Source organism: Alloyangia pacifica (assembly GCF_900116195.1).
GTDB lineage: Bacteria > Pseudomonadota > Alphaproteobacteria > Rhodobacterales > Rhodobacteraceae > Salipiger > Salipiger pacificus.
The window spans coordinates 335,391-424,339 of record NZ_FOZW01000004.1 but is presented as its reverse complement, the minus strand read 5'-3'; the positions used below and the strand labels follow the sequence as shown (position 1 = coordinate 424,339).

Genomic DNA, 88,949 nt, shown 5'->3' with positions numbered 1-88,949 from the left:
GGAGCGCAATCAAACTTTCTGTTTCTCGTGCTTCAGTACCAAAGGCACCGAAGACCGACAAACAGTGAAGCTGACACTTCATCATCGGGCCGAAACCCTAGAAGCGTTGATATGCTAGGCTTGATCCATCGAAATGAACCAGTGCCGCCCGCATATCTCTTCAGATATCTGCGATGTCAAAGAGCGTGAGAGACAAAACAAGACCAGTGCGCCCTAAGTTTCGGCGCGCCCGCCTGCCCGTCTCTCGAATTTCTTACCGCCTCGTCTGCGCTGGCGTCTCCGCCGCCGCCCCGTCTGGCGTCCCGTTGTGCGCCTCAGCGCCGCCGGTGAAGGGGCTTTTACGGTCAGTGCCGGGGGGCTGCAAGCGGATTTTCCAGGATGTGCGAAGGTTTTTCGAATAAACTCGCAAACCATCCTATAAACAATGACTTACACCTGCAATTTTCTGCGCATCCCCACAACCCCGCGCGCCTTCCCCCGCGTCCGCCAGACGCCCCGAAACCCACATCTTGCGGCACGCACAGAGTTATCAACAAGCCTATCCACACCCGGCCCCGAGTCAGGACCGATTCAACCCGAGTCTCAGGGCAAGTCAGGCGGCCCCCCAGTGCTAAACGCGAGTCACCAGCCGAACCGCGGGAGAACAGACTGGGCGCAGGGCCTGCAGATGACCCGCCCTTCCCGAATGCAAAACGGGCAGCCGCTGCCGCGACCGCCCGATGTTCCCCGTCATATAGAGGGGCCCTAATAGAGAGCCCCTACCCCCCTGCCCTCTCGGCCTCGGCGTTCTCCGCCTCGATCGCGGCGGAAATGTCCTCGGCGAGGTTCGACAGGTGCTGGTCCAGCGCCGCATCCACCGCCTCGGGGTCGCGGGCGCGCAGCGCATTCATGATGGCGCCGTGATGCGAGACCACCCGCTCGCGGTTGCGCCGCATGGTCGCCGAGAGGAAGCGGGCGCGCCACAACCGGGCAAGATAGGCGTGGTGGGTCTCGGCCAGCGCCTCATTGTGGGCGGCCTCGGCGATCAGCCGGTGAAACGCCATGTCCATCTCGAAGAGATCGAGCGCATCCACGTGGTCATAGGCCTCGGCGATCTGTTCGTTCAGCTCGGCGAGGCGCGACAGATCCACCTCGGTGGCCCGTTCACAGGCGATCTGCGCCGAGAGCTTTTCCAGCGCCAGCAGCACGACGACCTGGTCGTGCACCTCCTTGACCGTAGGCCGCGCGACGATCGGGCTGCGCGACGGGCGGAGCACCACCAGCCCTTCCTGCGCGAGAATGCGGATCGCCTCGCGCATGGGGGTGCGGCTCACCCCCAGCTCGGCGGCATTGTCGCGTTCCTTGATCGCGGTGTCCGGCGGCAGCTTGCCACGCAGGATGTCGCGGCGCAGCTGCGCGGCGATCTGCTCGGCCAGGGTGTTCTCGGCGGCGCTCTCGGACATGGTTTGCCTCTCAGTCTCGGCCGGATCGGCCCGGGCGGCCGCCACAGCACTTGTCATGGGCCCCGCGGTGCGGGGCGGTCCGGGGTATAGACCACGGTCCCCCCTGAGGGGAAGGAGACCGGTGATTTCTGATTTGGTATACCAAAAATTGTTGATTGTCGATCCCACCCTGAGGTAGCCTCGATTCCAGATGGTATACCATCCGGCGCTGTGAGGGAGCGCCGCAACCGGGGGAAAACCCCAAACTTCTGGGAGGAAGACATGAAAATTAAGACCCTGCTGAAGGCTGCAACCGCGGCCACGGTTCTTGCTGGCCCGGCGCTGGCCCAGGACGTGACCCTGCGCATCCAGACGCACTACAACCCCGAGCAGACCTCGGGCAAGCTGGCGGCGGAATTCGTCGAGGACGTCGAGATGATGTCCGGCGGCGCCATCGACATCGAGATGTTCTACGCCTCCTCCGTGGTGGCCACCGTCGAAACCTTCGACGCGGCCGCCAACGGCATTCTCGACTGCGACATGACCGGCGGGGCCTACCAGACCGGCAAGAACGCCGGCTTCCAGTTCGTCGGCGACATCATGGGCGGCTATGACACCCCCTACCAGCAGCTGTCGTGGCTCTATTACGGTGGCGGCCTCGAGCAGGCGCAGGAACTCTACAACGAGTTCGGCATGCAGTTGATCGGCTGGTGGGTCTACGGTCAGGAATCGCTGGTCTCCTCGACCCCGATCACCGGCCCCGAAGACCTGAAGGACTGGAAATTCCGCTCGCCCCCGGGCATGGAAACCGAAATCTTCGCCAACCTCGGCGCCTCGCCGATCGTGATGGATTTCACCGAGGTCTTCACCGCGATGGAGACCGGCATCATCGAGGGCACCGACTATTCGGGCCTGGCGAACGACGAATCCATCGGCTTGTTCGATCTGGCCAAGCACGCCACCTACCCCGGCTTCCACTCGATGCCGTCGGACCACCTGGCTTGCAACAAGACCGTCTGGGACGGCCTGTCGGACCAGAACAAGCGCATCATCGAAACCGCCATGGAAAAGCTGGCGCTGCGCTCGGCGCTCTACTTCGAGAAGGCCAACAACGAGGCGGCGGCCCGTCTGACCGAAGCCGGCGTCACGCTGCATGACTGGTCCGTCGAAGATCGTGCGGCCTTCCGTCAGGCCGCGCAGTCCGCATGGGACGTCTGGGCCGAGAAGTCGCCGGAAGCCAAGGCGCTGGTCGAGAGCCACAAGGCGTATCTGGGCCAGCTCGGCCTGATCTCCGCGGAATAAGGCGCGCCCGCGCCTGACCTGAAAAGGCCATGCGGCGGGCCCACCTGCGGGCCCGCCGTTCCTTTCTCAAAGAACCCTGTGACTCCTCCGAAAGGGTTGACCTATGTCCAATGAAAGCCTCTGGCTCGGTACCCTGCGTGGACCTGTGCGACTGCTGGCCCTGATCAGCACCGGGCTTGCCCTGCTGGTCTACGCCTGGCTCGTGCTCAGCCAGTTCATCTCTGCAGAGCCCATCGGCATGTACGAGATGCTGCGCCCCGAAGGCCGGCCGCTGGTGTCGGTGATGCTCTGGGCGCTGTTTGCCGCCCTGCTCTTCGGCTCGCTCTACCTGTCCGACCGCCGCGGCTCGATCGAGATCGAACCCACCGGCCCGCTCGACATCCTGTCGCTGGTGCTCTCGCGCCTGTCGATGATCGGCATCATCGCGGTGGTGCTGGTGATGTTCTACGAGGTCGTGGCGCGCTACGTCTTCGAGAAGCCCACGCTCTGGGCGAACGAGCTGTCGCTGTGGATCGCCTCCTTCGTGTTCCTGCTGGCCGGGCTCTACTCGATGCAGCAGCGCAGCCACATCCGCATCTACATCATCTACGACATGTTCCCGCGCTGGCTGCAGAAGCTGGCCGACGTCATCTCGGTCTCGCTGATCTGGGTGTTCTTCCTGTGCCTGCTCTGGGGTGGCTACAACGAAGCCATGCAGAAGCTCGGCCGCATGGAGACCTTCGGCACCGCCTGGGATCCGCCCCTGCCGGCAACGCTCAAGATCGGGCTCATCATCATCATCGGCCTCGTGGCCCTGCAGGCGCTGTCGAACCTCATCGCCGACTGGAACAAGGCCCCCGAACACCATTCGCCTGCGGACGAGATCGACGAAGTCGAGATCGAGAATATCCGCCGCACGCTGGAGGACTGACTTACATGGTGGATATCGGCACACTCAGCCTGATCCTGTTGCTGGGCATGTTTGCCCTGCTGGCGATCGGGATGCCGCTGGGCTTCGCCTCCGCCTTCCTGGCGGTCGCGACGCTCGTGATGAAATTCGGCCCCGACCTGCTGTTCGGACGCTTCGGCATGGGGCCCTTCGCGGTGCTCGGCCAGGCGGTCTACCGGCAGATGGTGAACTACGTTCTCATATCGGTGCCATTGTTCATATTCATGGCCTCGCTACTCGAACGCTCCGGCATCGCGCGGGACATGTACAGCTCGCTGAACGTGTGGCTGTCGCGCACCCGTGGCGGCATCGCCTTCGTGACCTCGATCATGGCCGTCATCATGGCCGCCATGTCGGGGATCATCGGCGGCGAGGTCGTGTTGCTGGGCCTCATCGCCCTGCCGCAGATGCTGCGCCTCGGCTACAACCAGAACCTCGCCATCGGCACGATCTGCGCCTCGGGCTCGCTCGGCACGATGATCCCGCCGTCGATCGTTCTGATCTTCTACGGCCTCGTTACCGAGACCTCGATCAAGGCGCTGTTCACCGCGTCCTTCCTGCCGGGCTTCATGCTGGCGTCCTTCTTCATGATCTACATCTTCATCCGCACCCGGATGAACCCCGACGAGGCCCCCCTGCCCCCGGCAGACCCGGACGCCCCGGCGGGCGGTGAAAAGGCCCTCATGTTCCTCGGCTTCCTGTCGCGCTTCGGCATGTGGATCGTGGCGGCGCTCACCCTGCGCGCGCTGTTCTTCACCATGACCGGCGCCAACGTGGTGACCGAGGGCGTGGACCCGATCCCGCTCGGCATGGTGTCGGACATCCCGTGGCTCGTCGGCGCGCTGGTGATCTTTGCCATCGTGGTCTTCTTCATCGTCGGCCGTGAGCGCACCGCCACCGGCTGGGAGATGGGCAAGGGCCTGATCGCCCCCACCGTGGTGATCGGCGTCGTCCTGGGCTCGATCTACGGCGGCATCACCGGCATCACCGAGGCCGCGGGCATGGGCGTGGTGGCGGTCTTCGTCATCGGCCTCATTCGCCGCGAAATGAGCTTCGAGGTGGTCTGGGATGCGGTCATGCGCACGCTCAAGTCCACCGGCACGATCATCTGGGTGACCATCGGCGCGGCAGCCCTCGCGGCAGCCTACACGCTGGCGGGCGGCCCGACCTACGTGGCCAACATGATCGTCGGCTCGGACCTTCCGACCATGGGGATCATCCTGGTGATGATGTTCATCTTCCTCATCATGGGGATGTTCATGGACTGGGTCGGCATCGTGTTGCTGATCATGCCGGTGTTCCTGCCGATCGTCATGCGTCTGCCCGCCGAAGAGATCGGCTGGCTCGGCCATGTGGACAGCAGCTACATCGGCATCTGGTTCGGCGTGGTCTTCTGCATGAACATGCAGGTCAGCTTCCTGTCGCCGCCCTTCGGCCCCGCGGCCTTCTACCTGAAGTCCGTCGCCCCGGCGCATATCTCGCTGACCGACATCTTCCGCGGCTTCCTGCCCTTCATCGGGCTGCAGCTCCTGGCCCTTCTGGTGCTGCTGGCCTGGCCGCCGATCGTCACGCTGTTCCTGTAACGCGATCCCTTCGAAGGGGCGGCCCGCGCCGCCCCTTCGCTTGACCCTCCCCCGCCGGAGGCAGAGAGTTCCCCCACGAGAGCCGCTGGCCCCTGTGCGCCGCCCCTCTCCCCATCCGACACTCCCCAGCCGCTCCATGGAGCTTGAGCCAAGATGAAAACCGTCCGCCTTTCCGAACATGACAACGTCGTCACCGCAGTCGTCCCGCTGGAAGTGGGCGAAGAGGGCGCGACCACTCTGATCCCGCGCGGCCACAAGATGGCCACCCGCGACATCGCCAAGGGCGAGCCGGTGCGCAAATACGCCCAGATCATCGGCTATGCCGCCGAGGACATCCCGCAGGGCGCGCATATCCACACCCACAACCTCGAGTTCCGCAATGTCGAGGCCGAATACGAGTTCGGCACCAACCTGCACCCCGCCGCCCCTGCGGCAAAGCAGGACAGCTTCATGGGCTACCGCCGCTCGACCGGCCGCGTCGGCACCCGCAACTACCTCGCGATCCTCACCTCGGTGAACTGCTCGGCCACCGCCGCGCGGATGATCGCCCAGCATTTCACCCCCGAGAAGCTCGCCGCCTATCCCAATGTCGACGGCGTGGTGGCCTTCGTGCATGGCACCGGCTGCGCCATGGGCGGAGACGGCACCGGTTTCGAGTTCCTGCAGCGTGTGCTCTGGGGCTATGCCCGCAACCCGAACATCGGCGGCGTGCTGATGGCCGGGCTCGGCTGCGAGGTCATGCAGATCGACTGGCTGGTGCAGGCCTACGGGCTGGAGCCAGGCCCGCTCTTCCAGAAGATGAACATCCAGGACGAGGGCGGGCTGCGCAAGACGGTCGAGCACGGCATCGCGCAGGTCGAGAAGATGTTGCCCGAGGTCAACAAGGCCACCCGCACCCCCTGCCCTGCCTCCGAGCTGATGGTCGCCCTGCAATGCGGCGGCTCGGATGCCTGGTCGGGCATCACCGCCAACCCTGCCGTCGGCTATGCCTGCGACCTGCTGGTGGCGCAGGGCGGCACCGGTGTTCTGGCCGAGACCCCCGAGATCTACGGCGCCGAGCACCTGCTCACCGCCCGCGCCGCGACACCGGAGGTCGGCCACAAGCTGATCGACCTGATCCACTGGTGGGAGGACTACACGGAGCGGAACCGCGGCTCGATGGACAACAACCCCTCGCCCGGCAACAAGAAGGGCGGGCTGACCACCATCCTCGAGAAATCTCTCGGCGCGGCGGCCAAGGGCGGCACCACGCCGCTCAACGGCGTCTACAAGTATGCCGAGCAGGTCACCGCGCGCGGCTTCACCTTCATGGACAGCCCCGGCTACGACCCCGCCTCTGTCACCGGGCAGATCGCCTCTGGCTGCAACCTCGTGTGCTTCACCACCGGCCGCGGCTCGGCCTTCGGCGCGAAGCCCTCGCCCTCGATGAAGGTCGCCTCGAACAACGAGCTCTACCAGCGCCAGACCGAAGATATGGACGTCAACGCCGGGCGCATCCTCACCGAGGGCGCGACGGTCGAAGAGGTCGGCCGCGAGATCTACGAGATGTGGCTGCGCATGGCCTCGGGCGAGCAGAGCAAATCCGAAGCGCTGGGGCTTGGCGACTACGAGTTCGTGCCCTGGCAGGTCGGCGCGGTGATGTGACCGCCGCGCCTTCCTCTCCACACAGGAAGGACAAGACATGAGCAAACCCAGCATCGGGTTCATCGGACTCGGCCTCATGGGCCGGGCCATGGTCGAATGCCTGCAGGGCGCGGGCTATCAGGTGAGCGTGCTCGGCAACCGCGACCGCAGCGGTGTCGAGGAGGCGCTGGCGCGCGGCGGCAGCGAAGCCGCCTCGGCCCGCGCACTGGCCGAGACGAGCGACATCGTCATGCTCTGCGTCGGCACCTCCGAGCAGGTCGAGAGCCGCATCTTCGGCGAGGACGGCGTGCTGGCGGGCGCGCGCGCGAGCCAGATCGTCATCGACTTCGGCACCTCCCTGCCCGGCTCGACGAAACGCATCGGCGCCGAGCTGGCCGGCAAGGGCGCTACCTATCTCGACGCGCCGCTGGGTCGCACCCCCGCCCATGCCAAGGAGGGCAAGCTCAACATCATGTGCGCAGGGGACGAGGCCGCCTATGCGCAGGTCAAGCCGGTGCTCGACGTGCTGGGCGAGAACGTCTTCCACCTCGGCCCGCTCGGCGCGGGCCACACGATCAAGCTGATCAACAACTTCTTTGCCATGACCACCGCCATGGCGATGGCCGAGGCCTTTGCCATGGGCGATGCCGCGGGGGTGCCGCGCGACAAGCTCTACGGCGTGCTGGCGGCGGGGCCGAACCATTCGGGCATGATGGATTTCGTCAAGAGCTGGGCGATGGACGGCAAGCTCGATCTCGCCTTCTCGGTGGACAATGCCGCCAAGGACGTCGGTTATTACCGGGCGATGGCCGAGGAACTGGGAGCACGATCGCGCATGTCCGGCTGTGCATCGGAAACGCTCGCCGAGGTCTTGCAGAACGGCTTCGCCGGACACATGGTGCCGGAAATGGTCGACTACCTCTCCAAGCACCTGAAAGGCTGAGTTTATGTCCCTCCTCCCGGCGCGGACGCGCTGAGCCATGGCGATTGCCCCCCGCGAAGACCGGACGGCTTTTGGCCTGACGCTGATGGCGCTTGCCGTGCTCGGCTTCACCTGCATCGACACCTCCGCCAAATGGCTGCTGCAGCACGGCCAGCCGGCGCTGCAGGTGGTCTGGTGCCGCTACGCCGGTCATCTGGTGCTGGTGCTGCTGACCTTTCTGCCCCGCGAAGGCAAGGCTCTGTTCCGCACCGAGCATCCATGGAAGCAGACGCTACGCGCCGCCGGGCTGTTCGGAAGCACCATGCTGAACTTCCTCGCGCTGGCCTACCTGCCGATCACCGTGACCACGACAATCATGTTCGCCGGGCCGATCGTGGTGACACTGCTGGCGATCCCCCTGCTGGGCGAGAAGGTCGGCCCGCATCGCATCGGCGCGGTCTGCGTCGGCTTTCTCGGGGTGCTGGTGGTGATGCAGCCCTGGGGCGCGGACTTCCACCCGGCGATGCTGCTGTCGGTGGGCGCGCTGTGCTGCGCCGCGGTCTATTTCATCCTGACACGGCAACTGGCGGGCAAGGAGAGCAACGCCACCTCGCAGGTCTGGGGCGGCGCGCTGCCGACTGTCCTGCTCGCCCCCTTCGTGCTGCCCGGATGGGAAGCGCCCGAGAGCACCGGTACCGGCGTCATGCTGGCGGTGATCGGCATCTTCGGTGCCGTGGCACACATGCTCGCGACGGCTGCGCATCGCTACGCGGACGCCTCCGTGCTGGCCCCGATGGTCTACCTGCAGCTGATGAGCGCGGCGGCGGCAGGGCTGCTGATCTTCGGCACATGGCCGACGGTCTGGACGCTGGTCGGCGCGTTGATCATCATCGGCGCGGGGCTTTACATCTGGCACCGCGAGCGCCGGCGCGGGGTGCCGCATTCGAAGATCCCGCCGCGGCTCTGACCCCGGCGGCGATCAGCCTGGGGGGCTGGATTGGAAGAAGGGGCTCCGCCCCCGCCCTCCGGGCTCCCCCGGCGTATTTTCAAAGAGAAGAAGCGCGGCCAGCCGCGGGCCGTCGTCAGACGGCGTAATACGCGCGGTACCACTCGACGAAACGGCGCACGCCTTCGGTCACCGGGGTGTATTGCGACTCGCCCGCGAGCCGCGCCAGCAGCGTGGTGTCGGCCCAGGTGGCCGGCACGTCGCCGGGCTGCATCGGCAGCAGGTTGCGCGTCGCCTCGAGGCCGGTCGCCGCCTCGATCGCCTCGATGAAGTCCACCAGTTGCACCGGGCTGCCGTTGCCGACGTTGACCACCCGCCAGGGCGCGACCGGCGAGAGGCTGTCCTCGGGACCGGCGGGGGCGCCGCGCACCGGGGGGACTGTGGCCAGCCGGAAGATCGCCGCGACCAGGTCATCGACATAGGTAAAGTCGCGCATCATGTCGCCGCCGTTGTAGACGTCGATCGGCGCGCCCTCGAGGATCGCCTTGGTGAATTTGAACAGCGCCATGTCCGGGCGGCCCCAGGGGCCGTAGACGGTGAAGAAGCGGAACATGGTGATCGGCAGATCGTAGAGATGCGCGTAGCTGTGCGCCATGCTCTCGGTCGCCTTCTTGGTCGCGGCGTAGAAGGACATCTGGTGGTCCGTCTTCATCGTCTCGCGATACGGCATCTCGGTGTTCGAGCCGTAGGCCGAGGAGGTCGAGGCCGCCAGCATGTGCTTCGGCGGATAGGCCCGCGCCGCCTCCAGCAGCTCGAAGGTGCCGGCAATGTTGCTCTCGAGGTAGTCGCGCGGCTGTTCGATCGAGTGGCGCACCCCAGCCTGCGCGGCAAGGTGGTAGACATAGTCGAAGCGGTGCGTCTTGAAGAGCTCCATCAGCAGGCCCCGGGTCTCGACCCGACCTTCGACGAAGGTGAAGCTCTCGCTCTCCAGTTGCGCCACGCGCGCCCGTTTCAGCGCGACATCGTAGTAGTCCGTCACCGCGTCGAGGCCGACGACCTCGTGGCCCTCGGCGAGCAGTCGTTTGCACAGGTGGAAACCGATGAATCCGGCTGCGCCGGTCACGAGCGTCTTGGGCATCAGGGCCGCCTCATTCTTCTGTCGCGACCCCGATAGGCCAGACCCCGCCGATTGTAAATCGCCGGGGTCGCGCGCGGTGGGCGGCCATGGCGGAAACCGGGCAGCTGACGATCAGCCGCGCCCGATATAGGGCATGCCCGGTGCCATGACGGTGACGAACTGGACGTTCGCCTCGAGCGGCAGCGTCGCCATGTGCATCACCGTGCTGGCCACATGCGCGGCGTCCATCACCGGCTCGACCGCGATCGAGCCGTCGGCCTGCGGCACGCCCTGGGTCATCGCCTGCGCCATGTCGGTGAGCGCGTTGCCGATGTCGATCTGGCCGCAGGCGATGTTGAACGCCCGCCCATCCAGCGACAGCGAACGGGTCAGCCCGGTCACCGCGTGTTTCGAGGTTGTATAGGGGGCCGAGCCCCAACGCGGCACATGCGCCGAGACCGAGCCGTTGTTGATGATCCGGCCGCCCTGCGGGTCCTGCCTGCGCATCCGGCCAAAGGCGGCGCGTGCACAGAGGAACATGCCGGTGATGTTGATCGAGCTGAGCTTGAGCCAGTCCTCGGCCGGGATCTCGTCGATCATTGCGCCTTTGAGCCCGACGCCGGCATTGTTAAACAGCGCGTCGATGCGGCCCCACTCTGCCATCGCCTTGTCGAAACCGGCCTCGACCGCCTCTGGGTCGGCCACGTCGAACGGCAGGACCAGCGCGTTCGGATTGCCGCCCGCGGTTTCTTCCAGCGGCGCTTCGCGGCGACCGACCAGACCGACCTTCCAGCCCGCGTCCAGGAACGCCTTCGCGGTCAGTCGGCCGATGCCGCTGCCCGCACCGGTGATGATGATGCTCTGCATGAATTTCCTCCCAAGGAAACGGCGCGGGCGTTGGTCTCGCCCGCGCCGGAACAGGTTCGTGTCAGTGGTTGTCGCGCGGCAGGACCCGGGCCACTTTCTGGTAGGCGGTCGCCAGCTCCAGGCAGCCGCCGTCGGAGAGCTGGCCCACGTGCTTGCGGTAGATCTCCTGCCAGGGAGTCTGATGGACGAGCTCGGGGGCGGTCCAGTCGGCCTTGCGCTTTTCCCACTCGGCGTCCTCGACCAGCGCGTTCATCGTGCTGGCATTCAGATCGAGCCGCACCATGTCGCCGGTCTGCAGGTAGGCGAGCCCGCCGCCGACCACCGCCTCGGGCGAGGCGTTGAGGATCGACGGGCTTTCCGAGGTGCCCGACTGGCGCCCGTCACCCACCGTCGGCATGTGGTTGATGCCCTGTTTGATCAGCGCATCGGGGGGCTGCATGTTCACCACCTCGGCGGAGCCGGGATAGCCGACGCAGCCGACGTTGCGGATGAACAGGATGCAGTGCTCGTCGATCTTCAGATCGGGGTCGTTGATCCGGTCGTGGTAGTCCTCCGGCCCCTCGAAGACGATGGCGCGGGCCTCGAGGATGCCCTCCCTGCCCGGCTCGGACAGGAAGCGCTTCTGGAAGTCGGCGGAGATCACCGAGGTCTTCATCAGCGCAGAGTCGAAGAGGTTGCCCGAGAGCACCTTGAAGCCGGCGTTCTGCCGCATCGGCGCGTCGTAGGTCTTGATCACGTCGGTGTCCTGGCTGCCGAGCCCGGTGACGTTCTCGCCCATGGTCTTGCCGGTGGCGGTCATCGCGCCCTCGTGGATGCGACCGGCCTTGCGCAGCTCTTCCATCACAGCGGGCACGCCGCCAGCGCGGAAGAAGCTCTCGCCGAGGTATTCACCGGCGGGTTGCATGTTGACCAGCAGCGGCACGTCGAAGCCGATGGTCTCCCAGTCCTTCACGTCGAGCTCGACCCCCGCATGACGGGCGACCGCCTGCAGGTGCGGCGGGGCGTTGGTCGAGCCGCCGATCGCGCCGTTGACGACGATGGCGTTCTCGAAGGCCTCGCGGGTCAGGATGTCCGAGGGTTTGAGATCCTCGTAGACCATTTCCACGATGCGCTTGCCGGTCTGGTAGGCCATCGCCATGCGCTCGCGGAACGGCGCGGGAATGGCCGAGTTGCCGGTCAGCGACATGCCGAGCGCCTCGGCCATGGCGTTCATCGTCGAAGCAGTACCCATGGTGTTGCAATGGCCCAGCGAGGGCGCCGAGGAGCAGACCCGCGACATGAACTCCTCGTAGTCGATCTTGCCCTCCGACAGCAGCCGGCGCGATTCCCAGACGATGGTGCCCGAGCCGGCACGCTTGCCCTTCCACCAGCCGTCGAGCATCGGACCGCCGTTGAGCGCGATGGCCGGGATGTCGACCGTCGCCGCGCCCATCAGCATGGCCGGGGTGGTCTTGTCGCAGCCGGTGGTCAGCACCACGCCGTCGAGCGGGTAGCCGTGCAGCACCTCGACGAGGCCAAGGTAGCTGAGGTTCCGGTCGAGCGCCGCTGTGGGCCGCTTGCCGGTCTCCTGGATCGGGTGCACCGGGAATTCCATCGGGATCCCGCCCGCTTCGCGGATGCCCGCCTTGATCCGGTCCATCAGGAAGACGTGGATCTTGTTGCAGGGCGCGATGTCCGAGCCGCTGTTGGCGATGCCGATGATCGGCTTCTCCGCCTGCAGCTCGTCGCGGGTGTATTCCTGGTTCTGATAGCGCTCGACGTAGAGCGCCGTCATGCCGGGGTTGTTGGGGTTGTCGAACCACTCCTGCGAGCGGAATCGCTTGTTGGCACGTGTGTCGGACACGGGTAGCTTCCTCTCCTTCGCGCGCCTCCCCGCGCGCCTCCATCGGACGCGCCGGACGACGCGGCCGTTCTTGCAGGAGCTTCCCAATTTGGTATACCAAATGCAAGAGCAATCATGAGAGGACGGGTTGCCGATGCGTAAATTTACGCGAAACGGCGGATATTTTCCGTTCGTTTTCAAAAACATGAAGAGGTGTCCGAATCCCGCCGCCGGGAGACACGCATGACGCGATCCGCCTTCTGGCAGGGCTACCGCGACTGTACCCCCTTCATCGCCGTGGTCATTCCCTTCTCGCTGCTCTTCGGAGTCGTCGCGCGCGACGCCGGGCTCGATATCCTGCAGGTCATGGCCATGTCGGTGCTGGTGATCGCCGGGGCCTCGCAGTTCACCGCGCTGGCGCTGCTGCAGGAACATGCGCCGGTCTTCATCGCGCTGACCGCGGCACTCGCGGTGAACCTGCGCATGGCACTCTACTCGGCGGCGCTGGTGCCGCATGTGGGCCATGCAAAACTCGGCGTGCGCGCCCTCATGGCCTATCTCATGGTCGACCAGGCCTATGCCGTGGCGGTGAAGACCTACGAGGAAAGGCCCGGCATGAGCCGCGAGGAGCGGGTCGCCTACTACTTCGGCGTCATGGCGCTGATCTGTCCCTTCTGGTACGGCTGCACGCTGCTCGGCGCACTGATCGGCACGGCGATTCCCGCCTCGCTGCATCTCGATTTCGCCGCCCCCGTCTGCTTCATCGCGATCACCGCGCCGCTGCTGCGGTCGCTGCCGCACATGCTGGCGGCGGCGGTCTCGGTGGTCTGCGCGATTCTCTTCGCCGGGTTCCCCGCCGGGCTGGGCCTGATCGCGGCGGCGCTGGTGGCAATGCTCGTCGGTGCGCAGGCGGAACTGGCGCTGCGCCGCCGCGCGGCGCGACGCGCCTCTGGAGGTTCGGCATGATCGACGACGCAACCTTCTGGACCCTCACCGTCCTTCTGGGCATCGGCACCTTCCTGATCCGATTCTCCTTTCTCGGGTTCTTCGGACGCAAGCAACTGCCGGCGTGGTTCATCCTGCACCTCAAATACGTCGGCGTCGGGGTTCTGCCCGCCATGGTGACGCCCCTGGTGCTCTGGCCGCAGGCCACCGGCGGCGAGACCGAGCCGGCCCGTATCATCGCCGCGCTGGTCACCTTCCTTGTGGCCCTTCGCCTGTCGGTCACGGGCGCATTGGTGGCGGGGATGGGCACGCTCTACCTGATGCAGGCGCTGTTCTGAGCCGCGCGCACGTCGGCCTTCCCTTGCGGGGGCCGACGGGCGACATCCCGAAAATCAGGTTTCGAAAAAGATGAGGGTCGGCCCCCTCCTCCGAGACCGACCCCCTGCGAAGCCCCGCCGGCTGCGAGGGCGGCGGTCTTCGCGCGATGCCGGGCGCTGTCGAAACGCGCCCCGGCGATATTCGTCGTGTGAGAGTGCTCACTTGAAAGCGCGCCAGGGTCGAATCTGCCCATTTCCTGCGCAGGCCATGCGGCCCGCTCACGAAACTGCGATTCCCCGATAGGGTTTCGCGCCTTCATGGTATCGATACCACCGGGTAGTAGAAGTCGTCAACAGCGGCAGGCGGGTGAAGATGGCAGACGGCAGGAAATGGGTGACGATGGGCGAGGTGGCGGCCCGCGCCGGGGTCGGCAAGATCACCGTGAGCCGCGCCCTGCGCAACCCCTCCAAGGTCAGCCCCGGCACGCTGCGCAAGGTGCAGGCGGCGGTGGACGAGCTTGGCTACGTGCTCGACGAAACCGCCGGCGCGCTCAGCTCGCAGCGTTCGCGGGTGGTGGGCGCACTGGTGTCGACGCTGGAAGAAGCGGTGTTCGCCGCCACGGTACGCGGGCTCACCGAGGGGCTCGCCGAGGGCGGGCTGCAGCTGATGCTCTCGGCCACGCAATACGATCCCGGGACCGAGGCGGCGCTGCTGCCCACCATGCTGGGCCGGCGCCCCGAGGCGCTGGTGCTCACATCCGACGACCACACCGAGGCGGCGCATCGCTTGCTGGCCCGCGCCGGCCTGCCGGTGCTGGAGCTCTGGGAACTGCCGAAGCAGCCCGTGCATGCAGCCGTGGGCTTCTCCAACCGCGCCGCCGGGACCGCACTGACCCGTCACATGGTCGAGACCGGGCGGCGCCGGGTCGCCTTTCTCGGGCTCGACCGGCAACACGACCGCCGCGCGCGGCTGCGCATGGAGGGCTACCGTGACTGCGCCGGGCAGCTGGCCGGAGAGCGCGCTGTGGCGGTGAAGGCCAGGCCCGGTGCCGTGGGACCGGATTACGGCGCCGAGGGCTTGGCCGAGATTCTGCGCCGCTGGCCCGACACCGAGGCGGTGGTCTGCGTCAGCGACATGGTGGCCATGGGTGCGCTCTGCGAGGCACGGCGGCGCGGCATCGACGTGCCCGGGCGGCTGGCGATCTCGGGCTTCGGCGATTTCGACATGGCGCAGGACTCGGCGCTGGCGCTGACCACGATCCACATCGACGGCGCCGCCATCGGCCGCCGCGCCGCCGAGCTGATCCTGGCCGGGGACATCCCCTGCGGCCTTCGCGAGGACATGGGGTTCAGCCTCATCCGCCGCGCGACGAGTTGAGCCGGCTGGAGCCCCTCACCCCTCCCCCTTCTTCACCTCCTCGGCCAGATCGATCCCGCCCATTTCGGCGATCCGATCCGACAGGCTCGGCACGTAGTCCGCACCGTGCCCCGTCGCCTCGGCCGTGGCGAAATAGTGCCGCGTCGCGCCGGCAATCAGCGCCGGGGCCCCGACCTTGGCCGCCATGGCGTTGGCGTAGCGCACGTCCTTGCCGCCATTGAAGATGCTGAACTTGTGCGCCTCCATGTCCCGGTCCACCGCGTAGCGCATGAAGGTGTCGAAGAAGCCGTTGCCAAGCCGGCTCGAGCCGATCACCTGCCGCACCGTCTGCGGCGAGATGCCGGACTTGGCGGCCAGCACCGTCGCCTCGGCATAGAGCGCCGCGTAGCTCATCGAGATGAGGTTCATCACCAGCTTCATCTTGTGGCCCGCGCCGACGCCGCCGACGCGGTTGATGTTGCCCGCCCAGCACTGAATCACCGGCTCCACCCTGGCGAAGCTCTCGTCATCGGCGCCGACCATGGCGTCGAGCGTGCCTTCCTCGGCCTCCTTCGGCGTGCGCCCCAGTGGTGCATCGACCATCGCCCCGCCTTTTTCGGCCAGTTCGGCGGCCAGTGCCTCGGTCGAGGCCGGGTCGGCGGTGGAGCAGTCCACCACGATCAGCCCCGGACGCGCGCCCGCAAGGATACCCTCCTCGCCGCGCATCACCGCCTCGACCTGCGGCGAGTTCGACAGGCACAGGTGGATGATGTCGCAGGTCTCGGCCATCTCTTTCGGCGAGGCCGCCTCCCGCGCCCCCTGCGCCACGAGGTCCTCGACCGGCGCGCGGTCGCGGTTGCCCTTCACCCAGAGCGGATAGCCGCCCTTGAGGATGTTCTTCGCCATGCCATGGCCCATCAGGCCGACGCCGATAAAGCCCACTACGGGTGTGTCGCTCATGAAAATCTCCTCCCAAAGATGTCTTACAGCGAGGCGGTGATGCCGCCGTCGACGAACAGCGTGTGGCCGTTCACGAAGCTCGACGCCGGGGCACAGAGGAAGACGCAGGCACCGACCAGCTCCTCCACATCGCCCCAGCGGCCCGCCGGGGTACGCTTCTCCAGCCAGGCGCTGAATTCCGGATCGGCGACCAGCGCGGCGTTGAGCGGCGTCTTGAAATATCCCGGCGCGATGGCGTTGCAGTTGAGCCCGTGTTTCGCCCAGTCGGTCGCCATGCCCTTCGTGAGGTTGGTGATCGCCCCCTTGCTGGCGGTGTAGGGCGCGATGCCCGGCCGCGCCAGCGCACTCTGCACCGAGGCGATATTGACGATCCGCCCGGCGCCGCGCGCGATCATGTGCCGGGCGCAGGCCTGGCCGACGTAGAAGGCCGAATAGACATTGGTGCGCATCAGCCGGTCGAAGGCTTCGGGGTCAAAGTCTTCGAGCGGGCCGCGGTGCTGCATCCCGGCGTTGTTGATCAGAATGTCGATGGCGCCCTCGTCGGCCTCGTAGCCGTCGATGGCGGCGCGGGCGCTTGCATGGTCGGTGACGTCGAAACCGAGCGCTTCGGCCTGCAGCCCCTCGGCCTTCAGCGCCGCGACGGCTTCTTCAAGCCGCTGCGGGTTGCGCCCGTTCAGCAGCACCTTGGCGCCGGCCTGCGCAAGACCGCGCGCCAGCGCGTAACCGATACCCATGGTCGAGCCGGTCACCAGCGCGGTGCGGCCCGTCAGATCAAACAGGGACATGTTGGCTCCTCTTCCCTTGGTCCCGCCACATGCCCCGGGGCCTGCGGTGATCCGCAACAACCATTGACAAACCGGGGCGGGACCGTATTCAGGAAAATGGTATACCAAATGCTCCCGGATGCAAGCAGGCGCGGTGCGAAAGCCCCGGGCCGCCGGGACAGACGGCAGAGAGGACGAGGCGAGGTGAGGAGACCCGGCGCAGCCCTGTTGGACCGAGAGCGCGGCCCATGCTGAGCTTTGCCGCTGCCGTGTTCCTGCTGTTCATCACCCCCGGACCGGGGGTGCTGTCGATCGCCGGGGTCGGATCGGCCTTTGGCTGGCGGGACGGGCTGCGCTACGGCCTTGGGCTCTTCATCGGCACCAATCTCGTGATGACCCTCGTGCTGACCGGCTTTGCCGCCATCCTCCTGTCGGTCCCCGCAGTGCGGGTCGTGCTGATGGGGCTCTCGGTGTGCTACCTGCTCTATCTCGCGGCGCGCATCGCTCTGGCTGGCAGCCGCATCGCCTTCATCGAGGCAAAGACCGCGCCGGGCGTGCGCGCGGGCGTCCTGCTGCAGGTGATCAACCCCAAGGCCTATGCGGTGAACACCGCCATGTTCACCGGGTTTTCCTTTGCGCCCGAGGCACTCGGTTTCGAGACCGCCTCGAAGATCCTCATCATGAACGCGATCTGGATCCCGGTGCATCTCGCCTGGCTCAAGGCCGGGGTTACCCTGCACCGGCTCAACCTCAGCTACCGCACCCAGCGGCTGATCAATTACGGCATGGCGCTGGCCATGCTGGGCGTCGTCGCGCTGGCCCTCGTGTCGGCCTTCGGCGGAACCTGACACTCAGACATCGACTTTTCGGGAGGACCCTCAGAATGACCAAATACACCGGATGCTGGCCCGTGGTGCCGACGCCCTTCCACGACGACGGCTCGCTTGATCTCGAGGGCATGAAGCGCGTGCTGGACTGCACCATCGATATGGGCGTCGACGGCATCTGCATCCTCGCCAACTTCTCCGAGCAATTCCTGCTGTCCGACGACGAGCGCGCGGTCCTGACCAAGCTCTGCGTCGAGCATGTGGCGGGCCGTGTGCCGGTGATCGTGACCATCTCGCACTACGCCACCCCCATCGCGGTGGAGCGCGCGCAATACGCCAAGGACCTCGGCGCCGACATCGTGATGATGATGCCGCCCTACCACGGCGCACTGATGAAGGGGACTGCCGAGCAGACCTTCGAGCAGTTCCGCCAGGTGGGCGAAGTGGGCATTCCGATCATGCTGCAGGACGCGCCGCTCTCGGGCGTCGACCTGCCGGTGCCGCTGCTGGTCAAGATGGCCAACGAGATCGAGATGCTGAAGCTCTTCAAGATCGAGTGCCCGCAGGCCGCCGCCAAGCTGCGCAGCCTGATCGCCGAGGGCGGCGCGGCCATCGAGGCGCCCTTCGACGGCGAGGAGGCGATCACCCTGCTGGCGGACCTCGACGCCGGGGCGACCGGCTGCATGACATCGGCGATGATCCCCGACCAGATCCGGCCCATCGTGGTGGATTTCCTCGCTGGCAACCGGCAGGCGGCGATCGATGGCTACGCCCGCATCCTGCCGGCGGTGAACCATGAAAACCGCCAATGCGGCTTCCGCTCGGCCAAGCACGCGATGCAGGTGGGCGGCGTGATCAAATCGGCCTTCTGCCGCCACCCGATTGCCCCCTTGCATCCCGACACCGCTTCGATGTTGATCGAGCTGATCAAGCCGCTCGATCCGCTCGTGCTGAACTGGGGCAAGTAAGGCCGCCCGGAATCAAGGCGAAGCCGCCGGGCGAGCGCCTGCCCGTCGCACCGGAGGTGCGCAATCATGATTCTGCATGCCTTTGGCATGCGGGGCGGGCTGGCGTTCTGTCACCGTTGCGAGACGCACGAAGGTCGCCCGGGCTTGGCTGATATAAAGCGCGGACCTCGACCGTCGCGGAGCCATCCCACGGGCAGGCACTCGCCCGGCTGTCGTAGCGCTGGCTTTGATTTCGTCCGGGCCAGCCTGCGCCCGGCACCCAAACTTGGAGACCTGAGAAATGACCCTCTTCACCCCGCTCGAACAGCTCCTTGGTGACCGCCTTGCCACCAGCGATGCCATCCGACAGCAGAACGCGCGGAACGAGGCGCATTTCCCGCTCGCCATGCCCGACGCCGTGGCCTTCCCCGAGACCACCGAGGAAGTCGCCGCCATCGTCCGCTTCTGCGCCGAGACCGGCACGCCGATCACCCCCTTCGGCACCGGCACCTCGCTGGAGGGCCAGCACCTCGCGATCAAGGGCGGCATCAGCCTCGACTTCTCGCGCATGAAGAAGGTGCTGGAGATCAACGCCGAGGATCTCAACGTGGTGGTCCAGCCCGGCGTCACCCGCACCGAGCTCAACGAGGAGCTGCGCGCCACCGGCCTCTTCTTCCCGATCGATCCCGGTGCCGACGCCTCGCTCGGCGGCATGGCGGCCACGCGCGCCTCGGGCACCACCGCGGTGCGCTACGGCACGCTGCGCGAGAACGTGCTGGCGCTCGAGGCGGTGATGTCCGACGGCAGCATCATCCGCACCGGCACCAAGGCCCGCAAGAGCTCGGCAGGCTATGACCTGACGCACCTGCTGGTCGGCAGCGAGGGCACGCTGGGCATCATCACCGAGCTGACGCTGAAACTGCACGGGCTGCCCGAGGGCATCGCCTCGGCCACCTGCCGCTTTCCCTCCGTCGAGGAGGCGGTGAACTGCGTGATCCTGACCATCCAGTCCGGCCTGCCCATGGCACGGATCGAGCTGGTCGACGAGATGATGGTGCGCGGCTTCAATATCCACGCCGGGTCGGACCTGCCCGAGCAGCCGCATCTCTTCGTCGAGTTCCACGGCAGCCCTTCGGGGGTGGCCGAGCAGGCACAGAGCTTCCGCGAAATCGCCGAGGACTTCGGCATGGAATCCTGGGCAGAGGCCAATACCACCGAGGCCCGCAACGCCCTGTGGAAGATGCGTCACGGCGCACATTTCGCCTCCGCCGCGCTGCGCCCCGGCGCGCAGTACGGCACGCTGGCGACGGATGTCTGCGTGCCGATCTCGCAGCTCGCCGAGGCGGTGCTGCAGGCGCAGGCCGACGCGCGTGCGGCGGGGCTCGTCAGCACCATCGTCGGCCATGTCGGCGACGGCAACTTCCACTGCGCCGCGCGCTTTGACCCGAACGACCCGGCCGAGGTCGAAGCCGTCCACGCCTTCGCCGGCAAGCTCAACGAGACCGCGCTGCGGCTCGGCGGCACGGTGACCGGCGAGCACGGCATCGGCATCGGCAAGCAGAAATACATGAAGGCCGAGCACGGTCCGGCGCTCGACTGGATGCGGCGGATCAAGCTGGCCTTCGACCCGAAGGGCATCCTGAACCCGGGCAAGCTGTTGCCGCCCGAGGACTGATGGTCCGCCCCCACACCCGACATACAAGACCGAAGACGGAGGAAATTCCCATGCTGCCGCAGAGCAACCCCACCCCCGAAGCGCTTCTCGTTGGCCGCGTCTGGCGCCCCGGCGTCGGCCCGGCGCTGGTCGCCCTGCGCGGCGAGGTGCTGGTGGACATCACCAGCAAGACCATCCCCACCGTGCGCGACCTGCTGGAGTGCAATGACCCCGCCGCCACCCTGCGCGCCGCCACCGGCGAGGAGATCGGCACGCTGGCCGACCTGACCGCGGGTTCGAAAGAAGGTGCAGGCGAGGACGTGCTGCACCTGCTCGCCCCCTGCGACCTGCAGGCGGTGAAAGCCTCGGGCGTGACCTTCGCGCAGTCGATGGTCGAACGGGTGATCGAGGAGCAGGCAGCGGGCGATCCCGACGCCGCCGAGGCGATCCGCGCCAAGGTCAAATCCATCATCGGCGACTCGCTCTCGGGCATCGAGCCCGGCTCGGAAAAGGCGATGGAAGTGAAGCGCGTGCTGCAGCAGGAAGGCATGTGGTCGCAATACCTCGAGGTCGGTATCGGCCCCGACGCCGAGGTCTTCACCAAGTCGCAGCCGATGGCGGCGGTCGGCTGGGGCGCGACGGTCGGCCTGCACCCGATCAGCAAGTGGAACAACCCCGAGCCCGAGATCGTTCTGGCGATCAACTCGCGCGGCGACATCCTCGGCGCGACGCTGGGCAATGACGTCAACCTGCGCGACGTCGAGGGACGCTCGGCGCTGCTGCTGGGCAAGGCCAAGGACAACAACGCCTCCTGCGCCATCGGCCCGTTCATCCGCCTCTTCGACGAGGGCTACACACTCGACGACGTGCGCAAGGCGGAACTGACGATGACGGTAACCGGCGAGGACGGATTCGTGCTCAATGGCGCGTCGTCGATGAGCCAGATCAGCCGCGACCCGGCTTCGATCGTGGCGCAGACCATCGGCCGTCACCACCAGTATCCCGATGGCTTTCTTTTGTTCCTCGGCACGCTCTTTGCACCCACCGAGGACCGCGATGCACCCGGTCAGGGGTTTACACATCACGTCGGAGACGTTGTAAGCATCTCCGAACCCGCGCTCGGCGCGCTGCAGAACACCGTCCGGCTCTCTACAGAGGCCCCGGAATGGACCTTCGGCACCGGCGCGCTGATGCGTAACCTTGCCCGGAGAAATCTTCTGTGACCGCTTTCCTCGCCCTCGGAGAATGCATGGTGGAACTGTCGCAGGCCGGAGACGGCCTCTACAAGCGCGGCTTTGCCGGCGACACGTTCAACACCGCATGGTATGCCCGCCGCCTGCTCCCGGAGGAGTGGACGGTGAGCTACGGCACCTGCGTGGGCGAGGACGCGGTGAGCAGCGAGATGCTCGACTTCATCTCCGGCGAGGGCGTCGATGTCTCGACCATCCGGCGCATTCCCGACCGCACCGTCGGGCTCTATATGATCTCGCTCGAGAACGGCGAGCGCAGCTTCTCCTATTGGCGCGGCCAGTCGGCGGCGAAGCTGATGGCCGACGACCTTGGCTGGCTCGACGGTATCCTCAAGGGCCGCGAGATGATCCATTTCTCGGGCATCACCCTTGCGATCCTGCCGCCGAAGCAGCGCGAGGCCTTCTGCGGCGCGCTCTCCCGCGCCCGCTCGAAGGGGGCGATCGTGTCGTTCGACACCAACCTGCGCCCACGCCTTTGGGAAAGCCCCGAGGCGATGCGCGCCGGGCTGACCATGGGCGCACGCACCGCCGACATCGTGCTGCCGAGCTTCGACGAGGAGGAAGAGCTCTTCGGTGATGCCTCGCCGATGGAGACCATCGAGCGCTACCGCAACGGCGGCGCGGACATGGTGGCGGTGAAGCAGGGCGGCGCGGCGCTGCACCTGTGGCAGCGCGAGGCCGGTCTGCACGAGATCGCCGCCGAGACCGTGACCGAGGTGGTCGATACCACCGCCGCGGGCGACAGCTTCGCCGCCGGGCTGCTGGCGGGCCTGGCGCAGGGCAAGGCCCCGCAGGAGGCCGCCGCCGAAGCCATGCGCCTCGCCGCCAAGGTGATTCAGGCGCGCGGCGCGCTGGTGCCCTCGATCTTCGCCTGAGCCCGGCGCAGGCGGCGATGAGCCGCCTGCCGCGACGGCACGGTGCATTGCGGCGGCGTGCCGGCGGGTTCCTGTTGACCTCAACCGGACTTGGGGAATTACGGTCGGTGCGACTCGACTGATCTTCCCCAAGGACGCGCCGTGACCCTTTCTGCCCCGAGCCCCCTGCGCCGCTTCATCCTCGCCAGCGGCATGACCAACCTAGCCGACGGCGTGGCCGTGGTGGTCTGGGCCTGGCTGGCGACGCTGCTGACCCGCGATCCGATGCTGGTCACGCTGATGCCGATCACCCTGCGACTGCCGTGGTTCCTCTTTGCCCTGCCCGCCGGGGTGGTCACCGACCGGCTGGACCGGCGGCGGCTGATCCTCGCCATGGACCTCCTGCGCGCCTGCGCCTTTGCCCTCGCGGCGCTGACGATCTGGCTGGCCCTGCCGCTCTCGCCCGCTCCGGACAGCGGCACCGCCAGCCCCGGGCTCTTTGCTGCGCTGCTCGGCTGCGCGCTGCTGGTCGGCACCGCCGAGGTGTTCCGCGACAGCGCCGCGCAGACCATGCTGCCCGCCATCGTGCCACACGACCAGCTGGAGCGCGCCAATGGCAGGCTGTGGAGCGTCGAGATGGTCGGCAACGCGCTGCTGGGTCCGGCGGTCGGGGCGTTCCTCATCGCCTCGGTGTTCTGGCTGCCGTTTGCGCTGAATGCGCTGTGCTTCCTGATCGCGGTCGGGCTGATGCGGTCACTGCAGGGCCGGTTCACGCCGCGCCGCGCGGGCGCGCGGAACTGGAGGAAGGAGCTCGGCGACGGGCTCGCCTTCCTGCGCGGCTCCGCGCTGCTGCGGCTCTTGGCGGTGATCACCGGCGTGTGGAACCTGCTGCACCAGATGGTGGTCATCGCGCTTGTGCTGCACGTGCAGGAGAACCTCGGGCTCGGCGCTTCCGGCTACGGGCTGATCCTCGCAGCGGGAGCGCTCGGCGGCGTTCTGGGCGGATTTTGTGCCGAGCGGATCGTGCGCCGGCTGGGCAATGGCACCTCGGCGCAATGGATGACTCTGGCCTCGGCGCTGGCCTTCGCAGCCCTGCCGCTGGCCCCGAACGGCTGGGTGCTCGCGGCGGTGCTTGCCGCCTTCGAGTTCTGCGGGCTGGTGTGGAACACGGTCTCGGTCTCGTACCGTCAGCGCCACGTGCCCGACGAGATCCTCGGGCGGGTCAACGCCACCTACCGGCTCTTCGCCTGGGGCATGATGCCGATCGGCCTGTTCCTGTCGGGCGTGGTGATCCGCGGTGCCGAAGCGGTGATGCCCCGAGGGCTGGCGCTGCAAATGCCCTTCGTCGTCGCGGCCGCCGGGGTCATCGTGCTGACCGCCTGGGCGTGGCGGCGGCTCGACGCGGGCTTTGCCGGGGCAGACGCGACAGGCGCGCGTTCGGCCTGAGTGATAAGGCCCCCGCCTAGGCAGGCGGCCAAATCTCTTCGAAGAGATTTGCAACGTCCTCCGAAGGACGTTGCGCCTCAGTCCAGCAACCTCAGTTGACCGGGGTCAGCAGGTCCTTGCCCTCGATGAAGGCCGCGATGTTGTCGCGCTGGAGCTGGCCCATGGCGGTGCGGGTCTCACGCGTGGCCGAGGCCTGGTGCGGCTGCAGCACCGCGTTTTCCAGCGACAGGAACCGCGTGTCGGGGTTGGGCTCATTGAGGAACACGTCCAGCCCCGCCCCGGCGATGGTGCCCTTCTGCAGCGCCTCGATCAGCGCCTCCTCGTCGACCGTGGTACCGCGGGAGATATTGATCAGCACGCCGGTCGGACCCAGAGCCTCCAACACTTCCTTGGTCACGTAGCCCGCGGTGGCCGGGCCGCCGACGAGGGCGATCACCAGGAAATCCACCTCGCGCGCCAACGACACCGGATCGGCGTGGAAGGTCCAGCCCGGCGTCTCCTTCTCGGAGCGCGCGTGGTAGTGCATCTCTATCTTGAAGGCGGCCAGACGGTCGGCGATCTCGCGCCCGATCCGGCCCATGCCGAGGATGCCCGCCTTCTGTCCGCTCATCTTGCGCTGCAGCGGATGCGCGCCCTCCTTGCCCCAGGCGCCCGAGCGCACCCGCGCCTCTGCGCCGCGCATGTCGCGGCAATAGTCGAGCAGCATGGCCACGGCGAGGTCCGCCACGTCGTCGTTCAGCACGTCGGGCGTGTTGGTCACCTTGATGCCGCGCGCCGAGGCGTCCCCCACGTTGATCGCATCATAGCCCACGCCGAAGTTCGCGATCAGGCCGAGACCCGGAAAGGCATCCATCTGCGCGCCAGCAAAGGGACTGTGGCCATAGAAGGCGATGGCCTTCACCCCCTTGCGCGTGTCTTCGTCCAGCGCCTGCGCGGCGTCGAGGCTTTCCACATGGGTCCAGCCCAGCTCCGCCAGCGGCTCGCGGCTCATCTGGTCGGGCTTGCCGACTGCCAGTACGTCCGTCATCTCTTCGATCCTTTCAGCTCAAGCCAGCGCCGCGCGCAGGGGGGCGAGCCAGCCAAGGCCCGCCACCGTATCCCCGCTGCGCGGCTTGTATTCCGCGCCCACCGGCGCCTCCCACCCGGCCTCGGCAAAGGAGGCCAGCAGGCGTTCGAAGCAGACCTCGCCACCATCGGGCTCGCCGCGGTCGGGCACGGCGGCGATCTGCACGTGACCGATCATCGGCAGATGCGTGGCGAAGCGCTTCGTCAGGTCGCCCTGCATGATCTGCGTGTGGTAACAGTCGAACATGATCCGCAGGTTGCCCTGCCCAAGCGCCTCGACAATCTCGGCGGCATGTTCGACGCGGCTGAGGTGATAGCCCGCCACGTCGCGATGGTTGATCGGCTCGATCAGCACGCCCATGCCCGCCGCGCCCGCCAGATCGCAGGCGAGGGTCAGCGTCTCACGGTAAGCCGCCTCGGCCCCGGCCCCGCCATCGGTGCGGCCCGCCATAACATGCACGTTCTTCGCCCCGATCGCCGCGCCATAGGCCACCGCCTGGCGCACCGCTGCAGCGGCGTCTTCGCGCCGGTCCGGCAGCGCGGCGAGGCCGAAGTCGCCGTTTGCCACGTCGCCCGGCACGGTGTTCAGCCCGAGCATGTCAAAGCCGGTCTCCTCGAGCGCCGCCTTCATCTCCTCGGGCGGCACGTCATAAGGGAAGTGGCACTCCACCGCATCGAAGCCGTCGCGCTTGGCCGCGCGGATGCGCTCGGGCAGCGGCAGCTCGGTGTAGAGAAAGCCGATATTGGCGGAAAACTTCATGTCTCAGTCCCAGTCCACGTCAAACTTGTCGACCACCCGCTGCACCTGCCCGGAGGTGAGCATGCGCGGCTGGTGCCCCTTGAGCAGCAGCGCCAGCTTGGCGGTCTCTTCCAGTTCCTCCATCGCGTAGACGGCGGCCTCGAGGTCCTTGCCCGCCACCACGGGGCCGTGGTTGGCCAGCACCACCGCCGAGCGCTTGCCGGCAAGGCCGCGCACCGCGTCGCCCATCGCCGGGTCGCCCGGCACGAAGAACGGCAGCAGCCGCACCTTGCCGAGCCGCATGACCGCGTAGGCGGTGAGCGGCGGCAAGAGGTTCTCGGGGTCGATGTCGGGCATCATCGACCAGGCCACCGCATGGGTCGAATGCAGGTGCACCACCGCCCCGGTCGTGCCACGCGTCTCGTAGAAGGCGCTGTGCAGCGGCATCTCCTTGGTCGGCTGGTCACCACCGATCAGCATGCCTCTTTCGTCGAAACGCGACAGCCGCGCCGGGTCGAGGCTGCCGAAACTCGAGCCGGTGGGCGAGACCAGCAACCCGCCGTCCTCGGTGCGGGCCGAGATATTGCCCGAGGCCCCGCCTGTGAGGCCGCGCGCGAACATCGAGGCGGCCATCTCGCAGATCTGCTCGCGCAGCTTGCTCTCGCTCATGCCCCCTGCTCCATCACACGCGCCGCCTTGGCAAAGAAGTCGGCCGCTCCGAAGTTCCCCGACTTCAGCGCCAGCACCATGTCGCCCGCCCGCATGACCGGCACGCCCGGATCGATCTCGGGGCCGATCTCCAGCGCCTCGGGCGCCAGCGCCTCGACCACCGCACCCGAGGTCTCGCCCCCGGCGCTGATGATGCGCTTCACGCCCTTGGAGGCCAGCGCCGCGGCGGTCCGGGCAAAGAGCCCTTCCAGCGCGGCGGCGACCTTTTCGCGGCCATGCTTTTTCTGCGTGGCCGCCACCGTTGCCGGCTCCGCAGAAGAATAGATCAGCGGCAGCCCGTCCTGCGCCAGCGCCCAGTCGGCGAGGGAGTCGGCGTCTAGACCGCCAAGCGCCTCTTCGGCGGTAACCTCACGCTTCGGCCCGCCGTGGGCGGCAACCTGCGCCCGCGTGGCGTTGGAGCAGGAGCCCGACAGCGCGACCACCTGCCCGCCCTGCCCGGTCCAGGCACCTGCCTTGCCGGACAGAGCGAAGTTGCCCGGCAGGCCGAGCGCGATACCCGACCCTCCGGTGAGCAGTTTCGCGCCCTTGAGCGCGGCGCCCCAGGTCAGAAGATCCTCGTCGCGGATCGCGTCGGCGATGACGAAGCCGCGGCCCTCTTCCGCCTCGGACGCCAGCCTCGCACGGATCGCGTCCGGCCCCTGCCAGACAGTACTGGCGGGCACGTGGCCGACGCCCCGCGACACTTGGGCGGCGAGCACGCGGCGCAGGTCGGGGTCTTTCATCGGGGTCAGCGGGTGGTTTTCCATGCCCGACTCCGACAGCAGATGATCCTGCACGAAGAGATGGCCCTGATAGATCGTCCGCCCCGTCGCCGGGAAGGCCGGGCAGAAGATCACGCTTTCCGTCCCCAGCGCATCCGCGAGCGCCTCGGCCACCGGGCCGATGTTGCCCTCGGCGGTGGAATCAAAGGTCGAGCAATACTTGAAGAGGAATTGCTGGCACCCCTGCGCCTTCAGCCACTCCAGCGCCTCGAGCGAGAGCTTCACCGCCTCGGCGGCAGGAATGGAGCGCGATTTCAGCGCCACCACCCCGGCCTCGACCTCCGGCGCCGCGTCGCCCTTCGGCACGCCCACGTATTGCACGGTGCGCATGCCCTGTTTGACCAGCGTGTTGCCGAGATCGCTGGAGCCGGTGAAATCGTCGCCGATACAGCCCAGCAGCATCAGTCGTCTCCCGGCAGGCTGAGGCCCGCCGCGCGCGCGTAGACCTTGACCACCGCGGCATCGTCGATCAGCCCGTCGCCCGCCTCGGCGGCGGTTTTGAACTGCCCGAGCGCAGCCTCTGTCATCGGCACCGGCAACTTGGCCTCGCCCGCGATGCCGCCGACGATGCCGAGATCCTTTGGCCAGATGTTGACCGCCGAGCGCGGCGTGTAGTCACCGTCGACGATATGCGGGCCGCGGTTCTCGAACATCCAGCTGGTTCCCGCCGAGGCCGAGATCACCTCGACGATGCGCGCTGGCTCGAGCCCCTGGCTGACCCCGAGGGCCATCGCCTCGCCCATGGCGGCGAGATGCACCCCCGCCAGAAGCTGGTTCACCGCCTTCATCGCGCTGCCCGCTCCGGCTTCGTTGCCCAGACGGTGCACTGTCGCGGCCATGGAAGCGAGCGCGGGCGCGGCGGCCTCGAAGGCCTCCGGCGTGCCCGAGGCCATGATCGACAGCTGACCCTGCGCGGCCTTGATCGCCCCGCCGGAGATCGGCGCGTCGAGGTAGTGCAGCCCCTTGGCCGAAGCGAGGTCCGCGAATTCGCGCGCCTGGCTCGGCGCGATGGTGGCGCAGGAAATGATTGCCGCCCCCTCCGGCAGATGCTCGGCCGCGCCGCCCGGACCGAAAAGGACCTCGCGCGTCTGCGCAGCGTTCAGCACCACGCAGACCAGCACCGAGCTTGCGCCCAGCGCCTCTGCAAGGCCGCCCGGCGCGCCGCCTTCGGCTTCGAAGGCCGCGGTCCGCTCGCTCGAGATATCCAGCCCGTGCACCGTGTGCCCGTCGCGCAGCAGGGACTGCGCCATACCCATGCCCATCGAGCCGAGCCCGATCACCGTGATCTCTGCCAAAGTGCTCCTCCCGCAAAATGGTATACCAAATGAAGATGAAGCCTGCGGGCCGGAGTGTCAATCCGGCTGGCGCCCCCGCAACCGCCGACGGGCACCGGGCAGGACGGGCACTGGGCAGGATGCCCGAGCGGGAGGGCGGTTCTGCCGCAATGCCCGGCCTTTCTCGGTCCCGATGCCTTGGACGAAGACCACCCCGCAAATGAACGCGCTCCTCGCTGGCGAGTTGCGCCAGCTCGCTTGACAGCTCGAAGAACGACCCCCTACCCTTCCCCTATTTCGTGTTCCGGAGGGGCACATGCAGATAGAGACCATTGAATTGTCTCAAATTGATTTTCGAGCACTGGATGTGCAAAAGGTCGTCAGGGCACGATACGGAAAACAGGATCATTCCCGCTGGATTTTCTCCACACGCAGCGAGGCATCCGCGAATGGCAGCCGGCTCTTCTACAAGGTCTGGAACCGCAATCACATCCGCAGGGACAATCTGCTCGCCGCGCTGGAAAGCGGGTTCTATGACAGCTCGACCGTGCCGGCGCTGCGCGCCCTGATCTTCTCGGGCGGGCTCTGTCGGGGCTACGTCATGGAGGAATGTTTCAAGTCACGAAAAAAGGACAAGAGTTTCTTCGACCTCGTGGCCCAGCGTACCGCCGAGACACGCTATTTCGCCGTTCAGTTCGGGCAGGCCCACACGATGGAATGGCAAGGGCAACCCTCGATGATCGATCTTGAGGGCGTCTATCCGGTGGCCGACCTGCATCTCGTCCGCGCCCATTTCAGCGCCTTCGCCAGCGCTGACTACGCGATGCTGGTGGAGTCTCTCTTCCGCGAACAATCGAAGGCGGCTGATTTTCCAGTAGGAGATTTACCCCTGGAACAGCACCACTCCTGGCTTCACCAACCTTTCAGAAAATCCCTTCAGACCGCGCGCAAATACCAGGGGAAAGCGCTTTCGAAACTGTTTCCGCGTCACGGGCTTATCGAGCGCTGATGGCGCGCCCCGCTCAGAGAGCACGACCGCAATTTCTTGCAGTCGCGCAAACTGCAAGAAGATCCGGGCAATGACGTCACCCGGGACGGCAGACACGGAAAAGCCGCGCTCCTTGGGCGGGCGCGGCTCTCAGCTCGGGCCTTGCGGCGCTCAGGCGCGGTGGGCGCCGTCGGCCAGGGACTTCACGAAGGCGAGCACCTCCGACACCGGCTTGCCTTCCGCCATGGCACCCACGATCGCCGAACCGACCACGCAGCCATCGGCGACGGAGGCGATGCTCTCGGCGGTCTCGGGGGTGCGAATGCCGAAGCCGACGATGACCGGCAGATCGGTGCCCGCCTTGATCCGCGCGACCTCGGGGCCGACGTCGGTGGCCTGGGCAGCGGCAGCACCGGTGATGCCGGTGATCGAGACGTAGTAGACGAAGCCCGAGGTGTTCTGCAGCACCTTGGGCAGGCGCTTGTCGTCGGTGGTCGGCGTCGCCAGTCGGATGAAGTTGAGACCCGCTTTCTGCGCCGGGATGCAGAGCTCTTCGTCCTCTTCGGGCGGAAGGTCGACGATGATCAACCCGTCGATACCTGCCTCCCGCGCCTCTTCGAGGAACTTGTCGACGCCGTGGCTGTAGATCGGGTTGTAATAGCCCATCAGGACGATCGGGGTGGTGTCATCGCCGGTGCGGAAGTCGCGCACCATCTGCAGCGTGCGGTTGAGCGTCATGCCCGCCTCCAGCGCGCGCTGACCGGCGAGCTGGATGGTCTCGCCATCGGCCATGGGATCGGTGAAGGGCAAGCCCAGCTCGATCACGTCGACACCTGCGCCCGGCAGCCCGCGCACCAGCTCGAGCGAGCGATCGTAATCGGGGTCCCCGGCCATAACGTAGGCGACGAAGCCCTTCTTTCCCTCGGCCTTCAGGGCGGCGAACTTGGCGTCGATACGGGTCATGGCGGTCCTTCCCTTGGCAGGCGAGTCTCTGGCGGCTCTCTAACCGGGGGCGCGGGCCTCCCGGAATGTCGCGAAACCTGTGCCGGATACGTAAGGGAAAATCAATGGCCCCTCTGGACCTTCGAGGCTTTGGCCTGAATGGTGTGCCCGAGGAGAGAAGGAGGACGACATGCGCATTCTGTTCACCGGCGGCAGCGGCAAGGCGGGGCGGCACGTGGTGCGGCACCTCGCCGATGAGGGTCACCGCATCCTGAACGCGGACCTTTCGCCGCTGGGGCTTCCCGGCGTGCCGGACTTGATCACCGACCTGACCGACCCCGGGCAGGTCTGGGGCGCGATGACCTCCTACGCCGGCTTCGAAGAGCTGGAGCCCGGCAGCGGCCTGCCGAAATTCGACGCTGTGGTGCATTTCGGCGCGCTCGCCCGCATCCTGATCAAGCCCGACTGCGAGACCTACCGGGTCAACACGCTGTCGACCTACAACGTGCTCGAGGCGGCGGCGAAGCTGGACATTCCCAAGGTGGTCTTCGCCAGCTCCGAGACCACCTACGGCATCTGCTTCGCCGACGGGGAGCGCAAACCCGAATACCTGCCCATCGACGAGGAGCACCCGGTGGTGCCCGAGGACGCCTACGCGCTGTCGAAGGTCTCGAACGAGGTGACCGCACGCGGCATCCAGCGCCGCACCGGGCAGGACATCTACGGGCTGCGCATCTCGAACGTCTGCGAGGTCGAGGACTATCACCGCGACTTCCCGGCCTATGCCGAGGACCCGGCCCCGAGGCTGCGCAACATCTTCGGCTACATCGACGTGCGCGACCTGTCGCAGATGGTCAGCCGCTGTCTCGCCACCGACGGACTGGGATTCGAGCTGTTCAACGTCGCCAATGACGACCTTGCCGTGCCGCAAGACAACGAGACGCTGCGCGCGCACTTCTACGACGGCGTGCCGGTGAAGACCCCGATGCAGCCGCGACAGGCCTTCTACAGCAATGCCAAGGCGCGGCGGATGCTCGGGTTTTCACCGCAGCACGATTGGCGCAGCACGCTGGGGGGCTGAGCCAAGGGCGCGATTTGACAGGTATCAAGGCAGGGCGCAGGCTGTTGGCGCAGGCTGCCTGCAGCCAAAGGCTTGAGGATACCGCCATGACCGAGATGCCGAAAGCGCCCGACCCCGAGGAGCCCGCCACCGAAACGGATGCTGCCGGCTCCCCCCCGGCGCCCGCCCCCGCAGCCGGGCTCGCGCTGCCCGAAGCGCCGGTCCACGTCGCCCGCCGACGCGGACCGACTCCGGACGAGATCCGTCGCGCCTTCGAGACCGGCGAGTATCCCTACACCAAGAAGATGGCCCGTCGCGGCTACGAGTTGCAGAAGGCGCGGCTGCAGGCCGAACTGCTGAAGGTGCAGCTCTGGGCGCAGGAAACCGGCCAGAAGTTCGTGCTGCTTTTCGAAGGGCGCGACGCCGCCGGCAAAGGCGGCACGATCAAGCGCTTCACCGAGCATCTCAACCCCCGCCACGCCCGCGTCGTGGCGCTCAACAAGCCCAGCATCGAGGAGCGCGGGCAATGGTATTTCCAGCGCTACGTGGAGCACCTGCCCACCGCCGGGGAGATCGTGCTCTACGACCGCTCTTGGTACAACCGCGCCGGGGTCGAACGGGTGATGGGCTTTTGCGAGCCCAACGAGTACCTCGAGTTCATGCGTCAGACGCCCGAGCTGGAACGGATGCTCGTGCGCTCCGGCATCCGGCTCTACAAGTACTGGTTCTCGGTCACCCGCGAGGAACAGAAGACCCGCTTCAAGAGCCGCGAGACCGACCCGCTCAAGCAGTGGAAGCTCTCGCCCATCGACAAAGCGAGCCTCGGCAAGTGGGACGAGTACACCGAGGCCAAGGAGGCGATGTTCTTCTACACCGACACCGCCGACGCACCTTGGACCGTGGTCAAGTCCGACGACAAGAAACGCGCGCGTATCAACTGCATGCGGCACTTCCTGTCGACGCTGGACTACCCCGGCAAGGACCGGCACATCGCCGCCCTTCCCGATCCGCTGATCGTCGGCGGCGCGGCGCATGTCATCCACCGGTCGGAGCATATTCTCGGCGCCACTCCCGGTCCGAACGGCGACCTCTGAGCGCCAGAGGCGGCGGGACGGTCAAAGCCGCTTGCCGAGCCAGTCCTGCAGCGGCTGCAGCCGCGCGTAGCATTGCAGCAGCGTCGCCACCGGGTCGGGGGTCAGCGCCTCGAAGATGCCATCGATCCACAGCACGCAGCCGGGTCGCCGCATCAGCTCCTCCCGGGGGCCGGGCGGGACCTCGGTCCCGGGGTCCGGGGCCGGGTCGATCCGCCCGCCGATGCGAGAGATGATGTGCTCCAGCTCGTCGCCCTCGCGGCCCATGAGCGCCGCCTGCCACGCCAGCATCTGCCGACCGTCGAAGCCAAGGATGCCCGCCCCCGCCGTGGCGTAGCCCCCGGACAATGCAAAATACCAGGCACGCCCGTCCGGCAACGACCAGAGGGCATGCAAATGCGTGTGAAAGGGCAGCTTGTCATCACTGAAGCGGACGTCGCGATGCGGCCGGAACAGTTTCGGTCTCGGCCGATCTCCGCTCAGCACCTCGAGCTCCGGGGTGAGCTGGGCGATCATCAACTCGGCCGGACGCTTGACCTCGCTGTCGTAGCGCTGCTTGTTGGCGTTGAACCACGCCCTGTCGTTGTTTGCCTCGAGTTCGGACAGGAAACGCCGCGCCTGGGGCGCGAACGCCGTTAGATCAATCAAACTAGCCATCAAAAATTTTTCCCAAGGGAATCATGTCTCAAATAAGGCCAGCCTATCATGAAGTCGCGAAATGACATGCCCCTAGGTAAACCGAAGATTTACCTTTCGCCCCGGACGCGTGCGATCACATTGGCTTTCGCGGCGCTCATTGGGGTTACAACCGCCCTGCCCGTGGCGGCGCATCCGCATGTCTTTGCCGACGTCGGGCTCGCGCTCGACCTCGATGCCGACCGGCAGGTGGTCTCGATCGAGGTGACCTGGCGTTACGACGACTTCTTCTCGCTGCTGATCCTCGAGGACATGAGTCTCGACCCCGATGGCGACGGCGCGCTGACCTCCGAAGAGCTGACTGCGCTGGAGCGCTTCGACCTCGACAACTGGTATGAAGGCTTCGAGGGCGATCTTTACGTGTACTCCGGCGGCGAGAAACTGGCGCTCGGCGCGCCGGAGTTCGTCTCGGTCCGCCTCGACGCGGGGCGCATCACCTCGGTGCACCGGCGCAGCGTCGATCCGGCGCCCGCCGGCGGGCTGGTGATCGAGCCCTACGATCCCACGTATTACATCGCCTTCGAAGCAAGCCTGCCGATCACCCTGCCCGCGCCGTGCTCCGCCGAGGTCCGCAAGCCCGATCTCGACGCGGCCGCGCAGAAGATGCAGGCCGAGCTGGCGCAGATCCCCGAGGACCAGTTCCTCGAGATTGAGCCGGGCCGCGATTTCGCCGACCGCATCGAGGTGACATGCGCGGGCTCCTGACCGTCGGCGCGCTGGCGGTGCTGGGGCTGGCGGTTTGGCTCTGGGGCTTTGACGGCGCGGACCGGATCGTCCTGCTGGCCAGGGATGGACAGCGCGAGGCGCAGAACGCCATGGCCCGTGGCCTGCGGGCCCTGCGCGCGGGCGAGCCGGGCGCTCTGCTGGCGCTGATGACCGTGTGCTTCGGCTACGGCTTCTTCCACGCCGCCGGCCCCGGCCACGGCAAGCTGCTGATCGGCGGCTACGGCCTCGGGCGGCGCGTGACGCTCTGGCGGCTCTCGGCGCTGGCCGTGGCCTCAAGCCTTGCGCAGGCAGGTGCGGCCGTGCTGCTGGTCTACGCCGGCGTTTGGCTGCTGGGCTGGGGCCGCGAGCGAATGACCTCGGCCGCCGAGGATTGGTTCGCCCCTGCAAGCTACGCGGCGATCACGGCGATCGGCCTCTGGCTGCTGCTGCGCGGCGGGCGCAGGCTCTGGGCCGCGCGCAAGGCACACCATCCACACGACCACGACCACGACCACGGGGGCATCTGCCGGAGCTGCGGCCATGCCCATGGCCCCAGCCTCGAGCAGGCGGAAAAGGTCCATTCGCTGCGCGATGCGCTACTGCTGGTCGGGGCCATCGCCATCCGGCCCTGCACCGGCGCGCTCTTTCTGCTGATCCTGACATGGCGCATGGGCATCGCCAGCGCCGGCATTCTCGGCGCCTTCGCCATGGGGCTGGGCACGGCGAGCGTGACGCTGGTGGTCGCGCTGGCCTCGGTCACCCTGCGCGAAGGCACGCTGACACGCTTCGCCGCCGGTCCCGGCAGCATCCGGGCGCTGGCGTTGATCGAGGCCGCCGCAGGCGCTTTGGTCACAGTCATGGCAGTGCAACTGCTCAGGAGTACACTCTGAGGTTGCGCGACTCTCCCCCGCCCCCTAAAGCCCATTCATGACGCACGAGCTCCCCTATTCCGCCCATATCCGCGCCGTTCTGGTGATGGGCCTGCCGCTGATCGGCGGCCATCTGGCGCAGCTGACCATCGGTCTCACCGACACGGTGATGATGGGCCGCTACGGGGTGCCCGAGCTTGCCGCGCTCAGCCTGTCGATGACCGTCTTCTCGGTGCTCTTCCTTTTCGGATCGGGCTTTGCCTTCGCCGTCATGCCGATGGTCGCGCAATATGCCGCGCGCGGAGACGAACCGAACGTGCGCCGCGCCACGCGCATGGCGCTCTGGCTCTCGACCGGCTTCTTCCTGCTGGCTCTGCCACTGTTCTGGTTCGCCAAACCTCTGCTGCTGACGCTCGGCCAGACCGATCTCGTCGCGTCCAATGCGCAGGCCTACCTGCGCATCGCCGGCGTCGGGCTGCTGCCGGCGCTCGGCGTCATGGTATTCAAGAGCTACCTTGCGGCGCTGGAGCACACCCGCGCAGTGCTGTGGATCACCGTCGCCGCCGCGGTGGTCAACGGGCTGGCCAACTACGCGCTGATCTTCGGCAAGTGGGGCGCTCCCGAGCTTGGCATCACCGGCGCCGCCATCGCCTCGCTCTTTGCCCATGGCGCCGCCTTCGTGGGCGTTGTCCTCTACGCGCGCCTGCGCCTGCCCGAGCATCAGATCTGGTTCCATTTCTGGCGTCCCGACATGGAGATGCTGCGCGAGGTCTTCCACCTCGGCTGGCCCATCGGCCTCACCACGCTGGCCGAGGTCGGGCTTTTTGCCGCCACCGCCGTCATGGTCGGCTGGCTCGGCACCGTACCGCTCGCGGCGCATGGCATCGCCATGCAGCTTTCGGGGGCGATCTTCATGGTGCACCTCGGCCTGTCGAACGTCGCCACGGTGCGCGCGGGGCAGGCCATGGGCCGCAGCGACCTGTCCTATCTCACTCGCGGCACCATGGCGGCGCAGGTGCTGTCGCTGGGCATCGTGGTGATCACCGTCATCCTCTTCCTCGGCATCCCCGAAACGCTGATCGGCCTGTTCCTCTCGCCGGACGACCCCGACCGCGCGCAAATCCTCCGCGTCGGCACCCTGCTGCTGGCCATGGCGGCGGTGTTCCAGCTGGTGGACTCGATCCAGGTCATCGTGCTCGGCGTGCTCCGCGGGATGCAGGACACGAAGGTGCCGATGCTGATCGCCGCGGTGTCCTACTGGCTGGTCGGCATGCCGGTGGCCTACGTGCTAGGCTTCCCGCTCGGCTATGGCGCGGGCGGCGTCTGGATGGGGCTGAGCCTCGGCCTCGGGCTGGCCTCCGCGCTGCTCTACTGGCGCTTCTGGCACCGGCAGGTGCCGCATCTGTCAGGCCTCGCGCTTGCAAGGGGCGCAGACGGCGACTAGAAGCGGCGCGATCATACGCCAAGCCCGAGCCAAGGAGCACGACATGGGATTTCGCATGGGGATCGTGGGTCTGCCCAACGTGGGCAAATCGACCCTGTTCAACGCCCTGACCAAGACCGCCGCCGCGCAGGCGGCCAACTTCCCCTTCTGCACGATCGAGCCCAACGTCGGTGACGTGGCGGTGCCCGACCCGCGGCTGGACACGCTGGCCGAGATCGCCGGCTCGAAGCAGATCATCCCCACCCGGATGACCTTCGTCGACATCGCCGGCCTGGTGAAGGGCGCGTCGAAGGGCGAAGGCCTCGGCAACCAGTTCCTCGCCAACATCCGCGAGACCGACGCCATCGCCCACGTGCTGCGCTGCTTCGAGGATGACGACGTCACCCATGTTGACGGCCGCGTCGACCCGGTGGCCGATGCCGAGACCATCGAGACCGAGCTGATCATCGCCGACATGGAAAGCTTGGAAAAACGCCTGCAGAACATCACGCGCAAGGTGCGCGGCGGCGACAAGGAGGCGGTCCAGCAGGAGCGCCTGATGAAGGACGCCATGGCGATGCTCGAGCAGGGCAAACCGGCGCGCCTCGTGGAGGTCGATGCCGAGGACACCAAGCAATGGCGCATGCTGCAGCTGCTGACCTCCAAGCCCGTGCTCTACGTCTGCAACGTCGACGAGTCCGAGGCCGCCACCGGCAACGCCCTGTCGGCAAAGGTCGCCGAGATGGCCGCCGCGCAGGGCAACAGCCACGTGGTGATCTCCGCCAAGATCGAGGAAGAAATCAGCCAGCTCGACGCCGAGGAAGCCGAGATGTTCCTCTCGGAGCTCGGCCTCGAGGAGGCCGGTCTCGACCGGTTGATCCGCGCCGGCTACGAGCTGCTGCACCTCGAGACCTATTTCACCGTCGGCCCGAAGGAAGCCCGCGCCTGGACCATCAAGCACGGCACCGCGGCACCGCAGGCCGCCGGCGTGATCCACGGCGACTTCGAGCGCGGCTTCATCCGCGCCGAGACCATCGCCTACGACGACTACGTCGCCGCCAAGGGTGAGCAGGGCGCCAAGGAAGCCGGCAAGATGCGCGCCGAGGGCAAGGGCTACGTGGTCAAGGACGGCGACGTGCTGCACTTCCTGTTCAACACCTAATCCGGCCGACCAGCCCGGACTGAAGCGCGGCGCTCCCCGAAGGGCGCCGCGCTTTTGTTTTGCCGGAGAGCAGGCCTGCCACCGGCCAACCGCAACGAACAAGGCGCGGCCCAAAATGACCGCGCCCTTCTTCTCTTTCAAAATACGCCGGGGTGAATTGGCCGCAGGCCAAGAGGGGCAGCGCCCCTCTCCTTCCCCGCGATCAGGCCATCAGGCCGCCGCCGCGGTCCCTGCTTCCAGCCCTGCCGCCTCGTCGCAGCCGAGCATGATGTTGAGGTTCTGCACCGCGGCCCCCGAGGCCCCCTTGCCGAGGTTGTCGAGCACGCCGATCAGCGTCACCGCGCCGGTTGCCGGGTTGCCATGCACCGAGAGCTCCAGCGCGTTGGTGCCGTTGAGTCGCTGCGGCATCACCCGTGGCTCGTGGACCGACGCATCGACCACCGTCACGAAACGCTCGCCGGCATAGGCCGCCTTCAGCGCCGCCTCTGCGGCCGCCATGCCTTCGCTGCCCATGGCCGGCAGCTGCACCGCCACCGCCATGCCCTGCGCGTAGGCCCCCACCGAGGGGACGAAGACCGGCACCGCACTCAGCAGCCCGTGCTTGACGATCTCCGGCAGATGCTTGTGGCCCTGCCCTGCCGCGTAGAGGAACGAACCCGAGGTCTCGCCGCTTTCATACTCGGCGATCATGCCCTTGCCGCCGCCGGTGTAGCCCGACACGCCCGAGATCGCCGGGCCCGAGGCCGGGTCGATCAGCCCGGCGCCGACCAGCGGGCGAATGAGCGCGATGGCGCAGGTCGACCAGCAGCCGGGGTTCGAGACGTATTGCGCCGCCGCGATGGCCTCGCGCTGCCCCTCGGCCATCTCGGCGAAGCCGAAGACCCAGCCCTCGGCGACGCGGTGCGCGGTCGAGGCGTCGATGATCTTGGTGCCATGCGGCTCGGCCAGCGTCACGGTCTCGCGCGCGGCGTCATCGGGCAGGCAGAGAATGGCGACATCGGCCTCGGCCAGCGCCTCGGAGCGCGCACCGGCGTCCTTGCGTCGGGCCGGGTCCACCTGAACGAGCGTGATGTCCGCGCGCTGCTCCAGCCGCTCGCGGATCTGCAGACCGGTCGTGCCGGCCTCGCCGTCGATGAACACCTTGTGGGCCATGGCCTTCTCTCCTTGGGTAAACGTGGCGACGCCTTAGCACGGGCAGCGCTGCAGATAAACTATCCTGCCCGCGCACCGGGTCAAAAGCCTTCGAAGGCTTTTGCAAGTTTCTTCGAAGAAACTTGCCCCTACCCTTTCTCGTGGAAGAAGTCGTAGATGCGCTCGGCCAGCGCTTCGCTGACGCCGTCCACCGCCTTGAGATCCGCCAGATTCGCCCGCGCCACCGCTTTGGCCGAGCCGAAGTGCTGCAAGAGCGCGCGCTTGCGCGCCGCGCCGACGCCGGGCACCTCGTCGAGCGGGTTGGCCATCTGCGCCTTGGCGCGCTTGGCGCGGTGCGTACCGATCGCCCAGCGGTGCGCCTCGTCGCGCAGGCGCTGGATAAAGTAGAGCACCGGGTCGTTGCGCTGCAGCGCGAAGGGCCGCGTGCCGATGCGGTGGAACTCTTCCTTGCCATGGTCGCGGTCGACGCCCTTGGCGACACCCACCATGGGGATGTCCTCGACGCCGAATTCCTGCATGATCTCCCAGACCGCCGAGACCTGACCGGCGCCACCATCGATCAGCAGCAGGTCGGGCCAGAGCCCCTTCTCCCGGTCCGGATCCTCCTTCAGAAGCCGCGTAAAGCGGCGCGTCAGCACCTCCTTCATCATGCCGAAGTCGTCGCCCGGCACCAGGTCTTCGCCGCGGATGTTGTACTTGCGGTACTGGTTCTTCATGTAGCCTTCGGGACCGGCGACGATCATCCCGCCGACGGCATTGGTGCCCATGATGTGCGAGTTGTCGTAGACCTCGATGCGCTGCGGCGGCCCGTCGAGGCCGAAAGCCTCCCCCACCCCGCGCAAAAGCTTGGCCTGGGTCGCGGTCTCGGCCATACGCCGCGCGAGGCTCTCGCGGGCGTTGCGCGCCGCGCCCTCGATCAGCTCGGCCTTCTCGCCGCGCTTCGGCACGGCGATCTCGACCTTGCGGCCCAGCTTGCCGGTCAGCGCCTCGGACATCAGGTCGGCGTTCTCGATCTCGTGGCTGAGCAGCAGCAGGCGCGGCGGCTCCTTGCTGTCGTAGAACTGGCCGAGGAAGGCCTCGAGCACCTCCGCCTCCTCCACGTCCTCGCCGACGCGTGGGTAAAAGTCGCGGTTGCCCCAGTTCTGGCCCGAACGGATGAAGAAGACCTGCACGCAGGCCTGCCCGTGCTCGAGGTGCAGCGCCACCACGTCCGCCTCCTCGACGCCCTGCGGGTTGATGCCCTGCACCGATTGCACCTGCGTCAGCGCGCGGATGCGGTCACGCAGTGCCGCGGCGCGCTCGAATTCCATCGCCTCGGAGGCCGCCATCATCTGGTCCGCCAGCCGCGCCTGCATCTCGGTCGACTTGCCCGACAGGAACCGCTGCGCATCCGCGACGCTCTCGGCGTAGTCCGCTTTCGAGATCTCTCCGGTGCAGGGTCCGGAGCAGCGCCGGATCTGGAACAGCAGGCAGGGGCGCGTGCGGCTCTCGAACATAGAATCGGTGCAATTGCGCAGCAGGAACACCCGCTGCAGCTGGGTCAGGGTGCGATTCACCGCCCCGGCGCTGGCGAAGGGTCCGTAATAGGCGCCCTTCTCCGTCTTCGCGCCGCGGTGCTTCTTGATCTGCGGGAAGTCATGCCCGGTGGTGACGAGGATGTTCGGGAAGCTCTTGTCGTCGCGCAGCAGCACGTTGAACTTCGGCTTGAGCTGCTTGATCAGGTTCTGTTCGAGCAACAGCGCCTCGGTCTCGGTGCGCGTCGTAAGGAACATCATCGAGGCGGTGTCCGAGATCATCCGCGTGATGCGCCGCGAATGCTGCGCCGAGGGCCGCGAGTAGCTCGACACCCGCGCCTTGAGGTTGCGCGCCTTGCCGACGTAGAGCACCCGGCTCTGGTCATCGAGCATGCGGTAGACCCCCGGGCTGGAATCCAGCGTCCGCAGGTAGCCCTGGATGACCTCGTAGCCGCGTTTCGGCGCCGTTTTCTGGATGTCTGCTTCGTCGTCCATCACGTCGTTTCCGGTCTGTTCACGGCTTGCCTTGATTCTGGCCCTCGCTGCAATGCCGGACCCCCGAGATCAAGGATGATTACATCCACCGTTCTTGTGGATAACCCTGAGGGTCAAATCCCGGCTTCGCTGATTTTCCCTTGAATCTGGGCGGTTTCGTTGATTTGCTCGATTTTTAGGCGATTTTATAAGATACTGATTTAACGTAAAATTTTTCCGCAACCCGCTTCAAACCCTTGAAAGCTTGACGCTTTCCTAACGGTTCCGTGAAGCCCCTGTGACACGTGTACAACTTGCCGCAGGGACTCTTCTGGGCGTCGCCACAGGGACTCCCCAAACCGGGCAAACTTCGCCCTTATTCGCGGTCGCAGGTGTCCGGAGTTTCCCAGGCGAGGTGCTGGCCGCCATCGGTACAGAGGAACTGCCCCGTGACCCCCGGCGCGTCGAGGAAGTAGCCGAGCGCACCGCAGATGTCTTCCGGGTTCGACCCGCGCTGCAGGACCGTCGCGGCGCGCTGCTTGGCGAAGCCCTCCGCGCTTTGATCGGCCCCCTGCAGGGTCGGGCCGGGTCCGATGGCATTGATCCGCACCTTCGGCGCCAGCGCCCGGGCACCGGTCTGGGTCAGCGTCCAGAGCGCCGACTTGGCCAGCGTGTAGCTGATGAACTCCGGGGTGAGCTTGCGCAGCCGCTGATCGAGCATGTTGACGCAGAGCGCCCGCGCACGCGGCTCGCCACGATCGTCTGTCTCGGCCTCGGGGGCCTGCGCCGCGAAGCGCTGCAGCAGCACGAAGGGCGCGCGCAGGTTCGATTCCATCGCCCGGTCCCAGCTGGCGCGCGTCGCCGTGTCCACATCGTCATGCTCGAAGATCGAGGCGTTGTTGACCAGAACGCCCAGCGGCCCGCCGAGCGCCTCGGCCGCGCGTGCCACGAGCGCTTCGCTCTGCGCCTCCTGCAGCAGATCCGCCTGCAGCGTCACCGCCTGGCGGCCCATGGCGCGGAGCTGCGCTGCGACCTCTTCGGCCGCCTCTGCCGAGCCGCCGTAGTGCACGGCAACGTCAAAGCCCCGGTCCCCCAGATAGAGCGCCATGGCGCGGCCCAGCCGCTTGCCCGCGCCGGTGACCAGCGCGCGTTTCTCGATACCCATAGGTCCTTCCCCCGTAACGTCGATCAGATCAGCACGGCTGCCACGTAGCCCACGTAGAGCGCCGACAGGATCACCCCCCAGATACGGCCTATGTCACGGCCAAGGAAGACGAAAGGCACGAGGATCAGGGACGCCGCGAGCATGACCCAAAGGTCGAAGCTGAGGAACTGCGGGTCAACCGGCATCGGCTTGATCAGCGAGGCGACCCCGATGATGGCCAGCAGGTTGAAGACGTTCGAGCCGATCACGTTGCCCAGTGCCACGTCGGCCTGCTTGCGGATCGCCGCCATGACCGTGGTCGCCAGCTCGGGCAGCGAGGTGCCCAGCGCCACCAGTGTCAGACCGATGACCGTGTCGGGCACACCGAACATCTCGGCGATCTCCGTGGCGCTGTCGATCAGCAGGCTGGCCCCCACCGGAAGGCCGACGAGGCCCAGCACGAGGAAAAGAGCGATCTTCCAGCCGGGCATGTCGGGATCGGCGCCTTCGGGCTCTTCCAGCTCCTCGACCTCGCAGGCCTCCTTGCCATTCTTGCGGTGGCAGAGCGCATCCCGCACCGAATCCCAGAGGATTGCCGCCATCACCGCCAGCATCACCAGACCCGCGATCCAGTCGAAGACCCCGCGGAAGGCCAGCGCGATGAACAGCAGCGTTGCGCCGAGCATGATGAGGTAGCTCTTGCGCGTGTCGTGGGTCGAGGAATGGATCACCGTTATGAGCGCCGGGATGCCGAGCACCAGGAGCACGTTGGCAGTGTTGGAGCCAACCACGTTGCCCAGTGCGATCCCCGGCACGCCGTCGAGCGCGGCCTGGATGGAAATCAGCAGTTCCGGGGCCGAGGTGCCGAAGGCGACGATGGTCAGGCTGACGATCAACGCCGGGATCCCCATGCGCAGCGACAGGTTCACCGCCCCTTTGACCAACGCATCCCCCGCCAGAAGCAGGATCACAAGGCCCAGGGCCGCGTAGACAAAAACCATTTCAGACCTTTCGTTCGCCGCAGGGGCACGGGCCCTTGCCGATCTTGTGCCGGCCGCAGCGCGGACATTTCTTTCCCGCCTCACGGCGGCTCAGTCGCCCGATCCCGGGCATGCGCAGCTTGCCGAATATTCCCAGCACCGCGATCACCACGAGAAAAAGGGCGACGATCTTTGCAAGCATCTCAGAGACCGAAACGCGCGTAGCTCGCGCGCTCCTCGACCAGACCCAGCGTTTCTTCGGCGAGGCTCAGGCCGATCCGCGGGATCAGCCGCTTCTTGGCGCCGTAGCGGCGGAACTTCACCTTGTCGCCGAAACGCGCCTTCATGCCCGGCACCAGATGCGCCACGCCGTCGGCAAGCCCCACCTCGACCGCCGAGCGACCGATCCAGATCTCGCCGGTGAAGAGGTCGGGGTCGTTCTTCAGCTTGCCGCCCCGGCGCGCTTTGACCTGCGCGATGAAGGTCTCGTGCAGCTGCCCCAGGATGCGGTTCAGCCGGGCCACGTCTTCCTCGGTCTCGGGGCGGAACGGGTCGAGCATGCTTTTGGACTTGCCGGCGGTGTGCACCCGCCGTTCGATCCCCTGGCGATTGAGGAAGACCTGTGCGCCGAAGCCCGCCGAGATCACCCCGATCGAGCCGAGGATCGAGCTTTCGTCGGCAAAAATCTCGTCCGCCGCCGAGGCGATCCAGTAGCCGCCCGAGGCCGCCACGTCCTCGACGAAGGCATAGACCGGCACCTTCGTCTCTTCTGATAGGCGGCGGATGCGCGCGCCAATCAGCGAGCTTTGCACCGGCGAGCCACCGGGAGAGTTGATCTCCAGCGCCACCGCCTTCGGTTTGCCGCGACGAAAGGCGCGCTCGAGCACAGGCGCCAGCGCCGCGTCGTTCAGCGAGCCCCGCCCCTGCAGCCCGATGGCGCCCTGCAGGCGCACGACCGAGACGAGAGGCTTGGATTTCAGGAAGGGGATCGGGATTTGCATGCGGGTGATGTAGACACCCCCCGGTGCGACGACAAGGCACCGGCAAAAAGAACCTTTGCCTGATGCCGAGGGGCCCTCGCGCGCCGCCAGAAAACTGCGGCGGAGCCCATCTCAAGCGCGCCCCCGGGGGCTGGCGGGACTGGCCCGAAAGTCTTTCGGAGACGCGCAGGGACGCCCGCAGACCGCCCTGCCCCGGACTGCTCAGGCCTGCGGGGGCTGACCATTCGAAGCCGACAGACCGCCGTCCACGGGCAGGTTCACGCCGTTGATGAAACAGGCGTCGCGCGAGGCGAGAAAGCAGATCGCCGCGGCGACATCCTCGGGCTCGCCCGGACGTCCGAGCGGCAGGCGCTCCATGAACTTTTCCATCAGCGCGTCATTGTCGAACATGTCCCCGGTCAGCGCCGAGCGGGTGATCGACGGGTTCACCGCGTTGACCCGCACCCCCGACTGCCGCGCGTCCAGCGCCAGCGCATGGGTCAGGTTGGTCACCCCGCCCTTCGCAGCATTATAGGCAAACATGTTCCAGTCGCCGCCCGTGCCCGACACCGAGGAGGTGTTGACCACGTTGCCGCCGGACTTGCGCAGCGCCGGCCAGGCGGCACGGGTGACCATGTAGAGCCCGGTGAGATCTGTATCGATCACCTTGTCCCAGGCCGCGCGATCAACCTCCTCGATGCTGCCCATGACCGCGGTGCCAGCGTTGTTGACCAGCACGTCGATGCCACCGAAGCGCGCCTCGGTCTCGGCGGCGATGCGCGTGGCATCCTCTTCCTTCGAGACGTCGGCCACGATCTTAAGCACCTGTGCTTCGGGCAGGTCGCCCGCAGCCTGCGCAAGGTCCTCTTCGCTGCGCGCCACCATGGCGACATTGGCACCCTCCAGCGCAAAACGGCGGACCGTCGCGCGGCCGATGCCGGTGCTGGCGCCGGTGACGATCACTGTGGCGCTCTGAAACCGATCCAGTGTCTCGTAAGGGGCATTGGCGGGATTGGCTGCAATATCTTTCATCTCGGTCTCCGTCTCTCGCGCCGAAGTGCGGCGCCTTGAGAAGGAAACCGCGCTCCCCCGCCTGCCCGTTCCCGTTTCCGATGGCACTTGGTCGTGAGCCCGGAGTGAGGCATCGCCGTCGCAATGTCCCTCCCTGCCGCAGAGTTGCCAAGGGCCCAGACAAGGAAAGACGCCCCCGCAGTCTCCTGCAGGGGCGCCCCGTTTCTGTTTTCCGAATTGCCGGCCCGGCAGGCCGGGAGCCTCACCCCGCGGCGCGGGCCGAGGGCTTGAAGCTGATCCGGTCGGAGACGGTGAAACGCCCGCCGCCAGTCTTCTCGATCTTGCCGTCGCGCAGCAGTTGACCGAAGCTGCGCAGCCGATCCTCACGGCTGGAGTCCTGCCCCTCGACCTGGCGCACCTTGGTCATCAGCTGCGGGCGCGAGAACTGCTCGCAGCCCTCGACGTAGGACAGGTAGGAGGCCGCCGCTTCGAGCAGTTCGGGAAGGTCATGCGCGCCGACGCTCTCTGCGTAATCGGCAAAGCCTCCCTGACCTTCGCCTTCCGGCCCGTCGACGTCCGCGAGGGTCACCCGGCGCGGACGCAGCGGCGCCGCGGGGACCTGTTCGACGGATTCGTCGACACGCTGCTCGGCGACGAGCTTCAGCGGTGCCGGGCGCTGCGGCGCCTCCTCGACCGGACGCTCGCTGCGGGTTGTCGCAGACGGACGGCGCGGGCGCACCACGTCCGCGAGATCCTCGCGGTAGGGCTGCGCCTGGGCTTCGGCATCCTTCTTGCGTCCGAGCAGGCGATCGGCGCGAGTGGCCGCCACGGCGGCGCGCAGATGCGCAATCGCGCTGCGCCGACGGTTGCCCTCGGGCTCTTCCATCTGGGTGTTCGTCTCATCGAGGATACGCGAGGCGTCATTGTCCTTGACGCTCTGTTCGGTGAGCATGACCCGCGCCGGGCTCGACAGCTTCACTGCCTTGCGCACATCCTCAGTCGCCATGCGGGAAATGGCATCCTCAAGCTCGTCGACTTGGAGCTCGGCGGCCTCCTGCTCGGCGGGCTCATCAAAGGCCGCCGCGAAGTCGGCATCCTCCTCGTCGTCGAAGTCGGGCGTCTCGTGCTCCGCCTCATCGGCCTCCGCGGCCACGGTCGCAGTATCGACCTCGCCGGACTCGTCCCAGGCGGCATCGTCCCAATCGGCGTCATCCCAATTGCCCGCCTCGGCGGTCTCGGCCTCGAGGTCGGCAAGCACCGCCTCGGCCTCCACCGGGAGTTCGGCACCGGGCGCAGCGGAGAGCGAATCGAGATCCTCGACCTCGTCCCACTCGTCCTCGAGACCGGCTGCAAGCTCTGCCTTGACCGCTTCGAGCTCGCGCGCGAGCTCCGCCTCGTCCTCGGCGCTGAGGCTGCTCGAGGGTTTCGGCTCGTCCACCTTTTCAAGCTGGCCGGAGGCAACAGCCGTGTCGAAGGCGGCACGGGTCACCTTGACCACGCGTACGCGGCGCGGCGTGCGGCGCGGCGCGGCATCGGTTGCCTCGGCAGCGGGGGTTTCGGCAGTCGGAGTTGCCACCGCAGGCTCGGGCTGCGCCGCGAGATCGGGGGTCAGCGCCAGCGGTGCGGGGCTGGTGGCAAGAGCCTCGACGGGCTCCGGTGCCTCGTCGTCGACCGCGTCCGTCGCCTCGATCAGGCTCTCGGCAAGACCCGGCTCCTCGGTCTCCTCTTCCTCTACGCGCGATGCCGAGTCGTCGGATGCCAGCGCACCGAGCATGGCGGAAACGGCGGCAATGGTGTCAGCGCCATCCTCTGCCTCTGCCGACTCGTCCAGGTCGTCGCCCGTCTCCTCGGCCAGCGCCGGGGACGCCGCCGCACCACCTGAAACGACGGCACGGATACGGCGAAGCTTGGCGGCGACGCTGTCCATCGCCTCGTCTTCCGGCAGGTCGTGCGCAGCTCTGGCGGGGTCGGCAAGGCTGGCTCCGGCGCGACCGGAGACCGCGAAATCGGCTTCCTCGTAGTCGTAATCCGCCTCCGAGCCCTGCCCCGCCTCGGCGGCGAAGAAGGCAGCCTCGGCGGCGAGGCTGTCCTCGCCCGGCAAGTCGACCTCCTGCTCGGCGGCGAGCGCGATCTCGGCCTCTGCCTCGGCGGCGACCCGCGCCGCGGTACTGGCCAGGGCGTCTTCCATGCCGCGGTCGGCGTCCGGTCCGATCACCGGCTCGGAGGAAACCACCGGTGCCACAGAGGCCGGAGCGGGGGTGGCAACATCGGCGAGCGGGCCACGCAGAACGAGACGGCCCCCCTGCGCTTCTGCATCCACCTGTGCCTGCAGCAGCTGAGCAGCGAGTTCAGGATCGAATTGCGGCGGCTCCGCCCCAAAGAAGCGATCCTCGCGCACCACCCCCCGAAAGAATTGCGTCGTGTCCTTGACCACACCAAGGGGATCCTCGAAGCCTTCCGCCGTGCAGGAGAAAGTGCCGTAGGACACCGTCAGGATCTTGCTTGAACTCACCATGTTCCGCTCACTTTTCACTCGGTCTGCAACAGATTGTTTACCATCCACTAGGAGACCAAAGCTGACCGAATCTGAGGTTTTCAAAGTATCATTTCATGACCAAATTGTGGTCGTTTTCGCAGAAAGCCACTAAAAAGCCATGAACTTCAGGCCAATCCGATCACAATCTCCTATTCTTCTGGTTGGCGGCGGGGACTGCCCGCCCGAAATGCTGACCCCGCTGCTCGACCGCTGCCCGGTGCGCGTGGCCGCGGACGGTGGCGCGGCGGCGCTGCTCGCGGCGGGGATTGTCCCCGATGCGGTGATCGGCGATCTCGATTCCCTGTCTCTGGCCGACCGCGGCCGCATTCCGTCCGAACGGATCCACCGCATCACCGAACAGGACAGCACGGATTTCGACAAGTGCCTGCGCAACCTCGACGCCCCGCTGATCCATGCCGCCGGCTTTCTGGGGGCGCGACTCGACCACCAGCTTGCAGCGATGACCGTGCTGGCGCGGCGCCCGGACCGGCCCTGCCTGCTGATCGGGCGCGAGGATGTCGCGGCGCTCTGCCCGCCCGAGCTGGCGCTCGATCTGCCGGTCGGCAGCCGCGTGTCGCTCTACCCGATGGCCGAGGTCGGCGGCAGCAGCCGCGGCTTGCGCTGGCCGATCGACGGGCTGCGCTTCACCCCCGACCGGATCACGGGCACCTCGAACGAGTCCGACGCGCCGCGGGTCGAGCTGCGTCTCGACGCTCCGAAGATGTTGATCATTCTGCCGGTGCAGGCCCGGGCGTCGCTGGAGCGGGCGCTTCTCGAAGCGCCCTCGCGATGGCCCGCTCGCGCATAAGGATATAGAGGCCTGAGGCGACCGTGACGCAGATGCCCACCGTCGCCAGCCCGTTCGGCAGATCGCCAAAGACCGCGAAGCCGATGATCGTGGCAAAGGGGATCTCGAGGTATTGCATGGGCGCCAGCGTCGCGCCCGGTGCGAAGCGCAGCGACCATGTCATCAGAAGATGCGCCAGCGTGCCCAGCAGCCCGATCGCCACGATCAGCCCCCAGACGGGCGGACTGGGCAGGCTCAGATCGAGCGCCGGGATCAGCCCGCCCGGCACCAGCAGCAGCACCGGCGTCATCAGTGCCACCGCGATCACCCCAGAGAGCGCCTGCAGCGAGATCGCGTCAATCTCGCGCGCGATCTGCCGGGTGACCAGCATGAAGAGCGAGAAGTTCAGCGCCACGCCCAGCGGCAGCAGCGCCGGCCAACCGACCTCGGCAAAGGCGGGCTGAACCACCAGCAGCGTGCCGATGAACCCGACCCCGCAGGCCGCCATCCGTCGCCAGCCCACCTCTTCGCCCAGAACATAGTGGCCGAGCAGCAGCATGAAGAAGGGCATGACAAAGGCGATGGCCACCGCGTCCGCCAGCGGCAGGTAGCGCAGCGCTGCGAACATCATGCCGATGCCCAGCATGTGCATGAGCGTGCGCAATACCGTCAGCCAGAGCAGCCTGCCCCGCAGACGCCAGACGCCGCGCGTCGCGACCACCAGGGGAATCAGCACCAGCGCCTGGATGGCAAAACGCAGCAGCAACAACTGACCGATGGAAACCTTGCCGCCGAGCAACTTGGCGGTCGCGTCCCCCATGGGTGCGACGATGCAGAAACCCAGCATCAACAGCACACCGAGGAGAGGACGATCACCAGCCATGCGGGTGAGCCTAGCCGCGCACTCTCGCCGCCACAAGATATTCCCACCTCCGCATGCGAAGCTCCGCTCACGCCGCGCCACGGCCACGCGACCACGGTGAGCTGCAACAATTTTCCCGACCTAGATCCGCTGATGCCAGCGCGTCCGGCGCGGCCCGGCCGCACCAGCGCAACGACCCTTTGCCACTGTGGCCAAGAGCCGGGTTGCGTGTGCATGCTCCTTGGCCTACATAGCGCCCGTTCAACACAGCCGGAATGCCTGAGACGCCCCATGGAAAACGTGATCCTTATCGTGCACCTCCTCCTCGCGCTCGCGCTGATCGGCGTCGTGCTGCTCCAGCGCTCCGAAGGCGGCGGTCTCGGGATGGGCGGCGGCGGCGGAGCCATGAGCCAGCGCGCAGCTGCCACCGCGCTCGGCAAGATCACCTGGGGCCTGGCAATCGCCTTCATCATCACTTCGATCTCCCTGACGGTGATCGCGGCGAGCGATGCCAGCGGCGTCTCGGTCATGGACCGGCTCTCCGGCTCTGCTCCGGCCACCGAAACCGACGGCTCGGCACCGGCTCCGCTGGACACCGACGGGCTCCTGCCCCCGCCGTCGGGCGGAAATGACGCAGGCGCCGATGCGCCGATGGTTCCGAGCGCCGACTAAGAACTGCTCGACTAACAACAGCTTGAGGGCCGCCTGTCAGCCGCAACAGCATCTTGCGGTTGGCTAGACAGTGCGGCCCGAATCCTTTATACGTGGACTCCCGTGATGCTGCGGTCTTCGGACCGTGGGTGTCCTCCTTTTTTGACGCAAATCACGGGGTCGCGCTGCCAATGGCACGTTTCATCTTCATCACCGGCGGTGTCGTTTCTTCTCTGGGCAAGGGTCTTGCCTCGGCGGCACTCGGTTCGCTGCTTCAGGCGCGGGGCTTCTCAGTCCGTCTGCGCAAGCTCGATCCGTATCTGAACGTCGATCCGGGCACCATGAGCCCCTTCGAACACGGCGAGGTCTTCGTCACCGACGACGGCGCCGAGACCGATCTCGATCTCGGCCACTACGAGCGCTTCACCGGTGTTCCGGCGCGCAAGACCGATTCCATCTCTTCGGGCCGCATCTACACCAACGTGCTGGAAAAGGAGCGCCGCGGCGACTACCTCGGCAAGACCATTCAGGTCATTCCGCACGTCACCAACGAGATCAAGGATTTCATCTCGATCGGCGAGGATGAGGTCGACTTCATGCTCTGCGAGATCGGCGGCACGGTCGGCGATATCGAGGGCCTGCCCTTCTTCGAAGCGATCCGCCAATTCAGCCAGGACAAGCCGCGCGGGCAATGCGTCTTCATGCACCTGACGCTCCTGCCCTATATCAAGGCTTCGGGCGAGCTGAAGACCAAGCCGACGCAGCACTCGGTCAAAGAGCTGCGCTCGATCGGTCTCGCACCCGACATCCTCGTCTGCCGCTCCGAGGGCCCGATCCCGCAGAAGGAACGCGAGAAGCTCGCGCTCTTCTGCAACGTGCGCCCCGACAGCGTGATTGCCGCGCAGGACCTGCCGTCGATCTACGACGCGCCGCTGGCCTACCACCGCGAAGGGCTCGACCAGGCCGTGCTCGATGCCTTCGGCATCACCCCGGCGCCGCGCCCCAACCTCGAGAAGTGGGAAGACGTCTCGGAACGCATCCACAACCCCGAGGGCGAGGTGAACGTTGCCATCGTCGGCAAGTACACCCAGCTCGAGGACGCCTATAAGTCGATCGCCGAGGCGCTGACCCATGGCGGCATGGCGAACCGGGTGAAGGTCAACGTGAGCTGGGTCGACGCCGAGCTCTTCGAGCGCGAGGACGCCGCCCCCTACCTCGAGGGCTACGACGCGATCCTCGTGCCCGGCGGCTTCGGCGAGCGTGGTACCGAGGGCAAGATCAAGGCCGCCCAGTTCGCCCGCGAGCACAAGGTGCCCTACCTCGGCATCTGCCTCGGCATGCAGATGGCGGTCATCGAGGCGGCACGCAACGTCGCGGGCGTGGCCAAGGCGGGCTCGGAAGAGTTCGACCACGAGGCCGGCGAGAAGCGCTTCGAGCCGGTGGTCTACCACCTGAAGGAATGGGTGCAGGGCAATCAGCGGGTCAACCGCTCGGTGGCCGACGACAAGGGTGGCACCATGCGCCTTGGCGCCTATGACGCAGTGCTGACCGAAGGCTCGAAAGTCGCCGAGGTCTATGGCACCACCGCCATCGACGAGCGTCACCGCCACCGCTACGAGGTCGACATCAAGTACCGCGAAGCGCTGGAAAAGGGCGGGCTCTGCTTCTCCGGCATGTCGCCCGACGGCCGGCTGCCCGAGATCGTCGAATGGCCGGATCACCCGTGGTTCATCGGCGTGCAGTTCCACCCGGAACTGAAGTCGAAGCCCTTCGATCCGCACCCCCTCTTCAAGGATTTCGTCCGCGCGGCGAAAGAGGTTTCACGCCTGGTCTGAGCCATCGCAGCTTCAAAACAAACAACACCCCCGCGCATGCCCGGGGGGGTGTTGTTCTTTAAGGCCAGAGGTGCGACGCGCTCATCTCTCGACTGTCGACTGCCATCCGGTATCCCACGGCAGGCTGCGCATGATCCTGCACTCGAGCGCGAAGACGCGCTGGCGCAGCTTCAGCGCCGGGCGCTCGATCCCCACCCAGGACAGATGCGCAACCAGCATCGACAGCGGCAGCGAGATCAGGGTGATCCAGTACCATTCGCGCATCCCAGGCAGCAGGTGAGCGATCAGCTGCTGGATGATGAAGTGGTAGAGGAAGATGCCGTAGCTCAGGTCGGCGCTCTTCAGCACCCAAAGGCGCGGCAGGTTCATCAACCCCAGACCGACCGTGACATAGGCGATCGCAGCGAGACCGAGGTACTGCCCCAGCCCGCTGATGCTGAAGGAGATGACGGCAACCGCCGCGGCGGCGGCCACGACGTAGCCGTGGATATGCACCTTGTCCCGGTACGCATAGAGGCAAATGCCGCAAAGAAACGCGATCACCAGCGCCCGGCCGGTCACCGGCCCGACCCAGGGGTCGAACTGCCAGCCCGTCCGCAGGCCCATCTTCATCACCGAGAAGGCGGTAAAGGTGAACAGCCCCAGCAACAGCACCCGCCGATCCCTGCGCCCTCCCACGAGAGCGATGACGGCAAGTCCGATGTAGCAGATCAGCTCGTAGGGCACCGTCCAGAGCTGGCCATTCGCCATGCCCGGCTCGGGGTTTCCCTCGAAAGTCCCCGGCAGGTAGAGCGACGCATTGCTGACGTGGCCGGTGACGTTGAACAGGTAGCGGAAGAATCCTTCGCTGGTGAAGTAGTCCGCCCAATGCAGGCTGGTGACCATCGGCCCGATCAGCAGCGCCGAGATGGTCACTTCGACCGCCAGCGCCGGGTAGATGCGGATGAACCGCAACCCCATGAAACTCAGCAGGGTCCTGCATCGATAGAGGCTGCCTGCCACCAGAAAGCCCGACAGGGTGAAGAACATCGGCAGCACGGTCATCGCCAGGCCGTCTATGGGGAAATGTGCCCAGACCGCATTCATGTAAATCTTGTGCCCGTAGGCAATCTGCACGCTGTGAATTACCAGTACGAGGACCGACAGGATGAGACGCATGTAGTCAAATCCACTTGGGCGCCCCCGGGCTGCCTCCATAAAATCGTTGATGGTCACTGTATCACTCCCTTGCGCACGCCTGGCTGCAGTCTGGAGTCGCCCCTGGACGCTCGGCGGGGTATGCACGAAAAAGACGAAATATCACTTTCAATAATGACAAGCATGCTCGCTCAGCTTGAGCCATTCAGCAAGCATGAAGTGCGCCGGACCACGACTTGGCACGTTGAAGTTGTCAACGGTATGCACGGCTCGCGCATACGCCTGAGCATTGCCCGATTTTCGGTCACGTCCTGACGTCGGCACGGACGACCGCGCCGACGCTCGACTTCATCGCCCGCAGCAGCTATCTGCGCCCTGTCCGCAGGCGACCCGCGGACCCCGCAGGGGCGCACGCCCGCACCACCCGTCTTCGATCGTCCAGCAGCCGAGGCCGCGATGCTGTCCTACCAACACGCCTTTCACGCCGGAAACCTTGCCGACCTGCAAAAGCACGCGCTGATGGCCGAGCTGCTGGCCTACATGACGAAGAAGGACAAGCCGCTCACCTACATCGAGACCCACGCCGGGCGCGGGCTCTATGACCTGACCTCCGCCGAGGCGGTGAAGACCGGCGAAGCGGCGCAGGGAATCGAGGCCCATCAGGCCATCTTCCGCGCCGACCACCCCTACCTGCGCGCACTCGCCGAGGTGCGCCGCGAGCACGGCCCCAGCGCCTATCCCGGCTCCCCGATGATCGCCGCGAAGCTGTTGCGCCCGCAGGACAGGATCCACCTCGCCGAGTTGCACCCGCAAGAGCACCAGGCGCTGACCCGCGCGCTACGCGCACCAAACATTTCGATCCATCGGCAGGACGGATACGACCTCGTGCAGAGCCTCTGCCCGCCCGATCCGCGCCGCGGTGCGCTGCTGGTCGATCCGCCCTACGAGCTGAAGCAGGACTACGTCGAGCTGCCGAAGTTCTTCCGCCAGATCGCCAAGAAATGGAACGTCGGCGTGCTGGCGCTGTGGTACCCGATCCTCAGCTCCGCTGCGCATGTGCCCATGCTCGCCGCGCTGACCGAAGATTTCCCGGACGCGCTCTGCCACGAAATTCGCTTTCCGCCGGTGCGCGAGGGCCATCGGATGATCGGCTCGGGCATGTTCATCGTGAACCCGCCGTGGGGCCTCTCCGAGGCCGCGGCGGACCTGTCGCATCGGCTGCGCAATGCCGGTGCGCTCGGCTGACCGGTTTCGACCATTGCCCACGGGCCTCAGCTGACGCAAAGTAAGTTTGTTGACAGTTCGGAGAACGGGACCGAGATGACACGGCCACCCCTTCCGTGCGCGATGGCGTGCGGACAAGATCGCTTATGCCTCGCGGGCTGAAGTTCTGGATGGCAGCGCCGGAGGCAACCCCTCTGGAGCCCTGCGACGTGCCGCTCGCGCTGGGGGCGCTGCTGCTGCGCGCCGCCGCCGAGGCACAGGAGCAGCGGCCGCTCCTCGGGGTCTCGCTCGTCGACGCGGTGCTTGCGCGGCGCCATGAGCTGACCCGCCGCGAAGCCGCCGAGATGCGGCTCTCGTGCCAGGCGGTCGCCGCCGCCGCCCCAGACACCGCCTGCTTTGCCGCCATGCTGGCCCGCGCCGTGGGTTATCGCGACCGGCTGGCGCTGGCGCATTGCCTCTGCGAGGTGATGGCCAGCGGCGAGACCGCCCCCGAGGACGTCGCGACCGCGCTTTGGCTCTCGGAGCATCTGCTCTTCGTCGCGCCCCGCGACCTGTCCCGCAGTCGCGCCGGTTGATCCGGGCCGCCCGCCGGGGGCGCTGCCCCCGCCCGCTGACGCGGACTCCCCCGGGATATTTGGTCCATGTGGAAGCTCGCCTGAAAGACCGGGACCGCGGACACGGCTTCGTGCGGCGCGCCTGTGTGTCAGCCGTTGGCGAGCGCCGCGGCAGGGTCTATATCTTTTGCATGTTTGCAGATTTCCTGAAGCGGCTGGTCGATCCCGGCCCCGAGCCCCTGCCCGACGCCGATGCGCGGCTGGCGCTCTGCGCTCTGCTCGTGCGTGTGGCCCGGGCCGATGAAACCTACGACCAGTCCGAACAGGACCGGATCGACCGCATTGCCGCCACGCGCTACGGGCTCTCGCCCTTCGAGGCGAGCAAGCTGCGCCGCGAGGCCGAGGCACTGGAGGCCGAGGCGCCCGACACGGTACGCTTTACCCGCGCGATCAAGGATGCCGTCGCCTACGAGGACCGCATCGCGGTGATCGAGGCGCTCTGGCAGGTCGCCCTGGCGGACGGCGAGCGCGACGACGAGGAAGATGCGCTGCTGCGGCTCGTTTCGAACCTGCTTGGCATCAACGACAGGGATTCGGCGCTGGCGCGGCAGCGGGTCGAAGCGGCGGGATAAGCCAGCGGCCCGACGGCTGATTTCCGGGCAGTTGCCGATTTACGCCGCGCAACCCCGCGGGCAGGCACCGTTTTCGACATGGACAACCGGCCCGTTTTCCGCCCATTCTCGCCGCCAATATCAGCAACTGCGCAAGAAGGTTTGGCTTGACCGAGACAGCCCAAGCTCCAGTCATCGAGATCCGCGATCTGCACAAGGCCTACGGCGAGCTCGAAGTGCTCAAGGGGGTCAGCATCACCGCGAAGCGCGGCGACGTGGTCTCGCTGATCGGCTCGTCGGGCTCCGGCAAGTCGACGCTGCTGCGCTGCTGCAACCTGCTCGAGGACAGCCAGCAGGGCGAGATCCTGTTCAAGGGCGAGCCGGTGCAATGGCACGGCAGCGGCCATTCGCGCCGTCCCGCCGATGCAAAGCAGGTGCTGCGCATCCGCACCAACCTTTCCATGGTCTTCCAGCAATTCAACCTCTGGGCCCACATGACCATCCTGCAGAACGTGATGGAGGCGCCACTCACCGTGCTCGGCCGCCCGCGCGACGAGGTCGAGGCCGCTGCCCGGCGCTACCTCGACAAGGTCGGTATCGGCGACAAGGCCGACGCCTGGCCGGCGCAACTGTCGGGAGGCCAGCAGCAGCGCGCGGCGATCGCGCGCGGCCTGTGCATGGAGCCCGAGGCGCTGCTCTTCGACGAGCCGACCTCGGCACTCGACCCCGAGCTTGAGCAGGAGGTGGTCAAGGTGATCAAGGATCTGGCCGCAGAGGGCCGGACGATGATCATCGTCACCCATGACATGAAGATGGCCCATGACGTGAGCGATCACGTGGTGTTCCTGCACCAGGGGCGCATCGAGGAAGAAGGCGCACCGGCCGAGCTGTTCGGCGCGCCAAAGTCGGAACGGCTGCAGGGCTTCCTGCGGTCGACCAGCCACGTCTGACGGGCGGCAGAGACCACCCCGGACACGTACCTAACCAGGGAGCAAGTTACATGAAATCCATCCTTCTCGGCACCGCCGCGCTGGCCATGACCGCCACTGTGGCGCTGGCCCAGGACACCGTGCGCATGGGCACCGAGGGCGCCTACCCTCCGTACAACTTCATCAATGACGCAGGTGAGGTGGACGGCTTCGAGCGCGAGCTCGGCGACGAGCTCTGCAAGCGCGCGGAAGTGACCTGCGAGTGGGTGACCAACGACTGGGATTCGATCATCCCCAACCTCGTGTCGGGCAACTACGACACGATCATGGCTGGCATGTCGATCACCCCCGAGCGTGAAGAGGTCATCGGCTTCACCCAGAACTACACCCAGCCCGATCCCTCCTCCTACCTGGTGCTCTCGGGCAACGAGGGCATCGACCTCGGCGGCGCGGTGATCGCCGCGCAGACCGGCACCATCCAGGCGGCCTTCGTCGCCGAATCCGGCGCCACGCTGGTCGAATACGCCACCCCCGACGAAACCGTCGCCGCCGTGCGCAACGGCGAGGCCGACGCGGTTCTGGCCGACAAGAGCTACCTCGCGCCGGTCGCCGACGAGAGCGACGACGTGATGCTGCTCGAGCAGGACGAGATGATCGGCGGCGGAGTCGGCATGGGCCTGCGCCAGAGCGACACCGAGCTGAAGGAAAAGTTCGACGCGGCCATCCAGTCGATGAAAGACGACGGCTCGCTCAACGAGCTGCTGGTGAAATGGGAAATCGGCGCTCCGTTCTGAGCGCTGCAACGGCAGGGGGCCCGCGCGGCCCCCTCGCCAACGGCTGATACGACATGTTCTCCTGGTGTACCGACCCTAACGCGATCGACGGCCTGGCATGGCTGAGCTGCTACCTGACCACGGGCAAGCACCTGTCGATCTATGTGTCGGTCGGCACCGTGCTGCTGCTGCTGGCGATCACCGCGCCCGTCGCCCTGGCCTTCGGCTTCGGCGGCGCCATGGCGGCGCGCTCGCATTTCCCGCCGCTGTCCTGGGCGGGCCGGGCCTATATCGCCATCGTGCGCGGCGTGCCCGACATCGCCTTCTTCCTGTTCTTCGTGATCGCCCTCGACCAGTTCTTCGAGTGGATACGGCACGAGGTGAAATGCCCCGACTGGGATCAGCCGATCCGTCAGGGCAATGATTTCGTGGTCTGCGCCGAGGCCAAGCTGCCGCTCTCGACCGCCGCCCAATGGGTGCACGAGACCTACGGCTTCTCGCTCGCGGTGCTGACCTTCTCCATCGTCTTCGGCGCCTTTGCCGCCAACGTGCTCTTCGGCGCGATGCGCGCCGTGCCCCATGCGCAGCTCGAGACCGCAGAGGCCTACGGCATGACCCGCCGCCAGACCTTCTGGCGCATCCTCGTGCCGCAGATGTGGGTCTATGCGCTGCCCGGCCTGTCGAACCTGTGGATGGTGCTGATCAAGGCCACGCCGCTGCTTTTCCTGCTGGGCGTCGAGGACATCGTCTACTGGGCGCGCGAACTCGGCGGCTCGAAGACCGCGAAGTTCACCGACTACCCGCACCCCGACTGGCGCGTTTGGTACTTCCTGGCGCTGCTGGTCTTCTACCTCGCCTTCACCCGCGTGTCGGAAATCGTGCTCGATCGGATCATGAAGCGGCTCACCCACGGGCAGGCCACCATGGGCGGCGAAGCGCAGAGGAAGGCGTCATGAGCTGCTGGGAAACCATCGCGGACTACGGTCTGCGCTCGATCGGCATCGGCGAGCGGCTGCTGCCGCGCGACAATTTCACCCTGTGCCAGCAGGTCACGCTGATCGGCTCGGGGATGCTGTGGAACATCTACTTCGGCATCGTTGCGCTGGTGACCGGCTTCTTCCTCGCCACGGCGCTGGCGGTGGGCAAGGCATCGAAGATTACCCCCGTCCGCAAGCTGGCGGAGTGGGTGATCTTCGTCTTCCGCGGCTCGCCGCTGTTCATCCAGTTCTTCTTCGCCTACTTCCTGTTCCTCAGCCTCAAGGGGGTCTCTTCGGCCTTCGATCCGCTGACCTCGGCCTGGCTCGGCGCGGCGCTGGTGCTGTTCCTCAACACCGCCGCCTATACCGGCGAGATTTTCTACGGCGCGCTGCTGTCGGTGCCCAAGGGCGATGTCGAGGCAGCGGATGCCTATGGCTTCTCGGGCTGGCCCCGGTTCAAGAAGATCGTCTGGCCGACCATGCTGCGGCTGGCCTGGCCCGCCTATACCAACGAGGCGATCTTCCTCTTCCACGCCACGACGCTGGTGTTCTTCTCCGGCTTCCCGGCCTGGCAGCAGCGGGGCGACGCGCTCTATTACGCCAATTATTTCGCCGACAAGACCTTCAACCCCTTCGTGCCCTACCCCATTCTCGCGGGCTATTTCATCCTGCTGACGCTCTGCGTGGTGGGCCTCTTCGGGCTGATCAACAAGCGGCTGAACCGGCACCTGCCGAAGGAGCGCCGCCAGAAGATGCGGATGCGCCCCCGGCTGCTGATGCGCTGAGGCGGTCCGCGACGACAGAGACCCGAAAGCCGGACGCCGCGCGCGCCCGGCTTTTTTGTGCCCGCAGCAACAGCCGCCCGACCCCGCGCTTGCGAAACGTCGCCCAGCCTTTCATCTTTCCGAAAATACTCGCTTTCCGCCCCCCTGCCCCCGCTTGCCAGCCTGCATTCGAGTCGCTACGCTGAATTTGATCAAATTCTTGGACAGAAAATGACTGACCCGAAAACCTGGCTCCGCAAGAACCCCCAGGTCCGCACCATCCGTGTGGCCGCATGCGACCTCAACGGACAGCCGCGCGGCAAGCGCGTTCCTTCCCGCTTTGCCCACAAGGTCGTCGAGGATGGCACCCGCTTCCCCTTCTCGGCGCTGAACCTCGACATCTGGGGTGAGGACATCGACGACAGCCCGCTGGTCTTTGAATCCGGCGACCGCGACGGCGTGTTGAAACCTACCGAGCGCGGCTTCGTGCCGATGCCCTGGCTCGAGGCGCCGACCGCACTCTTGCCGATCTGGATGTTCCACGAGGGCGGCAAGCCCTACGAAGGCGACCCGCGCCACGCGCTGGCGCAGGTGGTCAACCGCTACAAGCGGCACGGGCTGACGCCGGTGGTTGCGCTGGAAATGGAATTCTTCCTGATCGACGACAGCACCCGCAAGCTGCAGGTGCCTGTCTCGCCCCGCTCGGGCAAGCGCCGCAAGGCCGCCGAGGTGCTGTCGATCCGCGCCCTCGACACCTTCGACATCTTCTTCACCGACCTCTACGACGCCTGCGAGGACATGGATATCCCCGCCGATACCGCCATCTCCGAGGCGGGTCTCGGGCAGTTCGAGATCAACATGATGCACCAGGACGACGCGCTGCGCGCGGCGGATGACGCCTGGCTGTTCAAGATGCTGCTCAAGGGGCTGGCGCGCCGCCACGGCTTCGCCGCCTCCTTCATGGCGAAGCCCTACGAGGATTACGCCGGCTCGGGGATGCACATGCATTTCTCGGTGCTCGACGAAGAGGGCAACAACATCTTCGACGACGGCGGGCCGAAGGGCACCGAGGTGCTGCGCCACGCCATCGGCGGCTGCGTCAACGCGATGCACGACAGCACGCTGATCTTCGCGCCGCACCTCAATTCCTACGAGCGGCTGATCCCCGAGAACCATGCCCCCTGCGGGATCTCCTGGGCTTACGAGAACCGCACCGCGGCGATCCGCGTGCCCTCGGGCAGCCCGGCGGCGCGCCGGATCGAGCACCGCGTGGCGGGCGGCGACGTGAACCCCTACCTGCTGATGGCCACCATCCTTGGCGCGGCGCTCAACGGCATCGAGGACGAGATCGAGCCGCCCGAGCCGATCACCGGCAATGCCTACGCGCAGGACCTGCCGCTGATCCCGACCGACTGGGAATCGGCCATGGACGCCTTCGAGGCGAGCGACATCATGCCCCGCATCCTGCCGCAGGAACTGATCCGCAACCTGCTGCTGACCAAGCGCCAGGAGCAGCTCTACATGACCGAGCTGTCGCCGCTGGAACAGGTCGAAATCTACCTAGATACGGTCTGAGCACGGCCTTGCCGCGCCTTTGCGGCAAGACTACCTTCGGGCCAGACAAAGCAACGTGTGATCCATGAAAATCGGCATCCTGCAGACCGGCCTCGTCCCCGCGGAACTCGCGGCCGAGACCGGTGAATACCCCGCCTTCTTCGCCCGCCTTCTCGACGGCTACGGCTTCGAGTTCGAAAGCTGGTCGGTGGTGAACGGCGACTTCCCCGAAGGCCCCGAGGCGGCGGACGGCTGGCTCATCACCGGCTCGCGCCACGGCGCCTACGAGGACCACGCCTGGATTCCGCCGCTCGAGCAGCTGATCCGCGACATCTACGCGCAGGGCCGCCCGCTGATCGGCGTGTGCTTCGGCCACCAGATCATCGCGCAGGCGCTTGGCGGCAGGGTCGAGAAGCACCCCGGCGGCTGGGTGGTCGGACCGACCACCTATCGCTTCAAGGACGGGCAGCAGAAGGTGATCAACGCCTGGCATCAGGACCAGGTCACCGAGCTGCCGCAAGGGGCCGAGGTCGTGGCCAGCTCGGACTTCTGCGACTATGCTGCCCTGCTCTATCCGGGCCACGCCTATACGGTGCAGCCGCACCCCGAATTCAACGACGATTTCACCCGCGCCCTGATCGAGACACGGGGCCCCGGTGTGGTGCCGCAGGAGCGGCTCGACGCCGCCGGCAAGGCGCTCGGCACCCCGCTCGACCAGCGCGCCGTCGCCGATCAATTCGCGCATTTCTTCAAGCAAAAGGCTCTCGCATGACCGAGGACTGGACAGGCCAGCTTCCGCAACCCGCCACCGCCTATCTCGAAGGGCGGCGGCTCGACGAGGTCGAATGCGTGATCGCCGACCTGCCCGGCATTGCCCGCGGCAAGGCGGTTCCCGCCTCGAAATTCGCCCGGCAGGACTATTTCCACCTGCCCGAGTCGATCTTCTACCAGACGATCACCGGCGACTGGGGTGAGGCCGCGGACGAAAACGTCGGCTTCATCGAGCGCGACATGATCCTGCGCCCGGACATGAGCACGGCCACCGCCGCGCCTTGGACCGCCGATTGGACGCTGCAGGTGATCCACGACGCCTTCGACCGCAAGGGCGAGCCCGTCCCCGCCGCGCCGCGTAACGTGCTGAAACGCGTGGTCGAGCTTTACCGCAAGCAGGGCTGGGAGCCCGTGGTGGCCCCCGAGATGGAATTCTTCCTGGTGGCGCGCAACGTCGATCCCGCCAAGGACATCAAGCCGATGATGGGCCGCTCAGGCCGACCCGCCGCGGCGCGCCAGGCCTATTCGATGACCGCGGTCGACGAGTTCGGCCCGGTGATCGACGACATCTACGACTTCGCCGAGGCGCAGGGCTTCGAGATCGACGGCATCACCCAGGAAGGCGGCGCAGGCCAGCTGGAGATCAACCTTCAGCACGGCGACCCGGTGAAGCTCGCCGACGAGATCTTCTACTTCAAGCGGCTGATCCGCGAGGCGGCATTGCGCCACGACTGCTTTGCCACCTTCATGGCCAAGCCGATCGCCGACGAGCCCGGCTCGGCGATGCACATCCACCACTCGGTGATGGACATCGAGACCGGCCGCAACATTTTCTCCGGTCCCGCCGGGGGCGAGACCGATGCCTTCTTCCACTTCATCGGCGGGCTGCAGACCTACCTGCCCGCGGCCATCGCGGTGCTGGCACCCTACGTCAACAGCTACCGCCGCTACGTGCGCGACAGCGCCGCGCCGATCAACCTCGAATGGGGCCGCGACAACCGCACCACCGGCATTCGCATTCCGATCTCCGGCCCCTCTGCGCGCCGGGTCGAGAACCGCCTCGCCGGGATGGACTGCAACCCCTACCTCGGCATCGCCGCCTCGCTGGCCTGCGGCTATCTCGGTCTGATGGAGGAGCTGCGGCCGTCGAAGCAGTTTCGCGGCGACGCCTACGAGGGCGAGGGCGACATCCCGCGCGTGCTGGGCCAGGCGCTCGACCTCTTCGACGAGGCGACCAAGCTTCACGAGGTGCTGGGCCCGGAGTTTGCCCGCGTCTACTCGATCGTGAAGCGCACCGAGTACGAGGAATTCCTCGCGGTGATTTCGCCCTGGGAACGCGAGCACCTGCTGCTCAACGTCTGAGCGGACCCGGCCGCGGCAGGTTTCGGGGGCTCTGCTCCCGGACCCCCGGGATACTTGTGTCTAGACGAATGAAGGAGGGGGCGCGATGGACCTGCTGTTCTCGAACGATCGGCGCGGCGAGTACCCGCAGAGCTGGTACGCGGCGACAGCCGAGCTGCTGCCGCCCTTTCCCAAGCTCGAAGGCGAGGCGCGGGCCGATGTCTGCATCATCGGCGGCGGCTACACCGGCCTCTCGGCGGCGCTGCACCTCGCCGAGGCGGGGCTGGACGTGGCGCTGCTGGAGGCACACCGGGTCGGTTTCGGTGCCTCGGGGCGCAACGGCGGGCAGCTCGGGTCGGGCCAGCGACAGGACCAGCTCAGCCTCGAGAAGATGGTCGGCGAGGCAAATGCGCGGGTGCTCTGGGACCTTGGCGAAGAGGCCAAGGACCTGTGCCGCACTCTGATCGCAAAGCACGGCATCGACTGCTACCTGCGCGACGGCGTCGCCTGGTGCGGCTCGAGCAAGGGCGACGTGGAGCACCTGCATCACTACGCCGAGCACATGGGCGAAAACTACGGCTACGAAATCGAACGCATGGACCGCGAGGCCTTCCATGCGCTCTGCCCCTCCCCCGACTACAGCGGCGGCGTGCTCGACATGGGCGCGGCGCATCTGCACCCGCTGCGTTTCGCGCTGGGGCTGGCAAAGGCCGCTGCCGGTGCCGGGGCGCGGATCTACGAGACCAGCCACGTGGAAAGCGTCGAACAGGGCCGCGAGGTGCTGGTCCACACCGGCGGCGGCACACTGCGCGCCAAACACGTGATCTATGCCTGCAACGGCTATCTCGGCGGCCTGGAACCGAAAGTCGCGGCAAAGGTCATGCCGATCAACAACTTCGTCGTTGCCACGGAGCCGCTCGGCGAGCGGACCCGCGAAGTGCTGACCCGCGACGTGGCGGTGGCCGATTCCAAGTTCGTGGTGAATTACTTCCGTCTCAGCCACGACGGGCGGCTGCTGTTCGGCGGCGGCGAGAGCTACGGCTACCGATTCCCGAGCGACATCAGGGCGCTGGTGCGCAAGCCGATGCTGGAGATCTTCCCGCAGCTCGAGGACGTGCGGCTCGACTACGCCTGGGGCGGCACGCTGGCGATCACCATGAAGCGCCTGCCGCTGCTGGCGCGGCTTGCGCCGAACGTGCTCACCGCATCGGGCTACTCCGGCCACGGGGTCGGCACCGCCGTGCACGCGGGCCGTCTGCTGGCCGAAGCCGTGCGCGGACAGTCGTCGGGGTTCGACGCCATGGCGGCGCTGCCCGTGCCCGGGTTCCCGGGCGGCGCGGCTCTGCGCTCGCCTCTGCTGGTGCTGGCGATGAGTTGGTACGCGCTGCGCGACCGCCTCGGTCTCTGAGAGAGAATCCGCTCACGATCGGTGGATGCTCCCTGCCGGGAGCATTTTCACTTGGGCGACACATTTCTCGTGTTTAAGATTTATCAAAGAAATAATTTGGATTTTGCAATATGAGCAGCCTTCCGAACATGCACGATGCGGAGCCCATTCCCGAGGAAGCCCGCGCCGAGATCGACCGCCTGCTGCTGTCGGGCGACCTCTTCCGCTACACCGCGCCCGAGGATGCGCCCGTCGCGCTGCTGGAACGCGAGTTCGCCGCGCTGCTGGGCTCCAAATACGCTCTGGCGGTATCGAGCTGCTCGGCCGCGCTGTTTCTGTCGCTGAAGGCGCTGGACCTGCCGCGTGGCGCGAAGGTGCTGATCCCCGGCTTCACCTTCGCCGCGGTGCCCTCGTCGATCGTGCATGCCGATTGTGTGCCGGTGCTCTGCGAGGTGGGCGAGAACTACCGCATCGACCTGAAGGACTTCGAGGCGAAGCTGGGCGGAGTGGACGCGGTGATCATCAGCCATATGCGCGGCCATACCTCGGACATGGACGCGATCCTCGACCTCTGCGACGCCCGCGGCCTGCCGGTGATCGAGGACGCCGCGCATTCACTGGGCACCAGATGGTCCGGGCGCAACATCGGCACACTGGGCCGGGTCGGCTGCTTCTCGTTCCAGAGCTACAAGCTGGTCAACGCCGGCGAGGGCGGCATCCTGATCACCGATGACGCCGAGCTGGTGGCCCGGGCGGTGATCCTCTCGGGGGCCTACGAGCACAACTGGCGCAAGCACATGGCACCGGGCGACAATTCCCCCGAGCTGGAAGAGGCCTTTGCCCGCTGGCAGAACCGCCTGCCGCTCTACAACCTGCGCCTGTCGAACCTCGCCGCCGCGGTGATCCGGCCGCAGCTGGCGCATGTCGAACGCCGGGTGCGCGACGGACGCCGCAACCACGACCACGTGGCGGCGATCCTCAGACGCTCGCCCTGGATCGAGGTGCCGGACAGGCTCCCGCCCGAGGAGCGCGCGCCGGATTCGCTGCAGTTCAACCTGACCGGAATGGACGATGCCGAGATGCGCGCCTTCATCGAGACGGCGGCCGAGGGCGGGGTCAAGGTGCAGCTTTTCGGCCTGTCCACCGACAACGCCCGCGCCTTCTGGAACTGGCAGTTCCTCGAGGATATCCCCGAGCTGCCGGGCACCCGCGCCATGCTCGAACGCGCCTGCGACACCCGGCTGCCGGCCCGGTTGACCCTTGAGGAGTGCGAGGCGGTGGCCGACGTATTGGCGCACGCGGCAGACAGCGTGATGGGGCCGCAGCGCGCTTACGGCACCTGAGGCGTCTTGGATTTGGCTGGCGGGCGGCGGCGCAGACGCGCCAGAAGCCGCCCGTCGGTCACCACCAGCCCCGCCGCGATGATGCCGAGACCAAGATAGACCCCGGCCGGCAGTTGCTCGCCGAGGAAGATGCGCCCGAAGACGATGGCGAAGGGCGGGATCAGCAGCGTCACCAGCATGAGGTTCGCAGCGCCCGCGCGGGCAAGGATCGCGAAGTAGAGGATGAAGGCCAGTGCGGTCGCCAGAAGCGACAGGCCGAGCAGCGCCGCCCAGACCCGTGCCGAATGGTGCAGACCCGGCAGCCCCTCCTGCCAGATCACCAGCGGCAGCATGATCGCCGCGCTGCCTGCCAGCATCCCGAAGGCATTGAGCAGCGGCGGCTGGCCTGAGAGCCGCAACTTCGCCCAGACGCTGGCCAGCGAATAGCTCAGTGCCGCCAGCAGCACTGCCCCCTGCCCCAGATTGCGCGGATCGAGGGTGGTCAGCCGATCCGGACCGATCACCACCGCGACCCCGGCCAGCCCGAGCGCCGCGCCCACCAGCTTGGACCAGCTCAGCCGTTCGTCGCGCAGCAGCAAGCCCGCCACCACCGCGCCAAGCACCCCGGTCGAGGCGTTGAGGATTGCCGCCAGACCGCTCTCGATATGGGTCTGGCCCCAGAAGATCAGCGTGAAGGGCAGTGCATTGTTGAGCGCGCCCATCACCAGATATGCGCCCCAGAGCCGCGGCGAAAGCGGCACCCGCACCCCGCGCAGCCGCAGCACCAACCAGAGCGCGAGCGCCGCGATCACCACCCGGTGCAGCGTCACCTGCATGGGGCTGAGTTCGGTCAGGGCGATCTCGGCAAACAGAAAGGTGCTGCCCCAGAGCGCGGCGAGCACGAGCAGCAACAGGCCCGAGAGGCGATCTATTCGGAGGGTGGGTGCGTGATCCATGCAGACCCTTTGCACGACGCGGCGGGCGAGGGAAATCCGGATCCTGCGCAAAACCGGCAAAGGACCGATGCGCACGCGCAGCCCTTTGCCCAAAAGCAAACCGGGCCCCGAAGGGCCCGCCGCATCACTTGTCCATTTTGGAGAGCTTCTGCTGCAACTCCGCGAGCTGCTTCTTTATGGCGGCGAGGTCTTCCTCGCTTTCGGCGTCGCTGTCGTCCTTGCCCGGGCCGGACCAGTTCGCGCCCATGTTGCCCATGTTGCCCGCCATCGCCTTGAGGAAGGCTTCCTGCTGTGCCTGCATCGCCTCGAGCCCCGGGATCTTCGGCATCATGGGGTTCATCTGGTTCATGCTGTCCGCCCATTTGCTCTGGCTGTCGCGGAACACTTCGAAGCTGGCGGCGAGGAACTGCGGAACCACCGATGTCGCCTGCGTGGTGTAGCTGCGCACCAGGTCGGTCAGCACGTTGATCGGCAGCACGCTCTCGCCGCGACTCTCGTGCTCGGCGACGATCTGCAACAGGTACTGACGTGTCAGATCGTCACCCGACTTCAGATCGACGATCTGCACGTCGCGCCCGTCCCGGATGAAGCCCGAGATATCCTCGAGCGTCACGTAGTCACTGGTCTCGGTATTGTAGAGCCGCCTGCTCGCGTAGCGTTTGATGAGCAGCGGTTTTTCCTTGTCAGCCACGATGGACCCTCCCTCCACGCAGAGTTGAGAAAAAGCCTATGCGAGTGCAGAAAAAAAGAAAAGCATCAGTTTCACCGGGACTTGCCGGACACGCGGTCGCAATTTGCTGCGCCGCGGCCCGAAAAATGCTGCAACATGCTGCGCAGCATCACTCCTGTGGCGCCGCAGCGAAGATGCGGTCGACGAACTCCTGCGTGCCACGGCAGAACTCCAGCGGCAGCGGATAGTCGGCTTCGCCCTTCACCGTGGCGTTGAACGCCTCGACCTGCAGCACGTAGTGATTCTCCGCCGGCCAGCGCCAGACCCGCGTCTCGAGGCCCGGTCCGTGCAGGTGCAGCTCGGCCTGCCCGAAGACCTGCACGTTGAAGGGCACCGGCAGCCGCATCACCGCCTTGGTGCCGTGCAGCACGATCTCCTGCCAAGGCGCAGCGCGGGTGGAAACCCGACCGGTGTAGATGAACCCCGGGAAGCGCGCCATGACGTGCGCGGAGGCGTCGACACCGTTCTGCCAATCGATCTCGGCGGCGAGGATCTCGCCCGGTTCCTGGCCGGTGATCAGCCGGATCGAGCCGAAGGCATAAACCCCCACATCCCGCAGGGCACCGCCGCCAACATCCGCCTGATTGCGGATGTTGCCCAGGTCGTCATTGTAGAAGCTGTGGGTGCTGTCGACCCGAACCAGATCGCCGATCTCTCCGGCCTGCAACAGCTCACGCGCCTTGGCGAACTGCGGGTGATGCGCCACCATCCAGGCCTCTGCCACCAGCTTGCCGGTGGATTGCCGGACGGCGATCAGATCGTCGATCTCCTCGGCCTTCATCGCGATGGGCTTTTCGCACAGCACGTGCTTGCCGGCCTCGGCGGCCTTGCGGGTCCACTCGGCATGCAGGCTATTGGGCAGCGGAATGTAGATCGCGTCGATCTCCGGGTCGGCGAGCAGTGCATCGTAGCTTTCGTGCACCCTCAGGCCGGGGGCAAAGGCGGCAAAGGGCGCGACCTTTGCCGGCGTCGAGGTCGCGATAGCGGCCAGTGCACCGCCCCGCGCCGCGTGAATTGCCGGCCCCATGTGGTTCTTCGCAAAATTGGCGGCGCCCAGAATGCCCCATCTGACGTGATCTGCCATGATCTCTTCCCTATCCAAGTCGAGCCGGATGGTAGCGCCCTGACGGGCCCCCGCAAGCGAAACGCCCGCCGCAAAGCGACGGGCGTTTGAAATGGGCGCGGTGGGAGCGATCAGGCGTCCGAGAGCATTCCCTGCTCCATCGCCAGTTCGCGCATGCGCTTCTGCAGCTTCTCGAAGGCGCGCACCTCGATCTGCCGGATACGCTCGCGGCTGACGTCGTAAATGCCCGACAGTTCCTCGAGCGTCACCGCCTGCTCGGCGAGGCGGCGCTGGGTGAGAATGTCCTTCTCGCGATCATTGAGCACGTCCATGGCCTCGGCCAGGAGCGCGCGCCGCGCGTCCATCTCGTCGCGCTCGGCGTAGTCGGCGGCCTGATCGGCGTCCTCGTCCTCGAGCCAGTCCTGCCATTGCATCGTGCCTTCGCCCTCGGAGCCGACGGTGGCATTGAGCGAGGCATCGCCGCCCGACAGGCGCCGGTTCATCGAGATCACCTCGGTCTCGGACACGCCAAGGTCGGTGGCGATTTTCTCGACGTGCTCGGGGCGAAGGTCGCCCTCTTCCAGCGCGCCGATACGGTTCTTGGCCTTGCGCAGGTTGAAGAAGAGCTTCTTCTGCGCCGAGGTGGTGCCGAGCTTCACCAGGCTCCAGGACCGCAGGATGTATTCCTGGATCGAGGCGCGGATCCACCACATCGCATATGTGGCGAGGCGGAAGCCCTTCTCCGGATCGAAGCGTTTGACCGCCTGCATCAGGCCGACGTTCGCCTCCGAGATCACCTCGGCCTGCGGCAGGCCGTAGCCACGGTAGCCCATGGCGATCTTGGCGGCGAGGCGCAGGTGGCTGGTGACCATCTTGTGGGCCGACTCGGCGTCCTGTTCCTCGACCCAGCGCTTGGCCAGCATGTATTCTTCTTCAGGCTCCAGAAGCGGGAACTTCCGGATTTCCTGCAGGTAACGGCTGAGGCCGGCTTCCGGCGACGGTGCCGGCAGATTCGCGTAGTTGCTCACGTGCCCCTTCCTCCAATGTTATGAGGGTTAACATCCAATATGGGTGGGCCCTCGATGGATTACAAGAATCCCTTACGTGCAGATATGCAGCATGGGGTGTTCAAGGTTTTCACGTGTTTAACGCAGACTCCCGCCGCCCGGATCCGGATTTCGCCGATCTCACGCAGATGCGAAGGATATGTCACTCACCGCGCAAAGTCTGCAGCAGATGCCCCATGTCCTCGGGAAGCTCGGCCTCGAAGCGCAGGTGCTCGCCACTCACCGGGTGCTCGAAGCCGAGCAGCGCCGCATGCAGTGCCTGCCTGTCGAAGCGGTCGACCTCGGCCACCACCTGCGGGGCCAGCGCCTTGGCCGCGATCTTGCGGCGCCCGCCGTAGACCGGATCGCCGATCAGACCGTGCCCGGCGTGTGCCATGTGCACGCGGATCTGGTGCGTGCGCCCGGTTTCAAGCCGGCATTCCACCAGCGCCAGTGCCGGCGGCGTTCCGAAGGTCTCGAGCACCCGCGCGCGGGTGGTGGCATGACGCCCCTGCCCGTCGAAGTAGACCGCCTGCTTCTGCCGGTCGGTCTTGTGCCGTGCGAGTCCCGACTGGATGCGGATCACCTCGCCCGGCTCGACCGAGACGCCCTTCACCCCGCGCAGCCGCGGATCGGCGGTCGTCGGCACGCCATGCACCAGTGCAAGATAGGCGCGCTCGGCGGTGTGCTTTGCGAACTGCTCGGCAAGGCCGTGGTGCGCGCGGTCGGATTTGGCCACCACCAGCAGCCCCGAGGTGTCCTTGTCGATACGGTGCACGATGCCCGGCCGCTTCATGCCGCCGACGCCCGAGAGCGCATCGCCGAAATGGAACAGCAGCGCATTGACCAAGGTGCCGGTCGGCGTGCCGGGTGCGGGGTGGACCACCATGCCCGCGGGCTTGTTGACCACCACGAGGTCCTCGTCCTCCCAGACGATGTCGAGCGGAATGTCCTCGGGGCCGATGTGGCTCTCTTCGGCCTCCGGCACCGAGATCTCCAGCACGTCGCCCTCTTCGACCTTGGCCTTAGGGTCGGACAGCACCTCACCCGCACGCGTCACCGCGCCCTCGGCGATCAGCTTCGCGAGGCGGGTGCGCGAGAGCGCGGCTTCCTCTGGCACATCGCGCGCCAGCGCCTTATCAAGACGCGGCGGCGGGGCTTCCCCGATGACGACGCGCAAAGGCTGCTCCATGTCCAATACTCCTGAAGATCCCGAAATCCTGCCCGAACCGGCCAACCTGCGCTTCCTTCGGCGGCTGGTCACGGTACTTACGGCGGTGATGATCGCAGGGCTTGTAGCCATTGTGTCACTGATTGTCATCCGCTTCACGGCAGCCACGAAAACCCCCGCACCGCTGCCTGCCGAGATCACCCTGCCCTCGGGCGCGACCGCGTCGGCCTTCACCCAAGGCGGCGACTGGTACGCGGTGGTCACCACCGACGACCGAATCCTGATCTTCGACCGGCAGACGCAGGAGCTGCGCCAGACCATCGCCATCGCCCCCGCCGAGTGACCCCGGGGGCCCCGGCTCTTCGTCTAGACAGAGATATCCCGGGGAGTCCGCGCGCAGGCGCGGACGGGGCAGCGCGTCAAACCATCGCGGCAACGGTCAAAGGCGCGGCTCAAGTAGCCCCGAGGCGATCTGTTCTGGTAGGGGGGAGATGGTACCGCCTTCCCGGTTCGAACGGGAGACCTCTTGATCCACAATCAAGCGCTCTAACCTACTGAGCTAAGGCGGCACGCTCGGGGGGAATAACGCCAGCCATTTTCGATTGCAAGCCCCAATCCTGAGTTAAATTGCACGCTCCCAGTGTTGCTCGACGAGGCGCACCCCGAAGCTGGTGACAGGTACCGAGGACACAAGGGAAAACCCGTTCCTGGCGTAGAGCGCGCAGGCGGCACGGTGGCTCTCATGGGTCCAGAGGGTCATTCGGCTGTACCCCACGTCGCGGGCGAATCCCATGCAGGTATCCAGAAGGCGCTGCCCCAGCCCCCGGCCCCGCGCCTCGGGCAGCAGCAGGAAGAGCCGCAGCTTGGCCACCGCTTCCCCGTCCGCCTCGCCAGCATCGACGCAAAAGATGCTGCCCAAACGCACCGGGCCGTCGCAAGCGATCCAACCGCGCTCACGCGCCGGATCGTGGTTCGCCTCGAAGTCCTTCAGGATGGACTCGACGAGCGCCCCGAAGGTCGCATCGAAACCTTCATCGCGGGCGTAAAGCTCGGCGTGCTGGCGCACCAACCACACCCGGTCACCGGGTCCGTAGGGCCTCAGTTCGATGGTCTTTCCCGCTGCCTGCAACATGGACATCCCGCCCCCCTCGCTTGCAATATGCGCGTGTCGGGTCTAAGCCCGCGCAATTCCAGTTTCATGGGGACGATCATGGGGATCAACACCGAACGCGACATCGAAGCCAACCTGCAGATCGGCCCGACCGACCAGGGCATGGTGCGTCTCTACATCTACGCCGGCGATCTCGAGATCCCGATGGATTTCGATCCCGAGGAAGCCGAGGAAATCGCAGAGGAGCTGCGCGCCGCCGCGGCCACCGCGCGCAAGGTCAAGCGCTGAGCCGGCTGCGCTTCTGAAAGGTCCAGACCTCACCCCCAGGCGTCGAGCCGCGCCTCGGGGTCCCGCAGCGCATGCAGCCGCCGCGCCGCATGGGTTGCAAAGCGCCTGATCAACGCGTTTCGCCGCGCGCCGCTGAGCTTTTCCTCCGGTGCCATGCGCAGAATTTCGGCGTCATAGGCATCGGCGATGATCAACCCTGTCCCCTCGGGCAGCAGCTCTGTCGGGAACGCCTCGTCCACCGCCCAGAAGTAGCGGTCGCACCAGTCCAGATAACCCTGCCACTTGCCGTCGGACATGTAATCGGCACGGCTGCTCTTGCATTCCACCACCCAAATCTCGCCCTTCGGCCCCAATGCCATGACGTCGACCCGGCGGCCACGCTCGGGCACGAATTCCTCGACCGGGGCAAAGCCGAGACTTGCCAGGTGGCGACACACGCCCCGCGCCAGAAGCTGGCCGGGCATCATCGGAGTTTCGGTGGTCAGGTTCATACCTCCACTATGAACAATAGGTGAACAAACGCAAGCCGCAGGCCGCTCACTCTTTTTTGCGCCGCCTTAGCGCCTATTTGCTCTCAAATGGTTGCAGGAGGCCCGGCCCATGACAGACGCCCCGACGGACGGCATGCACGACGAGACCGACGACACCCGCTCCACCCAGTCCAGAAGCCGCGGCCTGCGCCACGCGCGCGAGCTCGAGCGGCACCTCGGCTGGCTCGACAGCTTCTCTGGCACGGCGCTCGGCGTGCTCTCGGTCGCCTCGGGTATCTACACTTATCTCGGGGTTTCGTCGCTGCTCGAAGAGGGCGGCGCCTTCACCGTTTTTGCCGCCATCGCCTACTCGGTGGCGGTCTCCGTGGGCATCTTCGTCTTCTGGTCCTACCTGATGCGGCTCTACCCGGCGATGCGCTCGACCCGCTCGCGCATGGGGCTGCTGGGGGCCATGGGGCTCGGGTCGCTGGCGATCATCGCCATGTCGTCCTGGCTGAACGCGGCGGCGCTGGCCGGTTCGGCGGCGGTCGAGCAGCATCTTGCGGAAACCGTGCAGGACTATCAGGGCGCGCTGGAACGCACCCATGAAATCGCCCTCACCGGCCAGTCTCTGGAGCGTGACGTCGCCCGGGTGCGCCAGAGCTTCGAGGATCTCTCGGAGCAGGAGGCACAGGGCTCGCTCTCCGGCCTCGCCGGGCGCGGTGCCGTCTTCCGCGTATTGCGCCAGAAGGCCGCCGAGCTTTCCTCCCTTGAAGCCCAGATCGCCGAGCAGACGCCGCTGGTCGACAGCGCTTTCGCGCAGGGCAACGCGATCCTGTCGCGGATGCGCGCGCTGACCGTCGAACCCGGCCCCGTCGAGCCGCGTTCGGTGGAATTCTCCGAAGCTGCGGTCGAACTTCAGGGTCTCATCGCCCAGTTGCGCCAACTTTCCGTCGCGCCGCTGGTCGAGCGCGCCGCGCAAGATCTGGCCGCCTCGGTGGTGCTGCCGGAACTCGACGGCCAGAACGACGCCGACCGCGGCAGCCAGGCGGCGACCATCACCTCGGTGCTGGAAGTGCTCGGCCAGCGCGCGACGACGCTGGAGCGCGCGGCGCAGAACGTGCTGACGTTGCAACCCGCCGCCGAAGTCACCTACACGCCGGTGTCAGCCGCCGACGCGGTGATCATGTACGCGCGCAATTTCGTGCCCTCCTGGGCCGGCGCCATCGCCATCGACCTGTTGCCCGCGGTGCTGGTGCTGATCCTTGCGGTCACCCATGGCGCCATCCGCCACGGCCGTGAGGGTGCCGAGATCGAGGACACGCTGACTCTCGCCGAGCTGCGCGCAGCGATGCACGCCATGCGCGACATCGACACCGCGATGCACCCCCCGGCTCCGCCCGCTCCGGCCCGGCAAGAGATAGGTCCCGACACCACCCCGCAGACAGCGCCCGAGGACTCCCCCGAGATCTCGCGCTTCACCGGGCGCACGACATGAGGCACCTCACCGTCGCCCGCGCCCTGACCGGCGCGCTGGTGCTGCAGATCGCGCTCGGCGCCTTCCTCGTGCTCGGCGACCTGACCAGCAGCGATTTCACCCTGCCCCGCTTCGGCCCATCGGCGCCGCGGCTGACACAGCCGGTGCAGCCCGGAGACCAGCGCCGCACCTTTGCGCCCGGCCGCGACCTGCCGCCGCGCTCGCCGCTGCGCGACCCGGGCAAGCTGCCCGAGCGCCTCGCGCTCACCCGCAGTGAGGGCTCGGCCTGGCGGCTCGAAGGCGGCATCTCCGAGGGAGACGCCGAGCGCATCATTTCCGCGCTGGATGACGCGCAGGCCGGCAGCAACCCTATCGAAACCCTGGTCCTGCAGAGCCCCGGCGGCTCGGTGCCCGATGCGCTCGCCATCGGGCGGCACGTGCGCCAGATGGGCCTCGGCACGCGGATGCTCGAAGGCGAATTCTGCTACTCCGCCTGCCCCTACCTGCTGGCCTCTGGCACAACGCGAGAGATCCCCGAGGGGGCCTCGGTCGGCGTACACCAGCACTACTTCGGAGAAAGCACGATCCTGCCCGCCTTCGTCGCGGTCGAGCAGATCCAGCGCGGACAGGGCGAGGTGATGGAATACCTCGAGGAGATGGGCATCGACCCCATGGTGCTGCGCCCGGCGCTCGCCACGCCCGCCGATCAAATCTACATCCTGCTGCCCGAGGAACTGGCCCGTTACAATTTCGTGACAGAGGAAAGCTGAGCGCGCACAGCTTGCCCCTTGTCGAAGGGCTCCAGTGCCACTATCTCCGGCTCAGGCGGGTTCTGACCTTTGCGTGCATGGTTGCATTCCGGTGGCCTTAAGCAATTCCGAGGGAGTTGGCTCTGTCCGGGCCCTGGTCCGGTTACCTGACGCCCACCTGTATATACAGGTCCTCGGGAATGAGATAACCCCACGGAAGGACCGGTTCCCGCCACTTCCCCCCGACATGATCGACAGGCACGCCCGGCGCGACCCCGCGCCTTCCGGTGATGTCCGTCCCTGAGCCCTGTCCCTGAACCCTGGACATGAAGAAAACCCGAACATGAAAAAAGCGCCCCGCGAGGAGGCGCTTCGATTCGTTTCCAGAAGGGCCGGCCTCAGAGAAGGCGGCGTTTCTTCTGCTCGACGGGAATGCGGATCGGCATCGGCTCGAGCGCCATACGCTTGCCCCCCGACGGCCGGTCGAGATCGCCGGACATGCGCATCACGGTCATCGCGAATTGCGCGCCGGCAAACACCAGACCATTGAAAAGCCAAAGGAGAAACACCGCCAGCATCCCTACGTCGGTATGGCTCACCAGGTGCTGCAGGTTGCCGACGTTCTGCCACAGCAGCAGCGCCACGAAACCTGCCGACAGGCCGAAGCCGATCGCGCATTGGGAGATGTAGAGGCGGACGAGTTTCGGCATATGACTCTCTCCTTCATCAGGTTGACGAAGCGTAGCGGACCCACGTCAAAGCACAAGCCCCGCGGAGAATTCCGCCCCGTCACATTCCAATGTAGGGATACTTTTGCGAAACGCAAGAAAAGCTGCCGCGACGAAAGCGCCCCGCCGCCCCGCCTCGCCTGCCGCCGACGACTGGCAACGCAAAAGGCCGGCACCCCCGGGCACCGGCCTTCTTCTCTTTCCAAATACGCCGGGGGAGTCCGCGTCAGCGGACGGGGGCAGCGCCCCCTCCCTTGCCCGGGATCAGAACGCTTCGGGCTTGGCTTCGCGCGCCATGTGGTCAAGCACGGCATTGACGAACTGCACCTCACGGCCGTCGTTGAAGAAGGCACGCGCCACGTCGATGAACTCGGTGATCACCACCTTCGGCGGCGTGTCGAGCGCCACCATTTCGGCGCCGGCGGCGCGGAACAGCGCACGCAGGATCGGGTCGATACGGTCGATCGGCCATTTCGCAACCAGCGCGCGGTCGGTCATCTGGTCGATCTTGCCCTGCCAGTTGACCGCCTCGCCGACGATCTTGCCGAAGAGATCGACGTCCCCGTCCACCAGCTCCACACCCTCTTCGACCTCCGCGCCGAAGCGGTAGTCGAGGAATTCGCGCATCGTCTTCTCCGCCGTCGTGCCGGAAAGCTCCATCTGGTAGAGCGCCTGCACGGCATAGAGCCGGGATGCGGATTTCATACGGCGTTTCTGATTGCCGGAGGGGGGGACCGGGGTCGTCATGCGCTATGCTTTCCTTTGGAAGCGCCCGCGATCTGGTATTCATCCTGGGCGGGCACGAATCCCACCCCCTTGCGGGCGCCGCCCCACCTACGGGCCAGCGCGACAAGATGCAAGGCTGCAGCCGCGGCACCGCCGCCCTTGTTCTGGCCCTTCGATTCGGCGCGCACGCGCGCCTGCTCGTAGTTCTCGACGGTGAGAATGCCGTTGCCGATGCAGAGCCCCTGCAAGCCGAGCAGCGTCAACCCGCGCGAGCTGTCGTTGCAGACGGTCTCGTAATGGGTGGTCTCGCCGCGGATCACGCAGCCGAGTGCCACGTAGCCGTCGAAGTTGGACATGCGCTCGGCGATGCCGATGGCGGTCGGCACTTCCAGCGCGCCGGGCACCTCGACGATCTCGTGGAAGCCGCCGGCCGCCTCGATTTCGGCAATGGCGCCGGCGATCAGCTCGTCGGCGATATCCTTGTAGTAGGGCGCGACGACGATGAGGATCTTCGCGGGCTTGTCGAACTCGGCGCGCGGCAGGGTGTAATGGGTTTCGCTCGAGGCCATGATCACTCTCCGATCTTGCGGGTGCCCACGATCTCGAGCCCGTAGGCCTCGAGCCCGACAACGCGCGGGGTGGGCGAATTGGTCAGCAGCACCATCTTCGACAGGCCGAGCGACGACAGAATCTGCGCACCGAGCCCGTATTGACGCAGGGTGCGCGGCGAAACGTCGTCATGCAACTCCAGCTTCATCGAGGTGTCGCGCAGCAGCACGACCACGCCGCGCCCCTCTTCGGCGACGGCCTGCATCGAATCGCGGAACTCGTCCGAGCGGCCACCATGGCCAGTGCCGATGATGTCGAGCATGGGGTCGAGCGCGTGCATCCGCACCAGCACCGGCTCCTCGCCGGAGATGTCGCCCTTGGTCAGAACGATGTGCTCGTCGCCATGCGACTGGTCGGTGTAGATGCGCATGTGCCAGTCGCCGCCGAACTCCGAGCGGATCACTTCCTCGGAGCGCACGCGCACGAGGTTGTCGTGGCGGCGGCGGTAGGCGATGAGGTCCGAGATCGTGCCGATCTTCAGCCCGTGCTTCTGGGCGAAGGCCACCAGCTCGGGCAGGCGCGACATGGTGCCGTCCTCGTTCATGATCTCGCAGATCACCCCGGCAGGGTTCAGGCCCGCGAGACGCGAGACATCCACCGCCGCTTCGGTGTGGCCGGCGCGGACCAGCACGCCGCCATCCTTGGCGCGCAGCGGGAAGACGTGCCCCGGGGTGGCGATGTCGGCGGCCCCCTTCGAGGCGTCGATGGCCACGGCCACGGTCTTGGCCCGGTCAGCGGCGGAGATGCCGGTGGTCACCCCTTCGCGCGCCTCGATCGAGATGGTGAAGGCCGTCTCGTGGCGCGAGGAATTGTTGACCGACATCAGGTGCAGGCCCAACTCGTCGATGCGTTTCGAGGTCATCGAGAGGCAGATCAGCCCGCGGCCATGGGTGGCCATGAAGTTGATCGCGTCGGGGGTCGCCCATTGCGCCGGGATCACGAGGTCACCCTCGTTCTCGCGGTCCTCGTGGTCGACGAGGATGAACATCCGCCCGTTGCGGGCGTCCTCGATGATCTCCTCGACCGAGGAAATCGCGTCTTTCCAGTTTTCTTCAACCGGTCCGGGGTTTTCGTAATCCGCCATGTCGCCTCGCATTTCGTCCCCCGCCAAATAAGACAGGAGGGCAAGAAAGACTAGGCCGGTTTTTGTGCGGGACTGTGCGGCGCGCTGTGCATGCCGGGACGCGCGGGCGGGCGGGTCGGCTCAGTCGAAAATGTCCTCGAGCAGGTCGAAGAATCCCTTCGCTGCCCTGCGCGCCGGCGCCTTGCGTTTCTTCATCTGTTTTTTCAGGGCCTTGCGTGCCACCTTCTCGACCTTGCGCTGCACCTTTGAGGATTGGGACGAGCCCCCTGCCCCGGACCGCGCCGGGCCCGGACCGGTGGCCCCGCGCCCGGTCTCGGACTTCAGGTTCTTCAGCTGGCGCAGCGGCGCCCCGCAAGAGGCGCAGCTGAGTTCGTGGCGCTGCGTGCCGTCGAGCACGAGGGCGGCGCGGCTGCCTCAGTAGCAACAGGTGGCAATCGTCTGGACCATTTCCCGGATATGGGCGCAGCCAGAGCCGCGCGCAAGTTCGGGCCGGACCTCAGGGCCGAGCGGCGTAGAGCGCCACCGCCGCCGCGTTGGACACGTTGAGCGAGCCGAAGCCGCGCGCGAAGTCGATCTTCACCAGCTGGTCCACCGTCTCCTTGGTGCGCTGCCGCAGCCCCGGCCCCTCGGCGCCCAGCACCAGCGCCACGGCGCGGTCGCGCCTGCCCTCCATCGCCGCGTCGATGCTGACCTCGGCTTCGCCGTCGAGCCCGAGCACGATGTAGCCCATGCCCTGCAGCGCGATGATCGTATCCGCGAGGTTGCGCTCGCGCAGGTAGGGCTGACGTTCCAGCGCACCGGAGGCGGTTTTTGCCAAGGCACCGGTCTCGGGCGCCGAATGGTGCAGCGTGCCAATTACTGCCTGCGCGCCGAAGACCTCGGCCGAGCGCAGGATTGCCCCGACGTTATGCGGGTCGGTCACCCGGTCCAGAAGCACCAGACGGGGCGGAGTTTCCCCATCCCCCAGTGCCACGTCCTCGAGTCGGCCCCAGTTCAGCGGCTTCACCTCCAGCGCCGCGCCCTGGTGCACGGACTGCGGATCGAGCGGCGCGCCGAACTTGCGCGGGTCGTGGATCTCTGGCTCGATTCCGCCAGCCTCCAGCGCGTCCTCGAGCTTGGATTTCGCGTTCAAAGTCAGGATCAAGCGCAGTTTCTCGCGCTTGGGGTTCATCAGTGCATCGCGCACCGCATGCAGGCCGAACAGCCAGACGGTCTCGGCCGCCTTGGCCTTCTTCGCCTGTTCCTTCTCGACCACCCATTTCGGTTTCTTGACCATGGCACGCGTCCTTTTTCCTGAGCTTCGGTCTCTGCATCGCCCGGTGACGCGCTGCAAGATATTTTCCTGTTGACGACCCTTTTGAGTGCTTGTAGTCAGCGCCCCACGACGCCGGTCATACGGCGGAGGACGCCAGAGACTGGCGGAAAGTGGGCGACAGGCCGCAAGGTGTGGCAGGGGACTGTAACTCCCTCGCGGAGACGCACGCCTGGTTCGATTCCAGGGTCGCCCACCACTTTCCCTCCTCGGAAATATCTCCTTATATATCAAGCTCCGGCAGCTTCGTGCTATCACTCGGTCCAGAGTGTTGCGGCGCTTGGCCCTTCGGCCTAAGTGCCTTTTCCATATCACGATCCTGCCCCGAGGACCCAGCCCCACCAATGTTTCGCTATCGCCTGCTCCTGTCCCTCTTCGCGGCCATCGTGCTGGGCCGCGCCGCGCTGAAGCGCGACTGGGACGGCCTGCGGGCGCGCCTCGGCCACGGCAAGGCGAATCCTGGCGCGCATGTCTGGCTGCACGCGGCCTCGAACGGCGAGCTGGCCTCGGCCAGACCGGTGATCGAGGCGCTGCGCGCCGCACGCCCCGGGATGAAACTGCTGGTCACCTGCAACTCCGAGTCGGGCGTGGCGCTCGCGGAAAGCTGGGGACTTTGCGCGCGACTCGCGCCGCTCGACCTCGCGCGGGCGTCGAAACGCATGCACCGACGCTGGAACGTGCGCAGCCACATCACCATGGAATCGGAACTCTGGCCGAACCGGCTGTTGAGCTGCCCCGGCCCGGTTCTGGTGCTGGGCGGGCGTCTTACCGAGGGCACCGCCAAGGGCTGGCGCCTCTTCGGTGGGCTGCAGGCGCGCGTGCTGCACCGGATCGCCTTTCTGTCCGCGCAGGACCCCGACTCGCGCGACCGCTTCATCGAGGCTGGCCTGCCGAAATCGGCGCGCGGCCCTGTGGTCGACCTAAAGGCTCTCTACACCGCCCCCGAACAGCACGACGCGCAGCTCGAGGAGGAGTTCACCCGCGAAAGCACCTGGCTCGCCGCCTCCACCCATGAAGGCGAGGACGAGACGGTCCTCGAAGCGCACGCCGCTGCACGCCAACAAGAGCCCGGGCTGCGGCTGATTCTCGCACCGCGCCACCCGCGCCGGGCTGAGCAGATCGCCCGACTCGCCGCCGCCAGGGGCCTGAGCTGCGCCCGCCGCAGCCTCGGCGAGACACCGAGCGGCGCTGACGTTTACCTCGCGGACACGCTGGGCGAGATGGCGCTGTTCTACCGGCTCGCGGGCCGGGTCTTCATCGCCGGCACGCTGACCGACCGCGGCGGCCACACGCCCTACGAGCCCGCCGCTTTCGATGCCGCGCTGATCCACGGCCCCGACACCCGCAACTTCCGCGCCCCCTTCGCCCTGCTCGACGGCGCGGGCGCGGCGGTGCGGATCGAGGACGCGACCGGGCTCACGGCGGCGCTGCTCGGGCTGCGCGGCGACGCGGCGCAGCGCCGTGCCGGAGCCGCCGCCCGGACTTTGCTCGAACCTGAAGCATCCGCAGCGCAGCTTGTCGAAAATTTGCTACAACATATGGACGAGCAGTAAGATCAGGCGCAACATCGGTGCAAAACCGGGCAGGACAACAGGATGGGCGCTTCACTGGACACCGTATCTCGCGCTCCCGGCATCAGGCAGATGCCGAAGCGGACTCATGTGCAATATGCCGCGCTCTGCTATCGCATCCGTGACGGCAAGCTGCAGCTCCTCCTGATCACCAGCCGCGGCCGCAAACGCTGGACCTTGCCCAAGGGCTGGCCCATGCCCGGCCGCAGCCCGGCCAAGACCGCCGCGCGCGAGGCCTGGGAAGAAGCCGGCGTGAAGGGGATGGTCAGCGAACTCTGCGTTGGCGGCTACACCTATCACAAGCGCAGCTCCAACCGGCCGCATCTGGCGCTGGTCTATGCACTCGAGGTCATGGAATGTGACAAACGGTTCCCCGAGCGCGGCGAGCGGAAGCGGCGCTGGGTCAGCCCCAAGCGCGCCGCCGAACTGGTCGACCATCCCGAGCTGTCCAAATTGTTGCGCGGCTTCCGCGCCTTTTCCCGCAAGCACTGACAGCCGCTTGAACCCGCGCGGAATTTGACTAGGTAAAAGAGATCATCTCGGAACAGCCGCATGATCCAATACTCTCTCAAATGCGCGGAAGATCACCGCTTCGACAGCTGGTTCCAATCGGCCAGCGCCTTCGACAAGCTGCACGCGGCAGGCATGGTCGCCTGTGCACTTTGCGGCTCGCCGAAGGTTGAAAAGGTGCTCATGGCACCGCGGGTGAACAGCGGCGCGGCCCGCCCGGACGCCGCGCCCAAGCCCGAAAAGCCCAGCCTCAGCGAACCCGCCTCCGAGGCGGAAAAGGCATTGCGCGCCCTGCGCGAGCACGTCGAGAAGACCTCCGATTACGTGGGGCGGGACTTTGCCCGCGAGGCGCGCGCCATGCACAGCGGCGACACCCCGCACCGCCCGATCTGGGGCGAGACGCGGGGCGACGAGGCCAAGGCGCTGATCGAGGACGGCGTGCCCGTCGCGCCCCTGCCCTTCCTGCCCACCCGGAAATCGAACTAGGACACCCCATGCGACTGCTCATCACCGGCGCCAACCGCGGCATCGGCGCCGCGCTGGCCAAAACCCTCGAGGCCCGTGGCAACGAGGTGCTCGGCACCGCGCGCAACACTCCCGGCCTGCTGCCGCTTGACGTCGCCGACCCGGCCTCGCCCAAGGCGCTGGCCGATGAGCTCGGCGGCACCGCGCTCGACGCGCTGATCTGCAATGCCGGCGCCTATTTCGACAAGCCCGAGCCCCTCGACACCGGCTACCCGCCCGAGATGTGGGACGAGATGTTCCGCGTCAACGTCACCGGCGTCTTCCTGACGGTGCAGGCGATGCTGCCGCTGCTCGAACGGGCTGCCACGCCGAAGATCATGATCATCAGCTCGCAGATGGGCTCCAATGCGCTGGCCAAGGGCAACGCACTGATCTACCGCGCCTCGAAGGCCGCCGCGCTCAATCTCGGCAGCAACCTCGCCGCAGCGCTGAAGCCGCGCGGCATCTCGGTCGGCATCTACCACCCCGGCTGGGTCGCCACCGAGATGGGTGGCACCGGCGCCGACCTGACCCCCGAGCAATCCGCCGCCGGGCTCGCCGACCGGCTGGAGGCGCTGAGCCTCGAGACCACCGGCTGCTTCGAGACCTGGGATGGTCGCAGCCACCCCTATTGACCTGCCGCGGCGGCCCGAGGAGTTTCCCGCCGCCTTTGCCCGCGCCTGGGCCACGCGCGACGGCGCGGCCATCGCCGCGCTCTTTGCCGAGGATGCCGAATTCGTCAACGTGACCGGGCTGTGGTGGACCGGGCGTGCCGCCATCGCCCGCCCGCATGACTACGCCCTGAAGAGCTTTTTCGCCGACACCGCGCTGCGCCCCGGCCGCACCGCGACGCGTATGCTCGGCACGGATCACGCCGTCGTCCGCTGCCGCTTTCACATGACCGGCCAGCGCGCCCCCGACGGCACCGAGGCCGGACCGCGCCAGACCATCCTGATCTTCGTGCTCGAGCGCACCCCCGGCGGGTGGCAGGCAGCATCGGCGCAGAACACCGAGGTGGTGTCCGGGCAGGAGACCTTTGTCGCGCAGGACGGGATCGCCCCCGTCGACTACCGCCAGCGCTGATCCGGCCTCTCGACCCGCCCGGGGCAGAACCGTGACGCGCGGGCGCTTTCATCTTTCCGAAAATACTCAAAACCGGCTGCCCCACGCAGGGATCACTCGCCCTGCCGGCGCTAGGCTCTTGCGCAGCCCCGCCCCCCCGCGTAAAGGACCGCTGATTCAAAGGACCATGCCGGGGAGGCGCCATGCCCGTTCTCGTGATGAAATTCGGCGGCACCTCCGTCGCCACGCTTGACCGGATCCGTCGGGCCGCCAAACGCGTCGGCGTCGAAGTGGCCAAGGGCTACGACGTGATCGTCATCGTCTCGGCCATGTCGGGCGAGACCAACAAGCTCGTCGGCTATGTCGAAGAGACCTCGCCGCTGTTCGATGCGCGCGAGTATGACGCCGTCGTCTCCTCGGGCGAGAACGTGACCGCCGGCCTGATGGCGCTGACGCTTCAGGAAATGGACGTTCCCGCGCGCAGCTGGCAGGGCTGGCAGGTGCCGCTGCAGACCACCTCGGCGCACAGCGCGGCGCGGATCCTCGACATTCCGACCGACAACATCACCCGCAAGTTCGAAGAGGGCATGAAGGTGGCCGTGGTCGCCGGCTTCCAGGGCATCAGCCCCGAGGGCCGCATCACCACGCTGGGCCGGGGCGGCTCGGACACCACCGCCGTCGCCTTCGCCGCCGCCTTCGGTGCCGAGCGCTGCGACATCTACACCGACGTCGACGGCGTCTACACCACCGACCCGCGCGTCTGCGAAAAGGCCCGCAAGCTCGACCGCATCTCCTTCGAGGAAATGCTCGAGCTGGCTTCGCTCGGAGCCAAGGTGCTGCAGACCCGCTCGGTCGAACTTGCCATGCGTTACAACGTGAAGCTGCGGGTCCTCTCCAGCTTCGAGGAACAGTCGGACGACGCCGGGACGCTCGTTTGCGACGAGGAGGATATCATGGAATCGAAAGTTGTGGCCGGTGTGGCCTTTTCGCGCGACGAGGCCAAGATGACCCTCGTCACCATCGCCGACCGTCCGGGCATCGCAGCTGCGATCTTCGGCACGCTGGCCGATGCCGGCGTGAACGTCGACATGATCGTGCAGAACGTCTCCGAGACCAACTACAAGGGTCACGAGGGCGGCGTCACCGACATGACCTTCTCCTGCCCGGTCAACCAGGTGAAGCGCGCCGAGAAGGCACTGGCAGACGCGCAGGCCGCCGGCACGCTGACCTTCGACAAGCTCGAATCGGAAACCGAGGTCGCCAAGGTTTCGGTTGTCGGCATCGGCATGCGCTCGGCCGCCGGCGTCGCCGCGAAGATGTTCAAGATCCTCTCGGACGAGAACATCAACATCCAGGTGATCACCACTTCCGAGATCAAGATCTCCGTGCTCATCGAGCGCAAGTACATGGAGCTTGCAGTGCAGGCCCTGCACGACGCTTTCGAACTGGAAAAGGCAGACTGAGGCATCCGACCGGCGCCGCGCGGCACCGGCCCTGCAACTCAGACACGACAGGCGGCGCTCCCCCCGGAGCGCCGCTTTTCTTTGTCCGGCCTTTTGCCAGGCTTATTCCCCTGCCTTATCGACCCGTGATACCCGGCACATTCTCCCGGTAGCGGAAACACGCGGCAATCGCGCGACCCGGCACGCGGGAATCCGGCCAAGCCCGTTGATGCCGTTTCCTTTCTCGGAGCAAACCGCATATAGCTGATCCCAAGAGCGGAACGAATTAAGTCGAGCACATTATGCCGGACGGCACCGAAAGCGAAAGCCGCAAGCTGCTGGGGCGGCTGCGGGACACCATGGCCGAGGATGCCGCCGGACAGGCGCGCCTCGACAAGATCACGCATCTGACCGCCGACTCCATGGGCTCCGAAGTGTGCTCGATCTACCTCTTCCGCGACGAGGACACGCTCGAGCTCTGCGCCACCGAGGGCCTCAAGAAAGAGGCCGTCCACCAGACCCGCATGCGCATGGGCGAGGGCCTCGTGGGCCGGGTCGCGCGCAGCGGCAAGGTGGTGAACACCGCCGACGCCCCCTCGGCCAAGGGCTTCCGCTACATGCCCGAGACCGGCGAGGAGATTTACTCCAGCTTCCTCGGCGTGCCGATCCAGCGACTCGGCGAGACGCTTGGCGTTCTCGTCGTACAGACCAAGCAGAAGCGCGAGTTCACCTCCGACGAGGTCTACGCACTGGAAGTGGTGGCGATGGTGCTGGCCGAGATGACCGAGCTCGGCGCCTTCGTCGGCGACACCGCCGCGCTTTCGGCGCGGCACACCCAGCCCACCATGCTGCGCGGCGGCACCGGGCAGGAGGGCACCACCGAGGGCCACGTCTGGCTGCATGAGCCGCGGGTGATGGTCACCAACCTCGTGGCCGACGACCCCGAGCGCGAGCTGCAGCGGCTCGACGCCGCCATCGAGCAACTGCGCGTCAGCGTCGACGAGATGCTCGCTGGCGCGGTCGAGGATGCCGAGCAGCTCGAGGTGCTCGAGGCCTACCGCATGTTCGCCAACTCCAAGGGCTGGCGGCGTCGCATGGAAGAGGACATCTCGCGCGGGCTTTCCGCCGAGGCCGCGGTGGAAAAAGAACAATCCGCCGCCCGTGCCCGGATGAGCCAGGTCGCCGACAACTACCTGCGCGAGCGGCTGCACGATCTCGATGATCTGTCGAACCGGTTGCTTCGCATCCTTACGGGTCAGGGCAAGGACACCGGTGCCTCGATGCCCGCCGACCCGATCCTCGTGGCGCGCAATATCGGCCCCGGAGAGCTGCTGGAATACGGCCGTCAGCTGCGCGGCATCGTGCTCGAGGAAGGCTCTGTCGGCAGTCATGCCGCCGTGGTCGCCCGCGCGCTGGCGATCCCGCTGGTGATCAATGCCACACGCATCACCACCGAGGCACTGAACGGCGATCACATCATGGTCGACGGCGATCAGGGCCTCGTGCACCTGCGCCCCGACGACACGGTGGTCACCGCCTTCCGCGACAAGATCGCCATGCAGGCCGAGGCGCAGGAGCGCTATGCCTCGATCCGGCAGAAGCCCGCGATTTCGCAATGCGGCAAGCGCATCAGCCTCTACATGAACGCCGGGCTGCTGGCCGACCTGCCTTCGCTTGAGAACTCCGGCGCCGAAGGCGTGGGCCTGTTCCGCACCGAGCTGCAATTCCTCGTGCGCAACAAGATGCCCTCGCGGACCGAGCTCGTTGCCGTCTACAAGCGGGTGATCGAGGCCGCCGAGGCAGCGGGCGACAAGCCGGTGATCTTCCGCACGCTCGACATCGGCTCGGACAAGGTGCTGCCCTACATGAAGCCCACCGACGAGCCCAACCCGGCGCTCGGCTGGCGGGCGATCCGGGTGGGCCTCGACCGGCCCGGGGTCATGCGGATGCAGCTGCAGGCGCTGCTGCGCGCCTCCGAGGGGCGTCCGCTGACGCTGATGTTCCCCTTCGTCGCGCAATGGGAGGAATTCCGCGCCGCACGCGCCGAGGTCGACAAGGCCATGGCCATCGAGCGCAAGCTCGGTCACGTGGTCCCCGAAAAGATCTCCGTCGGCACCATGCTCGAGACGCCGAGCCTCGCCTATGCCTCGAACAAGTTCTTCGAGGAGGTCGAGTTCGTCTCGATCGGCGGCAACGATCTCAAGCAGTTCTTCTTCGCTGCCGACCGCGAGAATGAGCGGGTGCGCAGGCGCTACGATACGCTTAACGTCAGCTTCCTGACCTTCCTCGAGCAGATCGTGCAGCGCTGCTCGGCCACCGGCACGCCGCTCAGCTTCTGCGGCGAGGATGCGGGGCGGCCGATCGAGGCAATCTGCCTCGCCGCCATCGGCCTGCACCGGCTGTCCATGCGCCCGGCGTCCATCGGGCCGGTGAAGAGCCTGATCATGCGCACGGACCTTGATGCGCTCTATGACGTGATCTGCGACGCGCGCGAACGTGGCGAGCAATCGGTGCGCGGCGCGGTCATGGACTTTATGCGCTGGCAGGGCTGAGCCTAACCGTTGACTCAGCCCTCCGGCGCGGCCCCGCGAGCCCGGCAAAAGTCGCGAGCGCCCCTGTTACACAGGCCCGCCCGGCGCATCGGTCCCCCGCACCCCGGGCGATAGAGTGAGTTTGCGCGCATCACCGGCCGTTCTGGCGCGGGACGCGACCCGCACGTTCTGCGCGGGCGCTGCGGCGCGGGTTTCACCGCGCCCTGCGCACTTGATAGGCGATTAACCTTGCGAACCCGTTAAGCCCGGAGCGCCAGCTTCTCGCGCAGCGCCTCGACCAGCTCCGCGCGCGACCGGCCGCTCTGCTGCTCCAGCCGCAGAAGGCCGAAATGCACGTGCGCCATCTGCTGGTAGTAGCTGGTGTAGGCATAGTTGGTCGCCGCCCCCGCCGCCGCCCCCAGGATGGGCACGGTCTGCGCCGCCAGCTTCTGCCCCAGCGCCGTGGCGAGGCGCGGCGCCACCTTGCCGATCAGCCCATGCACCGTGGCCCCTGTCAGCGTCACCCGCGTTGCGAGAAACCCCAGATCTGCCCCGTCGTCCGCCTCCAGCGGCCCGGCCGAGGCGAAGACGCTGAGGCATTCGCGCTTGATCTCGGGCATCTCGGGATCGAAGCCGTATTCCGCCGCGATCCCCTGAATGGCGCGCAGCAGGACTGTCACGGTGACCGGAAGCTCGGCCATGGCGGTCGGAAGCCCCCCTGCCCCGCCCGCCGCGCCCATGGCGGTGGCGAGCGCGGTGTTCAGCCAGCCCTTCTGGTCCGGCACCGCGCGGCGCGAGCCCGAGGCCGCCTTCAACGCCAGTTCCAGCGCCTTGGCCGTGCTGCCCTCGAGCCGGTCCTTCACCTTGTCCGGCAGGCGCTCGAGCAGGTTCTCGGCCTGCCCCCCGATGATGTTGAGCACCTGCAGCCCGACGCCTCCCGCGGCGCGGTGCCGGCGGGCCAGTGCGGCGATCTCCGCGTCGATGCTGACGGGAACGAGCTGGGTTCCGGTGACGGGTGCGGTCATGGGCGGCCTCCTTCGGGTCTTCCCTAGAAGATCGGCGCACGGCGCGGGATTTCAAGTTTTGCGGGTCACCTCGCCCACCACGCCCTGCCAGGCGCCGGGACGCAGTTCCAGCGCCAGCACCCGCTCGGGGTTGGTCGGCGGGGGCATCTCGACCCCCTCGATCTTGGAGAATCCGAAGCGGCGGTAATAAGGCTCGTCACCGACCAGCAGCACCCGGCCCCATTCCAGCGCCCGTGCCCGTTCCAGCGTGTCGCGGATCAAAGCCGCGCCCAGCCCCTCGCCCTGCGCGGTGGGGTGCACGGCGACCGGCCCAAGCAGCAGCGATTGCACCGCGCCGATGCGCACCGGCCAGTAACGGATCGCGCCGCCGATGATGCCGCCCTCGTCCTTCGCCACCCGGCACAGCTCGGAAACCGGCGGCACCCCGTCGCGCAGGCGGTAGGAGGACAGCAGCTCGCGCCCGGGCGCGAAGCACAGATCATAGAGAGCCTCGACCTCCCAACGGTCGTCGGGGCGTTCCTGGGACAAACTGTACAGAGGCCCGCTCTCCCCGTGGCTTTTTGGACGATTCCGCCCTATCACGGGTCCGACAAGCGCGCAAACACCTGAGAGGACTGGCATGTTCTATCGCCCCGAAGATGGCCACGGCCTGCCCCACAATCCGTTCAATGCCATCGTGACGCCCCGCCCCATCGGCTGGATCTCGACCCGGGGTACGATGGGCGACAACCTTGCGCCCTATTCCTTCTTCAACGCCGTGGCCTACGTGCCACCACAGGTGATGTTCGCCTCGACCTCCGCCAAGGAAGACCGCGACGGCACCAAGGACAGCGTGGCGCAGCTGCGCGAAAGCGGGGTGTTCTGCGTCAACATCGTGGAATACGCGGCGCGCGACGTGATGAACCAGACCTCCGGCCCCTGGCCCGCCGGCGAGGATGAATTCGCGCTGGCAGGGATCGACAAGGCCGCCTGCGAGACCATCGACTGCCCGCGTGTCGCCGGGGCACCCGCCTCGCTGGAGTGCAGGGTGACGCAGATCGTGAAGCTCGAGGGCGCGGCCAATTACGCAGTCTTCGGCGAGGTCACCGGCGTTCACATGCGCGACGATTGCCTGGTGAACGGGCAGTTCGACGTGACGACCTTCCAGCCGCTCACTCGCCTCGGCTACCGCGATTACTCGGTGATCCGCGAGGTCTTCTCGCTGAAACGCCCCGGGGAATAAGCCGACGCGTGAGGCGGGTTTCCGCGCAGCGGCTTTTGCCGCCGCGCGCATCGCGCTACACTTCATGCATCCACCGATGGAGGGAGCCATGGACCAGCACCTTTGAAACCCTGATTTCCAAGCGTTTCCAAAGGAGGCCCCATGCCCTTTGCCCTTCCGCCGGCGGATGCCGTGCACCCCATCATCCTGCCCGACGGCACGCCGCATGCCGGCACCGTCCACCTGCGCGCGGTGATCGACCACCCCTGCGTCGAGGTTGGCGCGCACACCTATGCCTCGGACTTCGACCCGCCCCCGTCCGATGGCTGGGTGTCGCGGCTGGCGCCCTATCTCTTTCCCTTCTCGAAGGACCGGCTGGTGATCGGCAAGTTCTGCCAGATCGCCCATGGCGTCCGCTTCATAGGCGGCTCGGCCAACCATGAGACGCGGGGGCTCAGCACCTACCCCTTCATGGTGTTCGACCGCGAGGCCATGCAGGGCACCCAGCCCGACACGCGCGGCATCGAGATCGGCCACGATGTCTGGCTGGGCACCGGGGCGCTGGTTCTGGCCGGGGCGAGGATCGGCTCTGGCGCGATCATCGGTGCAGGCGCAGTGGTGCGCGGCGAGATCCCGCCCTATGCCGTAGTCACCGGCAACCCGGCTCAGGTGGTGCGGCTCCGCTTCACCGAAGACGAGATCGCCCGGCTGCTGCGCCTTGCGTGGTGGGATTGGCCGCCCGAGCGCATCGCCGCCGCGCGCCCGGCGCTCGAGGCGGCGGATGTCGCAGCGCTGGAAGCGCTCGCCTGAGCCTTCGGCCCGGAAAACTCAGCTCCGGCGGCGGTAGCGGAAAACGCCCGTGCCCTTGGCGATCAGCTCACCGGTCTCGTCGGTGATGGTTGCCTCGGCGAAGAAGGTGCTCTTGCCGCCGCCGGTGCGTACGCCTTCGGCGATCAG

At 66.9% G+C, this 88,949-nt stretch carries 87 protein-coding genes, 2 tRNA genes and 1 pseudogene (1 of these 90 only partly in view); 51 read left to right on the top strand and 39 right to left on the bottom strand.

What is annotated here, in order from left to right:
• Nucleotides 1–758: 758 nt before the first annotated feature.
• Entirely contained in the window at nucleotides 759–1,442 is a 684-nt protein-coding gene (locus BM397_RS11525; protein ID WP_092424038.1) for a GntR family transcriptional regulator, read from the bottom strand.
• A gap of 261 nt (nucleotides 1,443–1,703) precedes the next feature.
• On the opposite strand from BM397_RS11525, the gene BM397_RS11520 reads away from it, so the two are divergent.
• From BM397_RS11520 to BM397_RS11495, 6 genes and pseudogenes are all read left to right on the top strand, one after another.
• Entirely contained in the window at nucleotides 1,704–2,723 is a 1,020-nt protein-coding gene (locus BM397_RS11520) for a TRAP transporter substrate-binding protein (protein ID WP_092424037.1), read from the top strand.
• A gap of 103 nt (nucleotides 2,724–2,826) precedes the next feature.
• Nucleotides 2,827–3,633, top strand: coding sequence for a TRAP transporter small permease subunit (locus tag BM397_RS11515; protein ID WP_092424036.1), 807 nt, complete (start codon nucleotides 2,827–2,829; stop codon nucleotides 3,631–3,633).
• 5 nt (nucleotides 3,634–3,638) lie between these two features.
• Nucleotides 3,639–5,234, top strand: a complete 1,596-nt coding sequence (locus BM397_RS11510) for a TRAP transporter large permease (RefSeq protein WP_176806603.1) — start codon at nucleotides 3,639–3,641, stop codon at nucleotides 5,232–5,234.
• 153 nt (nucleotides 5,235–5,387) lie between these two features.
• Nucleotides 5,388–6,878: a UxaA family hydrolase gene (locus tag BM397_RS11505; protein WP_092424035.1), complete on the top strand. Its 1,491-nt coding sequence runs from the start codon at nucleotides 5,388–5,390 to the stop codon at nucleotides 6,876–6,878.
• 34 nt (nucleotides 6,879–6,912) lie between these two features.
• Nucleotides 6,913–7,800 (top strand): annotated as a pseudogene (locus tag BM397_RS30065) (NAD(P)-dependent oxidoreductase); the annotation flags it as partial.
• 37 nt (nucleotides 7,801–7,837) lie between these two features.
• Complete coding sequence (locus BM397_RS11495) at nucleotides 7,838–8,746, top strand: DMT family transporter (protein WP_092424032.1); 909 nt, start codon at nucleotides 7,838–7,840, stop codon at nucleotides 8,744–8,746.
• Between the two features lie 115 nt (nucleotides 8,747–8,861).
• On the opposite strand, the gene BM397_RS11490 is transcribed toward BM397_RS11495, so the two are convergent.
• The 3 genes from BM397_RS11490 to BM397_RS11480 all read right to left on the bottom strand — a co-directional run bounded on the left by BM397_RS11490 (nucleotide 8,862) and on the right by BM397_RS11480 (nucleotide 12,552).
• Complete coding sequence (locus BM397_RS11490) at nucleotides 8,862–9,863, bottom strand: SDR family NAD(P)-dependent oxidoreductase (protein ID WP_092424030.1); 1,002 nt, start codon at nucleotides 9,861–9,863, stop codon at nucleotides 8,862–8,864.
• A 111-nt stretch (nucleotides 9,864–9,974) separates the two neighbouring features.
• Nucleotides 9,975–10,709 carry an SDR family oxidoreductase gene (locus BM397_RS11485; RefSeq protein WP_092424028.1) on the bottom strand — a complete coding sequence of 245 codons (735 nt, stop codon included), beginning with the start codon at nucleotides 10,707–10,709 and terminating at the stop codon, nucleotides 9,975–9,977.
• Between the two features lie 61 nt (nucleotides 10,710–10,770).
• Entirely contained in the window at nucleotides 10,771–12,552 is a 1,782-nt protein-coding gene (locus BM397_RS11480) for an IlvD/Edd family dehydratase (protein WP_092424026.1), read from the bottom strand.
• Between the two features lie 222 nt (nucleotides 12,553–12,774).
• On the opposite strand from BM397_RS11480, the gene BM397_RS11475 reads away from it, so the two are divergent.
• The 3 genes from BM397_RS11475 (at nucleotide 12,775) to BM397_RS11465 (ending at nucleotide 15,171) form a co-directional block, all read left to right on the top strand.
• Nucleotides 12,775–13,497, top strand: a complete 723-nt coding sequence (locus BM397_RS11475; protein WP_092424024.1) for an AzlC family ABC transporter permease — start codon at nucleotides 12,775–12,777, stop codon at nucleotides 13,495–13,497.
• Complete coding sequence (locus BM397_RS11470) at nucleotides 13,494–13,814, top strand: AzlD domain-containing protein (RefSeq protein ID WP_092424022.1); 321 nt, start codon at nucleotides 13,494–13,496, stop codon at nucleotides 13,812–13,814. Before BM397_RS11475 ends, BM397_RS11470 begins: the two co-directional genes overlap by 4 nt.
• Before the next feature lie 352 nt (nucleotides 13,815–14,166).
• Complete coding sequence (locus BM397_RS11465; protein WP_092424020.1) at nucleotides 14,167–15,171, top strand: LacI family DNA-binding transcriptional regulator; 1,005 nt, start codon at nucleotides 14,167–14,169, stop codon at nucleotides 15,169–15,171.
• 15 nt (nucleotides 15,172–15,186) lie between these two features.
• Here the strand turns inward: BM397_RS11465 and BM397_RS11460 are convergent, their stop codons facing one another.
• Nucleotides 15,187–16,110: an NAD(P)-dependent oxidoreductase gene (locus BM397_RS11460; protein WP_092424018.1), complete on the bottom strand. Its 924-nt coding sequence runs from the start codon at nucleotides 16,108–16,110 to the stop codon at nucleotides 15,187–15,189.
• Nucleotides 16,111–16,133: 23 nt separating this feature from the next.
• Nucleotides 16,134–16,895, bottom strand: a complete 762-nt coding sequence (locus BM397_RS11455; RefSeq protein ID WP_092424016.1) for an SDR family oxidoreductase — start codon at nucleotides 16,893–16,895, stop codon at nucleotides 16,134–16,136.
• Between the two features lie 227 nt (nucleotides 16,896–17,122).
• On the opposite strand from BM397_RS11455, the gene BM397_RS11450 reads away from it, so the two are divergent.
• The 6 genes from BM397_RS11450 (at nucleotide 17,123) to BM397_RS11425 (ending at nucleotide 23,852) form a co-directional block, all read left to right on the top strand.
• The gene (locus BM397_RS11450) at nucleotides 17,123–17,722 is read left to right on the top strand and encodes a LysE family translocator (RefSeq protein WP_092424014.1); all 600 of its coding nucleotides are present in this window, start codon (nucleotides 17,123–17,125) and stop codon (nucleotides 17,720–17,722) included.
• A gap of 35 nt (nucleotides 17,723–17,757) precedes the next feature.
• Nucleotides 17,758–18,669, top strand: coding sequence for a dihydrodipicolinate synthase family protein (locus BM397_RS11445; RefSeq protein WP_092424012.1), 912 nt, complete (start codon nucleotides 17,758–17,760; stop codon nucleotides 18,667–18,669).
• A 280-nt stretch (nucleotides 18,670–18,949) separates the two neighbouring features.
• On the top strand, nucleotides 18,950–20,323 hold the full coding sequence (locus tag BM397_RS11440; RefSeq protein WP_092424010.1) for an FAD-binding oxidoreductase: 1,374 nt from the start codon (nucleotides 18,950–18,952) through the stop codon (nucleotides 20,321–20,323).
• A 50-nt stretch (nucleotides 20,324–20,373) separates the two neighbouring features.
• Nucleotides 20,374–21,525, top strand: a complete 1,152-nt coding sequence (locus tag BM397_RS11435) for a fumarylacetoacetate hydrolase family protein (RefSeq protein ID WP_092424008.1) — start codon at nucleotides 20,374–20,376, stop codon at nucleotides 21,523–21,525.
• Nucleotides 21,522–22,427, top strand: a complete 906-nt coding sequence (locus BM397_RS11430) for a sugar kinase (RefSeq protein WP_092424006.1) — start codon at nucleotides 21,522–21,524, stop codon at nucleotides 22,425–22,427. The genes BM397_RS11435 and BM397_RS11430 overlap by 4 nt, the downstream gene beginning before the upstream one ends.
• A gap of 141 nt (nucleotides 22,428–22,568) precedes the next feature.
• A complete protein-coding gene (locus BM397_RS11425) occupies nucleotides 22,569–23,852 on the top strand; it encodes an MFS transporter (RefSeq protein ID WP_245696049.1) in 1,284 nt (427 codons plus the stop codon).
• A gap of 91 nt (nucleotides 23,853–23,943) precedes the next feature.
• Here BM397_RS11425 and BM397_RS11420 read toward each other — a convergent pair whose 3' ends face one another.
• Genes BM397_RS11420 through ltnD form a run of 5 tightly spaced genes read right to left on the bottom strand, consistent with a single transcriptional unit; the run spans nucleotide 23,944 to nucleotide 28,441 of the window.
• Nucleotides 23,944–24,879, bottom strand: coding sequence for a 2-hydroxyacid dehydrogenase (locus BM397_RS11420; RefSeq protein WP_092424004.1), 936 nt, complete (start codon nucleotides 24,877–24,879; stop codon nucleotides 23,944–23,946).
• An 18-nt stretch (nucleotides 24,880–24,897) separates the two neighbouring features.
• Nucleotides 24,898–25,677: a hydroxypyruvate isomerase family protein gene (locus tag BM397_RS11415; RefSeq protein ID WP_092424002.1), complete on the bottom strand. Its 780-nt coding sequence runs from the start codon at nucleotides 25,675–25,677 to the stop codon at nucleotides 24,898–24,900.
• A gap of 3 nt (nucleotides 25,678–25,680) precedes the next feature.
• Complete coding sequence (gene otnC / locus BM397_RS11410) at nucleotides 25,681–26,325, bottom strand: 3-oxo-tetronate 4-phosphate decarboxylase (protein WP_092424000.1); 645 nt, start codon at nucleotides 26,323–26,325, stop codon at nucleotides 25,681–25,683.
• Nucleotides 26,322–27,548 (bottom strand): 3-oxo-tetronate kinase, encoded by a 1,227-nt coding sequence (gene otnK, locus BM397_RS11405; protein ID WP_092423998.1) that lies wholly within the window; start codon nucleotides 27,546–27,548, stop codon nucleotides 26,322–26,324. Before otnK ends, otnC begins: the two co-directional genes overlap by 4 nt.
• Complete coding sequence (gene ltnD / locus BM397_RS11400; protein WP_092423996.1) at nucleotides 27,548–28,441, bottom strand: L-threonate dehydrogenase; 894 nt, start codon at nucleotides 28,439–28,441, stop codon at nucleotides 27,548–27,550. The genes otnK and ltnD overlap by 1 nt, the downstream gene beginning before the upstream one ends.
• A 295-nt stretch (nucleotides 28,442–28,736) precedes the next feature.
• On the opposite strand from ltnD, the gene BM397_RS11395 reads away from it, so the two are divergent.
• On the top strand, nucleotides 28,737–29,429 hold the full coding sequence (locus BM397_RS11395; protein ID WP_092423994.1) for a hypothetical protein: 693 nt from the start codon (nucleotides 28,737–28,739) through the stop codon (nucleotides 29,427–29,429).
• Between the two features lie 150 nt (nucleotides 29,430–29,579).
• Here the strand turns inward: BM397_RS11395 and trpA are convergent, their stop codons facing one another.
• Nucleotides 29,580–30,371 (bottom strand): tryptophan synthase subunit alpha, encoded by a 792-nt coding sequence (trpA, locus tag BM397_RS11390; protein ID WP_092423992.1) that lies wholly within the window; start codon nucleotides 30,369–30,371, stop codon nucleotides 29,580–29,582.
• 169 nt (nucleotides 30,372–30,540) lie between these two features.
• Between trpA and BM397_RS11385 the strand changes: the two genes are divergently transcribed.
• Together BM397_RS11385 and ppk2 are read left to right on the top strand one after the other, a co-directional pair.
• The gene (locus BM397_RS11385) at nucleotides 30,541–31,431 is read left to right on the top strand and encodes an NAD-dependent epimerase/dehydratase family protein (RefSeq protein ID WP_092423990.1); all 891 of its coding nucleotides are present in this window, start codon (nucleotides 30,541–30,543) and stop codon (nucleotides 31,429–31,431) included.
• 86 nt (nucleotides 31,432–31,517) lie between these two features.
• Nucleotides 31,518–32,504, top strand: a complete 987-nt coding sequence (ppk2, locus tag BM397_RS11380; protein ID WP_092423988.1) for a polyphosphate kinase 2 — start codon at nucleotides 31,518–31,520, stop codon at nucleotides 32,502–32,504.
• A 21-nt stretch (nucleotides 32,505–32,525) separates the two neighbouring features.
• On the opposite strand, the gene BM397_RS11375 is transcribed toward ppk2, so the two are convergent.
• The gene (locus tag BM397_RS11375) at nucleotides 32,526–33,158 is read right to left on the bottom strand and encodes a DUF2461 family protein (RefSeq protein ID WP_092423986.1); all 633 of its coding nucleotides are present in this window, start codon (nucleotides 33,156–33,158) and stop codon (nucleotides 32,526–32,528) included.
• Nucleotides 33,159–33,224: 66 nt separating this feature from the next.
• On the opposite strand from BM397_RS11375, the gene BM397_RS11370 reads away from it, so the two are divergent.
• From BM397_RS11370 to ychF, 4 genes are read left to right on the top strand one after another with little or no spacing between them, the layout of a single operon-like run.
• On the top strand, nucleotides 33,225–33,902 hold the full coding sequence (locus BM397_RS11370; RefSeq protein ID WP_092423984.1) for a DUF1007 family protein: 678 nt from the start codon (nucleotides 33,225–33,227) through the stop codon (nucleotides 33,900–33,902).
• The gene (locus BM397_RS11365; RefSeq protein ID WP_092423981.1) at nucleotides 33,887–34,792 is read left to right on the top strand and encodes a nickel/cobalt transporter; all 906 of its coding nucleotides are present in this window, start codon (nucleotides 33,887–33,889) and stop codon (nucleotides 34,790–34,792) included. The genes BM397_RS11370 and BM397_RS11365 overlap by 16 nt, the downstream gene beginning before the upstream one ends.
• Nucleotides 34,793–34,829: 37 nt before the next feature.
• A complete protein-coding gene (locus BM397_RS11360) occupies nucleotides 34,830–36,215 on the top strand; it encodes an MATE family efflux transporter (protein WP_092423979.1) in 1,386 nt (461 codons plus the stop codon).
• Between the two features lie 43 nt (nucleotides 36,216–36,258).
• Entirely contained in the window at nucleotides 36,259–37,356 is a 1,098-nt protein-coding gene (gene ychF / locus BM397_RS11355; protein ID WP_092423977.1) for a redox-regulated ATPase YchF, read from the top strand.
• A gap of 210 nt (nucleotides 37,357–37,566) precedes the next feature.
• Here the strand turns inward: ychF and argC are convergent, their stop codons facing one another.
• The 7 genes from argC to BM397_RS11315 form a co-directional block, all read right to left on the bottom strand.
• Nucleotides 37,567–38,508, bottom strand: coding sequence for an N-acetyl-gamma-glutamyl-phosphate reductase (gene argC, locus BM397_RS11350; protein ID WP_092423974.1), 942 nt, complete (start codon nucleotides 38,506–38,508; stop codon nucleotides 37,567–37,569).
• A 128-nt stretch (nucleotides 38,509–38,636) separates the two neighbouring features.
• Nucleotides 38,637–40,517 (bottom strand): excinuclease ABC subunit UvrC, encoded by a 1,881-nt coding sequence (gene uvrC, locus BM397_RS11345; protein WP_092423972.1) that lies wholly within the window; start codon nucleotides 40,515–40,517, stop codon nucleotides 38,637–38,639.
• A 355-nt stretch (nucleotides 40,518–40,872) separates the two neighbouring features.
• Entirely contained in the window at nucleotides 40,873–41,661 is a 789-nt protein-coding gene (locus tag BM397_RS11340; protein ID WP_092423970.1) for an SDR family oxidoreductase, read from the bottom strand.
• A gap of 23 nt (nucleotides 41,662–41,684) precedes the next feature.
• Nucleotides 41,685–42,641, bottom strand: a complete 957-nt coding sequence (locus BM397_RS11335; RefSeq protein WP_092423968.1) for a calcium/sodium antiporter — start codon at nucleotides 42,639–42,641, stop codon at nucleotides 41,685–41,687.
• Nucleotides 42,642–42,823: 182 nt separating this feature from the next.
• Nucleotides 42,824–43,621: a S49 family peptidase gene (locus BM397_RS11325; RefSeq protein WP_092423964.1), complete on the bottom strand. Its 798-nt coding sequence runs from the start codon at nucleotides 43,619–43,621 to the stop codon at nucleotides 42,824–42,826.
• Between the two features lie 201 nt (nucleotides 43,622–43,822).
• On the bottom strand, nucleotides 43,823–44,632 hold the full coding sequence (gene budC, locus BM397_RS11320) for a meso-2,3-butanediol dehydrogenase (RefSeq protein ID WP_218124870.1): 810 nt from the start codon (nucleotides 44,630–44,632) through the stop codon (nucleotides 43,823–43,825).
• 241 nt (nucleotides 44,633–44,873) lie between these two features.
• Nucleotides 44,874–47,126 carry a hypothetical protein gene (locus BM397_RS11315; protein WP_092423962.1) on the bottom strand — a complete coding sequence of 751 codons (2,253 nt, stop codon included), beginning with the start codon at nucleotides 47,124–47,126 and terminating at the stop codon, nucleotides 44,874–44,876.
• 139 nt (nucleotides 47,127–47,265) lie between these two features.
• Here BM397_RS11315 and BM397_RS11310 point away from each other — a divergent pair, with 139 nt between their 5' ends.
• Nucleotides 47,266–47,955, top strand: a complete 690-nt coding sequence (locus BM397_RS11310) for a thiamine diphosphokinase (protein WP_092423960.1) — start codon at nucleotides 47,266–47,268, stop codon at nucleotides 47,953–47,955.
• Here the strand turns inward: BM397_RS11310 and BM397_RS11305 are convergent.
• Nucleotides 47,876–48,817 carry a DMT family transporter gene (locus tag BM397_RS11305; RefSeq protein WP_176806601.1) on the bottom strand — a complete coding sequence of 314 codons (942 nt, stop codon included), beginning with the start codon at nucleotides 48,815–48,817 and terminating at the stop codon, nucleotides 47,876–47,878. The two genes, BM397_RS11310 and BM397_RS11305, sit on opposite strands and share 80 nt — an antisense overlap.
• A 270-nt stretch (nucleotides 48,818–49,087) precedes the next feature.
• On the opposite strand from BM397_RS11305, the gene secG reads away from it, so the two are divergent.
• Together secG and pyrG are read left to right on the top strand one after the other, a co-directional pair.
• Nucleotides 49,088–49,468 carry a preprotein translocase subunit SecG gene (gene secG / locus BM397_RS11300; protein WP_092423956.1) on the top strand — a complete coding sequence of 127 codons (381 nt, stop codon included), beginning with the start codon at nucleotides 49,088–49,090 and terminating at the stop codon, nucleotides 49,466–49,468.
• 170 nt (nucleotides 49,469–49,638) lie between these two features.
• Complete coding sequence (gene pyrG / locus BM397_RS11295) at nucleotides 49,639–51,282, top strand: CTP synthase (RefSeq protein WP_092423954.1); 1,644 nt, start codon at nucleotides 49,639–49,641, stop codon at nucleotides 51,280–51,282.
• Between the two features lie 81 nt (nucleotides 51,283–51,363).
• On the opposite strand, the gene BM397_RS11290 is transcribed toward pyrG, so the two are convergent.
• A complete protein-coding gene (locus tag BM397_RS11290; protein ID WP_176806599.1) occupies nucleotides 51,364–52,440 on the bottom strand; it encodes an acyltransferase family protein in 1,077 nt (358 codons plus the stop codon).
• A gap of 435 nt (nucleotides 52,441–52,875) precedes the next feature.
• Between BM397_RS11290 and BM397_RS11285 the strand changes: the two genes are divergently transcribed.
• From BM397_RS11285 to BM397_RS11230, 12 genes are all read left to right on the top strand, one after another.
• Nucleotides 52,876–53,664 carry a 23S rRNA (adenine(2030)-N(6))-methyltransferase RlmJ gene (locus tag BM397_RS11285; RefSeq protein ID WP_092423950.1) on the top strand — a complete coding sequence of 263 codons (789 nt, stop codon included), beginning with the start codon at nucleotides 52,876–52,878 and terminating at the stop codon, nucleotides 53,662–53,664.
• 149 nt (nucleotides 53,665–53,813) lie between these two features.
• A complete protein-coding gene (locus BM397_RS11280) occupies nucleotides 53,814–54,218 on the top strand; it encodes a tellurite resistance TerB family protein (RefSeq protein ID WP_245696048.1) in 405 nt (134 codons plus the stop codon).
• A gap of 170 nt (nucleotides 54,219–54,388) precedes the next feature.
• A complete protein-coding gene (locus BM397_RS11275) occupies nucleotides 54,389–54,829 on the top strand; it encodes a tellurite resistance TerB family protein (RefSeq protein WP_092423946.1) in 441 nt (146 codons plus the stop codon).
• Nucleotides 54,830–54,975: 146 nt separating this feature from the next.
• Nucleotides 54,976–55,758 carry an ABC transporter ATP-binding protein gene (locus BM397_RS11270; protein WP_092423944.1) on the top strand — a complete coding sequence of 261 codons (783 nt, stop codon included), beginning with the start codon at nucleotides 54,976–54,978 and terminating at the stop codon, nucleotides 55,756–55,758.
• Nucleotides 55,759–55,808: 50 nt separating this feature from the next.
• Entirely contained in the window at nucleotides 55,809–56,531 is a 723-nt protein-coding gene (locus BM397_RS11265) for a transporter substrate-binding domain-containing protein (protein ID WP_092423942.1), read from the top strand.
• A gap of 53 nt (nucleotides 56,532–56,584) precedes the next feature.
• Entirely contained in the window at nucleotides 56,585–57,466 is an 882-nt protein-coding gene (locus tag BM397_RS11260; RefSeq protein WP_092423940.1) for an ABC transporter permease, read from the top strand.
• Complete coding sequence (locus tag BM397_RS11255) at nucleotides 57,463–58,272, top strand: ABC transporter permease (protein WP_092423938.1); 810 nt, start codon at nucleotides 57,463–57,465, stop codon at nucleotides 58,270–58,272. Before BM397_RS11260 ends, BM397_RS11255 begins: the two co-directional genes overlap by 4 nt.
• 210 nt (nucleotides 58,273–58,482) lie before the next feature.
• Nucleotides 58,483–59,826 (top strand): glutamine synthetase family protein, encoded by a 1,344-nt coding sequence (locus BM397_RS11250; RefSeq protein ID WP_092423936.1) that lies wholly within the window; start codon nucleotides 58,483–58,485, stop codon nucleotides 59,824–59,826.
• 64 nt (nucleotides 59,827–59,890) lie between these two features.
• The gene (locus BM397_RS11245) at nucleotides 59,891–60,577 is read left to right on the top strand and encodes a type 1 glutamine amidotransferase (RefSeq protein WP_092423934.1); all 687 of its coding nucleotides are present in this window, start codon (nucleotides 59,891–59,893) and stop codon (nucleotides 60,575–60,577) included.
• The gene (locus BM397_RS11240) at nucleotides 60,574–61,938 is read left to right on the top strand and encodes a glutamine synthetase family protein (RefSeq protein WP_092423932.1); all 1,365 of its coding nucleotides are present in this window, start codon (nucleotides 60,574–60,576) and stop codon (nucleotides 61,936–61,938) included. Before BM397_RS11245 ends, BM397_RS11240 begins: the two co-directional genes overlap by 4 nt.
• Before the next feature lie 85 nt (nucleotides 61,939–62,023).
• A complete protein-coding gene (locus BM397_RS11235) occupies nucleotides 62,024–63,325 on the top strand; it encodes an NAD(P)/FAD-dependent oxidoreductase (RefSeq protein ID WP_092423930.1) in 1,302 nt (433 codons plus the stop codon).
• A 110-nt stretch (nucleotides 63,326–63,435) separates the two neighbouring features.
• Nucleotides 63,436–64,647 carry a DegT/DnrJ/EryC1/StrS family aminotransferase gene (locus BM397_RS11230; protein WP_092423928.1) on the top strand — a complete coding sequence of 404 codons (1,212 nt, stop codon included), beginning with the start codon at nucleotides 63,436–63,438 and terminating at the stop codon, nucleotides 64,645–64,647.
• Here the strand turns inward: BM397_RS11230 and BM397_RS11225 are convergent.
• From BM397_RS11225 to BM397_RS11205, 5 genes are all read right to left on the bottom strand, one after another.
• Complete coding sequence (locus tag BM397_RS11225) at nucleotides 64,635–65,582, bottom strand: DMT family transporter (RefSeq protein WP_092423926.1); 948 nt, start codon at nucleotides 65,580–65,582, stop codon at nucleotides 64,635–64,637. The genes BM397_RS11230 and BM397_RS11225 overlap by 13 nt on opposite strands.
• A 124-nt stretch (nucleotides 65,583–65,706) precedes the next feature.
• Entirely contained in the window at nucleotides 65,707–66,273 is a 567-nt protein-coding gene (gene phaR, locus BM397_RS11220; RefSeq protein WP_092423924.1) for a polyhydroxyalkanoate synthesis repressor PhaR, read from the bottom strand.
• A gap of 148 nt (nucleotides 66,274–66,421) precedes the next feature.
• A complete protein-coding gene (locus BM397_RS11215) occupies nucleotides 66,422–67,396 on the bottom strand; it encodes a Gfo/Idh/MocA family protein (protein ID WP_092423922.1) in 975 nt (324 codons plus the stop codon).
• Between the two features lie 110 nt (nucleotides 67,397–67,506).
• Nucleotides 67,507–68,403, bottom strand: coding sequence for an RNA polymerase sigma factor RpoH (rpoH, locus tag BM397_RS11210; RefSeq protein ID WP_092423920.1), 897 nt, complete (start codon nucleotides 68,401–68,403; stop codon nucleotides 67,507–67,509).
• Nucleotides 68,404–68,584: 181 nt separating this feature from the next.
• Nucleotides 68,585–69,613: an RluA family pseudouridine synthase gene (locus BM397_RS11205; protein ID WP_092423918.1), complete on the bottom strand. Its 1,029-nt coding sequence runs from the start codon at nucleotides 69,611–69,613 to the stop codon at nucleotides 68,585–68,587.
• On the opposite strand from BM397_RS11205, the gene BM397_RS11200 reads away from it, so the two are divergent.
• Nucleotides 69,612–69,935 carry a DUF6476 family protein gene (locus BM397_RS11200; RefSeq protein ID WP_092423916.1) on the top strand — a complete coding sequence of 108 codons (324 nt, stop codon included), beginning with the start codon at nucleotides 69,612–69,614 and terminating at the stop codon, nucleotides 69,933–69,935. The two genes, BM397_RS11205 and BM397_RS11200, sit on opposite strands and share 2 nt — an antisense overlap.
• A gap of 149 nt (nucleotides 69,936–70,084) precedes the next feature.
• On the opposite strand, the gene BM397_RS11195 is transcribed toward BM397_RS11200, so the two are convergent.
• Both BM397_RS11195 and BM397_RS11190 read right to left on the bottom strand, forming a co-directional pair.
• Nucleotides 70,085–70,161: transfer RNA gene (locus BM397_RS11195), tRNA-His, on the bottom strand.
• 53 nt (nucleotides 70,162–70,214) lie between these two features.
• On the bottom strand, nucleotides 70,215–70,730 hold the full coding sequence (locus tag BM397_RS11190; RefSeq protein WP_425425929.1) for a GNAT family N-acetyltransferase: 516 nt from the start codon (nucleotides 70,728–70,730) through the stop codon (nucleotides 70,215–70,217).
• A gap of 72 nt (nucleotides 70,731–70,802) precedes the next feature.
• Here BM397_RS11190 and BM397_RS11185 point away from each other — a divergent pair, with 72 nt between their 5' ends.
• Entirely contained in the window at nucleotides 70,803–70,991 is a 189-nt protein-coding gene (locus BM397_RS11185; protein ID WP_092424081.1) for a DUF6324 family protein, read from the top strand.
• Between the two features lie 29 nt (nucleotides 70,992–71,020).
• On the opposite strand, the gene BM397_RS11180 is transcribed toward BM397_RS11185, so the two are convergent.
• Complete coding sequence (locus BM397_RS11180) at nucleotides 71,021–71,482, bottom strand: MmcB family DNA repair protein (RefSeq protein WP_092423914.1); 462 nt, start codon at nucleotides 71,480–71,482, stop codon at nucleotides 71,021–71,023.
• A gap of 133 nt (nucleotides 71,483–71,615) precedes the next feature.
• Here BM397_RS11180 and BM397_RS11175 point away from each other — a divergent pair, with 133 nt between their 5' ends.
• Complete coding sequence (locus BM397_RS11175; RefSeq protein ID WP_245696053.1) at nucleotides 71,616–72,959, top strand: AAA family ATPase; 1,344 nt, start codon at nucleotides 71,616–71,618, stop codon at nucleotides 72,957–72,959.
• Complete coding sequence (locus tag BM397_RS11170; RefSeq protein WP_092423912.1) at nucleotides 72,956–73,708, top strand: COG3904 family protein; 753 nt, start codon at nucleotides 72,956–72,958, stop codon at nucleotides 73,706–73,708. Before BM397_RS11175 ends, BM397_RS11170 begins: the two co-directional genes overlap by 4 nt.
• 377 nt (nucleotides 73,709–74,085) lie before the next feature.
• Here the strand turns inward: BM397_RS11170 and BM397_RS11165 are convergent, their stop codons facing one another.
• The 6 genes from BM397_RS11165 to rlmB all read right to left on the bottom strand — a co-directional run bounded on the left by BM397_RS11165 (nucleotide 74,086) and on the right by rlmB (nucleotide 78,110).
• Nucleotides 74,086–74,397 (bottom strand): hypothetical protein, encoded by a 312-nt coding sequence (locus tag BM397_RS11165; protein WP_092423910.1) that lies wholly within the window; start codon nucleotides 74,395–74,397, stop codon nucleotides 74,086–74,088.
• Nucleotides 74,398–74,679: 282 nt separating this feature from the next.
• Nucleotides 74,680–75,162: a transcription antitermination factor NusB gene (gene nusB / locus BM397_RS11160; RefSeq protein WP_092423908.1), complete on the bottom strand. Its 483-nt coding sequence runs from the start codon at nucleotides 75,160–75,162 to the stop codon at nucleotides 74,680–74,682.
• On the bottom strand, nucleotides 75,159–75,710 hold the full coding sequence (locus tag BM397_RS11155) for a 6,7-dimethyl-8-ribityllumazine synthase (RefSeq protein ID WP_092423906.1): 552 nt from the start codon (nucleotides 75,708–75,710) through the stop codon (nucleotides 75,159–75,161). Before BM397_RS11155 ends, nusB begins: the two co-directional genes overlap by 4 nt.
• A gap of 2 nt (nucleotides 75,711–75,712) precedes the next feature.
• Nucleotides 75,713–76,834: a 3,4-dihydroxy-2-butanone-4-phosphate synthase gene (gene ribB, locus BM397_RS11150; RefSeq protein ID WP_092423904.1), complete on the bottom strand. Its 1,122-nt coding sequence runs from the start codon at nucleotides 76,832–76,834 to the stop codon at nucleotides 75,713–75,715.
• Between the two features lie 120 nt (nucleotides 76,835–76,954).
• Nucleotides 76,955–77,230, bottom strand: coding sequence for a hypothetical protein (locus tag BM397_RS11145; RefSeq protein ID WP_245696047.1), 276 nt, complete (start codon nucleotides 77,228–77,230; stop codon nucleotides 76,955–76,957).
• A 100-nt stretch (nucleotides 77,231–77,330) separates the two neighbouring features.
• Nucleotides 77,331–78,110 (bottom strand): 23S rRNA (guanosine(2251)-2'-O)-methyltransferase RlmB, encoded by a 780-nt coding sequence (gene rlmB / locus BM397_RS11140; protein ID WP_092423902.1) that lies wholly within the window; start codon nucleotides 78,108–78,110, stop codon nucleotides 77,331–77,333.
• A gap of 151 nt (nucleotides 78,111–78,261) precedes the next feature.
• Here rlmB and BM397_RS29300 point away from each other — a divergent pair.
• The 8 genes from BM397_RS29300 to ptsP all read left to right on the top strand — a co-directional run bounded on the left by BM397_RS29300 (nucleotide 78,262) and on the right by ptsP (nucleotide 85,787).
• Nucleotides 78,262–78,345: transfer RNA gene (locus BM397_RS29300), tRNA-Tyr, on the top strand.
• A 145-nt stretch (nucleotides 78,346–78,490) separates the two neighbouring features.
• Nucleotides 78,491–79,699, top strand: coding sequence for a 3-deoxy-D-manno-octulosonic acid transferase (locus BM397_RS11135; protein ID WP_092423900.1), 1,209 nt, complete (start codon nucleotides 78,491–78,493; stop codon nucleotides 79,697–79,699).
• 90 nt (nucleotides 79,700–79,789) lie between these two features.
• The gene (locus tag BM397_RS11130) at nucleotides 79,790–80,209 is read left to right on the top strand and encodes an NUDIX hydrolase (RefSeq protein WP_092423898.1); all 420 of its coding nucleotides are present in this window, start codon (nucleotides 79,790–79,792) and stop codon (nucleotides 80,207–80,209) included.
• 60 nt (nucleotides 80,210–80,269) lie between these two features.
• Nucleotides 80,270–80,713 (top strand): DUF1178 family protein, encoded by a 444-nt coding sequence (locus BM397_RS11125; RefSeq protein WP_092423896.1) that lies wholly within the window; start codon nucleotides 80,270–80,272, stop codon nucleotides 80,711–80,713.
• 8 nt (nucleotides 80,714–80,721) lie between these two features.
• Entirely contained in the window at nucleotides 80,722–81,366 is a 645-nt protein-coding gene (locus tag BM397_RS11120; protein WP_092423894.1) for an SDR family oxidoreductase, read from the top strand.
• Nucleotides 81,344–81,814: an SgcJ/EcaC family oxidoreductase gene (locus tag BM397_RS11115; protein ID WP_092423892.1), complete on the top strand. Its 471-nt coding sequence runs from the start codon at nucleotides 81,344–81,346 to the stop codon at nucleotides 81,812–81,814. Before BM397_RS11120 ends, BM397_RS11115 begins: the two co-directional genes overlap by 23 nt.
• Nucleotides 81,815–81,996: 182 nt before the next feature.
• On the top strand, nucleotides 81,997–83,256 hold the full coding sequence (locus tag BM397_RS11110) for an aspartate kinase (RefSeq protein ID WP_092423890.1): 1,260 nt from the start codon (nucleotides 81,997–81,999) through the stop codon (nucleotides 83,254–83,256).
• A gap of 281 nt (nucleotides 83,257–83,537) precedes the next feature.
• Nucleotides 83,538–85,787: a phosphoenolpyruvate--protein phosphotransferase gene (ptsP, locus tag BM397_RS11105; RefSeq protein WP_092423888.1), complete on the top strand. Its 2,250-nt coding sequence runs from the start codon at nucleotides 83,538–83,540 to the stop codon at nucleotides 85,785–85,787.
• Nucleotides 85,788–86,026: 239 nt separating this feature from the next.
• On the opposite strand, the gene BM397_RS11100 is transcribed toward ptsP, so the two are convergent.
• Nucleotides 86,027–86,791 (bottom strand): EcsC family protein, encoded by a 765-nt coding sequence (locus tag BM397_RS11100; RefSeq protein ID WP_092423886.1) that lies wholly within the window; start codon nucleotides 86,789–86,791, stop codon nucleotides 86,027–86,029.
• A gap of 51 nt (nucleotides 86,792–86,842) precedes the next feature.
• A complete protein-coding gene (locus BM397_RS11095) occupies nucleotides 86,843–87,319 on the bottom strand; it encodes a GNAT family N-acetyltransferase (protein WP_425425928.1) in 477 nt (158 codons plus the stop codon).
• A gap of 91 nt (nucleotides 87,320–87,410) precedes the next feature.
• Between BM397_RS11095 and BM397_RS11090 the strand changes: the two genes are divergently transcribed.
• Both BM397_RS11090 and BM397_RS11085 read left to right on the top strand, forming a co-directional pair.
• The gene (locus tag BM397_RS11090) at nucleotides 87,411–88,013 is read left to right on the top strand and encodes a flavin reductase family protein (protein WP_092423884.1); all 603 of its coding nucleotides are present in this window, start codon (nucleotides 87,411–87,413) and stop codon (nucleotides 88,011–88,013) included.
• A 141-nt stretch (nucleotides 88,014–88,154) separates the two neighbouring features.
• Entirely contained in the window at nucleotides 88,155–88,802 is a 648-nt protein-coding gene (locus BM397_RS11085) for a CatB-related O-acetyltransferase (protein WP_092423882.1), read from the top strand.
• Nucleotides 88,803–88,820: 18 nt separating this feature from the next.
• Here BM397_RS11085 and BM397_RS11080 read toward each other — a convergent pair whose 3' ends face one another.
• Nucleotides 88,821–88,949 carry the end of a PaaI family thioesterase gene (locus BM397_RS11080; RefSeq protein ID WP_245696046.1) on the bottom strand. The gene runs 288 nt beyond the window's last position, so only the last 129 of its 417 coding nucleotides appear in the window; its start codon lies beyond the right edge, outside the window; its stop codon occupies nucleotides 88,821–88,823.

Excerpts from the sequence above, each read along its gene's own strand:
- BM397_RS11415 (WP_092424002.1), bottom strand. The coding sequence starts at position 25,677 with ATGAAGTTTTCCGCCAATATCGGCTTTCTCTACACCGAGCTGCCGCTG.
- BM397_RS11100 (WP_092423886.1), bottom strand. The coding sequence starts at position 86,791 with ATGACCGCACCCGTCACCGGAACCCAGCTCGTTCCCGTCAGCATCGAC.
- BM397_RS11395 (WP_092423994.1), top strand. The coding sequence starts at position 28,737 with ATGCAGATAGAGACCATTGAATTGTCTCAAATTGATTTTCGAGCACTG.
- BM397_RS11125 (WP_092423896.1), top strand. The coding sequence starts at position 80,270 with ATGATCCAATACTCTCTCAAATGCGCGGAAGATCACCGCTTCGACAGC.
- BM397_RS11265 (WP_092423942.1), top strand. The coding sequence starts at position 55,809 with ATGAAATCCATCCTTCTCGGCACCGCCGCGCTGGCCATGACCGCCACT.
- BM397_RS11485 (WP_092424028.1), bottom strand. The coding sequence starts at position 10,709 with ATGCAGAGCATCATCATCACCGGTGCGGGCAGCGGCATCGGCCGACTG.
- BM397_RS11155 (WP_092423906.1), bottom strand. The coding sequence starts at position 75,710 with ATGGCCTCGAGCGAAACCCATTACACCCTGCCGCGCGCCGAGTTCGAC.
- BM397_RS11455 (WP_092424016.1), bottom strand. The coding sequence starts at position 16,895 with ATGTCCCTGTTTGATCTGACGGGCCGCACCGCGCTGGTGACCGGCTCG.
- BM397_RS11120 (WP_092423894.1), top strand. The coding sequence starts at position 80,722 with ATGCGACTGCTCATCACCGGCGCCAACCGCGGCATCGGCGCCGCGCTG.
- nusB (WP_092423908.1), bottom strand. The coding sequence starts at position 75,162 with ATGACGACCCCGGTCCCCCCCTCCGGCAATCAGAAACGCCGTATGAAA.
- BM397_RS11260 (WP_092423940.1), top strand. The coding sequence starts at position 56,585 with ATGTTCTCCTGGTGTACCGACCCTAACGCGATCGACGGCCTGGCATGG.
- BM397_RS11335 (WP_092423968.1), bottom strand. The coding sequence starts at position 42,641 with ATGGTTTTTGTCTACGCGGCCCTGGGCCTTGTGATCCTGCTTCTGGCG.
- BM397_RS11310 (WP_092423960.1), top strand. The coding sequence starts at position 47,266 with ATGAACTTCAGGCCAATCCGATCACAATCTCCTATTCTTCTGGTTGGC.
- ribB (WP_092423904.1), bottom strand. The coding sequence starts at position 76,834 with ATGGCGGATTACGAAAACCCCGGACCGGTTGAAGAAAACTGGAAAGAC.
- BM397_RS11170 (WP_092423912.1), top strand. The coding sequence starts at position 72,956 with ATGAGGCACCTCACCGTCGCCCGCGCCCTGACCGGCGCGCTGGTGCTG.
- BM397_RS11315 (WP_092423962.1), bottom strand. The coding sequence starts at position 47,126 with ATGGTGAGTTCAAGCAAGATCCTGACGGTGTCCTACGGCACTTTCTCC.
- BM397_RS11225 (WP_092423926.1), bottom strand. The coding sequence starts at position 65,582 with ATGGATCACGCACCCACCCTCCGAATAGATCGCCTCTCGGGCCTGTTG.
- BM397_RS11285 (WP_092423950.1), top strand. The coding sequence starts at position 52,876 with ATGCTGTCCTACCAACACGCCTTTCACGCCGGAAACCTTGCCGACCTG.
- BM397_RS11250 (WP_092423936.1), top strand. The coding sequence starts at position 58,483 with ATGACTGACCCGAAAACCTGGCTCCGCAAGAACCCCCAGGTCCGCACC.
- BM397_RS11305 (WP_176806601.1), bottom strand. The coding sequence starts at position 48,817 with ATGGCTGGTGATCGTCCTCTCCTCGGTGTGCTGTTGATGCTGGGTTTC.
- BM397_RS11365 (WP_092423981.1), top strand. The coding sequence starts at position 33,887 with ATGCGCGGGCTCCTGACCGTCGGCGCGCTGGCGGTGCTGGGGCTGGCG.
- BM397_RS11280 (WP_245696048.1), top strand. The coding sequence starts at position 53,814 with ATGGCAGCGCCGGAGGCAACCCCTCTGGAGCCCTGCGACGTGCCGCTC.
- BM397_RS11520 (WP_092424037.1), top strand. The coding sequence starts at position 1,704 with ATGAAAATTAAGACCCTGCTGAAGGCTGCAACCGCGGCCACGGTTCTT.
- BM397_RS11235 (WP_092423930.1), top strand. The coding sequence starts at position 62,024 with ATGGACCTGCTGTTCTCGAACGATCGGCGCGGCGAGTACCCGCAGAGC.
- BM397_RS11440 (WP_092424010.1), top strand. The coding sequence starts at position 18,950 with ATGACCCTCTTCACCCCGCTCGAACAGCTCCTTGGTGACCGCCTTGCC.
- BM397_RS11420 (WP_092424004.1), bottom strand. The coding sequence starts at position 24,879 with ATGACGGACGTACTGGCAGTCGGCAAGCCCGACCAGATGAGCCGCGAG.
- trpA (WP_092423992.1), bottom strand. The coding sequence starts at position 30,371 with ATGACCCGTATCGACGCCAAGTTCGCCGCCCTGAAGGCCGAGGGAAAG.
- pyrG (WP_092423954.1), top strand. The coding sequence starts at position 49,639 with ATGGCACGTTTCATCTTCATCACCGGCGGTGTCGTTTCTTCTCTGGGC.
- BM397_RS11360 (WP_092423979.1), top strand. The coding sequence starts at position 34,830 with ATGACGCACGAGCTCCCCTATTCCGCCCATATCCGCGCCGTTCTGGTG.
- BM397_RS11475 (WP_092424024.1), top strand. The coding sequence starts at position 12,775 with ATGACGCGATCCGCCTTCTGGCAGGGCTACCGCGACTGTACCCCCTTC.
- BM397_RS11190 (WP_425425929.1), bottom strand. The coding sequence starts at position 70,730 with ATGTCCATGTTGCAGGCAGCGGGAAAGACCATCGAACTGAGGCCCTAC.
- BM397_RS11085 (WP_092423882.1), top strand. The coding sequence starts at position 88,155 with ATGCCCTTTGCCCTTCCGCCGGCGGATGCCGTGCACCCCATCATCCTG.
- BM397_RS11465 (WP_092424020.1), top strand. The coding sequence starts at position 14,167 with ATGGCAGACGGCAGGAAATGGGTGACGATGGGCGAGGTGGCGGCCCGC.
- otnC (WP_092424000.1), bottom strand. The coding sequence starts at position 26,325 with ATGAGCGAGAGCAAGCTGCGCGAGCAGATCTGCGAGATGGCCGCCTCG.
- otnK (WP_092423998.1), bottom strand. The coding sequence starts at position 27,548 with ATGCTGCTGGGCTGTATCGGCGACGATTTCACCGGCTCCAGCGATCTC.
- BM397_RS11505 (WP_092424035.1), top strand. The coding sequence starts at position 5,388 with ATGAAAACCGTCCGCCTTTCCGAACATGACAACGTCGTCACCGCAGTC.
- BM397_RS11510 (WP_176806603.1), top strand. The coding sequence starts at position 3,639 with ATGGTGGATATCGGCACACTCAGCCTGATCCTGTTGCTGGGCATGTTT.
- BM397_RS11215 (WP_092423922.1), bottom strand. The coding sequence starts at position 67,396 with ATGGCAGATCACGTCAGATGGGGCATTCTGGGCGCCGCCAATTTTGCG.
- BM397_RS11450 (WP_092424014.1), top strand. The coding sequence starts at position 17,123 with ATGCTGAGCTTTGCCGCTGCCGTGTTCCTGCTGTTCATCACCCCCGGA.
- BM397_RS11135 (WP_092423900.1), top strand. The coding sequence starts at position 78,491 with ATGTTTCGCTATCGCCTGCTCCTGTCCCTCTTCGCGGCCATCGTGCTG.
- BM397_RS11245 (WP_092423934.1), top strand. The coding sequence starts at position 59,891 with ATGAAAATCGGCATCCTGCAGACCGGCCTCGTCCCCGCGGAACTCGCG.
- ppk2 (WP_092423988.1), top strand. The coding sequence starts at position 31,518 with ATGACCGAGATGCCGAAAGCGCCCGACCCCGAGGAGCCCGCCACCGAA.
- secG (WP_092423956.1), top strand. The coding sequence starts at position 49,088 with ATGGAAAACGTGATCCTTATCGTGCACCTCCTCCTCGCGCTCGCGCTG.
- BM397_RS11515 (WP_092424036.1), top strand. The coding sequence starts at position 2,827 with ATGTCCAATGAAAGCCTCTGGCTCGGTACCCTGCGTGGACCTGTGCGA.
- BM397_RS11385 (WP_092423990.1), top strand. The coding sequence starts at position 30,541 with ATGCGCATTCTGTTCACCGGCGGCAGCGGCAAGGCGGGGCGGCACGTG.
- BM397_RS11185 (WP_092424081.1), top strand. The coding sequence starts at position 70,803 with ATGGGGATCAACACCGAACGCGACATCGAAGCCAACCTGCAGATCGGC.
- BM397_RS11115 (WP_092423892.1), top strand. The coding sequence starts at position 81,344 with ATGGTCGCAGCCACCCCTATTGACCTGCCGCGGCGGCCCGAGGAGTTT.
- BM397_RS11325 (WP_092423964.1), bottom strand. The coding sequence starts at position 43,621 with ATGCAAATCCCGATCCCCTTCCTGAAATCCAAGCCTCTCGTCTCGGTC.
- uvrC (WP_092423972.1), bottom strand. The coding sequence starts at position 40,517 with ATGGACGACGAAGCAGACATCCAGAAAACGGCGCCGAAACGCGGCTAC.
- ychF (WP_092423977.1), top strand. The coding sequence starts at position 36,259 with ATGGGATTTCGCATGGGGATCGTGGGTCTGCCCAACGTGGGCAAATCG.
- BM397_RS11255 (WP_092423938.1), top strand. The coding sequence starts at position 57,463 with ATGAGCTGCTGGGAAACCATCGCGGACTACGGTCTGCGCTCGATCGGC.
- BM397_RS11470 (WP_092424022.1), top strand. The coding sequence starts at position 13,494 with ATGATCGACGACGCAACCTTCTGGACCCTCACCGTCCTTCTGGGCATC.
- BM397_RS11090 (WP_092423884.1), top strand. The coding sequence starts at position 87,411 with ATGTTCTATCGCCCCGAAGATGGCCACGGCCTGCCCCACAATCCGTTC.
- BM397_RS11370 (WP_092423984.1), top strand. The coding sequence starts at position 33,225 with ATGCCCCTAGGTAAACCGAAGATTTACCTTTCGCCCCGGACGCGTGCG.
- ptsP (WP_092423888.1), top strand. The coding sequence starts at position 83,538 with ATGCCGGACGGCACCGAAAGCGAAAGCCGCAAGCTGCTGGGGCGGCTG.
- BM397_RS11130 (WP_092423898.1), top strand. The coding sequence starts at position 79,790 with ATGCCGAAGCGGACTCATGTGCAATATGCCGCGCTCTGCTATCGCATC.
- BM397_RS11200 (WP_092423916.1), top strand. The coding sequence starts at position 69,612 with ATGTCCAATACTCCTGAAGATCCCGAAATCCTGCCCGAACCGGCCAAC.
- BM397_RS11460 (WP_092424018.1), bottom strand. The coding sequence starts at position 16,110 with ATGAGCGACACACCCGTAGTGGGCTTTATCGGCGTCGGCCTGATGGGC.
- BM397_RS11165 (WP_092423910.1), bottom strand. The coding sequence starts at position 74,397 with ATGCCGAAACTCGTCCGCCTCTACATCTCCCAATGCGCGATCGGCTTC.
- BM397_RS11240 (WP_092423932.1), top strand. The coding sequence starts at position 60,574 with ATGACCGAGGACTGGACAGGCCAGCTTCCGCAACCCGCCACCGCCTAT.
- budC (WP_218124870.1), bottom strand. The coding sequence starts at position 44,632 with ATGAAAGATATTGCAGCCAATCCCGCCAATGCCCCTTACGAGACACTG.
- BM397_RS11445 (WP_092424012.1), top strand. The coding sequence starts at position 17,758 with ATGACCAAATACACCGGATGCTGGCCCGTGGTGCCGACGCCCTTCCAC.
- rlmB (WP_092423902.1), bottom strand. The coding sequence starts at position 78,110 with ATGGTCAAGAAACCGAAATGGGTGGTCGAGAAGGAACAGGCGAAGAAG.
- BM397_RS11290 (WP_176806599.1), bottom strand. The coding sequence starts at position 52,440 with ATGCGTCTCATCCTGTCGGTCCTCGTACTGGTAATTCACAGCGTGCAG.
- BM397_RS11525 (WP_092424038.1), bottom strand. The coding sequence starts at position 1,442 with ATGTCCGAGAGCGCCGCCGAGAACACCCTGGCCGAGCAGATCGCCGCG.
- BM397_RS11230 (WP_092423928.1), top strand. The coding sequence starts at position 63,436 with ATGAGCAGCCTTCCGAACATGCACGATGCGGAGCCCATTCCCGAGGAA.
- argC (WP_092423974.1), bottom strand. The coding sequence starts at position 38,508 with ATGGCCCACAAGGTGTTCATCGACGGCGAGGCCGGCACGACCGGTCTG.
- BM397_RS11375 (WP_092423986.1), bottom strand. The coding sequence starts at position 33,158 with ATGGCTAGTTTGATTGATCTAACGGCGTTCGCGCCCCAGGCGCGGCGT.
- BM397_RS11175 (WP_245696053.1), top strand. The coding sequence starts at position 71,616 with ATGCACGACGAGACCGACGACACCCGCTCCACCCAGTCCAGAAGCCGC.
- BM397_RS11495 (WP_092424032.1), top strand. The coding sequence starts at position 7,838 with ATGGCGATTGCCCCCCGCGAAGACCGGACGGCTTTTGGCCTGACGCTG.
- BM397_RS11340 (WP_092423970.1), bottom strand. The coding sequence starts at position 41,661 with ATGGGTATCGAGAAACGCGCGCTGGTCACCGGCGCGGGCAAGCGGCTG.
- BM397_RS11205 (WP_092423918.1), bottom strand. The coding sequence starts at position 69,613 with ATGGAGCAGCCTTTGCGCGTCGTCATCGGGGAAGCCCCGCCGCCGCGT.
- BM397_RS11490 (WP_092424030.1), bottom strand. The coding sequence starts at position 9,863 with ATGCCCAAGACGCTCGTGACCGGCGCAGCCGGATTCATCGGTTTCCAC.
- BM397_RS11275 (WP_092423946.1), top strand. The coding sequence starts at position 54,389 with ATGTTTGCAGATTTCCTGAAGCGGCTGGTCGATCCCGGCCCCGAGCCC.
- BM397_RS11435 (WP_092424008.1), top strand. The coding sequence starts at position 20,374 with ATGCTGCCGCAGAGCAACCCCACCCCCGAAGCGCTTCTCGTTGGCCGC.
- BM397_RS11180 (WP_092423914.1), bottom strand. The coding sequence starts at position 71,482 with ATGAACCTGACCACCGAAACTCCGATGATGCCCGGCCAGCTTCTGGCG.
- BM397_RS11110 (WP_092423890.1), top strand. The coding sequence starts at position 81,997 with ATGCCCGTTCTCGTGATGAAATTCGGCGGCACCTCCGTCGCCACGCTT.